The sequence below is a fragment of the Citrobacter sp. Cf116 genome (assembly GCF_030336505.1).
In the GTDB taxonomy this organism is placed as follows: Bacteria; Pseudomonadota; Gammaproteobacteria; order Enterobacterales; family Enterobacteriaceae; genus Citrobacter; species Citrobacter freundii.
In genome coordinates, this window is sequence record NZ_JAOWEQ010000037.1 from 117960 (window position 1) to 233302 (window position 115343).

Consider the following 115343-nt stretch of genomic DNA (forward strand, 5'->3'; position numbering starts at 1 on the left):
ATTGCCCGGTGGCACTGCGTTTATCGGGCCTACGGGGTCGGCGCAACGTTTGGGTTTTGTAGGCCGGATAAGAGAAGCGCATCCGGCAATAAAAAGGCTCCCATTCACGGGAGCCTTTTTGCTATTTAATATCCGCTAAAGCGGCGTCTTTATTCGGGAAGAATGCCAGACGACCGGGAATCGGCTGAATACCGGCGCGCGCCATGGTGCGCAGCGGCTGAAATTCCAGGTTAGATACCCGCAGCTCGCAGCCTTCAGGCAGCTTTTTCACAAAGCGCTGGAAAGCGTCCAGACCACCGGCATCCAGTACCGGGACCGCGTCCCACTTCAAGACTACGATGCGTTTACCTTCAATACGCGACTCGAGATCGGTAAATAATCCTTCCGCCGCGGCAAAGAATAGCGGGCCAATGACGCGCAACACCAGCACATCGTCCGGTACGTCTACGTTAACCGGCGCCAGACGCGTCATGCGCGCAATACGACGCATAAACAGTAGAGATGCAAGAACGATACCGACGCTGATGGCGATAACCATATCGAACAGCACCGTCAGCGACATACACATCAGCATGACGATGATGTCGTCTTTCGGCGCATGACGCAGCAAATCCACCACTTTATGCGCTTCACTCATGTTCCATGCCACCATTAGCAGCAGGGCGGCCATGGCGGAAAGCGGTAACCAGGAAAGCAGCGGTGCAAGCACCAGCAGGGCAAGGATCACCAGAATCGCATGGATAACCGCTGAGATTGGCGAGGTTGCACCCGCGCGGACGTTTGCCGCAGAACGGGCAATTGCCGCCGTGGCGGTGATACCGCCAAAGAACGGTGCGACGATGTTGCCCAGTCCCTGACCAATCAGTTCACTGTTAGCTTTGTGTTTGGTGCCGGTCATCCCATCGAGTACGACGGCGCACAGCAGAGATTCGATCGCCCCGAGCATTGCCATCGAGAAGGCTGCCGGTAACAGCGCCTGTAACGAGCTCCAGCTCAGAGTAAAGTTTGACTCTGGCATATTCCAAGGTAATACCAGTTGCGGCAGCAACTGTGGGATACCATTGCCCTGCGAGCCGTCAGCCAGAATATAGTGGAACTGAGATCCGATGGTGGCGACATGGCCGCCGGTCAGGTTCACGATACCCATTACCGCACAGCCTGCCAGTAGTGCGGGAAGGTGGCCCGGTAATCGGATACCCAGACGCGGCCAGAAAATCAGGATCCCCAGTGTCACCACGCCAATCGCGGCATCACCCACGTTGATGGTCGGCAAGGCCATAAATAGCGCGCCCACCTTCTGCAAATAGTGCTCTGGCACGTGGGTCATTTGCAGGCCGAGAAAATCTTTAATCTGCATGGTACCGATGGTGATACCGATACCTGAGGTAAAACCTAACGTCACGGAGACCGGAATATATTCGATCAAACGACCAAAGCGGGCGAGGCCGAAAAGGATCAGGAATATCCCGGACATGAGCGTGGCAACCAGCAGGCCTGCCAGCCCAAACTGTTGCGACACCGGATACAGAATCACCACGAAGGCGGCGGTTGGGCCAGATACGCTAAAGCGCGAGCCCCCGGTAAGGGCGATAACAATCCCAGCAACGGCTGAGGTATACAGACCGTACTGCGGAGCAACGCCACTGCCTATTGCCAGCGCCATCGCCAGTGGAATGGCAATGATCCCAACCGTTATCCCGGCGATCAGGTCGCGGGTGAAGCGGGAAGCAGTATATTTTTCTTTCCAACAAGCGTCGATGAGGGCGCGGAAAGGCATCACATGTGAGGAAAATAATCTGTTCACAATAATGTTTCATCCATGGGCGCATCATCTGTCAACTGAATGGCAGGTGAAGGAGGCAAAAGTCATACAAATAAATATTACAGATAAAAAAACCCGCCGCAGCGGGTTTTTGAGCCGGGCTCGATTAATGCTCGAACATAGCAGAGATGGATTCTTCGTTGCTGATACGACGAATCGCTTCGGCCAGCATACCCGACAGGGTCAATGTACGCACGTTTGGCAGTGCTTTGATTTCGTCAGTCAGTGGAATGGTGTCACAGACAACGACTTCATCAATAACAGAGTTGCGCAGGTTGTTTGCCGCATTACCTGAGAAGATCGGGTGGGTTGCGTAAGCAAATACGCGTTTTGCACCACGTTCTTTCAGTGCTTCTGCTGCTTTGCACAGCGTACCGCCGGTATCGATCATGTCATCAACCAGCACGCAGTCACGACCTGCAACGTCACCAATAATGTGCATCACCTGAGAAACGTTCGCACGCGGGCGACGTTTGTCGATGATAGCCATATCGGTATCGTTCAGCAGTTTAGCGATAGCGCGGGCACGCACGACGCCACCGATATCTGGAGAAACCACAATTGGGTTGTCCAGGTTCAGCTGCAGCATGTCTTCTAACAGGATCGGGCTACCGAATACGTTATCAACCGGTACATCGAAGAAGCCCTGGATCTGTTCAGCATGCAGGTCAACGGTGAGGACGCGGTCAACGCCAACGCTGGACAGGAAATCAGCGACGACTTTAGCGGTAATCGGTACACGAGCGGAACGTACGCGACGATCCTGACGTGCATAGCCGAAGTAAGGAATAACGGCGGTGATACGGCCTGCGGAAGCACGGCGCAGCGCATCAACCATAACGACCAATTCCATCAGGTTGTCGTTAGTAGGGGCACAAGTGGACTGGATGATGAAAATATCACCACCGCGTACATTTTCATTAATTTGTACGCTGACTTCGCCGTCGCTAAAGCGACCTACAGCGGCGTCGCCGAGTGAAGTGTACAGGCGGTTGGCAATACGTTGTGCTAGTTCCGGGGTGGCGTTACCAGCAAAAAGCTTCATATCAGGCACGAGAAGAACCTCAGGCATGCGTCCATTGGTGGAAAGAATCTGCCGAAAACTGTGCGGGCCAGGCAGTATCCTCTCCATGCGGTGTATTAAAGAGCGCGATGCAACGTCTGGAACAGGGTGACGTTGTCACCGCAACTCAGCTTGCCCGGCTTACTCGTTATCCTTCGTGTTTCATGTTCGTTGGCATCAATTCCTCACATCAGTCACATACTTTTGTATGCTCCTGGCGGTTCGTCATTTCGCCATCTTCCTGAAACCAGAAGGATTTAGAGTAACGCTCTGTGCAATGGGGAGAGGTTGACGCCTTTCGCCACAAAGCCTTTGAGCCATTCCGGGGCTTGCTCAAGCACCTGGCGAGCACGAGACTCAGTGTCAAATTCAGCAAAGACACAAGCCCCTGTACCAGTCAGGCGCGACGGCGCGTATTCTAACAGCCAGGAAAGCGCCGCATCAACCTCGCGAAAACGTTTTCTTGCGATAACCTCGCAATCATTGCCGAATTCACATTTTAGTAACGTTTTTATTGACCTTTTTGGCGTGTTGCGCGGGAGGTCGGGATCGCTAAAAATCACCGGTGTCGGAATGCTGACTCCCGGGTGAGCAACCAGATACCACTTTTCTTCAGGTTCCACCGGCGTCAGAATTTCTCCTACGCCTTCGGCAAAGGCCGCATGGCCGCGCACGAACACGGGAACATCCGCCCCTAGGGTTAAACCGAGTGCCGCCAGTTCATCAATCGAAAGTCCACACTGCCAGAGATGGTTCAGCGCCACCAGAACGGTTGCCGCATTTGATGAACCACCGCCAAGACCGCCGCCCATCGGCAGGCGTTTGTCGATACTGATGTCCGCACCGCTCCCTTTGGGAAGGCGATTGCTTTCAGATGCCACCTTCATCAGCAAACGTGCCGCACGGACGATCAGGTTGTCTTCGTGCGCAACGCCTTCCACCGGGGTTAACAGGCGGATTTCGCCGTCGCCACGCAGCGCAATATCTATCGTGTCGCCATAATCAAGAAACTGAAATAGCGTTTGCAGCGAATGGTAACCGTCCGTACGTTGCCCGGTGATGTATAAAAACAGATTCAGTTTTGCCGGAGAGGGCCAATGAGTCATCATTTCACAATCCAGTTATCCATTTTTAGCTTAATACGCTGGGAGCCGTCCGACAGCTCCATGTTTGCCGGCATCGCTGGCTGCGTTTTGCTGTCGTAGGCGCTATAGACCACTTTCCAGCTTTTACCATCTTTGCTGTAGTTCACTTCACTCAGACGATATTGGTCGTCGAGCTTGTAATCAGTAGCGTCACCCGGCAGGCCAAGGATCCACTGGCGCAGGCTGTTCAACGGAATAGGCATGCCGGTCAGTTTGCCGATCATCTCTTCAGCGTCGTCGGCGGTGTAGTGCTTACCTTTGTTATCGACAAGTTCAACGTTGCCCGGCTGCGCGTTGAGTTCCAGTTCCGTGCTGCCCAGCGGGTTGGTCAGCAGCAGACGATAGCGATCCTGACCGGTTTGCTGCCAGAAAAAGCGGGCATACACTTTCTGTTGATCGGAGATATAAGCGAACGCACCGCGCGTCTGATATTGGTTCAGGGCGCGTACTTCCTGCTGGTGCTGGCGCCACTGCGGGGAATCGGGGCTTTTGCCGGGACCTTTCGGCGCGTTGAGGGTACAGGCACTAAGAACCAGGGCCGCAAGGGGCAGCAGGCGAATCAGGCGAAAATCAGGCAGGGTCATAATGATGACAAATCCTTGAGATACGTTGCAGTTATAACTCTCAATGCTAGCGCCACCATCTGACATCGTCTACGTTCAAGTTATCTTAAATCGCTTAAATTTGTGCACTAAGCTATTACTCCAAAAGGGGTCAGTCTCTTTTATTGACCGCACGCATCCTGTATGATGCACCCAGTCTAACCTTATCAACGCTGGTACTATTCCCGCACACATGACCCTTTTAGCGCTTGGTATTAACCATAAAACGGCACCTGTATCGCTGCGAGAACGCGTAACGTTTTCGCCGGATACGCTCGATCAGGCGCTGGACAGCCTGCAAGCGCTGCCAATGGTGCAGGGCGGGGTAGTGCTGTCGACGTGTAACCGCACAGAGATTTACCTCAGCGTGGAAGAGCAGGATAACCTGCGAGAAGCGCTGATTCGCTGGCTGTGCGAATACCATAACCTCAATGAAGAAGACCTGCGTAATAGCCTGTACTGGCACCAGGACAACGACGCCGTCAGTCATTTGATGCGCGTTGCCAGTGGTCTGGATTCACTGGTGCTCGGTGAACCGCAAATTTTGGGGCAGGTGAAAAAAGCATTTGCGGATTCGCAAAAAGGCCACCAGAACGCCAGTGCGCTGGAGCGCATGTTCCAGAAATCATTCTCTGTTGCTAAACGTGTACGTACAGAAACTGACATCGGTGCCAGCGCCGTGTCGGTGGCGTTTGCCGCCTGTACTCTGGCGCGGCAGATATTTGAATCGCTCTCAACGGTAACCGTGCTGTTAGTCGGTGCGGGCGAAACCATCGAACTGGTAGCGCGACACTTGCGCGAGCATAAAGTGAAGAAGATGATCATCGCCAACCGTACGCGCGAGCGTGCGCAGGTGCTGGCGGATGAAGTCGGCGCCGAGGTGATTTCACTGAGTGATATCGACGCACGTTTGCAGGATGCCGATATCATTATCAGTTCTACTGCCAGTCCGCTGCCGATTATCGGTAAAGGAATGGTGGAACGCGCGCTTAAAAACCGCCGCAATCAGCCTATGTTGCTGGTGGATATCGCCGTACCGCGCGATGTCGAGCCGGAAGTGGGTAAATTGTCTAACGCCTATCTGTACAGCGTTGATGACCTGCAAAGCATCATTTCGCATAACCTTGCCCAGCGCAAAGCGGCGGCGGTGGAAGCCGAAACGATTGTGGAGCAGGAAGCCAGCGAGTTTATGGCCTGGCTACGCGCCCAGGGCGCAAGCGACACTATCCGCGAGTATCGCAGTCAGTCAGAACAGATCCGTGATGAACTGACCGCTAAAGCGTTGGCCGCTCTTCAACAGGGCGGTGATGCGCAAGCCATTATGCAGGATTTGGCCTGGAAACTGACCAACCGCCTGATCCATGCACCAACCAAATCACTTCAACAGGCTGCCCGTGACGGGGATAGTGAACGCCTGAATATTCTGCGCGACAGCCTCGGGCTGGAGTAGCAGCACACCAATCTTATTTTTTACAGGGTGCATTTACGCCTATGAAGCCTTCTATCGTTGCCAAACTGGAAGCCCTGCATGAACGCCATGAAGAAGTTCAGGCACTGCTCGGTGATGCGGGTACTATCGCAGACCAGGATCGCTTTCGTGCGCTGTCGCGCGAATATGCGCAATTAAGCGATGTCTCTCGCTGTTTTACGGACTGGCAACAGGTTCAGGAAGATATCGAGACGGCTCAGATGATGCTCGACGATCCTGAAATGCGTGAAATGGCGCAGGATGAACTGCGCGAAGCAAAAGAGAAATGCGAGCAGCTGGAACAGCATCTGCAGGTCCTGCTGTTACCTAAAGACCCCGATGACGAACGTAACGCTTTCCTCGAAGTGCGTGCGGGAACCGGTGGTGATGAAGCGGCGCTGTTTGCCGGCGATCTGTTCCGCATGTACAGCCGTTACGCTGAATCGCGTCGCTGGCGGGTAGAGATCATGAGCGCCAGCGAAGGCGAACATGGCGGGTTTAAAGAAGTCATTGCCAAGATTAGCGGCGAAGGCGTTTACGGGCGACTGAAGTTTGAGTCCGGCGGCCATCGAGTGCAGCGCGTACCTGCGACGGAATCGCAGGGGCGTATTCATACTTCTGCCTGTACGGTCGCTGTCATGCCGGAACTGCCGGATGCCGAACTGCCGGATATCAACCCGGCCGATCTGCGTATTGATACCTTCCGTTCATCAGGCGCGGGCGGTCAGCACGTTAACACCACAGACTCCGCAATCCGTATTACCCACTTACCGACCGGTATCGTAGTGGAATGCCAGGACGAACGTTCACAGCATAAAAACAAAGCCAAAGCGATGTCGGTGCTGGGGGCGCGAATTCGTGCCGCCGAAGTGGCAAGACGTCAACAGGCGGAAGCCTCTGAACGTCGTAACTTGTTGGGCAGCGGCGATCGCAGCGATCGTAACCGCACCTATAACTTCCCGCAGGGTCGTGTGACCGATCACCGCATTAACCTGACGCTCTACCGTCTGGATGAAGCGATGGAAGGCAAACTGGATATGCTGATTGAGCCGATTGTCCAGGAATACCAGGCCGACCAACTGGCGGCGTTGTCCGAGCAGGATTAATGGATTATCAGCACTGGCTGCGTGACGCGATAAGCCAATTACAGGCAAGCGAAAGCCCGCGCCGCGACGCCGAGATTTTACTCGAGTTTGTCACCGGTAAGGGGCGCACCTTTATTCTGGCGTTCGGCGAAACGGTGTTAACCGAGGCGCAGCGTCAACGGCTCGATACATTACTGGAACGCCGTCAGCGAGGTGAGCCGGTGGCACATCTGACCGGCGTGCGTGAGTTCTGGTCGCTGCCGCTGTTTGTCTCTCCGGCTACGCTTATTCCACGCCCGGATACTGAGTGTCTTGTTGAGCAGGCGCTGGCTCGTCTGCCTGCCTCTGCGTGTCGTATTCTCGATTTGGGAACCGGTACGGGCGCCATTGCGCTGGCGCTGGCAACTGAGCGTCCGGATTGCGCGGTGACCGCGGTTGACCGCATGCCCGATGCCGTGGCGCTGGCAACTCGCAACAAACAGCATCTGGCCATCGACAATGTTTGCGTGCTGCAAAGCGACTGGTTCAGCGCTTTGCAGGGGCAGCAGTTTGACATGATTGTCAGCAATCCGCCGTATATCGACGAACAGGACCCGCACCTGGCGCTTGGCGATGTACGTTTTGAGCCGCTATCGGCACTGGTGGCGGGTGAGCAGGGTATGGCGGATATCGTGCATATCATTGACCAGTCTCGACACATGCTAACGCCCGGCGGATATCTGTTGCTGGAGCACGGCTGGCAGCAGGGACAGGCAGTCCGCGACGCCTATACTCATGCTGGTTACCAGGCGGTTGAAACCTGCCGCGACTATGGCGGCAACGAGCGAATTACGCTTGGACGCATCCCATCATGAGTACCTTCAGCGTGTTACTCAACGTCCATCTCATCAGCATTGCGCTTTCTGTTGGTCTGTTAACGCTGCGTTTTTGGTGGCGTTACACCGACTCGCGCCTTGCCTGCGCGCGCTGGACGCGCATCGTGCCGCCGGTTGTCGATACCGTTTTATTACTCAGCGGCATAGCGTTAATGGTTAAAGCGCACATCCTGCCATTCACTGAGCACGGGACATGGCTGACTGAAAAGCTGTTTGGGGTTATCATTTACATCGTTTTGGGTTTTATTGCGCTCGATTATCGTCGGGCGCGCAGTCAGCAGGCGCGATTAGTCGCATTTCCGCTGGCGCTGGTGGTGCTGTACATCATCATTAAACTCGCCACCACAAAAATACCGTTACTGGGGTAAGCATGAGGTCGTTAGCTGATTTCGAATTTAATAAAGCGCCATTGTGTGATGGGATGATCCTGGCGTCGGAGTCTATCCGTCTGGATTTTCCAACACAAACTGTGTATGACGAACTGGAACGTCTGGTTAGTCTGGCGCAAGAAGAAATTAGCCAGCTCCTGTCTCAGGATGAGCAACTGGAAAAACTGCTGGCACTTTTTTACGGCGAATGGGGGTTTACGGATACCCACGGCGTCTATCGTCTTTCTGATGCATTATGGCTTGATAAGGTACTGAAAAATCGTCAGGGCAGCGCTGTATCTCTGGGCGCTATCTTGTTGTGGATTGCCAACCGACTGGAGCTACCGCTGGTGCCGGTGATTTTCCCGACACAACTCATCCTGCGTATTGAATCGCTCGATGGCGAAATGTGGCTAATCAATCCGTTTAATGGCGAAACGTTAAATGAGCACACGCTGGAAGTGTGGCTGAAGGGGAATATCAGCCCGGTCGCGGAGCTGTTTAACGAAGACCTGGATGAGGCGGATAATGCAGAAGTAATCCGCAAGCTGCTCGACACGCTGAAATCATCGCTGATGGAAGAGCGGCAAATGGAGCTGGCGCTGCGTGCCAGCGAAGCACTATTACAGTTTAATCCTGAAGACCCGTATGAAATACGCGATCGTGGATTAATCTACGCGCAGCTCGAGTGTGAACATGTTGCGCTGACCGATTTAAGTTATTTCGTTGAGCAGTGTCCGGAAGACCCGATCAGCGAAATGATTCGTGCGCAGATTAATACTATTTCGCACAAGCAAATTGTATTGCATTGATTAATGACACTTTACCTACCGTTTAAGGCGATCCTATGAAACAAAAAGTGGTTAGCATTGGCGACATCAACGTGGCAAATGACCTGCCGTTCGTGCTGTTTGGCGGAATGAACGTGCTGGAATCCCGCGATCTGGCGATGCGCATTTGTGAGCACTACGTAACCGTTACTCAAAAGCTGGGTATCCCTTACGTGTTCAAAGCCTCCTTTGATAAAGCCAACCGTTCTTCCATCCACTCTTACCGTGGACCGGGCCTTGAAGAAGGGATGAAAATCTTCCAGGAACTGAAGCAGACTTTTGGCGTAAAAGTGATCACCGACGTTCACGAAGCCAGCCAGGCGCAGCCTGTTGCTGACGTGGTGGATGTGATTCAGCTGCCGGCATTCCTCGCGCGTCAGACCGATCTGGTGGAAGCGATGGCGAAAACCGGTGCCGTTATCAACGTGAAGAAACCGCAGTTCGTAAGCCCTGGCCAGATGGGCAATATCGTGGATAAATTCCATGAAGGTGGTAACGATAAGGTTATTCTGTGCGACCGTGGCGCGAACTTTGGTTATGACAACCTGGTTGTAGACATGCTGGGCTTCAGCGTGATGAAGAAAGTCTCCGGCAACTCACCGGTGATTTTTGACGTTACCCATGCGCTGCAATGCCGTGACCCGTTTGGCGCAGCAAGCGGCGGTCGTCGTGCGCAGGTTACCGAACTGGCTCGCGCCGGTATGGCGGTAGGTCTGGCGGGTCTGTTTATTGAAGCGCATCCGGATCCAGCCAATGCGAAATGCGATGGCCCATCCGCGCTGCCGCTGGCGAAACTGGAACAGTTCCTGACGCAGATTAAAGCGATTGATGACCTGGTGAAAAGCTTCGACGAGCTGGATACCGAGAACTAATTCATTTTGTGTGCCTGATAGAGCTTGCGCTTATCAGGTATACGAAAGGAAATAAGAAGCCGGACCCGACAAGTTGTGTCGGTGTCCGGCTTTTTTCATCAGGCAAATATCGTCATCAGATAGGCGATAAACAGCGCCAGATGTGCCGCACCGTTAAGCACATTGGTGCGTCCGGTGGAGAAAGAGATATGGCACAGTACCAGTGAAGAAACCATCACAATCATCTCTGGCGCGCCCAGCGCAAACACCAAATCATTCCCGGTTGCCCATGCGATCAGCGTCACCACTGGTACGGTCAGTGAAATAGTGGCTAATACTGAACCGAAGAACAAATTCATCGCCCGCTGTACCTGATTGCTCAGAACCGCTTTCAGCGCGCCCAGCCCTTCAGGAGAGAGGATGAGTAACGCGACCAGGAAACCGGTAAAGGCCACTGGGGCATTCAGTTCAGTCAGCAATGTCTCCAGAGGGCTGGCGTTCATCTTGGTTACGGCGATAACGGCGATCAGATGAATGATAAGCCAGGCGGCGTGCCACATATTGCTGTGTGCTGACGGCTTACCGTGATGCGGGTCGTCATCGTCGCCTTCATCTTCATGCTCGTAAATGAACAGGCTTTGGTGCGTTTTGGTTTGGATTAGTAAAAATACGCCGTACATCGCTGCAGAAATTAACGCGACCAACAACGCCTGCGCAGTGGTGAAATTAGCGCCCGGTAGAGCCATTGGGAACACCAGGACAATAATGGCCAGTGGGAACAGGGCAATTAAATACTGTTTAATACCAAACAGGTTCATATACTGAGTAGCAAATTTACGGCCACCCAACAGTAATGAAAAACCGACCAGACCGCCGGTGACGATCATAATGATTGAATACAGCGTGTCGCGCATGAGGGTAGGCGCAGCATCACCGGTCGCCATTAATGCGGAGATTAAGCTGACTTCGAGAATAACGACGGACAGACTGAGGATCAGTGACCCGTAGGGTTCGCCAAGTCGATGCGCTAATACATCCGCATGACGGACAACGCTGAATGCGCTGCTTAATATACCAATAAGGGCCAGCGCATTAATACCGATGACCACTGGTAGTGACTGACTGCTCCCCCAGAAGAACAGGACTACCAGCGCCAAAATCGGGAAGACGAGAGAGGTCTCCTTGTGGCGGGTTTTTACCGCCTCATGTACTTGTGTCATTGAACTAATTCTCCATCTCTGCAGGTATTTATAATTATAAAAGTATTAAAGAATGTAAAAAATAACAGATCTTTCGGTATTTCCGATCCGATTTTACGTAATTTTACGGCATGGACCAATTTTTGCATCAAAGCGAATAAAATTGCATATCTTGTTTATAGAATATTTAAATAACAAAGCATTAGGCTTTAGCGTCAACAAAAATTGCTGATAGTCCTGATACAAATGATAGTGCAGGACGTACCAACGCGAGAGGATATAAAATGCCGTTGACGCTTTGCTGGCTTGCAAGCGAGCGGTGAATTGCCTATTGTCCAGCTATTGGTTTCAAAATGAGCAGTAAAAAAGCCCGGAAGGCGTCAAAAAAGTTGTCGCAGGGAAGCAGCAGTGGCGGAGGTGTAAGGTGTTAACGCGTGATTTTTTATTGAATGCTGACTGTAAGACGGCATTTGGTGCTATTGAAGAATCACTACTCTGGTCAGCGGAACAACGGGCAGCCTCACTGGCCGCCACGCTCGCTTGCCGACCCGATGATGGACCGGTGTGGATCTTCGGTTATGGATCGTTGATGTGGAACCCGGCCTTAGAGTTTGATGAGTCCTGTACCGGGACGTTAGTTGGCTGGCACCGCGCTTTTTGCCTGCGCCTGACGGCGGGGCGAGGAACGGCGGGTCAGCCAGGTCGTATGCTGGCCTTGAAAGAGGGCGGACGCACTACTGGTGTAGCCTACCGTTTGCCGAATGCGTCGCTGGAACAAGAGCTCTCTTTGCTGTGGAAGCGTGAAATGATCACCGGATGCTATCTGCCCACCTGGTGCCAGTTGGCGCTGGATGATGGTCGGACGGTGAACGCGCTGGTCTTTATTATGGATCCGCGTCATCCGCTGTTTGAGTCAGACACGCGCGCGCAGGTGATTGCGCCGCTTATCGCCGCGGCGAGCGGACCTTTAGGCACCAACGCCCAGTATCTGTTCTCACTGGAACAAGAGCTGGTCAAGTTGGGAATGCAGGATGACTGTCTTAACGATCTGGTGATCTCGGTCAAACGATTGTTGGGAGAGAACCTGCCGGAAGGCGTTATGCGGCCAGGATTTGCCTGAATCCAGCCGGGAACTGAATGCCCGAAAGCCAGGCGCTTTTCGGGCAATTAACGCTTAGGCTGCAATATAACTTATTGAATGCTCTAGCGACTGGCTGTGGCTGTCGATCAGCACATTCCAGATGCCGGTATAGGGCACGGTCAACCATGCGTTGTCACGATCCTGCACGCTTAAGATGTCGGACTGCGTGTCTTTGACGTGATTTTTCTCGCTCATCAGATGGATGTGACAGCGCTCGGAACAGCGCACAACCACCGTATCGCCACCAAATAACTTTAAACTTGCCTTCACTAATGCCATTTTTCACCCCGTTCTTGAAAACAACGTACTTTCTGTCGAAAGTGCTGCGTGATGTTGTTCACATTTCACTCATTGCATAACACCAAAGGGGGAGCAACGGGATGCTGATTTTGATCAAAAAATGGCATAACGATTAAACAAAAGTGACAAAATCCCTCAAAAGGATTGAAAGGGCGTGCTAACGTTCAACGAAACCGCGCCCATCTACGATTAAATCCGGAAATTATCGACACTTTCAGTGTGCTTGCCTGAAAGCGGTGTATCAGAAGGTCAGTACTTTATCTGCAGCCAGCGTCCATTGAGCCAGTTCAACCAGCGTGCCGACGGCTACTCCGTCAATTAACGGCAGCGTGGTGATTCCACGGCCATCGGTGCAGGTTTTGCACAGTTTTACCGGCACATTTTGCGCCGTAAGAATCTCCAGCATTTGCTGAATATTGTATCCTTCCGCAGGTTTTTGACCACGCAATCCCGCGGTTACCGCGTCCGACATTAAAAACAAACGCAGGTCGAGATCCCCTTCCTGCTCGCGCAAGGCGATAGCCAGACGTAGACTGTTAAATAACGATTCGCTTCCATAGGCTGCACCGTTCGCGACGATCACTATCTTTTGCATTTTTACTCCTTTTGCTGCATGTGAGCGTTAAAAACTGACACGTATGTTACACCTATTTCTAGATGCCAGGATAATGCCGAAAAAGGAAGGAAGGGCTGAAAATCAATACTGAAGACGTTATGGTTTAAGATAAGTATGCCGCTGTGGCTAATAGATATAAGAAACCACTAACGATTTGAGCCGTAATATTTATTTATCTCTTGCTGTATTTGCACTCTTGCCGTTGGCAGGCGGTACTGCCAGCGCGCAATCGTCATTTATTCACCAGGCGGAAAACCCTTTCGATAACAATAGTGATGGCTTGCCCGATCTTGGTATGGCGCCGGAGTCGCGGGCAGGCGAAAAGCACTTTGCCGAAATGGTCAAAGCGTTTGGTGAAGCCAGCATGACCGATAACGGGCTTGATACCGGTGAACAGGCGAAGCAGTTTGCGTTTGGCCAGGTGCGCGACAGGGTCAGCGAACAGGTGAATCAGCAACTGGAATCCTGGCTCTCTCCCTGGGGAAACGCCAGCGTCGGGTTGCAGGTGGATAACGAAGGCAGCTTTACCGGGAGTCGGGGAAGTTGGTTTATACCGTGGCAGGATAATCAACGTTATCTTACCTGGAGCCAGTTGGGGCTGACGCAACAGGACGGAGGCCTGTTCAGTAATGCGGGGATTGGGCAGCGCTGGGTTCGTGACGGTTGGTTACTGGGTTACAACACCTTTTATGACAACCTGCTGGATGAGAATCTGCCTCGGGGAGGCGTGGGGGCAGAAGCGTGGGGTGAATACCTCCGTTTATCTGCTAATTACTATCAACCGTTGTCCTCCTGGCAGGGTCGTTTTGCAACTCAAGAACAACGGATGGCCCGGGGATACGACCTGACCGCGCAAATGCGCATGCCGTTCTATCAACATCTCAATACCAGCGTCAGCGTGGAGCAGTATTTTGGCGACCAGGTGGATCTGTTTCATTCCGGAACCGGGTACCACAATCCTGTGGCGGTGAATCTGGGATTGAGCTATACGCCGGTGCCGCTGATCACCGTGACAGCACAGCATAAGCAGGGTGAAAATGGCGTCAGTCAGAATAACCTCGGATTAACGTTAAATTACCGTTTTGGCGTGCCGCTAAAAAAACAGCTGATGGTAAGCGAGGTGGCAAACAGCCGATCGCTGCGCGGCAGTCGTTATGACGATCCACAACGTAACAATCTGCCGACGCTGGAGTATCGCCAGCGTAAAACACTGTCGGTATTTTTGGCCACGCCGCCCTGGGATCTCAAGCCTGGTGAGACGGTGGCGTTGAAGCTGCAGGTGCGTAGTTTGCATGGGATCCGTCGTCTGGCATGGCAGGGTGATACTCAGGCATTGAGCTTAACGGCTGGCAGCAATAGCCGAAGCGCGCAGGGTTGGACGATTATTATGCCGAAGTGGGACAACAGAGAAGGTGCGACAAACCGCTGGCGGTTGTCTGTGGTGGTAGAAGATGAGCAGGGCCAGCGTGTCTCTTCCAATGAGATCACGCTATCATTGACCGAACCGTTTATTACCGTTTCGGAAAATGATCCTCGTTAACAATGACGCATGAGCGCGTTATCAGAAAATGCGTTCCTGGTGCACCCATACCGCGGCTTCAACGCGTGATTTGAGCTTCATTTTCTTCAGCATATGCTTCACGTGAACTTTTACTGTGCTTTCGGTGATGTCGAGGCGGCGGGCGATCATCTTATTAGGCAGACCCTGGGCGATGAGTTTAAGAATATCGCGTTCGCGCGGCGTCAGTTGAGTAACATCACGGTCGGATGTTGCGCGATTGGCGCGCAGGCTGGCGGCCAGAACCGGGGTTAAGGCTTCGCTCAGCACCATTTCACCAGCGGCAGCCTGCTGCAATGCTTTCAGTAAATCTTCTGGCTCCATATCTTTCAGCAGGTAACCGTCGGCACCACGCTTCAGTGCGGTAACCACATCTTCTTCATGATTGGATACGCTAAACACAACGATACGGCCCGACAGTGATTTTTCACGCAGCTTATCGAGGGTTTCCAGACCGTTCATGCCGGGCATGTTGAGATCAAGCAGGATCAGATCGGGATCAAGGGATTCAGCCAGCTCGATACCCTGCTCACCATTGCTGGCTTCGCCGACAACGGTAATATCGGGCGCCATGCTGACAAGCTGTTTTACACCGGTTCTCAGCATCGGATGATCGTCGATCAACAGGATAGTTGCCGGTTCCAGATTACTCATGGGTATCTCCTTGGACTTCTGTGAAGTTTGTTTCGGGAATAAAAGTGACAGCAACTTCAGTACCGCCCGTCTCGCGACGGCGTACGCGGCAATCGCCGCGCAAGCTCTGCGCGCGGTCGCGCATTATTATCATGCCGTAGTGGTTACTGCGTTCGGCGTTTTCCGGTACGCCGCAGCCGTTATCTTGCACTGTCAGTTTGACCTGCTTGCCATTTTGCACCACCGTCACGACCACTTCATTGGCCTGAGAGTGTTTAAGTGCGTTGCTCAGGGCTTCGCGCGCAATTTGTAGCAGGTGAATCGCCTGGTGCGAAGGGACCAGGCGTGGCGGTAGCTGATAATCCAGCTTAACCGTAAATCCAAAACGGGCGCTGTACTCCTGACAGCTGGCTTCCAGCGCCGGTCGTAATCCAGGTTCCGTGAGCTGTAAACGGAAGGTGGTTAACAGTTCTCGCAGTTGTGCCCATGAAGCATTTAGCTCGTTACGAATCTGGCTGAGCAACTCGCGACAGTTATCTGAAAGCGCATCGCCCTGCATCTGTAAACAGCTAACCTGCATCTTCATACAAGAGAGCGATTGTGCAATAGAATCATGAAGTTCGCGCGCAATGGTGGCACGCTCTTCCATCACAATCAACTGCTGTTGACGCTCCTGATGCCTGTCGAGCGCAAGCGTTGCGGTCAGTTGCTCAACCAGAGTATCAACCAGCTGCTGCTGATCGTGGCTGAGATGGCGTCCGTTCGGCAAGGTGGCGAGTAGAATACCATACTGGGTATGCGCATCGGTCAGCCGCCATTTCAATGTAATCCCGCCGTCAATCGCGGGCAGCGTTCCGCGAGGACACAGATGGCAACCTTTCTCATCACAGCTGGCATTTGACTGACAGGTAAATTCCTGATGATTGTCTTCATCTTCCAGGTCATAAACCCGGAGCTCAATATCATGCAGCAAGGTCAAATTTTGCAAACCATTCAGTACCGGAGAGAGGCGTTCGCACAACGGCACCTGAGAGTGCAGGCGGCGGTTAGCTTGCCACAGAAAAGAAAGAATCTGATTTTTGTGCTCCAGCCCCGCCGTTTTCTCCTGTACTCGCTGTTCCAGCACAGCGTAACTTTCGGCCAGTTCTTCCGACATATTATTTAGCGCCGAGCCCAAAGCCGCCATCTCATTACGACCGCTGATATGCGCGCGTTGGGTAAAATCACGCTGGCTGACGGCTCGCGCCATCGACAGCAGCTGTTTCCACGGTTCTAACAGGCGCACGCGCAGCCAGATAATGGTGAAAACCAGCAGCAATGCCATAAATACGGCCATCAGGCGATGCAGCAGGACGACGCGTTCAATGCGTAATTCGGTGGTATGGTCAAAGGCGGTAACCAATTTATCCAGTCCGCCCACAAAGCGCGTCACATCCTGCGCTACCGCATCAGGCGTTTGCGCATGCGCAAGTCCCGGCGCAAGTTCAGTGTGCCAGTAATCCTGTAATGCTTTTAACTGCGCCTGTTGTCCGTCTCGCTTTGCGGCACGCGTTAACTCCGGGCTAAACGCCGTTTGCTCCATTTCATCCAGCAGCGGTTGATCGCTAGCGTCCAGCGGTACGGCTGCCAGCAGGCGATAACTCTGCATGCGCAGCGATCCCGCTTTGTTGATTGCATGGGCGCTACCCTGAACGCCCTGAACCAGCCAGCCGGAGACGGCCATACCCGCCACGCCGATGGCTGTGGACAATAAAACAATCAGCGCCACCTGGTTGACCAGCGTAAGCGGGGAGAGACAACGTTTAAACATGGTGACTTGTTCCTTCGGGTTTTCGTCGAACAGAAAACCTTATTGAATGACGATTCTGCTGCAGGCAGTGGCGTTATTCTCGGCGATACACTGGAGTATACCCATACCTCAAACGGGCTACCTCTTAATTGCCAGTGGAGGGAGAGATCCTGGGCGACGGGGAGTAGGGGGCGACAGAAGCGTGAAAAACCACATCTTTTTTACCGAAGTTATGTACTCATTAAGGGTAATAATAAATTTTAGGCATGAATAATGACACCTTTTCCTTTGATTTATATCAACTTACCTCCAGCTGTAAACCCTAATGTTGCAGGCATCGAAACAAGTATCAGAGGTGTCTATGAGTCACTCATCTGCCCCGGAAAGGGCATCTGGAGCTGTAATTACCGAATGGCGGCCGGAAGATCCCGCCTTCTGGCAGCAGCGTGGTCAACGAATCGCCAGCCGTAATCTGTGGATTTCCGTCCCTTGCTTGCTGCTGGCGTTTTGCGTGTGGATGTTATTTAGCGCCGTGGCGGTGAACTTACCGAAAGTCGGATTTGATTTCACCACTGAACAGCTGTTCATGCTGACGGCATTACCTTCGGTGTCCGGCGCGCTGCTGCGTGTTCCGTACTCCTTTATGGTCCCCCTGTTTGGTGGACGTCGCTGGACGGCATTTAGCACCGGCATCCTGATCATTCCTTGCATATGGTTAGGTTTTGCGGTGCAGGATACCTCCACGCCGTTTAGTACCTTTATTATTATCTCCCTGCTGTGCGGCTTCGCTGGTGCGAACTTTGCGTCCAGTATGGCAAACATCAGCTTCTTCTTTCCAAAACAGAAACAGGGCGGCGCGCTGGGTCTGAACGGTGGCCTGGGCAACATGGGCGTCAGCGTGATGCAGTTGGTCGCGCCGCTGGTGGTTTCATTGTCAATCTTTGCCGCATTTGGTAGCCACGGGGTTGAACAACCGGATGGTACACAGCTGTATCTGGCAAACGCCGCATGGATTTGGGTGCCGTTCCTCGCTATTTTCACGCTGGCCGCATGGTTCGGTATGAACGAACTGGCAACCTCCAAAGCCTCGCTGAAAGAGCAATTGCCGGTGCTGAAACGCGGGCATTTGTGGATTATGAGCCTGCTGTATCTGGCGACCTTCGGTTCCTTTATCGGTTTCTCAGCTGGATTTGCGATGCTGTCGAAAACGCAGTTCCCTGAGGTGCAGATCCTGCATTACGCCTTCTTTGGCCCGTTCATTGGTGCGTTGGCGCGTTCTGCGGGCGGCGCAATCTCTGACCGTCTGGGCGGGACCCGCGTCACGCTGGTGAACTTCATTCTGATGGCTATTTTCAGTGCCTTACTGTTCCTGACGCTGCCATCAAATGGTGTCGGCGGCAACTTTATCGCCTTCTTTGCGGTATTCCTGGCATTGTTCCTGACGGCTGGTCTGGGGAGTGGTTCAACCTTCCAGATGATCTCTGTAATCTTTCGCAAACTGACGATGGACAGAGTAAAAGCTGAAGGTGGTTCAGAGGAGAAAGCGATGCGCGAGGCGGCAACCGATACGGCGGCAGCGTTGGGCTTTATCTCTGCTATTGGTGCGATCGGCGGCTTCTTTATCCCGAAAGCATTTGGCACGTCCCTGGCATTAACCGGTTCTCCGGTCGGTGCGATGAAAGTATTTCTGATCTTCTATGTCGCTTGTGTGGTTATCACCTGGGCGGTATACGGACGTCATTCTAAAAAGTAAAAAAGTGGTATACACAAAATCATTCTAACTGCATCAAGGCGACAAGTGAGAAATCCCCAGGAGCTAACAGAAGTAAGTGACTGGGGAGAACGAGCGCAGCCAACGCGAAGCAGTTTGAAGGATGAAGTGTAAGTTGATTATCCATTGCGCGGTGTTAGACCGCGCTTTTTTTTGTCTGTAATTAGTTACAACATACTTTTGTATTGTGGCATGACAACAGCCTGTGAGAACGGCGTACGCAACATGCTAAGCAGGGGGGATACCCCTTAATACCCACTTATAAAGAATTTAACATTTGCATGATAATTGAATTATTAAAAATCCTTTAAATTCAATTTATTACGTTAAATATCAATATCCCACTTTGGGGGTATGTAAAAACCAACCCTCATTTTTCATCCCTGCCTGCCTTGATCGTTATCAATTCTCACGCCCTTTCAGAGCGTTACCTTCGCTCTCAATCAAGCAATGTCGATTTATCAGAGAGCCGTCAGGCTCCTACAGGAGAAAACCGATGAGTAAATTCCTGGACCGGTTTCGCTACTTCAAGCAGAAGGGCGAAACCTTTGCCGATGGGCATGGCCAGCTTCTCAATACCAACAGGGACTGGGAGGACGGATACCGCCAGCGTTGGCAGCATGACAAAATCGTGCGTTCAACCCACGGGGTAAACTGCACTGGCTCATGCAGCTGGAAAATCTATGTGAAAAATGGTCTGGTGACCTGGGAAACCCAGCAAACCGATTATCCGCGTACCCGTCCGGACCTGCCAAACCACGAGCCTCGTGGTTGCCCTCGTGGTGCAAGCTATTCCTGGTATCTCTACAGCGCTAACCGTCTGAAATACCCGCTGATGCGCAAACGCCTGATGAAAATGTGGCGTGAAGCGAAAAGACTGCACAGCGATCCGGTAGACGCATGGGCCTCCATCATCGAAGACGCCGATAAAGCAAAAAGCTTCAAACAAGCGCGTGGTCGTGGTGGTTTCGTGCGTTCTTCCTGGCAGGAAGTGAATGAGCTGATTGCCGCTTCTAACGTTTACACCGTTAAAACCTACGGTCCTGACCGCGTGGCGGGCTTCTCGCCGATCCCTGCGATGTCGATGGTTTCCTACGCCTCCGGTGCACGATATCTGTCGCTGATTGGCGGCACCTGCCTGAGCTTCTACGATTGGTACTGTGACTTGCCGCCTGCGTCTCCGCAGACCTGGGGTGAGCAGACTGACGTTCCGGAATCTGCCGACTGGTATAACTCCAGCTACATCATCGCCTGGGGTTCCAACGTTCCGCAGACCCGTACCCCAGATGCGCACTTCTTCACGGAAGTTCGCTACAAAGGGACTAAAACGGTCGCCATCACCCCGGATTACGCTGAAATCGCTAAACTCTGCGATCTGTGGCTGGCTCCGAAGCAGGGCACCGATGCCGCAATGGCGCTGGCAATGGGCCACGTCATGCTGCGCGAGTTCCACCTTGATAACCCGAGCCAATACTTCACCGACTACGTGCGTCGTTACACCGACTTCCCGATGCTGGTGATGCTCGAAGAGCGTGACGGGTATTATGCGGCGGGTCGTATGCTGCGTGCCGCCGATCTGGTTGACTCCCTGGGTCAGGAAAATAATCCAGAGTGGAAAACTGTTGCCATCAATACCGACGGCGAAATGGTTGCGCCAAACGGTTCAATTGGTTTCCGTTGGGGTGAAAAAGGTAAATGGAACCTTGAACAGCGCGACGGCACGTCCGGTAACGAAACCGAACTGCAGCTCAGCCTGTTGGGCAGCCAGGACGACATCGCTGAAGTCGGCTTCCCGTATTTTGGCGGCGAAGGCACCGAGCACTTTAGCAAAGTTGAACTGGAAAATGTTCTGCTGCACAAACTGCCGGTAAAACGCCTGCAACTGGCAGATGGCAGCACCGCGCTGGTGACCACCGTTTACGATCTGACCATGGCCAACTACGGTCTGGAACGCGGTCTGAACGATGAAAACTGCGCCTCCAGCTACGACGATATCAAAGCGTATACCCCGGCATGGGCAGAGAAAATCACTGGCGTATCGCGCGCTCAGATCGTGCGTATTGCCCGTGAATTTGCCGATAACGCAGATAAAACGCACGGCCGCTCAATGATTATTGTCGGCGCGGGTCTGAACCACTGGTACCACCTCGATATGAACTATCGTGGTCTGATTAACATGCTGGTGTTCTGCGGTTGCGTCGGTCAGAGCGGCGGCGGCTGGGCGCACTACGTGGGCCAGGAAAAACTGCGTCCGCAGACCGGCTGGCAGCCGCTGGCGTTTGCCCTTGACTGGCAGCGTCCGGCGCGTCACATGAACAGTACGTCCTACTTCTATAACCACTCCAGCCAATGGCGCTATGAGACGGTTACGGCACAGGAACTGCTGTCCCCGATGGCAGACAAATCCCGCTATAGTGGCCATTTGATTGACTTTAACGTACGCGCTGAACGTATGGGCTGGTTGCCATCTGCGCCGCAATTGGGTACTAACCCGCTGTACATTGCGCGTGAGGCGGAAAAAGTCGGGATGACACCGGTGGATTACACCGTTAAATCTCTGAAGGAAGGTTCTATTCGCTTTGCGGCTGAACAACCAGAGAACGGTAAAAACCATCCGCGTAACCTGTTTATCTGGCGTTCTAACCTGCTCGGCTCTTCCGGTAAAGGCCACGAGTACATGCTGAAGTATCTGCTGGGTACTGAACATGGTATTCAGGGGCTGGATCTGGGTAAACAGGGGGGTGTGAAGCCAGAAGAAGTGGAATGGCAGGATAACGGACTGGACGGCAAGCTGGATCTGGTCGTCACCCTGGACTTCCGTCTGTCGAGCACCTGTCTGTACTCCGACATCGTGCTGCCGACCGCCACCTGGTATGAAAAAGACGATATGAATACCTCGGATATGCATCCGTTTATTCACCCGTTGTCTGCCGCCGTTGACCCAGCCTGGGAATCGAAGAGCGACTGGGAAATCTACAAGGCTATCGCCAAGAAATTCTCTGAAGTTTGCGTGGGTCACCTTGGCAAAGAAACCGACGTAGTGACGTTGCCTATCCAGCACGACTCGGCCGCCGAACTGGCGCAGCCGTTGGATGTTAAAGACTGGAAGAAAGGCGAATGCGATCTGATTCCAGGCGTTACCGCGCCGCACATCATGACAGTTGAGCGTGATTACCCGGCAACCTACGAACGCTTCACGTCCATCGGCCCACTGATGGATAAAGTCGGGAACGGCGGGAAAGGGATTGCCTGGAACACCCAGAGCGAAATGGACCTGCTGCGTAAGCTCAACTACACCAAGGCTGAAGGCCCGGCAAAAGGCCAGCCGATGCTGAATACGGCGATTGATGCCGCTGAGATGATCCTCACCCTGGCACCGGAAACCAACGGTCAGGTGGCGGTGAAAGCCTGGGCGGCGCTGAGTGAATTTACCGGCCGTGACCATACGCATCTGGCGCTGAATAAAGAAGACGAGAAAATCCGCTTCCGCGATATTCAGGCGCAGCCGCGCAAAATTATCTCCAGCCCGACTTGGTCAGGACTGGAAGATGAACATGTTTCTTACAACGCTGGTTACACCAACGTTCACGAGCTGATCCCATGGCGTACGCTGACTGGTCGCCAGCAGCTGTATCAGGATCATCAGTGGATGCGAGACTTCGGTGAAAGCCTGCTGGTTTACCGCCCACCAATTGATACTCGTTCGGTGAAAGAGGTGATGGGCGAGAAATCAAATGGTAACCCTGAAAAAGCGCTCAACTTCCTGACGCCACACCAGAAGTGGGGTATCCACTCCACCTACAGCGATAACCTGCTGATGCTGACGTTAGGCCGCGGCGGTCCGATCGTGTGGATGAGCGAAGCGGATGCGAAAGATCTGGGTATCGAGGATAACGACTGGATCGAAGTCTTTAACAGTAACGGGGCACTCACCGCCCGTGCGGTTGTGAGTCAACGTGTCCCGGCCGGGATGACCATGATGTACCACGCCCAGGAACGTATTGTGAATATTCCGGGGTCGGAGATTACCGAGCAGCGCGGCGGGATCCATAACTCGGTGACCCGTATCACACCGAAACCGACGCACATGATTGGTGGTTATGCCCACCTGGCCTACGGCTTTAACTACTACGGCACCGTAGGTTCGAACCGTGATGAGTTCGTGGTGGTTCGTAAGATGAAGAACATTGACTGGTTGGATGGCGAAGGCAATGACCAGGTACAGGAGAGCGTAAAATGAAAATTCGTTCACAAGTCGGCATGGTGCTGAATCTCGATAAGTGCATCGGTTGCCACACCTGTTCAGTAACCTGTAAAAACGTCTGGACCAGCCGTGAAGGTGCGGAGTATGCCTGGTTTAACAACGTTGAAACCAAACCGGGTACTGGCTTCCCCACTGATTGGGAAAACCAGGAAAAATGGAAGGGCGGTTGGATCCGTAAGATCAACGGTAAACTGGTGCCGCGCATGGGTAACAAAGCGCTGCTGCTGGGCAAAATTTTTGCTAACCCGCATTTGCCAGGTATTGATGACTACTACGAACCGTTTGACTTCGATTACCAGACTCTGCACAACACCCCGGCAGACAGCAAAGCGCAGCCGATTGCCCGCCCGCGCTCGCTGATCACCGGTCAGCGTATGGATAAAATCACCAAAGGTCCGAACTGGGAAGATGACCTCGGCGGTGAGTTCGAGAAGCTGGCGAAAGACAAAAATTTCGAGAACATGCAGAAGGCGATGTACGGTCAGTTCGAAAACACCTTCATGATGTATTTGCCGCGTCTGTGCGAGCACTGCCTTAACCCGGCGTGCGTGGCGACTTGCCCGAGCGGTGCCATCTACAAGCGTGAAGAAGATGGCATCGTGCTGATCGATCAGGACAAATGCCGCGGCTGGCGTATGTGCATCACCGGTTGCCCGTATAAAAAAATCTACTTCAACTGGAAGAGCGGTAAGTCAGAGAAGTGCATTTTCTGCTATCCACGTATTGAAGCCGGTCAGCCGACCGTGTGCTCCGAAACCTGCGTCGGTCGTATCCGTTACCTCGGCGTACTGCTGTATGACGCGGATGCGATTGAAAGCGCGGCAAGCACCGAGCATGAGAAAGATCTGTACCAGCGTCAACTGGACGTGTTCCTCGATCCGAACGATCCGGCTGTTATTGAACAGGCGCTGAAAGATGGTATTCCGCTGAGCGTTCTCGATGCCGCCCAGCAGTCTCCGGTTTATAAAATGGCGATGGACTGGAAGTTGGCGCTGCCGCTGCATCCGGAATACCGCACATTGCCGATGGTTTGGTACGTGCCGCCATTGTCACCGATTCAGTCTGCCGCCGATGCGGGCGAGCTGGGCAGCAACGGTATACTGCCGGACGTTGACAGTCTGCGTATCCCGGTTCAGTACCTGGCGAACCTGCTGACCGCAGGCGATACTCAGCCGGTGCTGTTGGCGCTGAAACGTATGCTGGCAATGCGTCACTACAAACGTACGGAAACCGTTGACGGTAAAGTCGATACCCGTGCGCTGGAAGAGGTGGGCTTGAGCGAAGCGCAGGCACAGGAAATGTATCGTTATCTGGCGATCGCGAACTACGAAGATCGTTTCGTGGTACCGAGCAGCCATCGTGAACTGGCGCGTGACGCGTTCCCGGAGAAAAGCGGTTGTGGCTTTACCTTCGGTGACGGTTGCCACGGTTCTGATACTAAATTCAATCTGTTCAACAGCCGCCGCATCGACGCTGTCGATGTGACCAGCAAAACGGAGCCGCACCAATGATTGAACTCGTCATTGTTTCGCGTTTGCTCGAGTACCCGGATGCTGCCCTGTGGCAGCATCAGCAGGAACTTTTCGATGCACTCGCGTCATCTGAGAACCTGGATAAAGAGGATGCCCAGACTCTGGGCGTTTTCCTGCGCGATCTAATCGCGCAAGACGTGCTGGATGTGCAGGCAAGTTACAGCGAACTGTTTGATCGTGGCCGTGCCACCTCGCTGCTGCTGTTTGAACATGTACACGGTGAATCCCGCGATCGCGGTCAGGCGATGGTTGACCTGATGGCACAGTATGAACAGCACGGTTTGCAGCTCGACAGCCGCGAACTTCCCGATCATCTGCCGTTGTATCTGGAATATCTTGCGCAACTGCCGAAAAGCGAAGCGCTAGGTGGCTTGCAGGATATTGCGCCGATCCTGGCTTTGCTCAGCGCTCGTTTGCAGCAGCGTGAAAGCCGTTATGCAGTACTGTTCGATTTGCTGTTAAAACTGGCGAATACCGTTATCGACAGCGATAAAGTGGCTGAAAAAATTGCGGATGAAGCCCGTGATGATACTCCACAAGCGCTGGATGCGGTCTGGGAAGAAGAGCAGGTAAAATTCTTCGCCGATCAGGGGTGTGGCGAGTCGGAAATCTCCGCTCACCAGCGTCGTTTTGCCGGGGCCGTTGCGCCGCAGTATCTGAATATCACTACCGGAGGACAGCACTAATGCACTTCCTGAATACGTTCTTCTTTGACATCTATCCGTACATCGCGGGTTCTGTCTTTCTGATCGGCAGTTGGCTGCGTTATGACTACGGGCAGTATACGTGGCGTGCGGCCTCCAGTCAGATGTTGGATCGCAAAGGGATGAACCTGGCGTCAAACCTGTTTCACATTGGGATCCTGGGGATTTTTGCCGGGCACTTCTTGGGTATGTTAACGCCACACTGGATGTATGAAGCGTGGCTGCCGCTTGAAGTGAAACAAAAGATGGCGATGTTCGCGGGTGGCGCTAGCGGCGTAATGTGTCTGATTGGCGGTGTACTGCTGCTGAAACGTCGTTTGTTCAGCCCACGAGTGCGGGCTACCACCACCGGAGCGGATATTCTGATCCTCTCTCTGTTGGTTATCCAGTGTGCGCTGGGTCTGCTGACCATTCCGTTCTCCGCCCAGCATATGGACGGCAGCGAGATGATGAAGTTGGTGAACTGGGCGCAGACAGTGGTGACCTTCCATGGCGGAGCGTCTCAGTATCTGGATGGCGTCGCATTTATTTTCCGTGTGCACCTTGTGCTGGGTATGACGCTGTTCCTGTTGTTCCCATTCTCGCGTCTGGTACACATCTGGAGCGTCCCGGTCGAATATCTGACACGCAAATACCAGATTGTTCGTGCACGTCACTAATTGTATTTCTGTGAAAGATAAAACCCTGCTTCGGCGGGGTTTTTTTATGCCTGTTTGCCGGATGGCGGCGCAAACGCCTTATCCAGCCTACGCAGGTTTCAGCGAGCGCCGTAGGCCTGCGTAGTGCATCAGGCAATTTGTGGGCATGTGTCGAGTTTGTAGGCCTGATAAGCACAGCGCATCAGGCAAATAAAAGGCATTGCAGATTGATTATGTGTTGGTGCTTTATGAAGTGATGGTGGTGGGGGAAGGATTCGAACCTTCGAAGTCGATGACGGCAGATTTACAGTCTGCTCCCTTTGGCCGCTCGGGAACCCCACCAGGGGTATACTAATTTTGTGAATCTAAAAGAATGAATGGTGGTGGGGGAAGGATTATTCGTCGCTTCGCTCCTCACCCTTCGGGCCGTTGCCGTTGGCAACGTTCTCTCGCTTTCGCTCGAGTCGAACCTTAATCGAAGGTTCTCACCCTTCCCCGACAAGTGCAAACTTCTGTATTGCTCACCGGGATAACTACATCGCTGTAGTAAAAAATGGTGGTGGGGGAAGGATTCGAACCTTCGAAGTCGATGACGGCAGATTTACAGTCTGCTCCCTTTGGCCGCTCGGGAACCCCACCAGGGGTATACTAATTTTGTGAATCTAAAAGAATGAATGGTGGTGGGGGAAGGATTATTCGTCGCTTCGCTCCTCACCCTTCGGGCCGTTGCCGTTGGCAACGTTCTCTCGCTTTCGCTCGAGTCGAACCTTAATCGAAGGTTCTCACCCTTCCCCGACAAGTGCAAACTTCTGTATTGCTCACCGGGATAACTACATCGCTGTAGTAAAAAATGGTGGTGGGGGAAGGATTCGAACCTTCGAAGTCGATGACGGCAGATTTACAGTCTGCTCCCTTTGGCCGCTCGGGAACCCCACCACGGGGTAATGCTAATTACTGGCCTGCTTCCGTTGGAAGCGGGGCGCATCATATCAAATGATGCGCCCCTGTAAAGCATTCCGTTCATAAAAAAGAACTGGTTGCCTGATTTTTACACGTAAAGATGTAAAGGTAACCAATTAACTTATCAATCGATTACAGAATAATCGTTCGGTTACCGTAAACAAAGACGCGCTGAGCCAGAACCTGATACAGCGCACGGCTTAAAACATTTTTTTCAACGTCGCGACCCGCACGCATCATATCTTCGGCAGTGTAAGTGTGATCAACGTGGATCACGTCCTGCATAATGATTGGGCCTTCATCAAGGTTATCATTTACGTAGTGGGCCGTCGCGCCGATGATTTTCACGCCGCGCTCATAAGCTTGATGGTACGGGCGAGCACCAATGAATGCTGGCAGGAATGAATGGTGAATATTGATAATTTTATTTGGGAAGCGTGAAACAAATGTCGGGGTCAGAACGCGCATGTATTTAGCCAACACGACATAGTCCGGCTGGTGGGCGTCGATAGCGTCAGCCATTTTCTGATCATGTTCGTCACGTGTTAAACCTTCATGGCTGACCAGCTCAAACGGAATATCAAACCGTTCAACCAGAGGACGCAACGTCTCGTGATTGCCGATCACCGCGGCGATTTCAACATCCAGCCCGCCATAATTGGCCTTCATTAACAGATCGCCCAGGCAATGCGCTTCCTTAGTGACCAAAATGACGATGCGGCGGCGGCCTGCTGGGGTTAATTCACGAATTGAGCCTTCAGGTAAGGCGCTGTCCAGATCGGCAAGCAGCGTGACGTCGTTAAAAATGCCCTCCAGTTCGGTGCGCATAAAAAAGCGTCCGGTGCGGTGGTCCACAAACTCATTGTTTTGCACGATGTTCAGTTCATGCTTGTAACAGATATTCGTAATGCGCGCGATCAGACCTTTTTGGTCCGGGCAAATAGTACGCAGCACTTTTCTTTGTAATGAATGCATTTGCAGCGGTGATCCTGTTGAGAATGTTTGCAAAATTGATACTGTCGGGCGTTGATTAGCCGCAGCACTTTTTAAATTTTTTACCGGAGCCACAAGGGCAGGTATCGTTTCGTCCAATTTGAGGGCGTGTACCGTCTATATAGTACCACTGACCGTTTTCTTTTAAAAAACGAGAGCGCTCGATAATTGCACCTGTTTTACCTTGTTCAGAAAACCGCGCGACAAAACTGACATAGCCGGTATTTTCTGTGTCTGCCGTCTCTTGTTCAAAAACGGTCAGTCCGAGCCATTCTGTATGACTAAATCCTGCGATAATGTCGTCGCGAAACGAGGCCGCATGACAATCTGGATGCCAGGTCCTGATAAGGTAATCTGCGTCTTTCATCACAAAAGCACAGTAACGAGAACGCATGAGGTGTGACGGCGTAGGTGCTACTTGCGCGCCGGACACATAACGGTAGCAACATAGGCTATACTCGACAGCGCTACCACAGGGACAAAGCTGAGACACAAAGTACTCCCTGGAATATAAAAACGGCGTAAAAACGCCAGAGTGGCACTATGTTAACTGAGCGGTAGCGATGTTGCTACGTCTGCAAGCCAGGGGAAGTTTGTACGTATAATGAGAAAAATAAAAATTGGGCTGGCGCTAGGTTCCGGCGCGGCGCGAGGTTGGTCGCATATTGGGGTTATTAAAGCCCTTAAGCATATGGGCATCGATGTTGATATCGTGGCAGGGTGCTCCATCGGTTCGCTGGTTGGCGCTGCCTACGCCTGCAATAAGTTGCCTGCTCTTGAAAAGTGGGTATGTTCTTTCAGCTATTGGGATGTTTTACGGCTGATGGATCTCTCGTGGCGCAGGGGAGGTTTACTGCGCGGTGAACGGGTATTCAATCAGTACCGTAATGTCATGCCGGTAGAAGCAATTGAGCAATGCACACGCCGTTTCGCAACAGTTGCTACTAATCTGAGTACGGGGCGGGAGCTGTGGTTTACCGAAGGTGATTTGCATCTGGCTGTCCGAGCCTCCTGTAGTATTCCTGGTCTGATGTCTCCCGTGGCGCATAATGGTTACTGGCTGGTCGATGGCGCGGTGGTGAATCCCGTCCCAGTATCCCTGACTCGTGCGTTGGGGGCCGATATTGTTATCGCGGTCGACCTGCAACACGATGCTCATCTCATGCAACAAGATTTACTCTCCTTCAACGTCAATAGCGATGCCGAATCGGGTAATGATGCTGACGAGCTTTCATGGCATGCCCGCCTGAAAGAGCGATTGAGCAACATTACGGCCAGGCGTGCGGTCACGGCACCGACGGCGATGGAGATCATGACGACGTCTATTCAGGTTCTGGAAAATCGTCTGAAACGTAACCGCATGGCCGGTGACCCTCCAGACATACTGATTCAGCCGTTTTGTCCACAAATATCCACGCTGGATTTTCACCGCGCCAGTGCAGCAATTGCTGCCGGGCAGTTGGCGGTCGAGAAGAAAATGGATGAACTTCTACCCCTGGTGAAAACCAACGTCTAACGCATTTTTTATCAACACTTAAGCTAATTCTGACAGGCGTGAGTGGCAATAGCATGCCACTATTTATTAAAGCCAGTCAGGGGGGAGAATATGACGCAGCCATTGGTCGGAAAACAGATTCTTATCGTTGAGGATGAGCCGGTATTTCGCTCACTCATGGACTCATGGTTTTCCTCTTTGGGAGCGACAACGGCGGTGGCTGGCGACGGGCTTGAAGCACTTGAACTACTTGGACACTTCACACCAGACCTGATGATTTGCGATCTGGCTATGCCAAGAATGAACGGCCTCAAACTGGTTGAGTATCTACGCAATCGTGGCGATCAGACCCCGATACTGGTGATTTCTGCGACGGAAAACATGTCCGACATAGCCAAAGCGCTACGACTCGGGGTGGATGATGTCCTATTGAAGCCGGTGAAAGACCTTAATCGCTTGAGAGAAACCGTCTTTGCATGTCTTTATCCCAACATGTTTAATTCACGCGTAGAAGAAGAAGAGCGGCTGTTTCGCGACTGGGATGCGATGGTGGACGATCCTGCCGCCGCCGCGAAGCTGCTAAAAGAATTACAGCCTCCAGTGTCGCAAGTGATTTCGCACTGTCGCATTAACTATCGACAATTGGTAGTAGCCGACCAACCGGGGTTGGTGCTGGATATTGCGCCGCTGTCGGATCATGACCTTGCATTCTATTGCCTTGATGTGACGCGGGCAGGGGATAATGGTGTTTTGGCTGCATTATTATTGCGGGCGCTATTTAATGGTTTACTGCAGGAGCAACTGACACAACAAAATCAGCGCTTGCCGGAGTTAGGTACGTTATTGAAACAGGTAAATCATTTGTTGCGGCAAGCCAATTTACCAGGGCAGTTTCCCTTGCTGGTGGGGTATTACCATAGCGGATTAAAAAATCTGATTCTGGTATCTGCAGGGCTGAATGCGACATTAAATACAGGTTCCCACCAAGTGCAAATCAGCAATGGCGTTCCGCTGGGTACCTTAGGTAATACGTATCTTAATCAGTTGAGCCAACATTGTGAGTCATGGCAATGCCAAATATGGGGGGCGGGAGGGCGCCTGCGCTTGATGTTGTCTGCGGAATGAACAATTGAGAGGCGTGCAAATGAAATTGGTTCACCCTCCCCGTGCTGTGAGTGCTACTATCAGCGCCAGATTTATTCGTATTTATCTTAATTATACCGACGCGCGTCCTTTTCAGACCAGAAGTTTGTCGCTGTACTGATATACTCGGATGCGATACAGAATGATGAACACGTTCAATACATGAACAGTCCAGGAGAGTTTTAAATGGCTGCCCTTAATTCAAAAGTCAAAAAAGCCGTTATCCCAGTTGCGGGATTAGGAACCAGGATGTTACCGGCTACGAAAGCAATCCCGAAAGAGATGCTACCGTTGGTTGATAAGCCATTAATTCAGTACGTCGTAAACGAATGTATTGCTGCGGGCATCACTGAAATTGTACTTGTAACTCACTCGTCTAAAAATTCTATTGAAAACCACTTCGATACCAGCTTTGAACTTGAAGCGATGCTGGAAAAACGTGTAAAACGTCAGCTGCTGGAAGAAGTGCAATCTATTTGCCCGCCGCATGTGACTATTATGCAGGTACGTCAGGGGCTGGCAAAAGGTCTGGGCCACGCAGTATTGTGCGCGCACCCTGTGGTTGGCGATGAACCGGTTGCTGTAATCCTGCCGGACGTAATTCTTGACGAATACGAATCTGATTTATCCCGCGACAACCTTGCCGAAATGATTCATCGCTTTGATGAAACAGGTAGCAGCCAGATTATGGTTGAGCCGGTAGAAGATGTTACGGCTTATGGTGTTGTTGATTGTAAAGGCGTTGAATTATCCCCGGGCGAAAGCGTCCCGATGGTTGGCGTGGTTGAAAAACCAAAAGCTGATGTAGCGCCTTCTAATCTGGCCGTTGTGGGTCGTTATGTCCTTAGTGCCGATATCTGGCCTCTGCTGGCTAAAACCCCTCCGGGAGCGGGTGATGAAATTCAGCTGACAGATGCAATCGATATGCTGATTGAAAAAGAGACGGTTGAAGCTTATCACATGAAGGGCAAAAGCCATGACTGTGGTAATAAACTGGGCTATATGCAGGCGTTCGTCGAATATGGTATTCGCCATAATACTCTCGGCGCTGAATTTAAAGCCTGGCTGGAAGACGAGATGGGTATTAAGAAGTAACCTTCTTGCATTATCTGGTCAGAACGGCGCTGTATTAACAGCGCCATTTTTTTATACCTAATCCGGGTAAGGCTGAGCGAAGTACCAGTAAAAAAAATCCCGCCAATGGCGGGATTTTAAGCGAAGTATTTCTGAATTATTCCTTGATCAGGAAATCGTCCAGTTGTTTACCTTGCTCTTCCATCGCTTTTTTGATCACTGCCGGTGTACGACCCTGGCCAGTCCAGGTTTTAGTTTCACCGTTTTCGTCAACATAGCTATATTTAGCCGGACGTGCAGCGCGTTTAGCTTTGGTGCCAGATTTAACAGCAGCCATGCTATTCAGCAGTTCGTTCGGATCAATGCCGTCAGCGATCAGCATTTCACGATATTGTTGCAGTTTACGAGTGCGTTCTTCAACTTCAGCGGCAGCAGCGCTTTCTTCTTCGCGACGCTCGCTAACTACAACTTCTAATTTTTCCAGCATTTCTTCAAGCGTTTCCAGAGTGCATTCTCTTGCCTGCGCACGAAGAGTACGGATGTTGTTCAGAATTTTAAGTGCTTCGCTCATTGTAGTAATCTCAAACTTATATTGGGGTGGTTTGTTGAGCTAATAATAGAGCGATAAATTCAGTTGTGCAATAGCCAGGAATGTAAGGAATTCAAAATTGCGCTTTATTTAGTAACAGAATTAATTCTCCTGTCTTAAATTCCCCATGATGTTGGGCATAAAAAAGGCTTATTGGCGAGGGGGCTTCTCAGCGGCTGAGAGTAAAAATTCAAGATTCAGGTCACATTTTATGGTGTACAAATAGTATCTCTTTGCAGTGATTTCAACCTTTTGTATTAGTTTTGCTTACGTGAATTCGCTAATACATGGTGAGAGTGGGTAGATTCAATAACAATATGGGAAGGGTTTCTTTATTGCCGTATGATGATAAGTGACATTGATAAATTTCATGAGCACTATTTGTGAAAGAGAGTGTATATACGCGTCCGAGCTCGGGCTGTATGGTCGATGGTTGTATGCTCTCTCACAACCTGCTACTTAAATTCAGGCGGCACTGAGCGGGCTTGCCCGCGCATTTATACGCCTTTGGGCGCAACGCTACACCGACACTTTCGTGAAATATGATACAATCCCGCGCATATTTATTTCCCCATGTGAGGGCCTTCGGTCAATGGCACAGCTATATTTTTACTATTCTGCAATGAATGCCGGTAAGTCGACTGCATTGCTGCAATCTTCGTACAATTATCAGGAACGTGGGATGCGTGCTGTTGTATATACAGCGGAAATTGATGACCGTTTTGGTGCTGGAAAAGTAAGTTCACGTATAGGTCTGTCGTCGCCTGCAAAATTGTTTAACCAAAATTCATCTTTGTACGAAGAGATTCGTGCTGAAAATGAGCAGCAAAGAATTCACTGTGTACTGGTTGATGAGTCGCAGTTTCTGACTCGACAACAGGTTTATGAATTATCTGAAGTTGTCGATCGGCTGGATATTCCTGTGTTGTGCTATGGCTTACGCACAGATTTCCGTGGTGAATTATTTGGCGGTAGCGAATACCTGCTTGCGTGGTCAGATAAGCTCGTTGAATTAAAAACCATTTGTTTCTGTGGGCGTAAGGCCAGCATGGTTTTACGACTTGATCAGTCTGGAAGGCCCTATAACGAGGGCGAGCAGGTGGTTATTGGCGGGAATGAACGCTATGTGTCGGTATGCCGTAAACACTACAAACAGGCGCAGTCTGAGGGCTCTCTGACGGCGATACAAGAACGACACAGCCACGATTAACCTGCAGGCTTCTGAGCGCTTATAAACACAGGGTAGGCCGGGACATTCGTCAATATTCTCTACCCTGTCAGACTCTCTTCTGACGGCTATTCTCACATCTTCCTGAATACATCTCTTACCGTGCCATTCTATTCACATGGTTAAATTGGGGATCACTCAGTTTTCATAGCACAAGACGAAAAAAAACGATCCCAACTGGGACCGTTTATAGTGAAACTAAAACTTATCTGAGAAAATTAAGCGGATTTCTTCGCTTTCTTTTCTGCTTTCGGTGCAGCTACTGCTTCAGTCTTAGCGGTGGTCTGGCCTTCGCTGTACTCACGACCGTAGTATGTATCCAGCAGGATCTGTTTCAGTTCAGCAATCAGCGGGTAACGTGGGTTTGCACCAGTACACTGGTCATCAAACGCATCTTCAGACAGTTTGTCCACGTGTGCCAGGAAGTCAGCTTCCTGAACGCCAGCTTCACGGATAGACTTAGGAATACCCAGCTCAGCTTTGATTTCTTCCAGCCAGCCCAGCAGTTTCTGGATTTTCGCGGCAGTACGGTCGCCCGGTGCGCTCAGACCCAGATGGTCTGCGATTTCAGCGTAGCGACGGCGTGCCTGCGGACGGTCGTACTGGCTGAATGCAGTCTGTTTAGTCGGGTTGTCGTTCGCGTTATAACGAATAACGTTGCTGATCAGCAGGGCGTTCGCCAGACCGTGAGGAATGTGGAACTGAGAACCCAGTTTGTGCGCCATTGAGTGACATACACCCAGGAAGGCGTTAGCGAACGCGATACCGGCGATGGTTGCTGCACTGTGTACACGCTCACGTGCTACCGGGTTCTTAGAACCTTCATGGTAGGACGCTGGCAGGTTTTCTTTCAGCAGTTTCAGCGCTTGCAGAGCCTGACCGTCGGAGAACTCAGAAGCCAGTACGGAAACGTAAGCTTCCAGAGCGTGAGTGACGGCATCGAGGCCACCGAACGCACACAGGGACTTCGGCATATCCATCACCAGGTTGGCATCAACAATCGCCATATCCGGAGTCAGCGCATAGTCTGCCAGCGGGTATTTCTGCCCAGTTGCATCGTCAGTAACAACCGCAAACGGAGTCACTTCAGAACCGGTACCGGAAGTGGTGGTGACGGCGACCATCTTCGCTTTCACACCCATTTTCGGGAACTTGTAGATACGTTTACGGATGTCCATAAAGCGCAGCGCCAGTTCTTCGAAGTGAGTTTCCGGGTGCTCGTACATAACCCACATGATTTTCGCGGCGTCCATCGGGGAACCGCCGCCCAGCGCGATGATTACGTCTGGTTTGAAGGAGTTAGCCAGCTCAGCACCTTTGCGAACAACGGTCAGAGTTGGGTCAGCTTCAACTTCAAAGAACACTTCGGTTTCAACGCCAGCAGCTTTCAGAACGGAGGTGATCTGGTCTGCATAACCGTTGTTGAACAGGAAGCGGTCGGTCACGATGAGCGCACGTTTGTGACCATCGGTAATCACTTCATCCAGTGCGATTGGCAGAGAGCCACGACGGAAGTAGATAGATTTCGGAAGTTTGTGCCACAACATGTTTTCAGCTCGCTTAGCAACGGTTTTCTTGTTGATCAGGTGCTTAGGACCAACGTTTTCAGAGATGGAGTTACCACCCCAGGAACCACAACCCAGAGTCAGGGAAGGTGCGAGTTTGAAGTTGTACAGGTCACCGATACCACCCTGAGAAGCTGGGGTGTTAATCAGGATACGTGCGGTTTTCATCATCTGGCCGAAGTAAGCAACACGTTCTGGCTGGTTGTCCTGGTCAGTGTACAGGCAAGAGGTATGACCGATACCGCCCATCGCAACCAGTTTTTCAGCTTTAATGACTGCGTCTTCGAAGTCCTTCGCACGGTACATTGCCAGCGTCGGAGACAGTTTTTCATGAGCAAACGGTTCGCTTTCATCGACAACCGTCACTTCACCGATCAGAATCTTAGTGGTTTCTGGTACGGAGAAGCCTGCCAGTTCAGCAATCTTGTATGCCGGCTGACCAACGATAGCTGCGTTCAGCGCGCCATTTTTCAGGATAACGTCCTGGACTGCTTTCAACTCTTTGCCCTGCAGCATGTAGCCGCCGTGAGTCGCAAAACGCTCACGTACTGCATCATATACAGAGTCAACCACGACGACAGACTGCTCAGAAGCACAGATTACGCCGTTATCGAAGGTTTTAGACATCAGAACAGATGCAACAGCACGTTTGATATCAGCTGTTTCGTCGATAACAACAGGGGTGTTACCTGCGCCTACGCCGATAGCCGGTTTACCGGAGCTGTATGCCGCTTTAACCATGCCTGGACCACCGGTCGCAAGGATCAGGTTGATGTCCGGGTGGTGCATCAGCGCATTAGACAGTTCAACGGAAGGTTGATCGATCCAGCCGATCAGATCTTTCGGTGCGCCAGCAGCGATTGCAGCTTGCAGAACGATGTCTGCTGCTTTGTTAGTTGCATCTTTTGCACGCGGATGCGGAGAGAAGATGATGGCGTTACGGGTCTTCAGGCTGATCAGCGATTTGAAGATAGCGGTAGAAGTTGGGTTAGTGGTTGGAACGATACCGCAGATGATACCAATTGGTTCTGCAATGGTAATGGTACCGAAAGTGTCGTCTTCAGACAGCACACCACAGGTTTTTTCATCTTTGTAAGCGTTGTAAATGTATTCAGAAGCAAAGTGGTTTTTGATCACTTTATCTTCGACAATACCCATGCCGGATTCGGCAACGGCCATTTTCGCGAGAGGGATTCGAGCGTCTGCGGCAGCCAGAGCGGCGGCGCGGAAGATTTTGTCAACCTGTTCTTGAGTGAAACTGGCATATTCACGCTGGGCTTTTTTTACGCGCTCTACAAGTGCGTTAAGTTCAGCGACATTAGTAACAGCCATGATGCTCTCCTGATAATGTTAAACTTTTTTAGTAAATCATCTGCTCGATACGAGAGTATAGACAGACCGACGAAAATTTGTGTAACGGTTTGAAAATCAAACGGTTAATTAACGTCCACTTTACTTTGATTTACTAAAAGAGCTTATACGCTAGTGCCAGTTAACTCTAACGCGTTACCTCCAGGTGGCGTAAGCAAGATTACTCACTTCTGAGTAGTAATTGCGTGATCTGGATCAAAAATTCGCAAAGCTGACACCTTTCAGCAGGCCCTTTTAGCGTTTCTCGTTAAGTGTTAATAAATTGACGTAATGAATGCTAATAACGTTAGCATAATTAATACATATTAATAACACTGAGTATTGGTAGCGTATTTACGTAGATATACGAAGATAGAAGGTGAAGTATGCTGACAAAAGGCGTATCTTCAGCGCGGATTTTATCAATTTTTATGACTCATTTTATCCGGCTAACGCTTCGGAGCTAACCGTGATCCAAACGCTATTTGATTTTCCTGTCTATTTTAAATTTTTCATTGGGTTATTTGCGTTGGTCAACCCGGTAGGGATCATCCCTGTCTTTATCAGTATGACCAGTTATCAAACTGCTGCAGCGCGAAACAAAACCAACCTTACGGCAAACCTGTCGGTCGCTATCATTCTGTGGACTTCGCTGTTTCTTGGTGATGGTATTCTGCAACTTTTCGGTATCTCAATAGATTCGTTCAGGATTGCCGGCGGCATTCTGGTTGTGACTATCGCGATGTCAATGATTAGCGGAAAACTAGGGGAAGATAAACAAAACAAACAGGAAAAATCAGAAACTGCAATTCGTGAGAGTATCGGCGTTGTACCGTTGGCATTGCCGTTGATGGCGGGCCCGGGGGCGATAAGCTCAACTATTGTTTGGGGTACGCGATATCACAGTGCGATTAACCTGTTTGGCTTTTTTGTCGCGATTGCGCTGTTTGCCCTGTGCTGCTGGGGGCTGTTTCGCATGGCGCCATGGCTGGTACGACTGTTGGGACAAACTGGCATCAACGTCATTACGCGTATTATGGGGCTACTGTTAATGGCCTTGGGTATCGAATTCATTGTTACAGGTATCAAATCCATTTTCCCTGGTTTGCTGGCCTGATATCTCTCTTCTGTACAAACGGAGTCGGCCCCGGCTCCGTTTCCTTTCATTATCAGTAAAACTTCTCACTAAAGTTGAAAATCAGCATAGTGATAATAAAAAATGCTGATGGTTATTCATTTGTTTATTCATTGATTTTATGAATGTAACACTCATCTATCTGCCAGAGAGAGCCTGATATCGCTGTTATTTAATTAACATCATACTCTGGGGCTTGCTGAAGGATTATCGAAATGTTATTAGTTATTTCAGCGTTTTTTTCAGTTGAATGTGCTAATTAATAACCAATTGTTAAATTTATGTGCATTTTGACGTGGTGTTGACACCTGACAGGGTAGTTAACACCTGATTTTATTTAATTTATTGTTTTTTATGGGTTTGTTATAGAAAATCTTCATTCGTAAGACTTTCTTTGTGGGATTTATTTCCAATAAAAGAGAATTAGTTAACAAATTTGTAAAATGTATTGGCGGTTAAGAAACGCATTTGATACTTTCCGGCCTGGTATTATGCAGAAGAATTCACGTTGATGAGAATCATTTGCAGTTAGTTTCTCTCAACAGGGTAATAGCGTGTTTCCGGCAGGGGAGGCACGTAGATAATCGACGTAAGGCGGTCATACGAACCGTCAGAATAAATAAAGTCGGTGATAGCAAGCAGTAAAACAAAAAACGACCTGACGGCAGAAAATCTCCGGTGCCGTACAGTGATCCTGACAGGATTAACAGTCTGGTTAAAAAACCAGCCATAATAATGAGGGAGTACAACACAATGACTAACATCACTAAAAAAAGTTTAGTAGCTGCGGGGATCTTAACTGCGCTAGTCGCTGGAAATGTTGCCACGGCGGCAGTAGTGCCAGCGGGTGTGCAGCTTGCTGAAAAGCAGACTCTGGTGCGTAATAACGGTTCGGAAGTGCAGTCACTCGATCCCCACAAAATCGAAGGTGTACCTGAATCCAACATTAACCGTGACCTGTTTGAAGGTTTATTAATCAGTGATGTCGATGGCAAACCATCGCCTGGCGTGGCTGAAAAATGGGAAAATAAAGATTTTAAAGTCTGGACATTCCATCTGCGTAAAGATGCTAAGTGGTCTGACGGCACGCCTGTTACCGCGCAAGATTTCGTGTATAGCTGGCAACGTTTGGCTAATCCAAATACTGCATCACCGTACGCCAGTTATTTGCAGTACGGTCACATCGTCAATATTGATGATATTATCGCCGGTAAAAAACCGATCACCGATCTCGGCGTAAAAGCTCTCGACGATCATACTTTTGAAGTCACCCTCAGTGAACCTGTTCCTTATTTCTACAAACTGCTTGTGCACTCTTCCGTTTCACCAGTTCCTAGAGCTGCTGTTGAAAAATTCGGCGAGAAGTGGACCCAGCCCGCTAACATCGTTACTAACGGTGCGTATAAACTGAAAGACTGGGTTGTGAACGAGCGCATTGTGCTTGAGCGTAATACCAACTATTGGGACAACGCCAAAACGGTTATTAACCAGGTAACCTACCTACCTATTTCTTCTGAAGTGACTGACGTTAACCGCTATCGCAGCGGTGAAATCGACATGACCTATAACAACATGCCGATTGAGTTATTCCAGAAACTGAAAAAAGAGATCCCGAACGAAGTCCACGTTGACCCGTATCTGTGCACCTATTATTACGAAATCAACAACCAGAAAGCACCGTTCAACGATGTTCGTGTTCGTACCGCCCTGAAGCTGGCGTTGGATCGTGACATTATCGTCAATAAAGTGAAAAACCAGGGTGACCTGCCGGCGTATAGCTTTACTCCTCCATACACCGATGGCGCGAAACTGGTTGAGCCAGAGTGGTTCAAGTGGTCTCAGGAAAAACGTAATGAAGAAGCGAAGAAACTGCTGGCTGAGGCCGGATATACCGCTGAGAAACCGCTGACCTTTGACCTGCTGTATAACACTTCAGACCTGCATAAGAAGCTGGCTATTGCCGCGGCATCTATCTGGAAGAAAAATCTGGGTGCTAATGTGAAGCTGGAAAACCAGGAATGGAAAACGTTCCTCGATACGCGCCATCAGGGCAACTATGATGTTTCACGTGCGGGCTGGTGTGCGGACTATAACGAACCGACGTCCTTCCTGAATATGGTGCTGTCCGACAGCTCCAATAATACCGTCCACTATAAGAGCCCGGCATTTGATAAGCTGATTGCGGATACGCTGAAAGTGACGGATGAAGCGCAGCGCAGTGAACTGTATTCGAAAGCGGAACAGCAGCTGGATAAAGATTCTGCGATTGTACCGGTTTATTACTATGTTAATGCCCGCCTGGTGAAACCATGGGTTGGCGGATACTCCGGTAAAGACCCGATGGATAATATCCACGTTAAAGACTTGTATATTATCAAGCATTAATGGCAAGACGTGGGGCAATCATTTTTGCCCCACAGTGTCTTTTTTCTTCGAACTATTAATACAGCTTTACCTGAACGTCGGGGTTAAAGAGGTATAAAGGCACACGCCAGAAGGTACGGGCAATGTTAAAATTCATATTACGTCGCTGTCTGGAAGCGATTCCGACGCTGTTTATTCTTATTACGATTTCATTCTTTATGATGCGCCTTGCGCCCGGAAGCCCATTCACCGGGGAACGCGCGTTACCGCCAGAGGTGCTGGCGAATATTGAAGCGAAATATCATCTTAACGATCCTATCTCGACGCAGTATTTCAGCTATCTGAAACAGCTGGCGCATGGCGATTTTGGACCATCCTTTAAATATAAAGACTACACGGTTAACGACCTCGTTGCTTCGAGTTTTCCGGTTTCTGCGAAGCTGGGTGCGGCAGCCTTTATTCTGGCGGTACTCGTCGGCGTTAGCGCCGGGGTGATAGCCGCGCTGAAGCAAAATACACGTTGGGATTACACGGTGATGGGGGTGGCAATGACTGGGGTAGTTATCCCAAGTTTCGTGGTCGCTCCCTTATTGGTCATGATATTTGCCATAACCTTGAAATGGCTGCCCGGCGGGGGCTGGAACGGTGGGGCGTTGAAATTTATGATCCTGCCAATGGTGGCCTTGTCACTGGCCTACATCGCCAGTATCGCTCGTATTACTCGCGGTTCGATGATTGAAGTGCTGCACTCTAACTTTATTCGTACCGCGCGCGCCAAAGGGCTGCCGATGCGGCGGATTATTTTCCGCCATGCGTTAAAACCTGCGCTGTTGCCAGTGCTGTCCTATATGGGACCGGCATTTGTCGGCATTATCACTGGTTCGATGGTTATTGAAACCATCTATGGTTTACCTGGCATTGGTCAGTTGTTCGTCAACGGTGCGTTAAACCGCGACTATTCGCTGGTTCTGAGTCTGACCATACTGGTGGGTACTCTGACCATCGTGTTTAACGCGATTGTCGATGTGCTTTATGCCGTTATCGACCCGAAAATTCGTTACTGATACTGGAGCTCGCTATGATGTTAAGTAAGAAAAACAGCGAAGCGCTGGAGAATTTCAGTGAAAAGCTGGAGGTCGAAGGCCGCAGCCTGTGGCAGGACGCGCGTCGACGCTTTATGCATAACCGAGCTGCGGTAGCAAGCCTGGTGGTGCTGGTAATTATTGCGCTGTTCGTGACGCTCGCGCCGATGCTGTCGCAGTTTACCTACTTCGATACTGACTGGGGCATGATGTCCAGCGCGCCGGATACGGAATCAGGCCACTATTTCGGTACTGACTCGTCGGGACGCGACCTGTTGGTGCGCGTGGCGATTGGCGGGCGCATCTCGCTAATGGTCGGCATTGCGGCGGCGTTGGTCGCGGTGGTTGTCGGTACACTGTACGGTTCTCTGTCGGGCTACCTCGGCGGAAAAATCGACTCGGTGATGATGCGTCTGCTGGAAATTCTCAACTCCTTCCCGTTCATGTTCTTCGTGATCCTGCTGGTCACCTTCTTTGGGCAAAATATCCTGCTGATTTTTGTCGCTATCGGGATGGTCTCCTGGCTGGATATGGCGCGTATCGTGCGTGGACAAACGCTGAGCCTCAAGCGCAAAGAGTTTATTGAAGCGGCGCAAGTGGGCGGGGTGTCTACCGTGCGTATCGTTATCCGCCATATTGTGCCGAACGTGCTGGGTGTGGTGGTGGTATACGCTTCATTGCTGGTGCCGAGCATGATCCTGTTTGAATCCTTCCTGAGCTTTTTGGGATTAGGTACGCAGGAGCCGTTAAGTAGCTGGGGCGCTCTGCTCAGTGATGGTGCCAACTCAATGGAAGTCTCACCATGGCTGCTGCTGTTTCCGGCAGGTTTCCTGGTGGTCACTTTGTTCTGTTTTAACTTTATTGGCGATGGCTTGCGTGATGCCCTCGACCCGAAAGACCGTTAAGGAGTGCAGCCATGAGCGTAATTGAAACCTCAACCGCGCCGCTCGCGCAACAACAGGCTAACGCACTGCTGAACGTAAAAGATTTGCGTGTGACGTTCGCTACCCCCGACGGCGATGTAACTGCGGTCAACGATTTAAACTTTTCTCTGCGAGCTGGAGAAACGTTGGGTATTGTCGGAGAATCCGGCTCAGGTAAATCGCAAACGGCCTTTGCCCTGATGGGCCTGCTGGCGGCTAATGGTCGTATCGGGGGCTCCGCAACGTTCAACGGACGTGAAATTCTGAACTTACCGGAACGTGAACTGAACAAACTGCGTGCTGAGCAAATCTCGATGATTTTCCAGGACCCGATGACGTCTCTCAATCCGTATATGCGGGTCGGGGAGCAGTTGATGGAAGTTCTGATGCTGCATAAAGGCATGAGCAAAGCGGAAGCTTTTGAAGAGTCGGTCAGAATGCTGGATGCGGTGAAAATGCCGGAAGCGCGTAAGCGCATGAAAATGTATCCGCATGAATTCTCCGGTGGTATGCGTCAGCGCGTTATGATCGCTATGGCGTTGCTGTGCAGGCCCAAATTACTGATAGCCGATGAACCAACCACTGCGCTCGATGTGACGGTACAGGCGCAAATCATGACGCTGCTGAATGAACTGAAAAGCGAATTCAACACCGCGATTATCATGATTACCCACGATCTGGGGGTTGTTGCCGGTATTTGCGATAAAGTTCTGGTGATGTACGCCGGTCGTACGATGGAATACGGCAGTGCGCGGGATGTCTTTTATAAGCCCGTTCATCCGTATTCGATTGGTTTGCTGAATGCCGTACCTCGTCTGGATGCAGAAGGGGAAGAGATGCTCACGATCCCGGGCAACCCACCGAACCTGCTGCGTCTGCCAAAAGGCTGTCCATTCCAGCCGCGTTGCCCGCATGCGATGGAAATCTGTAGCAGTGCTCCGCCACTGGAGGAATTTAGTCCAGGCCGTTTGCGCGCCTGCTTTAAGCCGGTGGAGGAACTGGTATGAATGCGGTAACCGAACAACGTAAAGTGCTCCTTGAGATTGCTGACCTTAAAGTCCATTTCGATATTAAAGATGGCAAACAGTGGTTCTGGCAACCATCTAAAACCCTTAAGGCAGTTGATGGCGTAACCCTGCGACTGTATGAGGGCGAAACCCTGGGCGTGGTCGGTGAATCAGGCTGCGGGAAATCGACCTTTGCCCGTGCGATTATCGGCTTGGTGAAGGCCACCGATGGAAAGGTTGCCTGGCTGGGTAAAGATTTACTCGGCATGAAACCCGATGAGTGGCGGGAAGTACGCAGTGATATCCAGATGATTTTCCAGGATCCGCTGGCATCGTTAAACCCGCGCATGACCATTGGTGAAATCATTGCCGAACCGCTGCGTACTTATCATCCGAATCTTCCTGGTCAGGAAGTCCGCGATCGTGTGAAAGCGATGATGATGAAGGTAGGATTACTGCCCAACCTGATTAACCGCTACCCACATGAGTTTTCAGGTGGCCAGTGTCAGCGTATTGGTATTGCCCGCGCGCTGATCCTCGAACCGAAGTTGATTATCTGCGATGAACCCGTTTCGGCGCTGGACGTGTCAATCCAGGCCCAGGTGGTTAACCTGCTGCAACAACTTCAGCGAGAAATGGGATTATCGTTAATCTTCATTGCCCACGACCTCGCGGTGGTTAAACATATCTCCGACCGTGTGCTGGTTATGTATCTCGGACATGCGGTGGAATTAGGGACCTATGACGAGGTGTACCATAACCCGCTGCATCCTTATACCAAAGCGCTGATGTCTGCGGTGCCTATCCCCGATCCGGATCAGGAAAGGAACAAGGTTATCCAGTTGCTGGAAGGCGAGTTACCGTCCCCGATTAACCCTCCTTCCGGTTGCGTGTTCCGTACGCGCTGCCCGATTGCAGGGCCGGAATGCGCAAAAACGCGCCCGGTTCTCGAAGGAAGTTTCCGACACGCAGTTTCCTGCCTGAAAGTAGACCCGCTATAATTCCGAGGGCTGACAAAAGTCAGCCCTTTTTTTGGTGAGGTATCTGTGCCAGGTTTAGTCTCTTCTGTCCGCCGCGCGCTCTTTCGCAAATTATTCGATTTAAACACCCGTTCAGGGCGTCGCTTTGAAGGTATGTGCGCGCTATTCGCCTTGCTCAGCGTTATTGTTATCTTCATTGAGTCCGGAGTAGGGACGCAATACCATTTAACCTTTGAGGAGTGGCGCGTTTTTGTCTGGCTGGAGATCTTTATTACTCTGGTCTTTACTCTCGAATATCTTCTGCGCTTATGCTGTTGGGCCAATCCCGCCAAATATGTGTTTAGTTTCTGGGGGATAGTTGACCTTGCCACCATTCTGCCGCTGTATGTGATGTGGCTATGGCCGGAAATCAGTCTGAGTTATGTTTTCGCCTGGCGGGCGATGCGTGTCCTGCGCGTCCTGCGTATTCTCAAGCTGTTGCGCTTTATGCCTTCTCTACGGGTGTTCTGGAATGCGTTAAAAAGTGCCCGACATCAGCTGATGTTGTTCTATTCCTTTATCGCCATTCTGATGGTGGTTTTTGGTGCGATGATGTATCTGATTGAAGGGCCAAAATATGGATTTACTACGCTGAATGCGTCGGTGTATTGGGCGATTGTTACTGTAACCACCGTCGGCTATGGCGATATCACACCGCACACCCCGTTGGGGCGCATGGTAGCGTCCGTGCTTATCCTGATTGGTTACTCGGTGATTGCCATACCGACGGGATTGATTACCACGCACATGAGCAGTGCGTTCCAGCATCGCGGGCACCAACGAAAATGTCCCCAGTGTCAGCAGGCGCAGCACGAACATAGCGCGCAGTTTTGTAACCGTTGCGGAAGCAAACTACCGGGTTAAAAATAAAAAAAGCTGCGAGAGCAGCTTTTTTGTTTGATTATTCGCGCCAGAGAATATGGCAGAGCTTATGATCTTTTTCGCGACATAATAAAACGCGCGCAAAAATATCGTTAATCTCACCGTCTTCTGTATCTGCCAGACCAATCACCACTTCGGCGAAGAAATCAGGGTTCAGGTCAAAATCAACATGCTCCTGCCAGTCTTCTGCCGGATCGAATAACTCGGCACCGCCGCGTTCTTCAAACTGCAAATTGAACAGAATGATATCTGCTGGATCGAGGTTATCCGCAGCCAGTTCGAGAAAAATGTCGTAAGCCTGCTCAAGCGTTTCGTCTTCGGTCAGGCGATTGTTCAAATCCATATCCATAATGACTACCTGTTTACTGTCTGATGGGCACGTTTTACAGCAACGGACTAAAGAAGTAAAACAGTCGCTCTGCTATCCGCTGCCAGAGTGGTCGTTTTACCCACAAACGGGCATCAAGCAGGCGGGAACGCGAAATATAATCATCCTGCACGGCGGCGAGATCGCCGCCGAATCCAGCATCGTCAATGACCAGCGTGATTTCAAAATTGAGCCATAGACTGCGCATATCCAGGTTAACGGTACCGACCAGGCTCAGCTCGCCATCGACCAGTACGCTCTTGGTGTGCAGCAGGCCGCCTTCGAACTGATAAATTTTAACGCCAGCTGCCAGCAACTCAGTGAAAAAGGCCCGGCTTGCCCAGCCAACCAGCAGGGAATCATTCTTACGTGGAAGAATGATACTGACGTCGACCCCACGCTGCGCTGCTGTACAAATTGCATGCAGCAAATCGTCGCTGGGAACAAAGTAAGGCGTGGTCATAATTAAATATTCGCGCGCTGAATAAGCTGCGGTTAACAGCGCCTGATGAATCAAGTCTTCTGGGAAACCAGGACCCGAGGCAATTGTGTGAATGGTGTGCCCGCTGGCCTGCTCAAACGGCATGATATTGACGTCCGGCGGCGGGGGCAAAATGCGCTTTCCGGTCTCAATTTCCCAGTCGCAAGAATAGACGATGCCCATAGCGGTGGCTACCGGGCCTTCCATTCTTGCCATTAAATCAACCCATTGCCCAACGCCTGCATCTTGTTTGAAGAAGCGCGGATCGACCATGTTCATGCTGCCGGTATACGCAATGTAGTTGTCGATCATGATCATTTTGCGGTGCTGACGCAGATCCATACGGCGTAAAAATACACGCATCAGGTTCACCTTCAGCGCTTCTACAACCTCGATACCTGCGTTACGCATCATCGCCGCCCAAGGGCTGCGGAAGAACGCCACGCTGCCGGCGGAGTCCAGCATCAGGCGACAGTGAACGCCACGCCTCGCGGCAGCCATTAACGACTCGGCTACCTGATCGGCCATACCGCCTGGCTGCCATATGTAGAACACCATTTCGATGTTGTGGCGCGCCAGCTGAATATCGCGGATCAGCGCCTGCATCACGTCATCTGAACTGGTGAGCAGCTGCAGCTGATTACCCTTAACGCCGGCGATTCCTTGACGACGCTCGCACAGTTTAAATAAGGAGGAGGCGACGCTGCTGTTTTCCTGCGCAAAAATATGCTTACAGGCTTTAAGATCGTTCAGCCACTTGGCCGTTGACGGCCACATTGCCCGGGCGCGTTCGGCGCGGCGTTTACCCAGGTGGAGCTCACCGAAGGACAGATAAGCAATGATCCCTACCAATGGCAGAATATAGATGATCAAAAGCCAGGCCATTGCGGAGGGCACTGCGCGTCGTTTCATTAGAATGCGTAATGTTACGCCAGCAATGAGTACCCAGTAACCCAGAATGACCAGCCAACTCACCACGGTGTAGAAGGTTGTCATAAATTTAAAAATCCTTTTGAAAGCGTATTGTTAAGAGTTTACGCATCAGGATTAATCTGGCAAATAAAAACACGGGAAAACCGCTGGTCTGCATTCGGTGTGGCGTTATAATGGCCACTCAGTGACTGAAAGAGTAGTAAACATGAAGCGTAGTAGAACGGAAGTGGGACGCTGGCGGATGCTGCGTCAGGCTAGCCGCCGTAAAGCACGTTGGCTTGAAGGACAATCGCGTCGTAATATGCGTATCCACACTATCAGAAAGTGCATTCTCAACCATCAACGCAACTCGTTGCTGTTTGCGATCCACAGCATCTGATCCCAAAAGGGCACCGCTGGCGGTGCCCAATGTCTGTTTTCTCGTTCTGATTCTTAAATACTTGCCTGACTATCATGATCGCTTTTGGTCCAGGTAAGAGATAACCATTTTATTATTTATATTATTGTCATCTTTCAGGTACCGTATCTACTTGAAAAGAAAAATGCTGCTGACAAGAAAATATGTTTTATTTCAGTAAGAATTGATACATTTTAACGATTAAACAACGAGACAGTATGATGGCATTCGACAACATTAAAGCCGATACCCACCGTGAATTTGGTTATTTCTCATGGAGTAAACTAATAATTGGCACAGTAATTAGCAGAACATTCCGTATCATTGTGATGATGCGTATATGCCAATACTGTGCGGTTTCGCGCACACCGCTGCGTATCATGCTCTATCCATTTAAGATATTGCATCGGTGTGCTGCACATATGGGTTCAATGGATTTTCCATCGAGCACGCAGGTTGGTGCCGGGTTGGCTATCACTCATGGCTGGGGGATAGTGATATCGCCGAGTGCAAGAATTGGAAAAAACGTTACCTTATTTCATGGTGTAACCATCGGTCAGCGAGATACTATTCAGGGACAAGGAACCCGCATTACAGCTTACCCCATTATTGAAGATGAAGTTTGGATTGGTCCAAATGCTGTCATCGTCGGTGGGGTTATCATTGGGCAAGGGAGTAAAATTGCTGCTGGGGCGTTTGTTACCGAAAGTATCCCGCCTTTTTCTGTCGTTGTTGGTAATCCTGGTGTGATTGTTAAAACCGGGTGCATCCCGGACGTAATGAATAAAGCGCCTTTGTTGCAAGGAAGAACTGTTGAAAAAACGGCGGCGTAAATTTCTCGCTAATTATACTTTTCTTTTTATTATCAAAACGATAACTCTATTTTGGAGTGCGTGGTACATAATAATGTGGTCAGGTATTACCCGTTATCCTATTCTGTTAGTTTATTGTCTTTTGAGGAAAGTCATTATGTGTACAAATCTTTTTGACAACGCCCGTCGCTACACTGACGAGAAAAAGTAACAACCAAAGCCGCTATCTGGACTGACCCCATAAAGTTGGACAGTTCATGTTAAGCGGCTTTTTACTTGGGTGAATATTGGTATCCGAATGGATGTGACCCCATATTTTGGTCAAGCGTCAACGCTGCAGGGCGCTAGTCGCCTCGGTATGTTCTGCTTGTTTAAATGCGCGTTGAAACATGGGGAGCAAAAGAGTACTGCCAAATGCGCTCAGATGGTTACTGTCTGAGTAAAGTGGACGTCCAGCTGCATCTCCCCAACACCGCCCATCCTTGCAAAGATAGGGTAACGGATTGAGAATATTGACGCCGCAGCGTAGGGCAGCCTCATCCTGTGCTGCCCAAATGGCTGTTTGTCGATGGTAATATTCATCGAGCGAAATAGATACTTTATTGTCTGACTTCCCAAACATCAGTGCCCTGGCCATTGTATTAGGCACATCGATTGCCATTTCAGGAATAGGGCGGACCAGAAATACCCTCTGACTATTCTCTATGGAACACAGAGTTTTTACGAGTTGCTGGCTAAACTGTTGTGTTAAATTCTGATTGGGGTGTTCGATCGGCGTATCAAAAAATCCCATAGGAATATTAAAAAAATCGTCCTTTTCATTTTGTCCCAGGATAGCGAGGCTGCTTCTGTTAGCGATAAAGACGAGTTTATTTTTATATTCATTATTTAGTAAATTAATAGCTCGATCATTAAATAGTTTACAGTCATTATTAATATCCTCTCTTCGTTTCATGCCTAACACGGTCGGACAGCTCGCATAGGTCATCTCAATAACCTCACCGGGAGCAGCCTCTGCGACAGCTGAAACCAGCATGCTTGCATGGCTGTCTCCCAGGACAATGGCTGTTAACTCTCCCTTGCCATACCTGCACATCGGAGACTCGCTTCCTTTACCCGGCGCGAGCAGGCATTTTTCAAATCGGGATGCGTAATCAAGTTTCGGGATCATCGCTAATTCAATTGCCGGGTTAATTCTGCCGTCGACTTGCTGATAACGAGCCCCTGCAGCCATTCCACCAGTGCTCAAAATCAACAGTAATAATACCCAGCTCTGTTTGCGTGCAGGGGTTATTGCAAGCTGTTTGCGTGTCGGAATCTCCACGAGCAATAAAGAGATCTTTCCCAAAAGCACACTCATTACGATGCCAGTAGCAATCCACCAGGCGTCGTGCTGTTTGTCGGCATAACTGAGCAGTACCGCCAGCGGCCAGTGCCACAAATAAATTGAGTAAGAACTGGCACCTATCTGTCGAAAAATTGCCGTAGAGGTAAAAAAAGACTGCTGGCGATTAGCCGCAAGAACCAGCATGGTCCCCAGCACAGGAACCACGGCATAACTTCCCGGCCATGGTCGTGTCGCATCCAGGAATGTGACTGACAGGGCAATTAAAATAAAACCCATCAACTCTAGTATTCGGGCTGGGCGCTGCGACATAGAATGCTGACGAGTTATCCACCATACAGCTCCTCCAGCTAATAATTCCCAAATGCGGGTGGGGAGTAAATAAAATGCACTACCTGGGAGTCGAGGGCTCACGTAAATTGATAGTGCTAATGACAGTACGCCTGCGGCGATAAGTGCAAACTTAACACCCTGCTTGCCAAACCAGCGCCAGAGTAAAATGCAGCCAACAGGCAGCAAAATGTAAAATTGCCACTCCACTGAAAGAGACCATGAGTGCAGCAACCAATTTTCTCTGGAAGTGATATCGAAATAACCCGCTTCGCGCCAAAATTTTAGATTGGAAACGAAAGTAAGCGCTGTTATGGCATTGATTGCCAGCACATGATAATCAGCGGTAGGCAACCAAAACCAACCTAAGAAAAGTAATGTGCTACATAATGCAATTAAGGCAGGAATAATTCGTCTGGCACGTGCCAGATAGAAACCCCATAATGAAAAATTACCACGTTCAAGGCCGTTTACGATGATGGCGGTCATCAGGAAACCTGATATAACAAAAAAAACATCAACACCGATAAAACCACCGCTAAATCCGGGTACGCCAAAGTGATAAAATACGACCGCTAATACAGCCCATGCTCGCAGGCCATTGATATCATGGCGGAATGATTTAGGAGTGGGAGAGGCGGGACGGAACGAATCAAAAGCCATAATTGACTAAAATCCCGTATATCGTGACAACACAGCCTGTCTGCATTGTGACAAATTAATCTCGACAGGTAATAAAATACACTGGGGTTGAGTAAGAAACAATCAATGAAACGCTAATATACGGTCGTTGCTACCTTTTAAAAGGGTACTTATCATTGCTTTGATATGCTGAATTAATGCAAAGAGACGAGAAGTGAGGGCGTTTAGACTAATGTGCACCTAAATGCGCCCTCACTGGCTATGTATTTTGCTTACTGCTCAGTATTTTTATAAATGAAAATGGCTTTTTGTTTTGTCAAAATACTTTTTTGTAAGGTTTTACTGAAACCTGAGCATAAACGCCCGCTGCAACATACGGATCGGCTTCCGCCCACGCCTGTGCCGCCTCCAAAGATTCAAATTCGGCAATCACCGTCGAGCCGGTAAAACCCGCCGCACCGGGATCGTTACTATCGACCGCTGGCATGGGGCCCGCCGTGAGCAAACGACCTTCGTCATGAAGGAGTTGCAGGCGAGCCAGATGAGCAGGGCGCACGGAAAGACGTTTTTCGAGAGAGTCTGCGATATCTTGGGCGTAAATAACATACAGCACGGGTAGAACTCCTTGAACGGTAAAAGTCGTTAATAACGTTATTGGAAAGGCCTAACAACTGCAACGGAAAGATAACTGATATGTTAAGGCCATACTCTGAAAGTGGTTTTTTATCATAAAATCGCGTTCTAAATGTCAGTTACCGCCACGGGCTTATTGAATATGATTGCTATTTGCATTTAAAATCAGGGCCTGGTTTTTTTACTGAAACGATTATGACTTCAATGACCCTTGATTTACCTCGTCGCTTTCCCTGGCCAACGTTACTGTCTGTCGGCATTCATGGTGCCGTAGTGGCTGGTTTGCTGTATACCTCGGTACATCAGGTTATTGAACTGCCTGCGCCAGCGCAGCCGATCTCTGTCACGATGGTCGCGCCTGCCGATCTCGAACCACCTCAGGCCGTTCAGCCGCCGCCGGAACCCGTTGTCGAGCCTGAACCGGAACCAGAGCCGATTCCAGAGCCACCAAAAGAGGCACCGGTGGTGATTGAAAAACCGAAGCCTAAGCCTAAACCGAAGCCAAAACCGGTGAAAAAGGTGGAAGAGCAGCCGAAACGCGATGTTAAACCAGCAGAACCGCGCCCGGCCTCCCCGCTGGAAAATACGGCACCTACGCGAACAATGACCAATACCGCGCCGGCAACTACCAGCAAACCGGTAGTCAGTGCGCCATCGGGTCCACGTGCTTTAAGCCGTAATCAGCCTCAGTATCCGGCGCGAGCTCAGGCGCTGCGCATTGAAGGGCGGGTAAAGGTCAAATTTAACGTAACGCCGGATGGTCGGGTTGAAAATGTGGAGATCCTGTCTGCGCAGCCTGCCAATATGTTTGAGCGTGAAGTGAAAAACGCGATGCGTAGATGGCGTTATGAAGCAGGTAAACCCGGTTCCGGACTTGTGGTGAATATTGTTTTCAAATTAAACGGTACAACGCAGATCGAGTAAGTATCTGGCCGTCCGGCAATGATCAAGAGTGATGATTGCCGGATAGCATTACTGGCGTGTGCTATCAGGCCAACGTGGGGATTGGACGCGGTTTCCCGTCTTTATCAACGGCAACGTAGATAAACAGAGCTTCGGTGGCCTTATAACGCTGACCAATAGGTTCAGAAGCGACTTTCTTCACCCAAACTTCAATATTGATGCTGATTGAGGTTGTCCCGCGTTTCACACAGCGAGCATAGCAGCACACTACATCACCTACGGCGACCGGGCGCAAAAAGCTCATTCCTTCAACCCGCACAGTTACCACACGACCATGTGCGATCTCTTTGGCCTGAATCGCGCCACCTATATCCATTTGTGACATCAGCCAGCCGCCAAAAATATCACCGTTCGCGTTGGTATCGGCAGGCATGGCCAGAGTGCGTAAAACCAGTTCACCCTGGGGAGTGTTATTCGTTGTTGTCATTGTAGAACCGACTATAGAGAAAGATTACAGGCGCGATGCTACTAGAATTTGTGCGTCGAGAACAGAGGGGATGCGGCATGCAGAGCAGATGTAAGTCAGGTTGTCAGCTCTATGGAACGCGAGGGGATAAAAATTCGCCAGATCCGCAGATCTGGCGAGCATGTATTACGATTTATCTTCTTGCGGCAGATGACGGTAAATATAGACCCCACTCAGCAGCGTAAAGAATAAAGTCAGGGCGGTCAGGCCGAACACTTTGAAGTTGACCCAAATGTTCTGCGGTAGCCAAAATGCAATATAGATATTCGCCAGACCACACAGGATGAAAAAGACTGCCCAGGCTAAATTTAGTTTCGACCACACTGGCTGCGGCAGGGTCAGTTCTTTACCTAACATGCGCTGGATCAGCGGCTTTTTCATCACCCACTGGCTTACCAGCAATGCACCAGCAAACAGCCCGTAAATCACCGTTACTTTCCACTTAATGAATTCATCGTTGTGGAAAAAAATAGTCAGGCCACCAAATACGGCCACCAGGACAAAGGTGATTAACGCCATCTTCTCGACCTTGCGATAGCGAACCCAGCTGTAAATCAACACTACAGCCGTCGCGACAATCAGCGCCGAGGTCGCCGCATAGATGTCGTAAAGCTTATAAAAAGCAAAAAAGACAACTAGCGGTAAAAAATCAAGAAACTGCTTCATTCTTCGATTCCGTCATCAAAAGCTCCGGGTACAAGCCCGGAATGCGTTCAGGGTTTATTGGCGAATCAGCATGTACAGGCGGAACAAATAGATCAGCAACACCGCGGAGATCATATTGCTCAGCGTATTCGCCAATACCGCGCCTACATTCGGCGTAAGTACTGCAAAACTTGGCGCAAAAAGCAACAGCAGCGTTTTTGCCAGCAACCAACCGATTACTGCCGGCGCAACCAGTCGCATATTCGACCACGCCAGACGCATACTGTTGCGCATCGCGGCAAAGACACCCATTTTGTCCTGTACCAACATCACAGGTGCGAGTGCCAGCAGGATGGCCAGCAGAATACCGGGAACAACAACCAGCATAATACCGATTTGCACCAGCAGAGTAGTCAAAAAAATCAGAATAAACAGCTTTGGCAACACTGGCGCACTGGCGCCGATGGCACGTAATGCGCTGACCCGATGACCTGCTGAAATCAGCTGAATCATCAGGATGACACCACCGGCGAGGATGGCATTACCAATCAGACCGGAAAACGTAGACGCCGCGGAAGCGCGTAGCAAAATTTGCTGTTGCTCCGGGGTCATGTTTTGCACCAGATCGAACAACCCCACGCTGCTGGTTAACTGATCGCCTTCACTGAGTTGCGCAATTTGTGCGTCAGTGGGGGAAAAGGCATGCCCTAACACCACTGTGATAAACGCGCACAACAACGATACCAGCAAGATGGTAATGAATTGATTACGGAAAAAGTTTCCCGTGTCACGGTAAACGGATTTCGCCGTGATAGACATGCACTCTCCTTGAGTTTTGCAGGTGTTCATTTGCGGGCAATTGTACCCTGGATAACTCTACAGTGGCAGCATCGCGCGATGTATGGAAAAGCATATCTTTGTAAAGCTGCGGTAATTTTTGGCTATGACTTCAGCGTCGTGCATGAACGCTGTTTGTTATCTGCGCATCGCGTGCGGATAACCATCACCCATCACCCATCAGCAATGAGCTGGAGGTACTTGCACATTGAAAATATATCAAAATTGATCTGAATTAATTTAACCAGGATTTTGAATGCAAGTTCTAGCTTAATCTGGATCAATAAATGTTAAATTATCAAAGTCAATGTGATCCATGTTAGATCATTTATTACTCCAAAGTAGGTATATTCATTCCGCTTTTATAACCATAACGATGGAGCGGACATGAAAAAATTAACAGTTGCAGCATTGGCTTTAACAACTCTTCTCTCTGGTAACGCATTTGCGCATGAAGCTGGAGAGTTCTTTATTCGTGCAGGTTCTGCCACCGTCAGACCGACGGAAGGTGCAGGTGGTACGCTGGGCAGCTTGGGTGGCTTTGATGTCAGCAATAACACGCAGTTGGGTCTGACATTTACCTACATGGCAACCGACAATATCGGTGTTGAATTACTGGCGGCTACGCCGTTCCGCCATAAAATTGGCACTGCAGCAACGGGTGATATTGCCACCGTACATCATTTGCCGCCGACGTTAATGGCACAGTGGTACTTCGGTGACTCCAGCAGTAAACTGCGTCCGTACGTAGGTGTTGGTGTGAACTACACGACCTTCTTCGATGAAGGCTTTAACGATAACGGTAAAGAAACAGGATTATCGGACCTGAGTCTGAAAGATTCCTGGGGTGCAGCAGGGCAAGTCGGTATGGACTATCTGATTAACCGCGACTGGCTGATTAACATGTCGGTCTGGTACATGGATATCGACACCACCGCAAGCTATAAAATGGGTGGCGTCCAGCAGCGCGACAGTGTACGCCTCGATCCGTGGGTGTTTATGTTCTCTGCGGGTTATCGTTTTTAAGTTCTTCTGCAAAACTCCTCTGCAAAACTGGTCATCAAATGACCAGTTTTTTCCATTCTTTTCCACGCGTATCGTTATTTTGACCAGCCGTAGTCAACTGAGTCACGTGTGCTTCTGAATACATCAGTCAGAGATGCTGGTTGTACCGCTCCACCCATTTAGCATTTCCCTTTGTTGGAGTGGTGGAGTAAATATAGGCTAAGTATCTTGTCCCGGTACTAAACGAACACACTATCAAATAAGGCGCAGTGCAAGATGACTTGTAGCGCTCTCTTTAAGCAGTACCGCGGTAACTTTAATATCCAGTGTGTTTATCTGGAATATCGCTTTTGTTTCTATTCTCTTATGCATTATTACTGCGGCTCATTTATTACGTACAAAAAAGAACCTGCAGATAATCAGGGGATAACTTATCCAAAATGTTAACTATTGATAAAATTAAAGTAACATATCGTAAAATTTGGATATTTTATTTTTCATGGACTAAGGTTTATACATCATGATATAATGTGATGGCAGATTATTTACCATTCAATAATGTAAATGAATTTTCGAGGAGATCATTCCAGTGGGACGTAAGTGGGCAAATATTGTTGCTAAAAAAACAGCTAAAGACGGTGCAACGTCTAATGTATATGCAAAATTCGGTGTAGAAATTTATGCTGCTGCTAAACAAGGCGAACCAGACCCAGAATTAAATACATCTTTAAAATTCGTTATTGAACGTGCGAAACAAGCTCAGGTTCCAAAACACGTTATTGATAAAGCCATTGATAAAGCCAAAGGCGGCAGCGATGAAACGTTCGTGCAAGGGCGTTATGAAGGCTTTGGTCCCAGTGGCTCACTGATTATCGCTGAAACATTGACTTCAAACGTTAACCGTACGATTGCTAATGTCCGCTCAATTTTTAATAAAAAAGGCGGGAATATCGGAGCGGCGGGTTCTGTCAGCTATATGTTTGACAATACCGGAGTAATTGTATTTGAAGGGACAGACCCTGACCATATTTTTGAAATTCTGCTTAATGCTGAAGTAGATGTTCGTGATGTAACCGAGGAAGAAGGAAACATCGTTATTTATACTGAATCTACAGATCTTCATAAAGGCATTGCAGCTCTAAAAGCAGCAGGAATTACTGAGTTCTCAACTACAGAATTAGAGATGATTGCTCAATCAGAAATTGAACTTTCACCAGAAGATTTAGAAGTCTTTGCAGGGCTTGTTGATGCTCTTGAAGATGACGATGATGTTCAAAAAGTATATCATAACGTTGCAAATCTCTAATGATAGATTAAAGAAATCTGTCATTATGGCAGATTTTTTTAACTCATAAAGTTGTAATGAGTGCACTATTTATTACAAACTCGGATATTTTCCATCATCATCAACTAAAAATATCTGAGATAGGTACCAGGTATCATTCTCTTTGGACAATTGATATTCATAAATAGGTGAATAATACTGCCTCGATAATCTGGTCGTCACGGTCGCTACTTTTTCAGAAATCTGAACCGATATGATGTTCTCTTGCTCAGGATCATGACTAGACTCAGAACCAAAAGCTATAGGCTCGCCCTGAAAACCAGGTTTTGTATATTTATTCAAAAGCTCATTCCAACCCTTCTGGGCCAGGAGCATAACTTCTTGCTTTCCGTAGTTCTGATTTCTCTGAAATGACTGGTCATTCCAATATTTATAATCCCTCTGGAAAGCGGTGATTACCTGTTCCGGAGTATTTGCCAGTATGTCCCCAGCGCTTAAAAATCCAACGCTTAACATAACTAATTTAATCAACAGATGTCTCAACAAGTTCACCCATATTTGGCATGCTTTACTTCAGTGTCTCGCAAGGGACTTTTTGAAGTCAACTTCATTAATGGTTGCACAACCAAAACGACTGAACTGTATAGATTCCGGGCATACCTGCCCGTGGTTAGCAGCCAGGAAAAATTCCCCTCGTTCTTCATTTAAAAAATTCTGGGGAAAACATCCTGCCTTTCTCCCCTTTGATGTAGTGCTACTCTTTAAGCAAACCAACTTTGAGGGTATTGCTGATGATGTTGACCCGCCATCTGCTACAGCAAAAAATCACACTTCTGGAACCGTTCTACGAGGATCAAACGGCAGCGTTTGCCGTGAGTGTTGCACGTGAATTATTGCTTTACATGGATAAAATTGAGGCGCTGGAGAAACTTATTGCGACTCCGGTTACACTACCTTATTGCAGCGCAAGTCCGGTTTGTGAGATTGAGGCGGGCTATGCCGCAGGCGTAAACGACTGCCGCGAGGCCATCCGGCGGGCAGGGTATCCTATCGAAGGTGATGATTAGTTTGCGTTTATGTTAACAAATATGCGCTTTTATTGTATAAATCTGTAACCTAAGCGCGCGATTGCGGGCTACATCAACGTACCTGCTTCGGAGTGGCAAACATTCTCAATCAACGTACAACGCTGTTATGCAACAACATAAACGGGTAACCGATTTGGCAATACTGTTAACTATCAGGGTGGACTCGTGAAGATTGTGCAGGATAAGCTCAGAAACAGGCAGGCTCTGCTGGTATCCGGGCTCATTACGTTGATTTTTACCTCGTTGTTTCTGTTTATCATTTATGAACAGCGTATGGCGGCCGCCAGTGAAGGCGTTAGCCGCCTGCAAGCTCACATGTTGGACATTTTTAACGATAATGAACTGATTGCCGATGCGATTGGCGAGCGTTATTACCACATCAAAACCGGCGAACAGTGTGGTGTTATGGCGCAGTTTGTTCCGCGAAACAAAGATGAATGGGGAATTAACGCCGACCCAAAGCGGGTTCATTCTGCAACGGGGACGATTATTGCCCAGCAACCCAGCCATAATGCGCTGTGTATGTATACTGCGGCGGAGTTCATTCGCGGAATGGTTAATGAGCTAAATCCAGGCAGCTTCGATGCGCACCGTTACATTATCGCCAGCAATGCAGATTATTTTTATTGGTTTATGGCTTCTGACTCGCGCAATTTCAGTTTTTCTGACTCCGAAATGGCGATGGATATAACGCATTTTTTCTATCCGCCCACCGATTTCTATACCCGGTTGTTGCAAAAAAACGTCAAAAATAAAGCTCTCAGTTCAACAAACTTCTATACCGATAAAATTACCGGTGAAAAAGCCTACAGCGTAGTGAGCTATATCTACGATCTGTCGGGTAAGGAGATATCAGACCAAATCGTTGCCTATCTGGTCTATGATCATTCGAAGCCTGAGCTGCGGGAAGCGTTAGCCGAGGCGTTTGATAATCAAATCCTTCCCGGATTGAACGTGGAGTTAGTGAATCTGACCAACAAAGAGAGCCTCTGCTTATCCGGCAAATGTGCGGGGCAATCCAGCTATTTGGTGCGCAATTTTTCGGAGAAATATGCGCTGCACTATTCGCTTTCATTAGGCCGTTTTATGGCGCGCGATACACATGCCGGGATTGTTATCCTGCTGGCGCCGTTCTTTTTCATCATCATTAGCTTCTCGTTAAAGTCATGGCTAAACGAAAGCGACCTCAAGGTTTATATCGATACTCTGACCGGCTGTTTTAACCGCCGAATACTCGACATTATCAAGCGTCGGGATTTATCACACTGTTCGGTGGTGCTACTGGACTGCAATAAATTTAAGGCCGTCAATGATACCTGGGGCCACGCGGCAGGCGATCGCGCGTTGCAAATTATCGCCAACAGGATGCTGTCAAACACCCGCACCAGCCACGATATTGTGATTCGTACCGGCGGGGATGAATTTATGATCCTGCTGTTTCGATCGCAGGCAACTGACGCCATAGCAATCGCGCAACGTATTAGCGGGCAGGTGACCAGTCATGTGTTTGTGGTGGATGGGCATACCGTGCCATTGTCAGTATCGTGGGGAATTGCAGAGGTGAACGGTGAACTGGATGTGGCCATTCAGAATGCGGATAGCGCTATGTATAGAATGAAGCACACGAAAGAAGGGTGAAACCGCCAGACGTCTCTGGCGGTTGATTTAACTTACTGGTGGGTGGCGGCTTTCATCGTGCTGACAAACGCTTTCAGCTCAGCCAGCATCTGTTCCGGTGCCGCAACATTTTTCTCAATGATTTTCACAATTGCCGAGCCGGAAATTGCACCGGCAGCACCGGCTTCAATAGCTCCGGCTACCTGTTCAGGCGCAGAGATACCGAAGCCCTGTAAAGAAGGCGGAGCATCATATTGTTTCAGCTTTTCAACCAAATGATGCAGCGGTAATGCCGCACGATTTTCGGCACCGGTCACGCCTGCACGTGAAAGCAGATAAGTGTAGCCGCGACCGTAAGAGGCAATCTGGCGTAGCAGTTCTTCATCAGCGTTCGGCGGGCAGATGAAAATCGGTGCGATGTTGTGACGCAGTGCAGCAGTTCTGAATGGCGCAGACTCCTCAACAGGGACATCGGCTACCAACACAGAATCCACACCCACTTTTTCGCACTGGGCGTAAAACTCGTCAATGCCCTTGCTGAAGACCAGGTTGGCATACATCAGCAACCCAATGGGAATCGTCGGATGCTTCTGGCGAATCAGCGCCAGCATTTCAAAGCATTGCGATGGTGTGACGCCGGCGGCAAACGCACGCAGGGTGGCTTCCTGAATGGTTGGGCCATCGGCCAGCGGATCGGAGAACGGAATGCCGAGCTCAAGCGCGTCGGCACCGGCTTCAATCAGCGTATCAATGATTTTCAGTGACTGTTCAACAGACGGATCGCCCAGGGTTACGAAGGGGACAAAAGCACCTTCTTTGCGGTCCTTCAGCTGTGCAAACAGGTTTTCGTAACGTTCCATCAGATTTCCCCTCGCGCTTTCAGAATATCGTGTACGGTGAAAATGTCTTTGTCGCCGCGACCGGAGAGATTAACCACCAGTAACTGCTCTTTTTCCGGATTTTCACGCATCATTTTCAACGCGTGCGCCAGGGCATGGGAGGACTCCAGTGCCGGAATAATCCCCTCGTGCAGACACAGCGTTTTGAAGGCTTCCAGTGCTTCATCATCGGTTATTGAAACATAATCGGCGCGACCAATGCTGTTCAGGTACGCATGCTGTGGCCCGACCGACGGGAAATCGAGCCCGGCGGAAACAGAGTAAGACTCTTCAATCTGTCCTTCTTCGGTCTGCATCATCGGGGACTTCATGCCGAAGTAAATCCCGACACGACCATGTTTCAACGGCGCGCCGTGTTCTCCAGACTCAATCCCGTGACCGCCTGGCTCTACGCCAATCAAACCGACGCTGGTTTCATTAATAAAATCGGCGAACATACCGATGGCGTTAGAACCGCCACCCACGCAGGCGATAACGGCGTCCGGCAGACGACCTTCTTTTTCCAGAATCTGCGCCTTGGTTTCTTCACCGATCATCCGCTGGAACTCACGCACAATAGTCGGGAAGGGGTGCGGACCTGCCGCTGTACCGAGCATATAGTGCGCAGAATCGTAGCTGCCAGACCAGTCGCGCAGCGCTTCGTTACAAGCATCTTTCAGCGTTGCGGAACCGCTGTGAACGGGGATAACTTCTGCACCCATCAAACGCATACGGAAAACGTTCGGCGACTGACGTTCAACATCTTTCGCGCCCATGTAAATACGGCATTTCAACCCCAGCAGTGCGCTGGCGAGAGCAGATGCAACACCGTGCTGCCCCGCGCCTGTTTCGGCGATAATTTCCGTTTTACCCATGCGCTTCGCCAGCAACGCCTGGCCCAGCACCTGGTTGGTTTTGTGCGCGCCGCCGTGCAGTAAATCTTCACGCTTGAGATACAGCGTCGTGTTGGTGCCTTGAGTAATGTTCTGGCACTTGGTCAGTGCGGTTGGGCGACCCGCATAGTTTTTCAGCAGGTCTGTAAACTGCGCCTGAAATTCAGGATCTTTTTGCGCGCTGACAAAAGCTTCTTCCAGCTGGCGCAGGGCAGGCATCAGAATCTGTGGCACATACATACCGCCAAATTCACCAAAATACGGATTGAGTAATGTTGTCATGTCCTTTTCCTTAATATGCGCGCAGCGTCTGAAAGACCGAAGCCAGAAGACGTGCATCTTTGATGCCCGGCTGTGACTCTACGCCAGAATTGAAATCGAGACCGGCACAGCCGGTTTTTGCCGCGTCAACGCAGTTATCTGCGCCCAGTCCGCCAGCCAGTAATACGTTATCCAGCGATTGTCCGCCTAAAAGTGACCAGTCGAAGCGTTGCCCGCTGCCGCCCTGACCGTTGTCGAATACGTATTTATCGACATGCTGATAATCCCGGGCTGACAACTTATCGCTGACGCTGAGCGCCTTCCAGATTTGTACCTGTGCGGGTAGCGCATTGCGTAGCGTGTCTACGTAGGCCTGATCTTCGCTACCATGCAGTTGCACGGCCGTGAGTCCCAGAGCAGCTACTGTTTCACGTACGTCGATAATATCTGTGTTGCGAAACACCCCGACATATTGCAGCGGCGCGCCGGTCATGACCTCTCGCGCTTGCTCAACGCTAACCGCGCGTGGCGATGTGGGTACAAAAATCAGTCCGCCATAAATCGCGCCGGATTTATACGCCGCGTTGGCATCCTGAGCCCGGGTTAAACCGCAGACTTTATTCTCGCCGAGCAGTACGCGACGCACGGCGGCGTGCAGATCATCATGCGACATCAGCGCGGAACCAATCAGAAAACCGTTGGCGAAGTGGCTGAGCTCGCGCACCTGACCATAGGTATTGATCCCGGACTCGCTGATGACGGTCACACCGTGGCCCAGTCGCGGCGCAAGCTGGCGGGTGCGATTCAAATCAATCGACAAGTCGCGTAAATCGCGGTTGTTGATACCAACGACTTTGGCGCCCAGTGCGATAGCACGCTCCAGCTCTTCTTCGTTGCTGACTTCGGTCAGTACGCCCATTTTCAGGCTGTGGGCGACGGCGGCGAGTTGACGATATTGTTCATCATCGAGGACCGACAGCATCAACAAACAGGCGTCCGCCTGGTAGAAACGCGCCAGGTAAATCTGGTAAGGATCGATAATAAAGTCCTTACACAGAACAGGTTGCGGCGCGATGCGGCTGACGATAGACAGGAAATCAAAACTGCCCTGGAAATATTTCTCATCGGTCAGTACGGAAATCGCGGAAGCATAATGTTTATATACGCCCGCAATCTGTGCCGGATCGAAGTCATCACGGATCACGCCTTTTGACGGAGATGCTTTTTTACATTCCAGAATAAAGGCGGTGCGCGCACCTTGCAGCGCATCGTAGAAATCACGAGAGCTGGGTTGAACATCATTTTGAAAGCTGCCCAGCGGTTGTTGCTGTTTGCGGGCTTCTACCCAAATCGCCTTGTCTGCGACAATTTTCGCTAAAACGGTTTGCATCATTTACCCTCTTGCTGCCAGTGCAGTGACACGGTCATAGGCCGCACCGCTGCGCAGTACATTAATCACGGTTTGCGCATTGGCTTTCAAATCTTCTTCACCGTGCAAGCGCATTAACATGGCGACATTCGCGGCAACAGCGGCTTCATGAGCGGCTTCACCTTTACCTTGTAACAAGCGACTAAGAATGTCACGGTTTTCTTCCGGCGTGCCGCCAGCCAGCTGTTCCTGGTGGTAAGGCGTCAGGCCAAAGTCTTCTGCCGTCAGTTGATAACTCTTGATTTCCCCATCGTGCAGCTCTGCCACAATGGTCGGTGCATGCAGCGAAACTTCGTCCATGCCACCACTGTGCACTACGGCTGCCCGCTGATATCCGAGCACGCGCAGCGTTTCGGCAATCGGCAGCACCAGCTCCGGGCTGTAAACGCCGATCAGCGCCAGCGGCGGATGTGCCGGGTTAATCAACGGGCCGAGCACGTTAAACAGCGTGCGGGTTTTCAACTGCTGGCGTACCGGCATGGCATGGCGAAAACCGGTGTGGTATTTCGGCGCAAACAGAAAGCACACGCCGAGATCGTCAAGCGCCTGACGGGATTTGTCGGCGTTCATATCCAGATTGATGCCAAATGCCGCTAACAGATCCGAAGAGCCTGACTTGCTGGAGACGCTGCGGTTGCCGTGTTTGGCAACTTTCAGTCCGCAAGCCGCTGCAACAAAGGCGCTCGCGGTAGAAATATTGATGCTGTTGCTGCCGTCGCCGCCGGTACCGACAATATCGGCAAACAGATAATCAGGACGCGGGAACGGAGCGGCGTTTTCCAGTAGCGCGGTTGCCGCACCGGCAATTTCATTCGGGTGTTCACCACGAATTTTCATGCTCACCAGCGCCGCAGCCAGTTGTTCCGGCTTCAGTTCACCGCGGACCACGGCGGAGAACAGCTGGTGGCTTTCCTGCTGGGACAGCGTCTGCGCCTGGTACAGTTTCTCCAGAATTGGTTGCAACGTATTGGTTTGTTCAAGCTTCTGTTGCGCCCAGGCCAGCGTTTGTTCCAGCAAACGCGCGCCCTGGGTGGTCAGAATGGATTCCGGATGGAACTGGAAGCCGCAGACGCGATCGGTATCGTGACGCACCGCCATCACCATGCCGTTAAAGTGGGCGTTAATGGTTAATCCTGCCGGAACGTTGCTGCCAACCAGCGAATGATAGCGTGCCACCGGCAGCGGATTAGCCAGACCAGCAAACATTGCCTGACCGTCGTGTTCAATGCTGGACGCTTTGCCGTGCAGGATTTCTCCAGCCTGGCCCACATATCCACCATAGGCCTCAACAATGGCCTGATGTCCCAGACAAATGCCGATGATTGGCAGCTTGCCTCGCAGACGGGTTAACAGCTCCGGCATGCAACCTGCTTCGCTTGGCGCACCTGGGCCTGGAGAGAGCATCAGCACAGGATTTTTCATCGTTGCTAAGCGGTCAATCAACGTCTGGGCCGGAATATGGTTGCGGTAAATCACCACGTTGTGACCATTAGTACGCAGCTGATCCGCCAGGTTATAGGTAAAAGAGTCGATATTATCGAGCAGCAGAATGTCAGCCATTAGAAGGTCTCCTGTGCGTGGTGCGCGGTGGCGATAGCACGCAGAACCGCGCGCGCTTTATTACGGGTTTCATCGGCTTCAGACTGCGGTACAGAATCCAGAACAATCCCGGCACCGGCTTGTACGGTGGCAATACCGTCTTCCACGAGGGCGGAACGAATGACAATACAGGTATCCAGATCGCCATGAGCCGTGAAGTAACCTACCGCGCCGCCGTAGCTGCCACGGCGACGACCTTCTGCCTCGGCGATAAGCTGCATAGCGCGAACTTTTGGCGCTCCGCTTAACGTGCCCATATTCATACAGGCGCGGTAAGCGTGCAGCACATCCAGATCGTTACGCAGCTCGCCGACCACGCGTGAAACCAGGTGCATAACGAAGGAGTAACGATCGACTTTGGTGAGGTCAGCAACATAGCGGCTGCCAGGCGTACAGATGCGCGCCAGGTCGTTACGTGCAAGGTCAACCAGCATCAGGTGCTCAGAAAGCTCTTTATGGTCGGTACGCATTTCCAGCTCGATACGGCTGTCAAGGTCGCGGTCAAGCGAACCGTCCGCACGACGACCGCGCGGACGAGTGCCGGCAATCGGGTAGATCTCAATCTGGCGGCTGGTGGCATCGTATTTCAGCGAGCTTTCCGGGGAGGCGCCAAACAGCGTAAAATCGTTGTCCTGCATGAAAAACATGTATGGGCTGGGGTTACTTTTCTTCAGCACATAGTAGGCTGCCAGCGGTGACGGGCAGGGCAGCGAGAAACGGCGGGACGGAACCACCTGGAAAATTTCGCCCGCGCGAATCGCTTTTTGCATCCCACGCACCACGGCGCCAAACTCTTCATCGCTCTGATTGCATTCGCAGCGCATCTGCGGGACTTCAGTAACGGGCAGCGGCGGCGCAGGCTCGGTAAGCTGTTGGCTCAGCTGCGCCAGACGGGCGTTAAGACGCTGTTTCTCCGCATCATTGGGGGTAAAAACACTGGCCTGAATTCGGGTGCTTTTTTTCTGGTGGTCGATAACCATCAGCGTTTCTGCCAGATAGAAGCAGTAGTCAGGACAACGGTTGCCCGCTTCAAGCTGAGGTAAATCTTCAAAACCGGCAACCAGGTCGTAGGAAAACAGACCGCCGAAGAACATCGCTTCACGTTCTTGCACAGGAACATTCACCAGCCCCTGCAGTAAGCGAAAAGCATCAAATACGGAAAGAGAACATAAACGGGCGTCTTCATCCAACAGAGGGCTGACGGCAGGGAATCGCAGATGACGACCATTCGGCTGTTTTTCATTCTCAACGCCAGCGGGCAGGGCAGCATCCAGCAAGGGCAGCAGCGATGCGCCGTTTGTGGATAACGCCTGAATAGTGACAGTGTCACCGAGAGCGGTAATGCGCAATGCGCTGTCGACTAGCAGCAAGCTCTTCAGATCGTCTTTGCTGTCGATATCTGCAGATTCCAGCAGCAGCGTTGCCGGACGTGCGCCACACACCTGATGAAACAGCGATGTCGGATTCTCACGGTAGGCGGCATCGCAGGCAAGCAGTTCGAGTATCGGTTTTTGTGTTTGCATCGTTATTCTCATTAATTTTGTTCAAAAAAAAGCCCGCTCATTAGGCGGGCCGGGTATCTGGTTGCAAATTGCAGACGTAAGACACTGCCCGAAATCAGGAAGTGCGCCACCAACCGTGCAGAAAAAATGTTGCTTTCATTTCAGATACCTTCTTCATGTGAACTTGCGTACTAGTTAACTAGTTCGGCGGGATAAAGTCAACACCTGATTTCAGTATATTTGCCGAAACCGCTATGATGGGCGTGTTACGACATTTATTGAAACGGGAGCCGCCTTGAGCGACACGAATTACGCAGTGATTTATGACCTGCATAGTCATACTACAGCCTCCGATGGGCGATTAACCCCAGAAGCCTTAGTACACCGTGCGGTAGAGATGCGAGTCGGTACACTGGCGATCACCGATCATGACACCACGGCGGGCATTGCGGCGGCAAGAGAAGAAATTTCACGTTCGGGATTAGCGTTAAATTTGATCCCTGGTGTCGAGATATCAACTGTCTGGGAAAACCATGAGATCCATATAGTGGGTCTGAATATTGATATCACCCATCCCATGATGTGCGATTTTCTGGCGCAACAAACGGAACGTCGTCAGCAGCGTGCGCGCCTGATTGCCGAACGACTCGACAAAGCGCATATCCCCGGCGCGTGGGAAGGGGCGTTGCGCCTGGCTGATGGCGGGGCGGTTACGCGGGGCCATTTTGCGCGTTTCCTGGTGGAATGTGGCAAAGCCACAACCATGGCGGATGTCTTTAAAAAATATCTTGCCCGTGGGAAAACCGGTTACGTTCCGCCACAGTGGTGTACAATAGAACAAGCTATTGATGTCATTCATCATTCTGGCGGTAAGGCTGTTCTGGCTCATCCTGGGCGGTACGATCTTAGCGCTAAGTGGCTGAAAAGACTGGTTGCACATTTTGCTGAACATCGCGGCGACGCGATGGAAGTAGCGCAGTGTCAGCAGTCTCCCAATGAACGCACCCATCTGGCGACGCTTGCGCGTCAGCATCAATTGTGGGCATCGCAAGGGTCTGATTTTCATCTACCCTGCCCATGGATTGAGTTGGGTCGTAAACTTTGGTTGCCCGCAGGCGTAGAAGGCGTCTGGCAACTTTGGGAGCAGCCCGAGATCACAGAGAGGAAAGTATGAGCCAGTTTTTTTATATTCATCCCGAAAACCCGCAGCAGCGGCTGATCAATCAGGCCGTTGAAATCGTGCGTAAAGGTGGGGTGATCGTCTATCCAACCGATTCCGGTTATGCGTTGGGCTGCAAAATTGAAGATAAAGGCGCAATGGAGCGCATTTGCCGCATCCGTCACCTGCCGGACGGGCACAACTTTACGCTGATGTGCCGTGACCTGTCTGAACTGTCGACCTATTCGTTTGTCGACAACGTGGCCTTCCGTTTAATTAAAAACAACACGCCGGGCAACTACACCTTCATCCTGAAGGGGACGAAAGAGGTTCCGCGCCGCTTGTTGCAAGAAAAACGTAAGACCATCGGCCTGCGTGTACCCTCAAACCCGATAGCACTGGCGCTGCTTGAAGCGCTGGGCGAGCCGATGCTCTCCACGTCACTGATGCTGCCGGGTAGTGAATTTACCGAGTCAGATCCGGAAGAAATTAAAGACCGCCTGGAAAAACAGGTGGATTTAATTATCCACGGCGGATATCTCGGCCAGCAGCCGACCACGGTCATTGATTTAACCGACGATTCTCCGGTGGTGTTGCGTGAAGGCGTCGGTGACGTTAAACCTTTCTTATAAGGGCGCGAACCGCTATACTACGCGGCCTTAAAATGGCGCTGACTGGCGCCGTTGATTCTCCTGTTCGACGCCTGTGAAGGCGACACCTAAAGGAAGCTCTATGAGCGAAAAGTTACAAAAAGTGCTGGCGCGTGCTGGCCACGGTTCTCGCCGTGAAATCGAATCTATTATTGCCGCGGGTCGCGTGAGCGTTGATGGCAAAATTGCCACGCTCGGCGATCGCGTTGAAGTCACTCCGGGTCTGAAAATCCGTATCGACGGTCATCTGATTTCGGTTAAAGAGTCTGCGGAGCAAATCTGCCGTGTTCTGGCCTATTACAAGCCAGAAGGCGAACTGTGTACCCGAAACGACCCAGAAGGTCGTCCGACCGTGTTTGATCGTTTACCAAAACTGCGTGATGCGCGCTGGATTGCCGTAGGGCGTCTGGACGTGAATACCTGCGGTTTACTGCTGTTTACCACCGATGGTGAATTGGCTAACCGTCTGATGCACCCAAGCCGCGAAGTTGAGCGTGAATATGCGGTACGTGTGTTTGGTCAGGTTGATGATGCAAAACTGCGCGATCTGAGTCGTGGCGTGCAGCTGGAAGATGGTCCGGCGGCATTTAAAACGATCAAGTTCAGCGGTGGTGAAGGGATCAACCAGTGGTATAACGTCACGCTGACCGAAGGGCGTAACCGTGAAGTCCGCCGCCTGTGGGAAGCTGTAGGTGTACAGGTAAGCCGTCTGATTCGTGTCCGTTACGGTGATATCCCGCTGCCGAAAGGCCTGCCGCGTGGTGGCTGGACAGAGCTTGATCTTGCTCAGACCAACTATCTGCGTGAACTGGTGGAGCTGAAGCCGGAAACGACTTCTAAAGTGGCCGTCGAGAAAGATCGTCGTCGCATGAAGGCGAATCAGATCCGTCGTGCGGTGAAGCGCCACTCTCAGGTTGGCAGCAGCCGTCGTCCGGGTGGTCGCAGCAACAACGGTTAATCATAACCCCACCTGATAAACAAAGCGCCATCAGGCGTTAGCGTGGAGCCGGATACAGCGCAAACGCCTTATCCGGCCTACACTCAATAATCGATCCCTGGTTGGGCTTTCACGCCCGCTTCAAACGCATGCTTGACCGGGCGCAGCTCGCTGACTGTATCTGCTAACTCCAGAATATCGCGATGACATCCACGGCCGGTGATAATGACCGTTTGATGGGCTGGGCGCGCGTTCAGGGCATTGATGACCTCTTCAAGCGGCAGATAGTCGTATGCCACCATGTAGGTCAGCTCATCCAGTATCACCATATCCAGTTCATCGTCGGCCAGCATCCGCTTGCCATGTTCCCACACGGCCATACAGGCTGCGGTGTCAGACTCGCGGTTCTGCGTTTCCCAGGTAAATCCTGTCGCCATAACCTGAAACTCTACGCCGTGGGGTTCAAGTAAGTTACGTTCTCCGTTTGGCCACGTACCTTTAATAAATTGTACGACGCCGACTTTTTTACCATGGCCCACCGCGCGCGTGGCGGTACCGAATGCGGCGGTGGTTTTACCCTTACCATTTCCGGTGAACACGATGATAATTCCGCGCTCATCTTTCGCTGCGGCAACGCGTGCGTCAACCCGATCTTTTACGCGCTGTTGACGTTGCTGATAGCGTTCTTCACTCATTGGGCAATTCCTGGTTTACGGCCCGGTTGGGCATCAAAAGTCATACCGGTTTTACGGCGGCTGTCATCGCCCATCAGCCACAGGTAGAGCGGCATAATATCGGCGGGAGTTTTCAATTTTTGCGGATCTTCCGTTGGGAATGCGCTGGCTCGCATGCCAGTTCGCGTCCCACCAGGATTGATACAGTTTACGCGCAGATGACGGTTTTGATACTCATCAGCCAGAACCTGCATCATCCCTTCGGTCGCAAATTTTGAGGTGGCATATGCTCCCCAATTGGCGCGTCCCTGGCGACCGACACTGGAAGAGGTAAAGACCAGCGATCCGGCATCGGATTTGAGTAACAACGGCAGCAATGCCTGAGTCAGCATAAAAGTGGCATTTACATTTACCTGCATCACATCCTGCCAGATCTGCGGGTTTTGTTCACTCATTGGACAAATATCGCCGAGTAATCCGGCGTTATGCAGTACGCCATCCAGACGCGGGAAATGTGCAGCAATGCGCTGCGCAAGCTGGTGACATTCTTCAGAGGTACAGGTCAGTAGATCCAGTGTAAACCACTGTGGTTGTGTTCCGTTTTCATCGGCGATAGTGCGGGCAACCTGACGCAGTTTTTCTTCGTTACGCCCATGCAGGATAACTGTCGCGCCATAGCGTGCATAGGTCTGCGCGGCCTCGCGTCCGATACCATCGCTGGCACCGGTGATAAGAATAATGCGGCCCTGTAGAAGGTCTTGTTTAGGTTGGTAATGCACGGCAACTCCTCGGCGACGTCCTGGATATCTCGTTCGCGATAACTTTTGGGCTTTATGCCTTAAACCCTGTACTTTTTCAATCAGCCAAAGGCAATAACACCGCAAAATAAACGCTTTGTCATGCTTTTTACTGATTCAGCACTGGATGTATGAAGCAAGACGAGGTGACACGCCTGTTGTACACTGAGCGGAAGTCGCGTTGTTTAACCAAGGTGGATCTCGTGGAATTGTTGTCTGAATATGGGTTGTTTTTGGCAAAAATTGTCACTGTCGTGGTGGCTATTGCAGTGGTGGTGATGCTGATCGTAAACGCGACACAACGCAAACGTCAGCGTGGGGAATTGAGGGTTATTAACCTCAGCGATCAATATAAAGAGATGAAGGAAGACCTGTCGCTAGCCTTATTGGATGGGCATCAGCAAAAATTCTGGCATAAGGCGCAGAAAAAGAAACAAAAGCTGGAGGCGAAAGCGGCTAAGGCAAAAGCGAAACTGGGTGACAGTACGTCATCAGATAAACCTCGTGTATGGGTGCTTGATTTTAAAGGCAGTATGGATGCCCATGAGGTCAGCGCATTACGCGAAGAGGTGACGGCTGTGCTGGCGGTTGTTAAACCTCAGGATCAAGTGGTGGTTCGTCTGGAAAGTCCGGGTGGTGTGGTACATGGTTATGGCCTGGCTGCGTCCCAGTTACAACGTCTGCGCGATAAGCAGATCCCGCTGACCGTTACGGTAGATAAAGTCGCTGCGAGCGGCGGATATATGATGGCCTGCGTGGCGGATAAAATTGTCTCGGCACCGTTTGCTATCGTCGGCTCAATTGGCGTGGTGGCGCAGATCCCGAACTTTAACCGCTTCCTGAAAGGGAAAGATATTGATATCGAACTGCACACCGCCGGACAGTATAAGCGTACGTTGACCTTACTCGGTGAAAACACGGAAGAAGGGCGGCAGAAATTCCGCGAAGATCTGAACGAAACGCATCATCTGTTTAAAGATTTTGTGCAGCGCATGCGTCCGACTCTGGACATTGAGCAGGTTGCCACCGGTGAACACTGGTTTGGTCAACAGGCGCTGGCAAATGGGCTGGTGGATGAGATCAATACCAGCGATGAGGTGATCCTCGGGCTGATGGAAGGTCGTGAAGTGTTGAACGTTCGCTATCTGCAGCGTAAAAAGCTGATGGATCGTTTCACCGGTAGTGCGGCGGAGAGCGCCGATCGTTTGCTGATGCGCTGGTGGCAGCGGGGGCAGAAGCCACTGATGTAAAATTGTCATTGCCGGATAGCGATGCTCACATATCTCCTATCCGGCCTACAAATATGCATCAATATAGGCTGGATAAGGCGATGCCGCCATCCGGCAAATTATTACTCGTGTTAATCGATCAAGTGATACTTTTCGGAAAGTACGTGCGCCAGGTGTTTAAACATATTAAACACCGCCGTACTTTTGGGCGTTGGTAGCCCTTGTTCGTCTAAAAAGTAATCTCCGCTGAAAACCAGCACGCCGTTTCGCTGCGTAACGCCGGTGGCGACAATCCCCGCCAGCGTGTCCTCATGCTCACGAATGATTTTGTTGGCTTCAATCAGCAGTGTTTCGCGATCGATGGGTTGAGTGTCTTTATGCATGATTTACTCCTTAAACAAGGACATTAGTCTACGCTGAGCCCGCCTTATGGGCAAATATTCCCTGACATAAATGAAGGTTTTACGACAGTGTTACAACTGGCGAGATTTGTTTTTGCATGCTAATAAAGTTGCGTAACGCATTTTATCAGGTACAGTGTGACGCTTTCGTCAATCTGGCAACAGATTTGCTTGACATTCGACCAATACTTCGTCGTGCTAGAGCGTTTGTGAGAAAAAAAGCCTGTTAACTCAGTTACATGAGAGTTACATTACAAGCGCGAATCAGTTTAAAGGGTTGATATCCGCCGACGCAGAGACCATATCGATGTCTCGTCGCCAGTGGAAGGTGAATCAACGTGCGACGCATTCTGGAAGAATCAAATTAGGTAAAGGTGAATATGGGTAAAGCTCTTGTCATCGTTGAGTCCCCGGCAAAAGCCAAAACGATCAACAAGTATCTGGGTAATGACTACGTGGTGAAATCCAGCGTCGGTCATATCCGTGATTTGCCGACCAGTGGCTCAGCAACTAAAAAGAGCGCCGACTCAACCTCCACCAAAACGGCTAAAAAGCCCAAAAAGGATGAACGTGGCGCTCTCGTCAACCGTATGGGTGTTGACCCGTGGCACAACTGGGATGCGCGCTATGAAGTGCTGCCTGGTAAAGAGAAAGTTGTTTCTGAACTGAAGCAACTGGCTGAAAAAGCCGACCACATCTATCTCGCAACTGACCTTGACCGCGAAGGGGAAGCCATTGCATGGCACCTGCGGGAAGTCATCGGTGGCGACGACACCCGCTACAGCCGCGTGGTGTTTAATGAAATTACCAAAAATGCTATTCGCCAGGCGTTTGAAAAACCGGGCGAGTTGAACATCGATCGTGTTAATGCGCAACAGGCGCGCCGCTTTATGGACCGTGTTGTGGGCTATATGGTGTCGCCACTGCTGTGGAAAAAAATTGCACGCGGTCTGTCAGCTGGTCGTGTACAGTCTGTGGCTGTGCGCCTGGTGGTTGAGCGTGAACGCGAAATCAAAGCATTTGTTCCAGAAGAGTTCTGGGAAATTGATGCTAATACGACCACGCCGGGCGGCGACGCGTTGCCGCTTGAGGTGACGCATCAAAATGATAAGCCGTTCCGTCCCGTAAATCGGGAACAAACGCTTGCCGCTGTTAGCCTGTTGGAAAAAGCGCGCTATAGCGTATTGGAACGTGAAGATAAACCGACCAGCAGCAAGCCGGGCGCACCGTTCATTACCTCCACGCTACAGCAGGCTGCGAGCACGCGTCTCGGCTTCGGTGTGAAGAAAACCATGATGATGGCGCAGCGCTTGTATGAAGCGGGTTACATCACTTACATGCGTACTGACTCAACCAACCTGAGCCAGGATGCAGTGACCATGGTTCGCGATTACATCAGCGATAATTTTGGTAAAAAATATCTGCCGGAAAACGCGAACCAGTACGCCAGCAAAGAGAACTCGCAGGAAGCGCACGAAGCTATCCGTCCTTCCGATGTCGCCGTACAGGCGGAATCGCTGAAAGATATGGAAGCTGATGCGCAAAAACTGTATCAGCTGATCTGGCGCCAGTTTGTTGCCTGTCAGATGACCCCAGCTAAATATGATTCCACCACGCTCACCGTGGGTGCGGGTGATTTCCGCCTGAAGGCGCGCGGTCGTATTCTGCGCTTCGATGGCTGGACGAAAGTGATGCCAGCGTTGCGTAAAGGCGATGAAGATCGCATCTTACCGGCGGTGGACAAAGGCGATACGCTGACGCTTATCGAACTGACGCCAGCACAGCACTTTACTAAACCGCCTGCGCGCTTCAGTGAAGCTTCGCTGGTTAAAGAGCTTGAAAAGCGTGGCATTGGTCGTCCATCTACCTATGCGTCGATCATTTCTACGATTCAGGATCGTGGTTATGTTCGCGTAGAGAACCGTCGCTTCTACGCTGAAAAAATGGGTGAAATCGTCACCGATCGTCTGGAAGAAAACTTCCGCGAACTGATGAACTACGATTTTACTGCGCAGATGGAAGATAGCCTCGACCAGGTGGCGAATAAAGAAGCCGAATGGAAGGGCGTACTCGACAACTTCTTCACTGATTTTACTCAGCAACTGGATAAAGCCGAGAAAGATCCTGAAGAAGGCGGTATGCGTCCGAACCAGATGGTGCTGACCAGCATTGATTGCCCGACCTGCGGACGCAAAATGGGTATTCGTACCGCCAGTACCGGCGTTTTCCTTGGTTGCTCCGGCTACGCACTTTCCCCGAAAGAGCGTTGCAAAACCACCATTAACCTGGTGCCGGAAAACGAAGTATTGAACGTGCTGGAAGGCGACGACGCGGAAACGAACGCATTGCGCGCCAAACGCCGCTGCCAGAAGTGCGGTACGGCAATGGACAGTTATCTTATCGATCCTAAGCGTAAATTGCATGTGTGTGGTAATAACCCAACCTGCGACGGCTACGAGATCGAAGAGGGCGAGTTCCGTATCAAGGGTTATGACGGTCCTATCGTCGAGTGCGAAAAATGTGGTTCTGAAATGCACCTGAAAATGGGACGTTTCGGCAAGTTCATGGCGTGTACTAACGACGAGTGCAAAAACACCCGTAAGATCCTGCGTAACGGTGAAGTCGCTCCGCCGAAAGAAGACCCGGTTCCGTTGCCGGAACTGCCGTGTGAAAAATCTGACGCGTATTTCGTGTTACGTGATGGTGCTGCAGGTATCTTCCTGGCGGCCAATACGTTCCCGAAATCACGTGAGACTCGTGCGCCGTTGGTGGAAGAGTTGTACCGCTTCCGCGATCGCCTGCCGGAAAAACTGCGTTATCTGGCAGATGCGCCGCAAACTGATCCGGATGGTAACAAGTCCATGGTTCGTTTCAGCCGTAAAACCAAGCAGCAATACGTTGCCGCTGAGAAAGACGGTAAGGCGACTGGCTGGTCCGCGTTCTTCGTTGACGGCAAATGGGTAGAAGGGAAGAAATAACAGCGTTTCGGCTGAATTTCTCCTCAAAGGGTCGCGTAAGCGGCCCTTTTTGTTTCTCGCATATTATTTTTTGTCATACCTATACAGCGTACATATAAATGATATAGTGGTTATAGTTAACAGACTTTTTATTATTAAATCGTATTAGCAGCGCCCGCGAGCCTGCACTGAAACGATGATTTGATGGCGCGAATCGGGATGGCATAACATGAAATTACAGCAGCTTCGCTACATTGTTGAGGTGGTGAACCACAACCTTAATGTCTCCTCAACAGCGGAAGGGCTTTATACCTCGCAGCCTGGTATCAGTAAGCAAGTTCGTATGCTGGAAGATGAACTTGGCATCCAGATTTTCGCCCGTAGCGGTAAGCACCTGACGCAGGTTACGCCAGCAGGGCAGGAAGTTATTCGTATTGCGCGAGAAGTTCTGTCGAAGGTGGATGCCATTAAGTCCGTTGCTGGCGAACATACCTGGCCGGACAAAGGCTCGTTATATATCGCCACTACGCATACTCAGGCGCGTTACGCTTTGCCGAACGTGATTAAAGGTTTTATTGAGCGCTATCCTCGCGTCTCATTGCATATGCACCAGGGATCGCCGACGCAAATCGCCGAAGCCGTTTCTAAAGGAAATGCAGATTTTGCTATCGCGACGGAAGCCTTGCACTTGTATGACGACCTGGTGATGTTGCCTTGCTATCACTGGAACCGCTCGATCGTCGTCACGCCGGATCATCCGTTGGCGGGAAAATCTTCGGTTTCTATTGAGGAACTGGCACAGTATCCGCTGGTGACCTACACGTTTGGTTTTACCGGACGCTCGGAGCTGGACACCGCGTTTAACCGCGCGGGTCTGGAGCCACGTATTGTCTTTACCGCGACCGATGCTGATGTCATTAAAACCTATGTCCGTCTGGGCCTTGGCGTGGGTGTGATTGCCAGTATGGCGGTTGATCCTGTTTCCGATCCTGACCTGGTACGCGTGGATGCTCACGATATCTTCAGCCATAGCACCACCAAAATTGGTTTTCGTCGCAGCACCTTCTTACGCAGTTACATGTATGATTTCATTCAACGTTTCGCGCCGCATTTGACGCGTGATGTGGTGGACACGGCGGTGGCGCTGCGTTCCAACGATGATATTGAAGCCATGTTTAAAGATATTAAATTGCCTGAGAAATAATAACGGCTGTAACCTCGTCGGTATCCATAAGCATAAAGCGATACCGACGGGAAACACTGAATTAATTGATAATTTACCGTGAATAAATTAACCATATATAGTTTATGGAAAAAGTTCTCTAAAGTAGTTTCAAATTAGTCAGCTTGCCAAAAATTCCTTTCAAATATTTATAACCGATCAAACAATCGATTTATTTATCAGGACGAGTCTGAAAATTAACTGGCTTTTTTTCGCCTTTTTTATTAGGATTCCTCCTATCTGATGATTAATTGTACCGATTGTTTGGTGCCTAAATGATAAGTGATTTCGATAGTATGAGGTTAGCGATGCCTTCAGGAAACCAGCCAGCACGCAGGGATCCGGTGATGAAACGTAAAGCTTGGTTCGCCGTATTTCTTGGTTCTGCGATATTCTGGATTATTGTCGCACTCGTGGCCTGGAATGTGTGGGGGTAAGTATGTCCGCACCAGAGCAGCACTCTACCGAAACGCTATCGCCTCATGACCATGAACAAGAGAGCAAAACCGTCGCAGAGAAGGGGCAGAAGGTACCCGAATCCTGGAACCTTTCTCCTGAGCAACGGGCGTTTATTGATCTGTTAACTGATGATGATGAACAGAAACAATAATTCGTACGTATTTTATAATAACGATTACCTTGTGGCCTTGAATATCGAATCATTTATCCATGTAATCGTCATCAACAACCTAATCAACGTATTATCCATTGCTCTATTGTCTGCTGAATATTCATCCTATTAATCTACACGGCTAGACCTTCCTCCTCACCATCGACCTCAGTTCGCGCTTTTATATCGCCCGCTACTTTTATCATTTTGAGTTGTTATCAAAGCGTTACATTTTGTTTGTGTTATCTTTAATACTAACCCTGAGGAAAATCAGGGGATCCAACCCTGTCATTTAAGGAGGAGCTATGTCGTCGACCCTACGAGAAGCCAGTATGGACACATTGCAGGTTAAAGATAAAACCTACCGCTACTACAGTTTACCTCTGGCCGCTAAATCACTGGGTGATATCACCCGACTACCCAAATCGCTAAAAGTGTTGCTGGAAAACCTGCTTCGTTGGCAGGATGGTAATTCCGTTACCGAAGATGATATTCATGCTCTCGCACATTGGCTGAAGACCGCCCACGCCGATCGTGAAATTGCCTATCGACCCGCTCGTGTTCTGATGCAGGATTTTACCGGCGTTCCGGCGGTGGTCGATCTTGCCGCCATGCGCGAAGCTGTGAAACGTCTGGGGGGAGATACGGCAAAAGTGAATCCGCTTTCGCCAGTGGACCTTGTCATTGACCACTCGGTAACGGTGGACCGTTTTGGTGATGATGATGCTTTCGAAGAAAACGTTCGCCTGGAAATGGAACGTAACCATGAACGTTATGTGTTCCTGAAATGGGGACAGCAGGCATTTAGTCGCTTCAGCGTTGTACCGCCGGGAACGGGGATTTGCCACCAGGTAAACCTTGAATATCTTGGCAAAGCCGTCTGGAGCGAGTTACAGGACGGTGAGTGGGTGGCTTATCCCGATACGCTGGTCGGTACCGATTCCCATACGACAATGATTAATGGTCTCGGTGTGCTGGGATGGGGCGTTGGAGGCATTGAGGCTGAAGCAGCAATGCTGGGTCAACCGGTCTCTATGCTTATCCCGGATGTCGTAGGCTTTAAACTAGTGGGCAAACTGCGGGAAGGTATCACCGCTACCGACCTGGTTTTAACCGTTACCCAGATGCTGCGTAAGCACGGCGTGGTCGGTAAATTTGTTGAATTCTATGGTGATGGCCTCGACACCTTACCGCTGGCCGATCGGGCAACCATTGCGAACATGTCACCGGAATACGGCGCAACCTGCGGTTTCTTCCCGATCGATGGCATCACTCTTGAATATATGCGTCTGAGTGGACGCAGTGAGGAGCAGGTTGAGTTGGTCAGCGCCTATGCCAAAGCGCAGGGAATGTGGCGTAATCCAGGGGATGAACCCGTATTTACCAGTTCACTGGAGCTGGATATGGGCAGTGTGGAAGCTAGCCTTGCCGGACCGAAGCGCCCGCAGGATCGGGTGGCACTGGCTGATGTTCCGAAAGCGTTTTCGGCGAGCAATGAACTCGAAGTAAATAGCTCGCTGAAAGACCGTCAGCCCGTGGACTACACCATGAGCGGCCAGCAGTATAAGCTGCCGGACGGTGCGGTGGTGATAGCAGCTATCACTTCCTGTACCAACACCTCCAACCCAAGCGTATTAATGGCGGCGGGACTGCTGGCGAAAAAAGCAGTGACACTTGGTCTGAAACGTCAGCCTTGGGTGAAAGCCTCGCTGGCGCCAGGTTCGAAGGTGGTGTCTGATTATCTGGCGCAGGCTGGGTTCACGCCGTACCTTGATGAGCTGGGATTTAACCTTGTAGGTTATGGCTGTACCACCTGTATTGGTAACTCGGGTCCGTTACCCGATCCTATCGAGACAGCCATCAAAAAAGGCGATCTCACCGTTGGCGCCGTACTTTCCGGCAACCGAAACTTTGAGGGGCGTATCCATCCGCTCGTGAAGACCAACTGGTTGGCGTCTCCGCCGCTGGTGGTGGCATATGCGCTAGCAGGGAATATGAATATCAATCTGACGAAAGATCCGTTAGGCCATGACAGAAAGGGCGATCCCGTTTATCTGAAAGATATCTGGCCGACGGCTCAGGAAATTGCCCGTGCCGTGGAGCAGGTTTCTACCGCCATGTTCCATAAAGAGTACGCTGAAGTCTTTGAAGGCACGCCAGAATGGAAAGCTATCCAGGTTGATCGGGCTGATACCTATGGTTGGCAGTCTGACTCAACTTATATCCGCTTGTCGCCGTTCTTCGATGGTATGCAGGCTACGCCGGATCCGGTCCAGGACATTCATGGTGCGCGTATCCTCGCAATGCTTGGGGATTCCGTCACCACCGACCATATTTCTCCTGCCGGCAGTATTAAGCCGGATAGCCCGGCAGGTCGTTATCTGCAAAGCCACGGCGTTGAGCGTAAAGATTTTAACTCCTATGGTTCACGCCGCGGGAATCATGAAGTGATGATGCGCGGTACCTTTGCCAATATTCGTATTCGTAATGAGATGGTACCCGGCGTGGAAGGTGGGATGACGCGTCATTTGCCGGGAACCGAGGTAGTGGCTATCTATGATGCGGCTATGCAATATCAACAGGAGAATATCCCCCTGGCGGTTATTGCCGGGAAAGAGTATGGCTCTGGCTCCAGTCGCGACTGGGCGGCAAAAGGCCCGCGCTTGCTGGGGATTCGCGTAGTTATCGCTGAGTCCTTTGAGCGAATTCACCGTTCTAACCTGATTGGTATGGGGATTTTGCCGCTGGAATTTCCGCAGGGCGTCACGCGCAAAACGCTGGGGCTAACAGGTGAGGAAGCGATCGATATTACGGACCTGCAAAACATCAAGCCGGGCGCAACAGTACCGGTGAATATGGTTCGCTCAGATGGACGTAAAGAGGTGATTTTATGCCGCTGCCGTATCGATACCGCGACGGAGCTAACTTACTACCAAAACGATGGTATTCTGCACTACGTGATTCGTAATATGTTGAATTAAAATGTATAAAGCCTGCGAGAGCAGGCTTTTTTATCGGCGGTAACAACCATTACTTGCCCAGCAAATGCCCCATCTTGGCGGCTTTGGTGTCCAGGTAATGTTCATTGTTCGGGTTACGACCCACAATCAGCGGCACGCGTTCAACAATATTGATTCCCGCTTCGGTCAGAATTTCCACTTTTTTCGGGTTATTGGTCAGCAAACGAACTTCGTCCACGCCCAGCAGCTTGAACATATCCGCACACAGCGTGAAATCACGCTCATCTGCCGCAAAGCCCAACTGATGGTTAGCCTCAACGGTATCATAACCCTGGTCCTGCAACGCGTAGGCGCGGATTTTATTGAGCAGGCCGATATTGCGTCCTTCCTGACGATGATAAAGCAGGATACCGCGCCCTTCTTCAGCAATGTGGGTGAGAGCCGCTTCGAGCTGGAAGCCGCAATCGCAACGCAGGCTAAACAATGCATCGCCAGTCAGACATTCGGAGTGGACACGCGCCAGAACAGGCGTTTGACCAGTGATATCGCCAAAAACCAGTGCGACGTGATCGTGTCCGGTTGCCAGTTCTTCAAATCCCACCATCAGGAAATCACCCCAGGGGGTTGGCAGTTTGGCTTCTGCCACACGTTTAAGCTGCATGTAATTCTCCAGATTATGCTGGCACTGTCGTGCCGTCGCCTGTTGGCTTCTTGTTCTGTATTGCACTATTTTGCCATAAGGCAACGATGTTCACCTAATCGCGACAACGGATTCGCCTTTGGAATGGCACAAAAATGTCAATTTTTCTGGCATGCACTTTTTTCAGTTATGATTGTGAGACTTATCGACGAAAGGAGAGGTAATGCTGTCAATTGCAAAGCGCACTGCGGTCGGGGCCGGGCTGTTACTTATTATGCCGGTTGCTGTATGGGTATCGGGCTGGAGCTGGCAGCCGGGACACAACGTTTGGTGGCTAAAATCTCTGTACTGGGTAACGGAAACGGTGACGCAGCCGTGGGGGATTATCACTCATGTTGTGCTCTGCGCATGGTTTCTGTGGTGTCTGCGTTTTCGTCTGAAAGCTGCGGTAATGCTGTTTGCGATCCTGGCCGCGGCAATTTTAGTCGGTCAGGGTGTGAAGTCCTGGGTTAAAGACAGGGTGCAGGAACCTCGGCCCTTTGTCGTATGGCTGGAAAAAACGCACCATATCCCGGTTGATGAGTTCTACACTTTAAAACGTAAAGATCGTGGCAACTTAGTTAAAGAGCAATTGGCCGAACAACAGGATATTCCGACGTTTCTACGTAAGCACTGGCAAAAAGAAACGGGTTTTGCCTTTCCGTCAGGACATACGATGTTTGCTGCCAGTTGGGCTTTACTGGCAGTAGGGCTGTTATGGCCACGCAGACGTACGCTGACGATTGTGTTTTTGCTTATCTGGGCGACAAGTGTTATGGGTAGCCGCTTGCTGTTGGGCATGCACTGGCCGCGTGATTTGGTCGTTGCAACGCTGATTTCATGGCTGCTGGTAACGCTGGCGACCTGGCTCGCGCAGCGAGTATGCGGACCACTTACGCCGCCTGTGCAGGAGGCAAAAGAAATCGCGCAACGCGAGCAAGAAAGCTAGCTATGATTGATTTTTCAAATTTTGCCCTTAAATCAGAAAGCGGAAAGCGCTTTTCCATTTCGCACTCGTTGTGAAAATGGTAATTTAAAGGGCTCAACGCGGTAAGTTGTACACGATTTATTCGCTTAAACCACATAACGGGAAGTAATGTGAAATATTTACTCATTTTCTTACTGGTGTTGGCGATTTTTGTTATTTCGGTGACATTAGGTGCGCAAAACGATCAACAGGTTACGTTTAATTACCTGCTGGCTCAGGGTGAGTATCGTATCTCTACGCTGCTTGCTGTATTGTTTGCCGCAGGTTTTGCGATTGGTTGGTTAATTTGCGGCCTTTTCTGGCTGAAGGTTCGTGTGTCTCTTGCGCGCGCCGAACGTAAAATCAAACGACTGGAAAACCAGCTTACGCCTGCGACCGACGTTGCGGTTTCTGCCGATTCGTCGGTTGTGAAGGAATAATTATTTATGTTGGAGTTGTTGTTTCTGCTTTTACCTGTAGCCGCTGCCTATGGGTGGTATATGGGTCGCAGAAGTGCGCAACAAACCAAGCAGGATGAAGCTAACCGTCTTTCCCGTGACTATGTCGCCGGGGTTAACTTCCTCCTGAGCAACCAACAAGACAAAGCGGTGGATCTGTTCCTCGATATGCTAAAAGAGGATACGGGCACCGTTGAGGCTCATCTCACTCTCGGAAACCTGTTTCGCTCGCGCGGTGAAGTCGATCGCGCAATCCGCATCCATCAAACGTTAATGGAAAGTGCTTCGCTGACCTACGAGCAGCGTTTGTTGGCCGTACAACAGCTGGGGCGCGATTACATGGCCGCAGGCCTGTACGACCGCGCGGAAGACATGTTCAATCAGCTTACCGATGAAACAGATTTTCGCGTCGGTGCATTACAGCAACTGCTGCAAATTTATCAGGCGACCAGCGATTGGCAGAAAGCCATTGATGTCGCAGAACGTCTGGTGAAGCTAGGCAAAGATAAACAGCGTATTGAGATAGCCCACTTCTACTGCGAACTGGCCTTACAGCAGATGGGCAGCGACGATATGGATCGTGCCATGGCGCTGTTGAAAAAAGGGGCGGCGGCAGACAAAAACAGTGCCCGGGTTTCCATCATGATGGGCCGTGTGTACATGGTGAAAGGCGATTACGCGAAGGCCGTTGAAAGTCTGCAACGCGTGATTTCTCAGGATAAAGAACTGGTCAGCGAAACGCTGGAAATGCTGCAAAGCTGCTACCAGCATCTGGGGAAAACCGATGAGTGGGCAGAGTTTTTACGTCGGGCCGTTGAAGAGAATACTGGCGCCGCCGCCGAGCTGATGCTGGCCGATATTCTTGAAGCGCGTGAGGGGACTGATACCGCTCAGGTTTATATTACCCGCCAACTACAACGCCATCCTACGATGCGCGTTTTCCACAAATTAATGGATTACCATCTTAACGAAGCAGAAGAAGGGCGCGCGAAAGAGAGCCTGATGGTTCTGCGCGATATGGTCGGGGAGCAGGTGCGCAGCAAGCCGCGCTATCGTTGCCAGAAGTGCGGATTTACCGCATATACACTGTACTGGCACTGCCCATCTTGTCGCTCATGGTCAACCATTAAGCCTATTCGCGGGCTTGATGGGTTGTAATTTTTAAAAAAACCTTACTTTAGTTACAACATACTGATGTTGAGTAACAAAGCCATACTCAGCTGCCGTGGCCAAATTCGCCTGGCAGAAATGGAATCGCGCCTGTTAATTTTCTATTACCGCAGGTAGAATGCACGCCGTTTACCCATTTCGCGCTACTGTCGGCGCCCATCCTCAAGAAGGTCTGGTCATGACGTTTACTGCTTCATCTTCTTCTCGTGCTGTTACTGATTCTCCTGTCGTTGTCGCTCTCGATTATTCCAATCGTGATAAAGCATTAGCTTTTGTCGACAGAATTGATCCTCGTGATTGCCGTTTGAAAGTGGGCAAAGAGATGTTCACGCTTTTTGGACCTCAGTTGGTTCGCGATTTACAACAGCGTGGCTTTGACGTTTTTCTTGATTTGAAATTCCATGATATTCCCAACACTACCGCGCATGCCGTTGCGGCAGCGGCTGAGCTTGGCGTGTGGATGGTTAACGTTCATGCTTCTGGTGGGGCGCGTATGATGACCGCCGCACGTGAAGCCTTATTACCTTTTGGCAAGGACGCACCGCTGCTGATTGCGGTAACGGTTCTGACCAGTATGGAAGCCAGCGACCTCGCCGATCTCGGCGTGACGTTGTCACCTGCAGAACATGCTGAAAGGCTGGCGCGCTTAACCCAGCATTGTGGTTTGGATGGCGTTGTATGCTCCGCGCAGGAAGCGGTGCGATTCAAGCAGGCGTTTGGCCAGGCATTTAAATTGGTTACGCCGGGTATTCGTCCTGAAGGCAGCGAGGCGGGCGACCAGCGTCGCATTATGACGCCGGAACAAGCACAGTCAGCTGGTGTGGATTATATGGTTATTGGTCGTCCGGTCACGCAGTCGGCAGATCCGGCTCAGACGCTGAAGATGATTAATGCCTCACTGAAACGAGGTGCGTAAATGAACGACTCAAACTCTCGCCTGGTCTACTCAACCGACTCCGGGCGCATTGATGAACCAAAAGCTGCTCCTGTGCGTCCACAAGGCGATGGCATTGTCCGTATCCAGCGCCAGACCAGTGGCCGCAAAGGCAAGGGCGTGTGTTTGATTACCGGTATTGATCAAGATGATGCCGAACTGACCAAATTAGCTGCGGAACTGAAGAAAAAATGTGGTTGCGGCGGGGCAGTTAAGGATGGCGTGATTGAGATACAGGGTGATAAACGCGACCTGATTAAATCGCTGCTGGAAGCCAAAGGAATGAAAGTTAAACTGGCTGGCGGTTAATAAAAAAAGCCACGGAATTTTTCCGTGGCTTTTTAATAATACAGACCTGAAAAAGTAAACGTATTATTATATCGAGCCGTTCAACCGTAGATTATTTACCCACCTGGTGGCCAATGATACCACCTACTGCAGCACCACCCAGCGTACCCAGCGTGCTGCCGTCAGTCAGGACTGCACCACCTATTGCACCTGCACCAGCACCGATTGCGGTGTTACGATCGCGTTTGGACCAGTTAGAGCAGGCGCTCAGCGACATTGCCAGAGTAATCGCCAGAATGGCAGCGGTCATTTTTTTGCTCGTTACTAACATAATACTTTCTCCTGAATTATTGATTCACGGAATCCAGTGTTCTTTAAGAATAGCGCTAAATTTAGGCTAACGAAGATATTTCCGTGAAACCGTTTAGCGAAGGCATTACAAACACTATCCTGAAGTTGGAGGTTCGTTCCTGTTATATCGCTAACATTAATTTTACGACTTAATCCTGTTAACGACAGGTAAAAAGTCTTAATTGGGCTGTCAGATAACTCTCAGAGGGGAGATGATTTGCCAACTGACAAATCATCTGCTGAAGATGTTACGCGTGGGCATCAATGATATTGACGGTTAATCCGGAGTGCTCAAGCTGCATTTGTACGCTGGCGCTAAGTCTGGAGTCCGTGACTACGCGGCTGAATCGCTCTAATGGACCCAGCGTGTACGGGTGAATGGCTTCGAATTTTGAGCTGTCAGTAAGCACAATAACTTCTGCACCTTTTTCCAGCACCGCGTTAACCACATCAGAACGCATCATGTCGCGTCCGGTGAAGCCGGTGTCAGCCTGCCAGCCATCAATGCCGATAAAGGCCTTGCTGAAGTGTACCTGCTGGATAAACTGGCGAGTTAAGGGCCCAACCATACTTTCGCTTTTTTTCTGATAGATGCCGCCAAGAAGAATCACTTCGCAAGGGGTTTCTTTCAGCAGATGGGCTATATAGCTGCTGACGGTAATGATGGTGACATCTTTTTGCTCCGCGAGCGTTCTGGCTAAGAGCGCATTGCTACTGCCGTTTTCAATGAATACGGACTCGCCTGGGCTTACCAGCGATGCGGCGAATTCAGCCAGCTCACGCTTCAGCGTAAAATTAGTCATCATGCGCGTTTCCACATCATCGCTGTTCAATGAAACAGCAAAACCGTGCGCTCGGCGTAAATAACTCTGTTTTTCCAGTGTGTTCAGATCCTGTCGAATCGTCACTTCTGAGACACCGGTGATTTTTGCCAGTTCGGCAACGCTCATCTGACCTTTATCAGTCACCATCTGCAAAATAGATTGTTGTCGGGAATTCATAATATTAATTTTATTGCGATATCGTATCGGAAATTAAACGGAAACTGCCTCACGTGCAGTTTGCTTACAGCAGCGACATTAAAGGGTTAATGCCATCAGATCTCCCAGGGAGCCTTGTGCTTTTTGGGCAAAGATTCGGCATCTTCTTTGGTCATGTTTAGCAGCTCAGCCTTCAGAATTTCGAGATTATGGATAGCTGAGTGGTAATCACCTGCAACGAGGATATCCAGCACAGTATCAATGCGTTCGGCCAGACGCTGAGCGTCGATATCAGACATGGTTATCATCCTAATGGCAATAGAGTTTGAATTTCATGATGCAGAATTTCATGGCAAAAGAGAAGGGAAAAATAGTATTAACTTCAACGATAGAAGAATATTATATATTCTGTGATTACATGCAGATAGGATCGTTACGTAATGTCCATTTATGGCTATTCTCAACGTTTGATCCCACTGCATTAGCGTGTTTTTTTATTCAGGTGCCGTCGATACCAACGTTCAAATGCAACTGCTGGCATTGGCTTGGCAAACAAAAAACCCTGACGCTCGTTGACGCCATTTTTGGTTAAAAACGCATCCTCTTTCGCGCTTTCAACACCTTCGGCGATGACCTGTAGGTTGAGTGCCTGTGCGACCGCAACAATGGCACGTACCAGCGACTGCGAAACAGGTTGTTTGTGTACATCCCTGACAAAGGTTTGATCCAGTTTAATTGCATCAAGTGGGAACCGGGCCAGTTGAGACAGTGACGAATAACCGGTACCAAAATCATCCAAATGGATTTGCGCCCCCATCTGGCTAAACTGCTGAATGACGGACAGTGCCAGTTGCTCATTTTCAATTAAACTGCTTTCCGTTAACTCGACATCGATGGGGCAATATTCAAAGTCGAGTTCATGAAGCACCTGCTTGAGATCGGTAAATAGCGTCTGATCGGCGAGCTGCCGGGCAGAAACGTTTACCGCCACGCGCAGATTGATTCCCTTTGCGCGCCATTTTGCTATCTGACGCACAACGTCCAGAATAACCCAGCGACCCAGAGGAACGATAAGCCCTGATTCTTCGGCGTAGGAGATAAATTCCAGTGGTGGAATGAGGCCACGTTCCGGAGACTGCCAGCGAACCAGCGCCTCCAGGCTGCGCACTTCGCCTCGCCAGGTTATCTTTGGCTGATAATGGATGACCAGTTGATCGTTTTCCAGCGCCTTGCGCAGATTAGTATCCAGCCACAGATATTCAAATACCCGCTGATTCATTTCCGGAGAGAAAACACAAAACTGTCCGCGGCCACCTTCTTTCGCGGTGTACATGGCCGTATCGGCGTTACGAATGACGCTCTCGCAGTCCTGACCATGTTGTGGAGCGAGGGAAATACCAATAGAGCATCCGGTATAGATTTCAATCAGGCCGATGCGAAAAGGTTGACGCAGGCGTGTCAGAATACGCGACGCGGTGGCTTCCAGTGAACCCTGGGATGTTTCGGTGGCAAGGACAATAAACTCATCGCCGCCAAACCGTGCCAGTAACTGGTTTTCGCTAAGGCAACTGAGTATTGCCAGCGATACGCTTTGCAAAAGCTGATCGCCAAACATATGCCCGTAGGCATCGTTTACCTTTTTGAAGTTATCCAGATCGAGGTACACAATCCCGACCTGAGTATCGCCCGCGTTCTCAATCGCATTGCTGATCAGATCATGAATAGCGTTGCGATTGGGTAATCCAGTGATAGAGTCGGTATTCGCCAACACCCGCAAACGCTCCTGGGCGCGGCGTTCTTCAGTGATATCGGTCCCGGAACAGATCAGAAATATTTCGTTCTTGCCGCTACCGTTATGCACAAATTTATTACGAAATAAAAACAGACGCTGTCCTTTGCAGGTCTTCACCCAGCGTTCAACTTCATATGAGTTACCTTCGCGAAAAAAGACCTCGATATTGCGTCGTGACGCGGCAGCTTCACGTCGACTCATAAATAATGTAAATACACTTTGGCCAATGACTTCACGTTCTTTGAGTCCGGTATACTCTTCGCACAGTCGATTAAACCGCTGAATGTTGCCCATGCGATCAAGAATGACAATAACTGAATTGGCTTCAGAAACCACCTGTTCGGCAAAAGAGAGGCCGTGAGCCAGGTCACGGGCGACGGAAGGGGTGTCATCCCAGGCGGATGCGCTACCGGCCCATTCACGCTTATTGATTTTTCGGCCGACCAGATGCACGGGAATGTTGTCATCTTCAATCGGTAACGTCATTAATAAACTTGACGTAATTACTGTCATCTCGCGAATGCGATCGGCTTGTTCCGGGGATAATTCGATGGTCTGATCGGCCTCTGACGTTTCTTCGACAGAGAAATGCAGGATGTTGCAATCCTCTGACAAACGCCAGTAAGGGTTATTAGTGCCCACATAGCTATACAACGTAATCAGCTCCCGGACGTCTTTCATGATGTGTACTATCCCGTTTAAAGCGCATAGAGCCTCAAAAGTATGGGTAGCCATGATTCATTCAGGGTGATTATGGCTGAACGTATTGTTTTTTTTATATATTTATGTGTAATCCAGAATCCGTAAAAAGCAAAGCCAACGGAACTGAAAAATGGTAAATAAATTTTTTGACTGGATGAAAGAAGTGTAGTGCGCGGTTGAAATTTGGGAGGTAAAAAGAAAACGACCTTTCAAAAATGAGAAAGGTCGCTTGATTTATGCGTGTTACGCGGCTGGACGCGCGATAACGCTGCGGGTTTCCATCCGTACTTCAGCGATAGTTACGTCAATCACATCCGTGACTTTGTAAACAACTTCACCTTTAATTTGCACGGTGCCGCTTTCCTGGCTGCATACCAGTTCATCACGAACGGCGTGCAGGAACGGTGCTGGAATAAATGCAACAGCGCCATTATCAACTAAGCGCACGCGCATGCCACCGCGGCTGACGTCAATGATCTCGGCCGCAAAGCGGGTGTCGGTACCGGCTTTATCACTCAGGAAACGGGCGTATAGCCAGTCACCCACGTCACGCTCAGCCATCCGGTTTAGGCGACGACGTTCTGCCATTTGCACGGTGGTATCATCCTGAGGTCGGGCGATGGTTTCGCCTTTGATGACGGCCTTAAGCAGACGGTGGTTGATCATATCGCCATACTTACGGATTGGGGAAGTCCAGGTGGCATATGCCTCCAGACCCAGCCCAAAGTGTGGACCTGGCTCAATACTTATTTCAGCGTAAGACTGGAAGCGGCGAATTCGGCTGTCGAGGAAGCCGGATGGCTGAGCATCCAGTTCGCGGCGCAGTTTGCAGAAACCTTCCAGAGTCAGGACTTCTTCGGCATCGACGTGCATACCGTGGGTTTTCAGCAGCGCGGCCAGAGCGTCGGCGTTGGCCGGGTCGAATCCCATATGGACGTTATAAATACCGAAACCCAGCTTGTCGCGAAGCACACGAGCGGCGCAAATATTTGCCGCAATCATGGATTCTTCCACGATACGGTTTGCGATGCGGCGTGGCTCAGCGACGATGTCCAGTACTTCACCTTTTTCACCGAGAACGAAACGGTAATCCGGGCGATCTTTAAAGACCAGCGCGTGGTTATGACGCCACTCTCCTCGGCTCAGGCAAATACGATGCAGTAGACGGATTTGTTCCGCAATCGCGTCGTTTTCTGGTTGCCAATCGCCCGTACCTTCCAGCCAGTCGGAAACATTGTCATAGGCCAGCTTCGCTTTTGACTCAATTGTCGCAGCGAAGAAGGTGATGTTGTCTTCAATCGTGCCATCGGCGGTAATGCTCATACGACAAGCTAAAACCGGGCGCACTTCGTTCGCGCGCAGAGAGCAGAGATCGTCAGACAATTCACGTGGCAACATCGGGATATTGAACCCCGGTAAATAATTGGTGAACGCGCGAATTTTTGCCGTTTTATCCAGCTTACTGCCTTCTGCAATCCAGGCTGTTGGGTCTGCAATGGCGACGGTTAATTGTAGCGTGCCGTCAGCTTGTTCTTCAGCATACAGCGCATCGTCCATATCTTCGGTGCTGGCGCTGTCGATGGTGACGAAATTGAGGGCGGTTAAATCTTCACGAACCAGGCCTTCGTCCAGCATTTCGGTTGCTACGCCGTCCGGTGCTTCTTTTTCCAGATTATGGCGTGCCAGTGTGACCCACCACGGGACAAAGTGGTCATCAGCAAAAGTGATAAATTGGGTTAACTCGGCGTAGAAGGTGCGATCGCCTTTCAGCGGATGACGGCGCATTTCTGCAACCGCCCAGTCGCCTTCTTTAAATTCATGTTCAACGCCGCGGGTGGCACGACATGGAATAGCATCTTTCAGTAACGGATGATCCGGCACGATGGACAGACGATCATTTTTGCCCTGAACTTTACCCACGAAGCGCGTCAGGAAGGGTTCGATCAGTTCTTCCGGCTCTGCAGACTCACGATCTTTTTCTGTATGGATAACCGCAACAATGCGGTCGCCATGCATCACTTTTTTCATCTGCGGCGGTGGAATGAAATAGCTTTTTTGTGCATCGACTTCCAGGAAGCCAAAGCCTTTTTCCGTGGCTTTTACCACCCCTTCAGCACGTGGCGTCTGGGAATGTAGTTGCTGTTTAAGCTGCGCTAGCAGCGGGTTGTCCTGAAGCATAATTGTCTATTTTCGTGGCTAAAAGAGCGGCTGACAGTTTTACGCGATTCTGCCAGTGGCAGCAAGCGCTCTTTCAGTAAGTGGATCGGTTAATCAGTGTCGCCCAGCGCGATTTTCAAGCGATTCAACCATCCGCACAATCCACTCCAGGCTAGCAGGTTAATGGCCTGCTCTGAAGAGATTCCCTGATCGAACAAAGACGTTAACAGTGCGGTGCTAAAGCGGTCGGGCGCCCGGGTCAGCCATTGTACCGCCTGTAGGGTGACGCGCTCAACCGGATGTCGTTGTTCCCAACGTTGTAATTCACGTTCATCCAGGCGAAGCAGGGCGATAACGTCGACTAATTCATTTGCTGTATACGCCTGCTCGTTAAAGCAGGCCACGCTGCCGTTAATTCGTGACGTCATCAGCGCTGCCAGTGAAAATGCCTGTACTGATACAGCGCTGCGCCGGGCACTGGAAATCAGCGTCGTGAGTAAATCTAAAATGACAGGTGAATGTATCAATAATGGCACCAACGCTTGCAGTTCATCGGGATATCCTCTGGCAGCGTTCTCATCATGGGGGGGATATTTTTCGATCGGGAATGGTGCAGCATGCCAGGTTGTCTTTGTGGCGTTAAATAACGAAGCGTGAGCAAATTGCTGAATATCCAGCCCCGGTATTCGGCGTACCGGATGACCAGACCAGGCCTGAAACAGGGCCACGGTTCGGGCCTGAAATCCGACGAAGCCGATGATTTGATTCATCAGAATATTATCGCTGGTGGTCAGTCCGACCGCCTCCAGATGCTGACGGTCGCGTTCGCCTATCACGGCAGGAGAGCTGGCAAGTTGGCGAGCATATTGGGTGATTTGTGCCAGTCGATGGTTACTTTCCCGCGAGGAGTCCGGACCGGGAAGCGGTGTTAAACGCGCGGCATAGTGATTACATAATCGCTGCACACCATACACCTGAGCGACGGTCAGGGCTGTACTCATTCGTTCATAGGCACTGAACGTATGCATCTGATTCAGGTTTACATGAGCCGGGAAGAGCGTCTGGGCAAGTTTACGGGCAGGGGTTAACCAGGATTGAAAGGGCGAAAGAGCGTCATCAGGTAATGCCAGATCCAGTAAAAAACTGTCGTCGACATGAGCGGCTTCCGGGACCAGCGGCAGAACATCTTGCGGATACGTGCTGGATTGCGTCTCATGATACCAGTGGCTTTTGCCTTCAATTCGGCGTTGTTCCATGGGCGTTCCTTGGTCTAAAAGTGGCGACCCGGACTCGTCGTCATACTACTACGCCGGATCGTTTGCGCTGCAATATCCTGACGTAAGCAGATGAGGGGATGAAAGATTGTTACGTGATAATAAATATCAGAAAGGCATATGTGGTGGCTGAGAGGAGTGTCATGGGCGGCGCAAGACCGCCCATCGAGGTCTTAGGATTATTTAAGTTCCAGCTCGTTCATTGCGGCGATGCTGAAGCCACCGTCAACGTGTACGACTTCACCAGAGATACCGGCAGAGAGATCGGAGCACAGAAATGCTGCGGAGTTACCCACATCTTCAATGGTAACGGTGCGGCGAATCGGTGTAACTGCTTCACAGTGCGACAGCATTTTACGGAAATCTTTAATGCCAGAAGCGGCGAGTGTACGGATTGGACCTGCGGAAATGGCATTCACACGCACGCCTTCAGGCCCCATCGCATTAGCCATATAACGGACGTTCGCTTCCAGGGAGGCTTTCGCCAGGCCCATGACGTTATAGTTAGGGATTGCACGTTCTGCGCCCAGATAGGACAACGTCAGTAGCGCAGAGCCAGGGTTTAGCATGGAACGACATGCTTTTGCCATCGCAACAAAGCTGTAAGCGCTAATGTCATGCGCAATTTTAAATCCTTCGCGGGTAACTGCGTTCACATAATCGCCATCCAGTTGGTCAGCAGGTGCGAAGCCGATTGAGTGTACGAAACCGTCGAATTTCGGCCAGGTTTTGCTCAGTTCAGCAAACATGGCGTCAATGCTGGCATCTTCAGCCACATCACACTGCAAAACAATGTTGGAGCCTAATTGCGCTGCAAATTCTTCCACACGACCTTTCAGCTTGTCGTTCTGGTAGGTGAACGCCAGTTCAGCACCTTCGCGATGCATCGCCTGAGCGATTCCCCATGCGATAGACAATTTACTGGCAAGGCCTGTCACCAGAATACGCTTACCTGATAAAAAACCCATGGCTTTAATCCTTTTTGTTAACACTTATCTTTTACCAATCAATGAATTATGATTGACGCGTTAAGCTCACTCGAAATTGGTCTGAAATTATATCCCACGCCTTTTCCCTGAGGAATTGTTATCAACCTCACGTGACCTGTCACTTCATTGCATGTGGGGAGTATATCATCCCCCTCCGGTTATGCTTCGTTCAGGCATTTAACGTCGGTGAAGCAGAGAAAATGCAAGGTTTCAAAGGCATTGAAATGGTATTATTTCATTGCTAGCTGATGTTAATAAACATAGCAAGGTAGGAACTTTCTTAAAACAAAAAATATGACAATATTCAGCTTGTTATGATATATTGTTTTTATCGATCAATATCGATACATTGATCGATATTATTGATTGATTGTGATTAGAAGTGCATTATCAGGATGTTATGATCAATTGGAGTGGTCTTATGCACTATCATTTCATCGCGGAAACGATGAGAGACACAACAGATAAATTACTGGGCGTAGAGATGAACGCCCGGTTTACTTCAGATACGGTTCAACCGTTGCATCCAGATTTCATCATTTCAGCGTGGGATAGCGAACAAAAGCGTAATTTCATGCTCGAGCAAATTCGATTAATTGCCGAAAAGCGTGACTGGTTTGAGCGCAACAGCCTTATTTGTACCCTGAAACTCATTGACGAAATGGCGCTGCTGGCGATTGGTGATCCAGCCATCAAGTCGGCCTTACAGTCACTACCATTTATTGCACTGGAACTTTCAGAACGTTTTCTGACGAATACCGTGTGCCTGAATAGTCTGTTGATTAATTCACTTCGCGACGGCCCAAACGCATTGTGGTTAGGCGATCTTGGCTCCGGCAGCGTAGGGGCCAGCCCGCTGGTTTGCGGTCATTTTGACGTTGTTAAACTGGATCGCGGTTTTTTCCTGGAACAGGTAGAAAAACCGATGTTCCCGGTGCTGATCAAAAATATCAGGGAATATTGCGACCGTGTTGTAGTGAAGGGAGTCGAAACAGCACAACTTGTCGACGAGGCCAGTGCTGCAGGTGTCTGGGCAATGCAGGGTGCCCTTTATCCGTCAGTCACGTTTACCGAAGTTGATACGCTGCTCTTACCTACGTTGTGTCACTGATGGCAGAATGCCCCCCGGTTGAGGGGGCAGTCGTTTGTTAGCGATCTTTCCGCCAGGCGTCGGCGGTAAGCGCTTCGCCGAAATGACCTGCAATCAGGCGACGGGTAAGTTCATGCAACGGGGAGGCCAGAACGTCCGCTGTACTGCCGCGCTCAACAACTTCGCCCTGATGCATGACTAATACCTGGTCGCTGATGTGCTTCATCATGCCAATATGCTGAGTCACATAGATATATGAAATCCCTTGTTTTTCCTGTAATTCCAGCATCAGATTGATGAGCTGCGAACGCATCGACATGTCCAGAGAAGCCAGGGCTTCGTCGGCGATAATGACTTTGGGTCGTAAAATGAGCGCACGGGCAAGGCCCAGACGCTGTTTTTGCCCCGGCGCTAACATATGCGGGTAATAGCTTACGTGATCGGGCAGCAGTCCGACCATGCGCATGGTCTCCACGATCTGTTTACGACGCTGCTCAGGCTCGAGGTCGGTATTCAGTCGTAGCGGAAAATCGAGGATCTGCGAGATACGTTGCCGAGGATTAAGCGATGTTGACGGATCCTGGAAAATCATACGGATCCGCTGACTACGAAATGAATAATCACCATATTTTAACGGATGATCGTCAATCAGCAGCTCACCGCTGGTAGGTTCAATCATACCCGCCAACATTTTTGCCAGCGTAGATTTCCCTGAACCGTTTTCACCAATGACGGCGAGAGTCTGACGTTCGCGCAGGGTGAAACTCAGAGGCTTGACGGCCTCAACGGTCTGGCGGCGAAATAAACCTGTCCGGTAGCGAAAGGTTTTGCTCAGATTACGAACTTCGAGCAGGGTTTCTACCATCTCACTCTCTCTCCATGTTCAGCGGGAAATGACAGGCGTAGAGATGATTCTTTGCTCCGGTCAGTCTTGGGGTTTCAATACATTCGCGTTGTGCATAAGGGCAGCGCGGCCCCAGACGACAGCCGATGGGTAATTGTTCCAGCAATGGAATTGCTCCTGGCATGGTATTCAGGCGGCTTTTGTGCGGCATTGCGCTACCAAAATCAGGAATAGCGCGAATCAACGCTTGAGTATAAGGATGATGCGGAATGGTCACCAAATCTTTACTTGGCGCGGTTTCCACCGTTTGTCCGCAGTACATCACGTTGATTTTGTCAGCCCACTGGCTGAGCATTTGCAGGTCATGGCTTATCAACAAAATGGTGGTATTGCTGTTTTGATTCAGACGGGTTAGCAGACGGAAAATTTGCGCCTGGGTGGTTGGCTCCATCGCGTTCGTCGGTTCATCGGCAATCAGCAAACGCGGCTGATTCGCCAATGCGATAGCGATCATGACCTTCTGGCATTCGCCGTCGGTTAGCTCATACGGGAAGCTGCGCATGGCATCTTTATGGTCTTTTATCCCGACGCGGTGTAAGAGTTCAATCGCACGGCGTTTGCGCCAGCCGATGCGCTGCCACCAGCGGCCCTTGTAAGTCCAGGCTGGAATATTTTGCATTAGCTGCCGTCCGATCCGCTCAGACGGATCGAGACATGACTGTGGCTCCTGAAAGATCATGGAGACGTTATGACCGACCAGTTTGCGTCGTTCACGCGCGGAAAGGCGTAGCAGATCGATATCATCAAAACGCATACGGTCTGCGGTTACGCGCCAGTTATCTTTAGCGACGCCGCAAATGGCCTTAGCGATCAGACTTTTGCCGGAACCCGACTCGCCGACCAGCCCGCGGATTTCACCCTCGTTGAGGGTCATGCTGACGCGATCGACTGCCTTAACCCAGTCGTCACCGGTTCTGAATTCAATCGTCAGGTTGCGGATATCCAGTAATGGCATTATTCCACCCCCGCAATAATTGCGCGGCGCACGCCGTCACCCAGTAGGTTAACCAGCAGCACGCTTATCATAATTGCTGCGCCTGGCAGCATGACCGTCCACGGTGCGACATAAATCAGCTCCAGCGCGTCACCGAGCATGGCCCCCCATTCCGGGGATGGCAGCTGTGCGCCAAGGTCGAGAAAACCCAGCGCGGCGATATCCAGAATCGCCATCGACAGTGCGCGGGTGATTTCAGTAATCAGACCGGCGGTAATATTCGGCAGAACGGCAAACCACAGAATATTCAGTGTGGTTGCACCATCCAGGCGAGCGGCAATGACGTATTCTTTCTCCAGCTCGTCATGCACCATGCTGTAAACGGAGCGCACCATGCGCGGCAGCAACGCCAGCCAGACCGCAAACATGGCGTGTGTCAGATGCGGTCCGGCAAAGGCCACCACAATAATCGCCAGCAGCAGAGAAGGGATCGACAGCAGGGTGTCCAGAATGTGGTTCAGCACTGCGGAGCGCAAGCCGTGCGTCGCACCGGCAACTACGCCCAATACAAGGCCACACAGTGTGGCGGCAAGAGTGACGACAAACGCGCCTCCAACGGTCGGGGCCGCGCCGCTCAGCAGACGACTTAAAACGTCCCGTCCCAGATCGTCAGTTCCGAGGAAGAAAGAGACTTCGCCATAGCGTGACCATGACGGCGGTAAAAGCTGATAGCCGAGAAATTGCTGATCGATGCCGTAAGGGGCAAACCAACCACCAAAAATACACAAAACAGCCAATCCCGCGCAGCCGTACAGGCCGATCATCGCAGTTGCATCACCATAGAAATTGCGCCATGCGGTGCGCAACGTACCTGGCGGGCGTTTTTCGCTATAGACGCTATCGTAAGGCATACCATTCCTTATGTTTCAGAGGGTTAGCCATAGCACCCAAAATATCAGAGATAACGTTGACGATGATAACCAGTGAGCCAATCACCATAACGCCCGCTGAAATCGCCGCGTAATCCTGCTGGCGAATCGCGTTAATCAACCAACGGCCAAGACCAGGCCAGCTAAAGACCATCTCGGTGATCATCGCCAGCGTCAGCATGGTGGAAAACTGTAAGCCCAGGCGTGGGATCACCGGCGGGAGGGCGTTGTGCAGAACGTGACGGCGCAGAATCGTTAAGCGTGACAAACCGCGTGTGGCCGCCGCTTTGACGTAGTTCTGATCAAAGACCTCAATGGTGCTGATACGCATCAGGCGAATGACTTCGGTGGTGGGCGCAACGGAGAGCGTTAGCACCGGGAGCACCATATGACGGATAGCGCTGACCAGCATTTCATCGCGCCAGGGTGAATCGGAGATCCACGCATCAATAATGGCAAAACCGGTAACGGGTTTCACCTCGTAGAGAAGATCAAAACGCCCGGAAACGGGTAACCAGCCGAGGGTCAGTGAGAAGAGCAATGTCAGCAGCAGAGCCAGCCAAAAAACGGGGATAGAAAACCCCATCAGAGCCAATGCGCTGATGCAACGATCCTGCCATTTGTTGCGCGTGATGCCTGCCAGCATACCAACGGGGATCCCGACCATTAGTGCAAAACCAAAGGCAAGAATGCACAGTTCCATTGTGGCCGGGAACACCTCTTTCAGCTGTTCTGAGATCAACTGACCGTTGATACTGGATACGCCGAAATCCCAGTGAATGAGACCATTGAACCAGAATACCCAGGCGTTCCACAACGATGCGCCCTGTAAAGGCGCATGAGGTGTGAAGTAGCTCAGGCTGAATCCAATAAAGGTCAGAAAGAACAGGGTGACCAGCAGCAACAAAAATCGACGCAGGGTGAAGATAATCATGGTTTTTTCACCTCATCTTTCTTTTCCCGGGATACCCCGGCAAAAGAGGAATTGCCGAACGGACTGAGCACCAGCCCTTTGATGTCGTAGCGGTAAGCCTGTAGACGCAGTGAAGAGGCCAGCGGCAGGATCGGTAACTCTTGCGCAAGAATATTTTGCGCTTCGTCATAGGCATCAATTCGCGATGAAAGCTGCTGCGAAGAGAGGGCTTTGCGCAGAATGCTGTCAAACTGCGGATTACACCAGTGGGCAAAGTTGGTCTGTGAATTGATGGCGGCACAGCTGAGCAACGGCCGGAAAAAACTGTCAGGATCGTTACTGTCCGTCGCCCAGCCGGATAACGTCAGATCATGGTTCATATCCATTAATCTTGCCTCCTGAAAACGGCCTTCTACCGGGATGATCTTCACTTTCACACCCACCTGAGCCATATCTGCCTGAATCAGCTCTGCGGTTTTCAGCGGACTGGGGTTCCAGGCCTGAGAGCTGGTAGGGACCCAAAGTTGTAACGTCAGATTCTCCAGCCCCAGTGCTTTTAACTGCTCGCGCGATTTTGCCGGGTTGTACTCTGTAATTTTAGCTTCGTTATCATAAGCCCACGAGGCGCGAGGCAAAATAGATGCCGCGGTTTCTGCCGTCCCGTAGTAGATAGACTGCATTAACCGTTGGTTGTTGATCGCTAGCGCCAGCGCATGCCGCACGGCAGGGTTATTCAACGGCGGTTTATTGGTGTTGAACGCCAGATAGGCAATGTTCATCCCCGGGCGCAGCGTCAGACGCAGGCGAGGGTCATCACGCAATATGCTGAGCTGGCTGGCGGCAGGCCAGGCTAAAACGTCACATTCGCCGGTCAGTAACTTTGATAACCGTCCGGTTCCGCCAGAACCGAGGTCCACTACCACCTGCGGCATCAGAGGAGTGCCACGCCAGAATTTTTCATGCCGCTGCAACCGAATATATTGGCCGGCACGATTCTCCGAAAGTTGGTACGGTCCTGTGCCGACAGGTTGTCTGTCGAGCAGTTCCTGACGATCCTGTTTTGCCAGGTTAGCCGCATATTCCGCCGACATTACGGAGGCATAGTGTGTGGCAAGATGCCACATAAAAGAGGCATCAGGTTGAGTTAAGCGGAATTCAACGGTGTTGTTGTCCAGTTTGCGCACACTTTGGACGTTATCGGCGAACTGCAGGCTGTCGAAGTAGGGGAAATTGCTGCCGTTCACATTGTGCCACGGATGGTGGCGATCAAAGATGCGCTCGAAGGTAAACACCACATCGTCTGCATTCAGTTTGCGGGTGGGAGTGAACCAGGCGGTCTTTTGAAACTGTACGTCACGACGCAGATGGAAGCGGTAGGTTGCGCCGTTATCCAGCACCTCCCAGCTTTCAGCCAGCTCAGGCACCAGTCGATAGGTGTAGGGATCTACATCAAGCAGTCGGTCATACAATTGGGCCGCTAACGTGTCGACAATGAGACCACTGCTCGTTTTTTGCGGGTTGAACGTATTGACCTGCCCGCTGACGCAATAGACAAACCCACTGTCACGGATATCAGCGTGCGAAGCTTGCTCAGGCGCAGCAGCAGCCTGACCACTCAGAAATCCAGCCATCACGATCAGAGATGATAAAACCAGGCGCATAATTTTAATGGATTATATAAAGAGGCTATCTTACTAATACTTAATGACATTTGCCATTACCGTTTGTTTTAGGGAGCAGCAGGGGTGATAACCACGATTTCAACATCGCGGTATGGTCAAAATTCATACCCGCCATCCACTTTGAATATACTCTATTAACTATCTTAGCATTTTCATGACCCATCTGACCCGCAATAAACGAGGCGCAGGATGTGAGCCTTGGTGTAATCGGTTATGGTTTCGACGCGATGATAAAATGCGTAAGCGGTTAGCCAATGACAGCGATGCCAAGACGTTCCATGAGCAATACGGCCTGATAGCTGTCCAATTTGACACCTTGTAAATCGACGCCCCGAATATCTAAATCACCCAGTTCTGAATTGGTCAAATCACAGTGCGTGAAATTTGCCGTCCGCCAGTCGAACGACGAAAACTCGCCACCGGAGAGATCGGAACCACTCAACGTCGCACCCAGCACCTGAGTTCCCATCCAGCGATTTTCCCACAATTCGCACTTTTCAAGCACGGCCTTCGAAAAGTTGGCGTAGCTTAGATTGGTATTAGTGATATATGCGCTGCAAAACCAGGTGCGCGTGGTGATCATATTCATGAAACTTGCGCCGCGAAAATCTGCACCCTGTGCGCGGCAGTGGCGAATTTCTATGCCCAACGCACTGACGTTGCGAAAATCCGCCATGGATAAATCACAGCTTTTAAAAATGGCATCTTTCAGTATTGCGCGACTGAAATTGCACCCTTTCTGGCTTTCTCGATCATAGAACTGACAGCCGATAAATTCAGTACCGCTAAGGTCGGCACCCGAAAAATCACAGTTAAAAAAAGTGCTATTTTCAACTTTTTCACCGGTGAAGCGGTTTCTGTCAATTTTTTCACCAATTAATGCCAGAGCCATAATAATGTGCCTGTTTTTTTATACAGTATTACTGGGATGTTAAGCTGTTTTAACGTTATACGTCAAACCATCCAATATCACGTCGACAAATGTGCATTAAATCTGGTGTTTCTTCAGCAAGGCTCGTAGCTGATGATAAGTCAGACCCAGTAATTCAGCGGCTTTTTTCTGATTAAATTTTGCCTGCTGTAAGCTGGTTTGTAGAAAGTCTTTCTCTTGTTGTTGTTGGAATTCACGCAGATCCAGCGGTAATGCTACAGATGCTGGTTTTGCTTCCTGCACCTGAGATTCCACGACATGGCGGCGGAAGGGGTCAATGATTATCTCATCCAGCGGGTAATCACTGGTCCCATGTCGATAAACGGATCGCTCCACGACGTTTTTCAGTTCACGAATATTGCCCGGCCAACGGTAGTGGAGGAGCGTTTCTCTGGCTTCGGCACTAAACCCTGGAAACAGTGGTAACCCGATCTCGCGGCACATCTGAATAGCAAAATGCTCGGCCATTAACATTATGTCGCTTTGGCGTTCGCGTAACGGTGGGAGTTGCACTACGTCAAAGGCCAGACGATCCAGCAGGTCCGCGCGAAAAGTACCTTCGTTGACCATGCGAGGTAAGTCGGCATTGGTTGCACAAACAAGTCGTACGTTAACCTGCAACGGCTGGCTGCCGCCAACACGTTCCAGCTCTCCATATTCAATAACGCGCAGCAATTTTTCCTGCACCAACATCGGGGCGGTTGCCAGTTCATCGAGAAACAGCGTACCGCCGTCGGCGCGTTCGAAACGTCCAGGATGGCGTTTTTGAGCGCCGGTAAAGGCACCTGCTTCGTGACCAAACAGTTCGGAATCAAGCAAATTCTCGTTGAGCGCTGCGCAGTTAAGCGAAATAAACGGGCCTTGCCAACGGGTGGACAGATAGTGCAGGCGGTTGGCAATAAGCTCTTTCCCAGTACCTCGCTCACCGATAACCAGGACAGGCTTATCCAGCGGTGCCAGATGAGAAACCTGCTCCAGCACTTCAATAAAGCTGTTTGCTTCACCCAGAAGATTGTCTTTGTATCCTGCCATGATGAAATTCACCATTTGTTAGTGTTATTCACCAATTTACCCTAATTCTCTCGCCAGGTAAAATTAGATATAATTATTAAAATCAATTAGATAAAAAGTTGGCACGCCAAGTGCATTACGAAATCAGCAGGGCATAGCCCGATATCAGAACAGTAAGTGAGGATTACATTATGGGTATTTTTTCTCGTTTTGCCGACATCGTGAACGCCAACATTAATGCGTTGCTGGAAAAGGCTGAAGATCCGCAGAAGCTGGTGCGGTTAATGATCCAGGAAATGGAAGATACGCTGGTTGAGGTGCGTTCAAACTCCGCACGCGCTCTGGCAGAAAAGAAACAATTATCTCGTCGTATCGAACAGGCCAGCGCGCAACAGGCAGAGTGGCAAGAAAAAGCTGAGCTGGCGCTGCGCAAAGAGAAAGAAGATTTGGCGCGTTCTGCGTTAATCGAAAAACAGAAATTGACTGACCTGATTGCTTCTCTGGAGCATGAAGTCACGCTGGTTGACGATACGCTGGCGCGTATGAAAAAAGAGATTGGTGAGCTGGAAAATAAACTCAGTGAAACCCGTGCTCGTCAGCAGGCGCTGATACTACGTCATCAGGCAGCGAGTTCTTCACGTGATGTTCGTCGTCAACTGGACAGCGGTAAACTTGATGAAGCGATGGCGCGCTTTGAATCTTTCGAGCGTCGTATCGATCAGATGGAAGCTGAGGCTGAAAGCCATAATTTCGGTAAACAGAAGTCCCTGGATCAGCAATTTGCTGACCTGAAAGCAGATGATGAAATCAGCGAGCAGCTGGCGCAACTTAAAGCCAAAATGCAGCAAGACAAGCAATAATAACATCTGGCGGTGCCCGATCGCGCCGCCGCTCATCACCTGTAAGGAGTACTCATGAGCGCGCTATTTCTGGCTATCCCGTTAACCATCTTTGTGCTGTTTGTTTTACCGATTTGGCTCTGGCTGCATTACAGCAACCGTTCCAGTCGTGGCGAACTGTCGCAAAGTGAACAGCAACGTCTGGTCGAACTCAACGATGACGCACAGCGGATGCGTGAGCGCATTCAGGCGCTGGAAGACATCCTTGATGCTGAACATCCAAACTGGAGGGACCGCTAATGGGAGGCGTTAATCTGAACAAAAAACTGTGGCGTATTCCGCAGCAGGGCATGGTGAAGGGGGTTTGTGCGGGTATTGCGCATTATCTCGATGTGCCTGTGAAGCTGGTACGGATCCTGGTGGTGCTGTCAGTCTTTTTTGGTCTGGCCTTTTTCACCTTCGTCGCTTACATCGTGCTGACGTTTGTATTGGATCCGATGCCGGATAATGTGGTTTCCGGCGAGCAGCAGCCATCAAGCGGTGAGCTGTTGGATGCCGTCGATCGCGAGCTGGCGGCTAGTGAAAAGCGTTTGCGTGAAATGGAACGTTATGTGACGTCCGATACTTTTTCCTTACGTAGTCGTTTCCGCCAATTGTGAGGTTAGAAATGAACAATCGCTGGCAACGTGCCGGGCAAAGGGTTAAGCCGGGCTTTAAAATAGCAGGTAAGCTGGTGCTTTTAACGGCGCTTCGCTACGGCCCGGCGGGGGTAGCAGGGTGGGCGGTGAAATCCGTCGCCCGACGCCCGCTAAAAATGCTGCTGGCGTTGGTTCTGGAACCTGTGTTGAGTCGGGCTGCGGCAAAATTGTCGAAACGATATTCCGGTAATCGAACCTGATATTTGAATCAGTAAAAGCAAGCAACAATTAATCAACATTCCCTCAGTTAATTTGCGGCAGCTCACAAATACGATTTTTTGGCTGCCAAAATTCTTTTTTTACCCCCCTTCAGACCACCTCAGCTAATTGACAGCTTATTTTACGCAGAGTAGTCTCTTGGTTCATGGGACCGCTACCACGAGAATCGAAGGTGAACCAAAAAATCCAAAAATGCCTGACAGAAGTTTATGGTCATACATTTACTTCATGCCACTATGAAGCGCTGTTTGCACGTTTAGAGAAATCACAGAGATTAATTAAAAAAATCCGTAAAGCGCATTGGGATGAGGGCGATGTGGTGCTTATTACCTACGCCGATCAATTCCACGGGGTTGGTAAAAAACCGTTGCCGACGTTTAATCAGTTTTATAATGAATGGCTTAAGTCGACATTTTCTCATGTGCATCTTCTGCCATTTTATCCGTGGTCATCGGATGATGGTTTTTCCGTGATTAATTACCATCAGGTTGCCGAAGAAACCGGTGACTGGAATGATATTAAGGAATTAGGTGAGTCCAGTCGACTGATGTTTGATTTTGTTTGTAACCATATGTCAGCTAAAAGCGAGTGGTTTAATAATTATCTGCAACAGCTTGACGGTTATGAAAATTTCTTTATTACAATGGATCCTGATACGGACCTGAGCAACGTCACACGTCCACGCGCATTACCGCTACTGACTCCATTTACGCTTAAAGATAACACCGTGCGCCATTTATGGACGACGTTCAGCGATGACCAGATCGATCTCAACTATGCCAACCCGGTGGTGTTACTGGCGATGGTCGATGTGCTGCTGAGCTATCTTGAGCAGGGCGCAGATTATGTTCGCCTGGATGCGGTTGGCTTTATGTGGAAAGAACCTGGAACGAGCTGTATTCATCTGGAAAAAACGCATCAGCTTATCAAACTATTCCGCGCTATTGCGGACTGCGCGGCGCCTGGTACGGCGATTATTACCGAAACCAACGTCCCGCATAAGGATAACGTGTCCTACTACGGTAATGGCCATGATGAAGCGCATATGGTGTACCAGTTCTCGCTGCCGCCGCTGGTGCTGCATGCGGTACAACGCCAGGACACGTCGATATTGTGCCAGTGGGCGCAATCACTGGAGCTGCCGTCTGGTGAGACGACCTGGTTTAATTTTCTCGCATCGCATGATGGCATTGGTCTCAATCCATTACGCGGTTTGTTGCCTGAAGACGAGATCATGCGGCTGGTGACAGAACTACAACAGGAAGGTGCGCTGGTTAACTGGAAAAATAACCCTGATGGCAGTCGCAGTCCGTATGAAATTAACGTGACATATATGGATGCGCTAACCCCTGATAATTGTAGCGATGCCGAACGGTTTTCTCGCTTTATTCTCGCACATGCCATTTTGCTGAGTTTTCCAGGCGTGCCGGCGGTTTACATTCAAAGCATACTTGGCTCACGCAATGATTATAAAGGTGTTGAGACGTTCGGTTATAACCGCGCGATCAACCGCAAAAAATATCAGGTGAGACAAATAGAAGCGGAGCTGGCAGATGAAACCAGTTTGCGTCACGCTATTTATCATGAGTTATCCCGACTAATTGTAATACGTCGTAATAATAAAGCATTTCATCCTGATAGTGATTTTCAAATTAGCAGTATTACACCGGCCGTAATGCAAATTAAACGTACGGCGGAAACAGGTGAGAAAATTACCGGGTTATTTAATGTCAGCGGTCATACTCAAACCATTCGTATTGATATTGAAAATGGAGTTGATTTGATTGACGGTAAAACTATTTCCGGTAAGGAATTAACGTTGTACGCCTGGCAGGTCATGTGGGTTAAGTAATAAAAAGGAACATTTCATGCTTAAAGCTAAAATTGTGCTGATTTCAGCACTGGTTTCCTGCGCCCTGGTTTCCGGGTGTAAGGATGATAAAAAGTCCTCTGTCGCGATTGAATTTATGCACTCTTCTGTTGAGCAGGAGCGGCAGGCGGTCATTGCAAAACTGATTGAGCGTTTTGAAAAAGAAAACCCGGGCATCAGCGTCAAACAGGTTCCTGTGGAAGAAGATGCTTACAACACCAAGGTCATCACTCTGGCGCGCAGCGCTTCACTACCTGAAGTCATCGAAACCAGCCATGACTACGCGAAAGTTATGGATAAAGAATCCCTCATCGACCGTAAAGCGGTAGCGCAGGTCATCAACGGCGTAGGTGAGGGTACTTTTTATGATGGCGTCCTGCGTATTGTACGCACTGAAGACGGTAGTGCATGGACCGGGGTTCCGGTCAGCGCCTGGATTGGCGGGATCTGGTACCGCAAAGATGTGCTGGCAAAAGCCGGACTGGAAGAGCCAAAAGACTGGCAGCAATTGCTAAACGTGGCGCAGAAGCTCAACAATCCTGGCAGTAAGAAATACGGCATTGCGCTGCCTACGGCAGAAAGCGTTTTGACCGAACAGTCATTCTCCCAGTTTGCGCTCTCTAACCAGGCCAACGTTTTTAATGCGCAGGGAAAGATTACGCTCGACACACCTGAAATGGCGCAGGCGTTGCAGTATTACCGCCAACTTGCCATGAACACTATGCCTGGCTCGAACGACATCATGGAAGTCAAAGATGCTTTCATGAACGGCACGGCGCCAATGGCGATTTATTCCACCTATATCCTCCCGGCGGTGATCAAAGAGGGCGATCCTAAAAATGTTGGCTTTATGGTGCCGACGGAAAAAAATTCCGCTGTTTACGGCATGCTGACGTCGCTGACCATTACCGCAGGTCAAAAAACCGAAGAAACAGAAGCGGCAGAGAAATTTGTCACCTTTATGGAGCAGGCAGACAACATTGCGGACTGGGTCATGATGTCGCCAGGGGCGGCGCTGCCGGTCAACAAAGCGGTGGTGAATACTTCGACGTGGAAAGATAACGCTGTTATCAAAGCGCTGGATGAATTACCCGATCAACTGATTGCCGAACTGCCAAATATTCAGGTCTTTGGCGCCGTCGGTGATAAGAACTTTACCCGCATGGGCGACGTAACCGGCTCCGGCATCGTGAGTACCATGGTGCACAACGTCACGGTAGGAAAAGCTGACCTTTCATCGACCATCAAGGCAAGCCAGACAAAACTGGATGACCTCGTTGAACAGCGCTAATGGGGAAATGGAAAGCCGTGATGAATAAGTTCTTTTCAGGTCGATCTGATATGCCATTTGCCATGCTGCTGCTGGCGCCCAGCTTGCTGTTATTGGGCGGTTTAGTGGCGTGGCCGATGATATCTAACATCGAAATCAGCTTTATGCGTTTGCCGCTTAATCCGCAAATTAAGTCTACGTTTGTCGGGCTGAGCAACTATTTCCGTATCTTATCCGATCCCGGATTCTGGCATTCGCTGTGGATGACGGTCTGGTATACCGCGCTGGTTGTGGCAGGGAGCACGGTGCTGGGGCTGGGAGTGGCGATGTTTTTTAACCGTGAGTTTCGTCTGCGGAAAACGGCGCGCTCGCTGGTCATCCTCTCTTACGTAACGCCATCAATTTCGCTGGTGTTTGCCTGGAAATACATGTTCAACAACGGCTACGGCATTGTGAACTACCTCGGCGTGGATCTGTTGCATCTCTACGATCAGGCTCCGCTGTGGTTCGACAATCCCGGTAGCAGCTTCGCGCTGGTCGTGTTGTTCGCCATCTGGCGCTACTTCCCCTATGCCTTTATCTCGTTTCTGGCGATTTTACAGACTATTGATAAATCGTTGTATGAGGCTGCAGAAATGGACGGCGCGAACGCCTGGCAACGGTTTCGCATCGTCACGCTGCCAGCGATCATGCCGGTACTGGCGACCGTAGTCACACTGCGTACGATCTGGATGTTTTATATGTTCGCCGATGTTTATCTGCTGACCACTAAAGTCGATATTCTCGGGGTCTATCTCTATAAAACAGCCTTTGCATTTAATGACTTAGGCAAAGCAGCCGCGATCTCTGTCGTCCTCTTCGTCATCATTTTCGCTGTTATCCTGCTGACCAGAAAACGGGTGAACCTCAATGGCAACAAATAAGCGCACGCTTGGCCGTATTGGCTTTTACTGTGGATTAATTGTCTTCCTGGGCATCACGCTATTTCCATTTTTTGTGATGCTGATGACCTCATTTAAAAGCGCAAAAGAGGCGATTTCACTGCATCCGACGCTGTTACCGCAGCAATGGACGCTGGAACATTACATCGACATCTTCAACCCGATGATTTTCCCGTTTGTTGACTACTTCCGTAATAGCCTGGTGGTATCGGTGACTTCTTCGGTGGTGGCGGTATTTCTGGGCGTGCTCGGGGCGTATGCGCTTTCCCGCCTGCGTTTTAAGGGACGAATGACCATCAATGCCAGTTTTTACACGGTGTATATGTTTTCGGGGATCCTGCTGGTGGTGCCGTTATTCAAGATCATTACGGCACTCGGCATCTACGACACCGAAATGGCGTTGATTATCACTATGGTCACCCAGACGCTGCCGACCGCAGTGTTCATGTTGAAAAGCTATTTCGACACCATCCCGGATGAGATCGAAGAAGCCGCGATGATGGATGGGTTGAACCGTCTGCAGATCATCTTTCGTATTACCGTGCCGTTGGCAATGTCTGGTCTGGTTTCGGTCTTTGTGTACTGCTTTATGGTGGCGTGGAATGACTATCTGTTTGCTTCGATTTTCCTTTCCAGCGCCAGCAATTTTACCTTACCGGTCGGTCTGAACGCGCTGTTCAGTACACCTGACTATATCTGGGGACGCATGATGGCCGCATCGTTAGTCACCGCATTACCGGTGGTCATTATGTATGCGCTTTCCGAACGTTTTATTAAAAGTGGTTTGACCGCTGGCGGCGTGAAAGGCTAAGCGGCCAGTTTAATTAAGGAGTTGTAAATGAAGAAGTTAGTTGCCACAGAACCGCGCGTTGCAGCGCTGGTGGAATATGAAGACAGAGCGGTATCCGCCAATGAAGTTAAAGTTCGCGTTAAATTTGGCGCGCCGAAACATGGCACAGAAGTGGTCGATTTTCGTGCTGCCAGCCCGTTTATTGACGAAGATTTTAACGGTGAATGGCAAATGTTTATGCCGCGTCCGGAAGGGGCTCCACGCGGAATCGAATTCGGTAAATTCCAGCTTGGCAATATGGTGGTGGGCGATGTTATTGAGTGTGGCAGCGATGTGACCGAATACGCCGTTGGCGATTCAGTTTGCGGATACGGTCCTCTGGCAGAAACGGTTATTTTTAATGCGGTGAACAACTACAAACTACGCAAAATGCCTGAAGGCAGTTCGTGGAAAAATGCCGTGTGCTATGACCCGGCACAGTTCGCCATGAGCGGTGTGCGCGACGCCAATGTGCGCGTCGGTGACTTTGTGGTCGTCGTGGGCTTAGGCGCAATTGGCCAGATTGCCGTGCAACTGGCTAAGAAAGCGGGAGCCTCAGTGGTCATCGGCGTCGATCCTATTGCCCATCGCTGCGATATCGCGCGTCGCCATGGCGCGGATTTCTGTCTGAATCCGATTGACACCGATGTAGGCATGGAAATTAAGAAGCTGACCGGTAAGCAGGGCTCAGATGTGATCATCGAAACCAGCGGCTATGCAGATGCGCTGCAGTCGGCGTTACGCGGTCTGGCCTATGGTGGAACCATTTCCTATGTCGCTTTCGCGAAACCTTTTGCTGAAGGTTTCAACCTGGGGCGTGAAGCGCACTTCAACAACGCCAAAATTGTCTTCTCTCGCGCCTGCAGTGAACCGAATCCAGATTATCCGCGCTGGAGCCGCAAGCGCATCGAGGAAACCTGTTGGGAACTGTTGATGAACGGTTACCTGGACTGTGAAGAACTCATTGACCCGGTAGTGACTTTCGCCAACAGCCCGGAGAGCTATATGCAGTATGTCGATCGCCATCCGGAAAAGAGCATCAAAATGGGCGTGACGTTTTAATTAAGGAATGCAGAAGATGAAAATTGGAACACAGAATCAGGCTTTTTTCCCGGAAAATATTCTCGAGAAATTCCGTTATATCAAAGAGATGGGATTCGACGGTTTTGAAATTGACGGCAAATTGCTGGTCAACAATCTTGCGGAAGTAAAAGCGGCGATCGCAGTAACGGGCCTGCCCGTTACTACTGTCTGCGGCGGCTATGACGGTTGGATCGGTGATTTTATCGAAGAGCGTCGTTTAAACGGGTTGCAGCAGATTACCCGCATTCTCGAAGCGCTGGCCGAAGTCGGTGGGCAAGGCATCATTGTACCGGCTGCATGGGGCATGTTTACCTTCCGCTTACCGCCGATGGCTTCTCCGCGTAGCCTGGAAGGCGATCGTAAAGCTGTCAGTGATTCATTGAGTTATCTTGATAAAGTTGCCGAGCGTACGGGGACGGTGGTGTATCTGGAACCGCTCAATCGCTATCAGGATCATATGATCAACACCCTGGCGGATGCCCGCCGCTATATCGTGGAAAACAACCTGAAGCATGTGCAAATCATTGGTGATTTTTACCATATGAATATCGAAGAAGACGATATGGCACAGGCGCTGCATGACAATCGCGATCTGCTGGGTCACGTCCATATTGCAGATAACCATCGTTATCAGCCGGGGAGCGGTACGCTGGATTTCACGGCGCTGTTTGATCAACTGCGTGAAGATAATTATCAGGGTTACGTTGTGTACGAAGGACGCGTACGGGCAGAGAACCTGCCGGAAGCGTATCGTCAGTCACTGACCTGGCTGCGTACTTGCTAAGAGGATTTCCGTGAAAAGTGCACTGACAAGCGCTCCGTTACGTGTCGCCATTATTGGCGCCGGGCAGGTGGCGGATAAAGTTCATGCTTCGTACTACTGCACCCGCAACGATCTGGAACTGGTGGCTGTCTGCGACAGCCGCCTGTCACAGGCGCGGCTGTTTGCAGAAAAATACGGTAATCCGCAGGTTTGGGACGATCCGCAAACGATGCTACGCGAAGCTAAGCCAGATATCGTCAGCATCTGCTCGCCCAATCGCTTTCATTATGAACACACCATGTTGGCATTGAACGCCGGATGCCATGTGATGTGCGAGAAACCTCCGGCAATGACGCCAGACGAGGCGCTGGAGATGTGCAAAACAGCGCGTCGGGTGGGAAAAGTACTGGCTTATGATTTTCATCATCGTTTTGCGCTGGATACGCAACTGCTTCGTGAGCAGGTGATGGCCGGTATTCTGGGTGAAATCTATGTCACCAATGTCCGCGCTTTGCGCCGCTGCGGCGTGCCCGGCTGGGGAGTGTTTACCAACAAAGAACTGCAGGGCGGCGGGCCGCTGATTGATCTCGGTATTCATATGCTTGATGCCGCCATGTATGTGCTGGGGTTCCCGGCGGTAAAGCGTGTTAACGCGCACAGCTATCAACGCATTGGCACGCTTAAAAACAGCGGTCAGTTTGGGAAATGGGATCCCACTACATATACCGTGGAGGATTCTTTGTTCGGCACGATTGAATTTCATAACGGCGGTATCCTGCGCCTGGAAACCTCTTTCGCGCTGAATATTCCTGAACAATCGATTATGAACGTTAATTTCTGCGGCGATTTGGCGGGGGCGACGTTATTCCCGGCCCAGGTTTACACCGACCGTGATGGTACGCTTGACGTGCTGCTTGCGCGCGAGATGGCTGATGACAACCGTCATTATCGTAGCATGGAAGCCTTCGTTAACCATGTCCGGGGCGAGCCTGTCACTATTGCTGACGCAGAGCAGGGCGTCGTTATTCAACAACTGGTTGCCGCACTGTACCAATCGGCTGAAACAGGGACCTACGTAGACTTATGAAGAAGCCAGTAATGCTAACTGAACCGGCTTTTTGCCCACATAGCCTGAATAAATATGCGTCACTCATGACGACCGGTAACGGGTATATGGGAATTCGCGCCAGCCACGAGGAAGCTTACACCTTACAGACTCGCGGCATGTATCTGGCTGGGTTGTATCACCGTGCGGGTAAAGGCGAAATTAATGAACTGGTTAATCTACCCGATGTAGTCGGAGTGGAGATCACGCTTAATGGCGAGATTTTCTCGCTAACCAGCGGCGTGATTGGAAGCTGGCATCGCGAACTGGATTTTGCCAGCGGGGAATTGCGCCGTGCGTTTATCTGGCATGCACCTGGCGGGGCGCGTTTCGCTATTGAGAGTCGGCGGTTTGTCTCGGCACAGAAGCTGCCGCTGTTTGCTATGGAAGTGGTCGTAACGCCACTGGATGCCGATGCCAGCATTGGTATCTCAACCGGTATTGATGCCACGATCACCAATCATGGTCGTCAGCATCTGGATGAAACACAGATTAGAGTATTTGGTCAGCATCTTCTGCAGGGCATTTACACAACCCAGGACAATCGCAACGATATCGCGATCACCTCATATTGTGACGTCGACGGCGCAGCGCAGCGCTGCTTCACCGCGAAAGAACGTCGGTTGTTACAACACAACACCGTGAAGGCGCAAGCCGGGCAGCGCGTCACGCTGACGAAAATGAGTTGGGTTGACTGGACGAGCGAACGCAATCTGTCGCTTGAGACCTGGGGACGCCAGTCGCTGCGTAACATTGAAGCATGCGCGAAACAGGGATATGACGCTCTGTTGGCTGAGTCGAGCGCCAACTGGCATGCCTGGTGGCAAACTCGTCGCGTTCAGGTTACCAGCTCTGATATTAGCGATCAGCGCGCGCTGGACTATGCCCTCTATCATCTGCGTGTGATGACCCCAGACCATGATGAGCGCAGCAGTATTGCGGCCAAAGGTCTGACGGGTGAAGGGTATAAAGGCCACATCTTCTGGGATACTGAGGTCTTTTTGTTACCGTTTCACTTGTTTACCGAACCGAAAACCGCGAGAGGTCTATTGCGTTACCGCTGGCATAATTTGCCGGGCGCGCGTGAGAAAGCCCGCCGTAACGGTTGGCAAGGCGCGCTGTTCCCGTGGGAAAGCGCTCGCAGCGGTGATGAGGAAACGCCTGAATTCGCGGCGATCAACATCCGTACCGGGCTGCGGCAAAAAGTGGCCTCCGCACAGGCTGAACATCACCTCGTGGCGGATGTTGCCTGGGCGGTAATCAATTACTGGCATGTCACAGGGGATCTAAACTTCATGACCCGAGAGGGCATGACGCTGCTGCTGGAAACGGCGAAGTTCTGGATTAGCAGGGCTGTCATGGTCAACGATCGTTTAGAGATCCACGATGTGATTGGCCCGGATGAATACACTGAGCATGTGAACAACAATGCGTTCACCAACTACATGGCCTGGTACAACGTAGAGCAGGCGCTGGGTTTTGCCCGTCGGTTGGGCTGTGGCGATGGCACGTTTATTCATCGCGCAGAGCATTTTTTACAGTATCTCTGGCGACCGGAAGTGCAGCCCGATGGCGTGCTTCCTCAGGATGATACCTTCCTGAACAAACCGGTTATCGATCTGTCGCAGTACAAAGCCAAAGCGGGCAAGCAGACCATTTTGCTCGATTACTCCCGTGCAGAAGTCAATGAGATGCAAATTCTTAAACAGGCTGATGTCGTGATGCTGACCTACATGTTGCCGGAGCAATTTAGCCCGCAAACCTGTCTGGCTAACCTGCGTTATTACGAGCCACGTACGATTCACGACTCCTCTTTGAGTAAGGCGATTCACGGGATTGTGGCTGCGCGTTGTGGTGATTCGGCTCAGGGATATCGGTTTTGGCGCGAAGGTTCGCTAATCGATCTCGGGGATGACCCGCACAGCTGCGATGATGGTATTCATGCGGCGGCAACGGGCGCAATCTGGTTGGGCGCTATCCAGGGATTTGCCGGAGTGAATGTTCGCCATGGGGAGTTACATCTTGCCCCTGCATTACCGGAACATTGGCAAAAACTGTCTTTCCCACTGCGCTGGCAGGGTATCGATTTGCAGGTAACCATCAATGCAACTGAAATCCGCATTAACAGCGCCGAGCAGATTACTCTTTGGGTAAAAGGGGAAAAGATCTCTGTTCAGGGGGAGATAGTTATCTGCAATGACGCCATTATTTCGCCCACTTATGGGACCGCTACCATGAAAGGGGGCGATGAATGATCCTCAAACCACAGGCCATCATTTTTGATTTAGATGGCGTGATTACCGACACTGCACATTTGCATTTTCTCGCCTGGCGGCAGGTAGCCGGTGAAATAGGGATTGCGATTGACGAGGCATTTAATGACAGCCTGAAAGGGATTAGTCGCGGCGAATCGCTACAGCGTATTTTGCAATATGGCGGGAAAGCGGGGGAGTTTACACCTGAGGTTTGCGCACAATTGGCCGAGAGAAAAAACAGACTGTATGTCCATTCTTTGCGCCAGTTGACGGTGAACTCGGTATTGCCGGGAATACGTGAGCTGCTGATGACGTTGCGGGAAGAGCGGATTCCGGTGGGGCTGGCCTCTGTGTCGCTCAATGCCTCTGCGATTTTACAAGCGCTTGATCTTAAATCTTATTTTGATTTCTGTGCGGATGCCGCGCTAATTTCTCGCTCGAAACCGGATCCGGAGATTTTTCTGGCAGCCTGTGCGGGCCTTGGCGCTGACCCGCGGCAGTGTATTGGCATAGAAGATGCTCAGGCGGGTATTGATGCGATCAACGCCTGCGGCATGCTCTCTGTTGGCATTGGTACGGGGCTGAACGGAGCAAGCTTGCAACTTCCTTCAACCGAATTTCTGACGTGGCCGTGCTTATCGGCTCTTTGGCAACACGACAAGTAAAGGATTCAACATGGCACAGCTTTCGTTGCAACACATTCAAAAAATTTACGACAACCAGGTACACGTCGTTAAAGACTTCAATCTGGAAATTGAAGACAAAGAGTTTATTGTTTTTGTTGGCCCTTCAGGCTGTGGGAAATCAACGACGTTGCGCATGATCGCCGGTCTGGAGGAGATCAGCGGTGGCGATCTGCTGATTGACGGTAAACGGATGAACGATGTGCCGGCGAAATCGCGCAACATTGCGATGGTCTTTCAGAACTACGCGTTGTACCCGCACATGACAGTCTATGACAACATGGCGTTTGGCCTGAAAATGCAGAAAATTGCCCCTGCCGTGATTGAGGAACGTGTCAACTGGGCGGCGCAAATCCTTGGCCTGCGCGATTATCTGCAACGTAAACCGGGTGCGTTATCCGGTGGTCAGCGTCAACGTGTGGCACTGGGGCGTGCGATTGTTCGTGAGGCAGGGGTCTTCCTGATGGATGAACCCTTATCGAATCTCGATGCCAAACTTCGCGTACAGATGCGGGCAGAAATCAGCAAGCTGCATCAGAAACTCAATACCACCATGATATATGTTACCCACGATCAAACAGAAGCCATGACGATGGCGACGCGTATTGTGATTATGAAGGATGGTATTGTTCAGCAGGTTGGTGCGCCGAAAACAGTTTATAACCACCCAGCAAATATGTTTGTCGCAGGATTTATTGGCTCACCGGCCATGAACTTTATTCGTGGCGCGATTGACGGTGATAAGTTTGTTACTGAAACACTAAAATTAACGATTCCAGAGAATAAATTAGCACAATTAAAAGCACAGGGTTATGAACATCAGGCGGTCACGCTGGGAATTCGCCCTGAAGATATACTTCCGCAGCTTAATAATGAAAATAGTGTACCGGCAAAAATTAGCGTTGCAGAATTAACTGGCGCTGAATTTATGCTTTATACCATTGTTGGGGGGCATGAGTTAGTGGTCCGTGCTGGGGCAGTGAATGATTATCACGCAGGAGAAAACATCACTATTCATTTTGATATGGCGAAATGCCATTTCTTTGATACTGAAACTGAAGTGGCTATTCAATAAAATTCCGGGGGATAATAATCCCCCGCGCCTTGGGGCATTTTTGCGAGTATTTTAACAAGGAATAATAATGAAAACCCTACTGTCCGCGACTGCGCTGATTATGAGCGCGGGAATGGCCTGCGCGCAGGCTGCTGAAAAGAATGACTGGCACTTTAATATCGGTGCTATGTACGAAATAGAAAACGTTGAAGGTCAGGGCGAAGATATGGATGGACTGGCTGAACCGTCCATCTATTTTAATGCGTCCAATGGGCCGTGGAAAATATCGCTGGCCTATTACCAGGAAGGACCGGTTGATTACAGCGAGGGTAAGCGCGGTACGTGGTTTGACCGCCCTGAACTGGAAGTCCGCTATCAATTCCTTGAAAGCGAGAATGTTAATTTCGGTCTGACCGGTGGCTTTCGTAATTACGGTTATCACTATGTCAATGAACCCGGAAAAGATACAGCTAATATGCAGCGCTGGAAAGTGCAGCCAGATTGGGATGTTAAACTTACCGATGATCTGCGCTTTAGCGGCTGGTTTGCGATGTATCAATTCGTTAATGATTTGAGCACCACCGGCTACTCTGATAGCCGCGTCGAAAGTGAGAGCGGGTTGAATTATACGTTTAACGAAACAGTAGGGTTAACGGTCAACTATTACCTTGAACGCGGCTTTAATCTGGCAGATTCGCGTAATAATGGTGAGTTCTCAACCCAGGAAATTCGTGCTTATCTGCCTCTGTCCTTCGGCAATACAACCCTGACGCCGTATACCCGTATCGGGCTTGATCGCTGGTCAAACTGGGACTGGCAGGATGATCCTGAACGCGAAGGCCATGATTTCAATCGCCTCGGTTTACTGTATGCGTATGATTTCCAGAACGGTTTATCAATGTCTCTGGAGTATGCTTATGAGTGGGAAAATCATGACGAAGGTGAAAGCGACAGGTTCCATTATGCTGGTATAGGCGTGAACTACGCATTCTAAAAATGAACAGGGGCATTATTATGCCCCTGTTTTTACACCAGTGAATCGGCCAACGATATTTGCGTGCTCACCGTGATATTCTGTAATCCTTTTTCACCTGCAATCAGATTAAATAATAAATTACAACTTTGTTCACCCAACTGCTGAGTAGGTACATCAATTCCACCAGGAACTGGTGTGAGCATAAAAGAAAGTAGCTCATTACTATAGCCTACAACGGCAAGTTGCTTTGGAATGGAAATGTTTTTCTCGGCCGCTACGCGATATAAACTCATTAACTTCAAGCTGTCTGTCGCAAATACGGCATCGGGTAACGGTTGCTGACTAAGTAATTTTCGAGAAGCAAGTAGGGCGGTTTCATGAGTATACCCCCCGTCAATAACCCACTCATCGCGCATTTTAATGTTATGTGCCTGAAGGCTGGCTTTATAACCGTTAACGCGATCGATAGAAACATGAACGTCAAGCGGTGCATGCAAACAGGCTATATTACGGTGGCCACTCTCAATCAGCGCATTTGTCAGCGTAATACTGTCGC

General features: G+C 50.5%; 108 protein-coding genes, 3 tRNA genes, 2 other RNA genes, 1 pseudogene and 1 other annotated feature (2 of these 115 cut by a window edge). Of the genes and pseudogenes, 62 read left to right on the forward strand and 52 right to left on the reverse strand.

Annotated features, from left to right (window positions below):
* Window position 1, forward strand: partial view of a pyridoxal phosphate-dependent decarboxylase family protein gene (locus OGV74_RS09955; protein WP_086504144.1) — a 1-nt sliver only. Its footprint begins 1463 nt before the window's first position; just 1 of its 1464 coding nucleotides falls inside the window; its start codon lies off the left edge, out of view; the stop codon is cut by the window's left edge — 1 of its three bases falls inside, at window position 1.
* Between the two features lie 120 nt (window positions 2–121).
* Here the strand turns inward: OGV74_RS09955 and dauA are convergent, their stop codons facing one another.
* The 4 genes from dauA to lolB form a co-directional block, all read right to left on the reverse strand.
* Window positions 122–1804, reverse strand: coding sequence for a C4-dicarboxylic acid transporter DauA (dauA, locus tag OGV74_RS09960; RefSeq protein WP_003020797.1), 1683 nt, complete (start codon window positions 1802–1804; stop codon window positions 122–124).
* 124 nt (window positions 1805–1928) lie between these two features.
* Window positions 1929–2876, reverse strand: a complete 948-nt coding sequence (gene prs / locus OGV74_RS09965; protein ID WP_001518537.1) for a ribose-phosphate diphosphokinase — start codon at window positions 2874–2876, stop codon at window positions 1929–1931.
* Between the two features lie 266 nt (window positions 2877–3142).
* On the reverse strand, window positions 3143–3994 hold the full coding sequence (gene ispE / locus OGV74_RS09970; RefSeq protein WP_286520745.1) for a 4-(cytidine 5'-diphospho)-2-C-methyl-D-erythritol kinase: 852 nt from the start codon (window positions 3992–3994) through the stop codon (window positions 3143–3145).
* A complete protein-coding gene (gene lolB / locus OGV74_RS09975; RefSeq protein ID WP_003020792.1) occupies window positions 3991–4614 on the reverse strand; it encodes a lipoprotein insertase outer membrane protein LolB in 624 nt (207 codons plus the stop codon). Before lolB ends, ispE begins: the two co-directional genes overlap by 4 nt.
* Window positions 4615–4825: 211 nt before the next feature.
* On the opposite strand from lolB, the gene hemA reads away from it, so the two are divergent.
* The 6 genes from hemA to kdsA are packed head-to-tail and all read left to right on the forward strand — an operon-like array spanning window position 4826 to window position 10130.
* Window positions 4826–6082: a glutamyl-tRNA reductase gene (gene hemA, locus OGV74_RS09980; RefSeq protein WP_003020789.1), complete on the forward strand. Its 1257-nt coding sequence runs from the start codon at window positions 4826–4828 to the stop codon at window positions 6080–6082.
* Window positions 6083–6123: 41 nt separating this feature from the next.
* The gene (gene prfA / locus OGV74_RS09985; RefSeq protein ID WP_003020786.1) at window positions 6124–7206 is read left to right on the forward strand and encodes a peptide chain release factor 1; all 1083 of its coding nucleotides are present in this window, start codon (window positions 6124–6126) and stop codon (window positions 7204–7206) included.
* Complete coding sequence (prmC, locus tag OGV74_RS09990) at window positions 7206–8039, forward strand: peptide chain release factor N(5)-glutamine methyltransferase (protein ID WP_086504142.1); 834 nt, start codon at window positions 7206–7208, stop codon at window positions 8037–8039. The genes prfA and prmC overlap by 1 nt, the downstream gene beginning before the upstream one ends.
* Window positions 8036–8428 carry an invasion regulator SirB2 gene (gene sirB2, locus OGV74_RS09995; RefSeq protein ID WP_003020779.1) on the forward strand — a complete coding sequence of 131 codons (393 nt, stop codon included), beginning with the start codon at window positions 8036–8038 and terminating at the stop codon, window positions 8426–8428. Before prmC ends, sirB2 begins: the two co-directional genes overlap by 4 nt.
* 2 nt (window positions 8429–8430) lie before the next feature.
* Window positions 8431–9240: an invasion regulator SirB1 gene (sirB1, locus tag OGV74_RS10000; protein WP_061548117.1), complete on the forward strand. Its 810-nt coding sequence runs from the start codon at window positions 8431–8433 to the stop codon at window positions 9238–9240.
* Between the two features lie 35 nt (window positions 9241–9275).
* Window positions 9276–10130 (forward strand): 3-deoxy-8-phosphooctulonate synthase, encoded by an 855-nt coding sequence (gene kdsA, locus OGV74_RS10005; RefSeq protein ID WP_003020772.1) that lies wholly within the window; start codon window positions 9276–9278, stop codon window positions 10128–10130.
* Window positions 10131–10228: 98 nt separating this feature from the next.
* Here kdsA and chaA read toward each other — a convergent pair whose 3' ends face one another.
* Complete coding sequence (gene chaA, locus OGV74_RS10010; protein ID WP_003020769.1) at window positions 10229–11329, reverse strand: sodium-potassium/proton antiporter ChaA; 1101 nt, start codon at window positions 11327–11329, stop codon at window positions 10229–10231.
* Between the two features lie 403 nt (window positions 11330–11732).
* Between chaA and OGV74_RS10015 the strand changes: the two genes are divergently transcribed.
* Entirely contained in the window at window positions 11733–12428 is a 696-nt protein-coding gene (locus OGV74_RS10015) for a gamma-glutamylcyclotransferase (RefSeq protein WP_016150353.1), read from the forward strand.
* A gap of 54 nt (window positions 12429–12482) precedes the next feature.
* Here the strand turns inward: OGV74_RS10015 and OGV74_RS10020 are convergent, their stop codons facing one another.
* Window positions 12483–12728 carry a DUF1883 domain-containing protein gene (locus OGV74_RS10020; RefSeq protein ID WP_003020763.1) on the reverse strand — a complete coding sequence of 82 codons (246 nt, stop codon included), beginning with the start codon at window positions 12726–12728 and terminating at the stop codon, window positions 12483–12485.
* A gap of 262 nt (window positions 12729–12990) precedes the next feature.
* Window positions 12991–13344 carry a DsrE/DsrF/TusD sulfur relay family protein gene (locus OGV74_RS10025; RefSeq protein ID WP_003020761.1) on the reverse strand — a complete coding sequence of 118 codons (354 nt, stop codon included), beginning with the start codon at window positions 13342–13344 and terminating at the stop codon, window positions 12991–12993.
* A 175-nt stretch (window positions 13345–13519) separates the two neighbouring features.
* Between OGV74_RS10025 and OGV74_RS10030 the strand changes: the two genes are divergently transcribed.
* Window positions 13520–14905 carry a YchO/YchP family invasin gene (locus OGV74_RS10030; RefSeq protein WP_050593519.1) on the forward strand — a complete coding sequence of 462 codons (1386 nt, stop codon included), beginning with the start codon at window positions 13520–13522 and terminating at the stop codon, window positions 14903–14905.
* 21 nt (window positions 14906–14926) lie between these two features.
* Here the strand turns inward: OGV74_RS10030 and narL are convergent, their stop codons facing one another.
* Window positions 14927–15577, reverse strand: a complete 651-nt coding sequence (gene narL / locus OGV74_RS10035) for a two-component system response regulator NarL (protein WP_003020756.1) — start codon at window positions 15575–15577, stop codon at window positions 14927–14929.
* Window positions 15570–17366 (reverse strand): nitrate/nitrite two-component system sensor histidine kinase NarX, encoded by a 1797-nt coding sequence (gene narX / locus OGV74_RS10040; protein ID WP_003020754.1) that lies wholly within the window; start codon window positions 17364–17366, stop codon window positions 15570–15572. Before narX ends, narL begins: the two co-directional genes overlap by 8 nt.
* A 340-nt stretch (window positions 17367–17706) precedes the next feature.
* Between narX and OGV74_RS10045 the strand changes: the two genes are divergently transcribed.
* The 5 genes from OGV74_RS10045 (at window position 17707) to narI (ending at window position 26275) form a co-directional block, all read left to right on the forward strand.
* Entirely contained in the window at window positions 17707–19098 is a 1392-nt protein-coding gene (locus OGV74_RS10045; RefSeq protein ID WP_286520747.1) for a NarK family nitrate/nitrite MFS transporter, read from the forward strand.
* A 514-nt stretch (window positions 19099–19612) separates the two neighbouring features.
* Window positions 19613–23356: a nitrate reductase subunit alpha gene (locus tag OGV74_RS10050; protein ID WP_003841311.1), complete on the forward strand. Its 3744-nt coding sequence runs from the start codon at window positions 19613–19615 to the stop codon at window positions 23354–23356.
* Window positions 23353–24891 (forward strand): nitrate reductase subunit beta, encoded by a 1539-nt coding sequence (gene narH, locus OGV74_RS10055; RefSeq protein WP_086504141.1) that lies wholly within the window; start codon window positions 23353–23355, stop codon window positions 24889–24891. Before OGV74_RS10050 ends, narH begins: the two co-directional genes overlap by 4 nt.
* The gene (gene narJ, locus OGV74_RS10060) at window positions 24888–25598 is read left to right on the forward strand and encodes a nitrate reductase molybdenum cofactor assembly chaperone (RefSeq protein ID WP_016150346.1); all 711 of its coding nucleotides are present in this window, start codon (window positions 24888–24890) and stop codon (window positions 25596–25598) included. The genes narH and narJ overlap by 4 nt, the downstream gene beginning before the upstream one ends.
* A complete protein-coding gene (gene narI / locus OGV74_RS10065; RefSeq protein WP_003020743.1) occupies window positions 25598–26275 on the forward strand; it encodes a respiratory nitrate reductase subunit gamma in 678 nt (225 codons plus the stop codon). The genes narJ and narI overlap by 1 nt, the downstream gene beginning before the upstream one ends.
* Window positions 26276–26511: 236 nt before the next feature.
* Here the strand turns inward: narI and OGV74_RS10070 are convergent.
* From OGV74_RS10070 to OGV74_RS10100, 7 genes are all read right to left on the reverse strand, one after another.
* Window positions 26512–26596, reverse strand: a tRNA-Tyr gene (locus OGV74_RS10070).
* A gap of 36 nt (window positions 26597–26632) precedes the next feature.
* Window positions 26633–26764: non-coding RNA, RtT sRNA (locus OGV74_RS10075), on the reverse strand.
* A gap of 44 nt (window positions 26765–26808) precedes the next feature.
* Window positions 26809–26893: transfer RNA gene (locus tag OGV74_RS10080), tRNA-Tyr, on the reverse strand.
* A 36-nt stretch (window positions 26894–26929) separates the two neighbouring features.
* Window positions 26930–27061: non-coding RNA, RtT sRNA (locus tag OGV74_RS10085), on the reverse strand.
* Between the two features lie 44 nt (window positions 27062–27105).
* Window positions 27106–27190: transfer RNA gene (locus OGV74_RS10090), tRNA-Tyr, on the reverse strand.
* Between the two features lie 156 nt (window positions 27191–27346).
* Complete coding sequence (gene purU, locus OGV74_RS10095) at window positions 27347–28189, reverse strand: formyltetrahydrofolate deformylase (RefSeq protein WP_003020737.1); 843 nt, start codon at window positions 28187–28189, stop codon at window positions 27347–27349.
* 55 nt (window positions 28190–28244) lie between these two features.
* Window positions 28245–28700 (reverse strand): YchJ family protein, encoded by a 456-nt coding sequence (locus OGV74_RS10100; RefSeq protein WP_003020734.1) that lies wholly within the window; start codon window positions 28698–28700, stop codon window positions 28245–28247.
* Window positions 28701–28811: 111 nt separating this feature from the next.
* Between OGV74_RS10100 and rssA the strand changes: the two genes are divergently transcribed.
* From rssA to galU, 3 genes are all read left to right on the forward strand, one after another.
* Entirely contained in the window at window positions 28812–29723 is a 912-nt protein-coding gene (gene rssA / locus OGV74_RS10105) for a patatin-like phospholipase RssA (RefSeq protein ID WP_003020732.1), read from the forward strand.
* Window positions 29724–29813: 90 nt separating this feature from the next.
* Complete coding sequence (gene rssB, locus OGV74_RS10110; RefSeq protein ID WP_003841305.1) at window positions 29814–30827, forward strand: two-component system response regulator RssB; 1014 nt, start codon at window positions 29814–29816, stop codon at window positions 30825–30827.
* A gap of 204 nt (window positions 30828–31031) precedes the next feature.
* The gene (gene galU / locus OGV74_RS10115; RefSeq protein WP_003020727.1) at window positions 31032–31940 is read left to right on the forward strand and encodes a UTP--glucose-1-phosphate uridylyltransferase GalU; all 909 of its coding nucleotides are present in this window, start codon (window positions 31032–31034) and stop codon (window positions 31938–31940) included.
* Window positions 31941–32076: 136 nt separating this feature from the next.
* Here the strand turns inward: galU and hns are convergent, their stop codons facing one another.
* Complete coding sequence (gene hns / locus OGV74_RS10120; protein ID WP_003020723.1) at window positions 32077–32490, reverse strand: histone-like nucleoid-structuring protein H-NS; 414 nt, start codon at window positions 32488–32490, stop codon at window positions 32077–32079.
* 610 nt (window positions 32491–33100) lie between these two features.
* Between hns and tdk the strand changes: the two genes are divergently transcribed.
* Window positions 33101–33718 (forward strand): thymidine kinase, encoded by a 618-nt coding sequence (gene tdk / locus OGV74_RS10125; RefSeq protein WP_003020720.1) that lies wholly within the window; start codon window positions 33101–33103, stop codon window positions 33716–33718.
* Between the two features lie 236 nt (window positions 33719–33954).
* Here tdk and adhE read toward each other — a convergent pair whose 3' ends face one another.
* Window positions 33955–36633 carry a bifunctional acetaldehyde-CoA/alcohol dehydrogenase gene (adhE, locus tag OGV74_RS10130; protein ID WP_003020717.1) on the reverse strand — a complete coding sequence of 893 codons (2679 nt, stop codon included), beginning with the start codon at window positions 36631–36633 and terminating at the stop codon, window positions 33955–33957.
* 487 nt (window positions 36634–37120) lie between these two features.
* Between adhE and ychE the strand changes: the two genes are divergently transcribed.
* The 7 genes from ychE to OGV74_RS10165 all read left to right on the forward strand — a co-directional run bounded on the left by ychE (window position 37121) and on the right by OGV74_RS10165 (window position 45045).
* Window positions 37121–37768, forward strand: a complete 648-nt coding sequence (gene ychE / locus OGV74_RS10135) for an NAAT family transporter YchE (protein WP_003020714.1) — start codon at window positions 37121–37123, stop codon at window positions 37766–37768.
* A gap of 771 nt (window positions 37769–38539) precedes the next feature.
* Window positions 38540–40171 carry an oligopeptide ABC transporter substrate-binding protein OppA gene (gene oppA, locus OGV74_RS10140; RefSeq protein ID WP_003020712.1) on the forward strand — a complete coding sequence of 544 codons (1632 nt, stop codon included), beginning with the start codon at window positions 38540–38542 and terminating at the stop codon, window positions 40169–40171.
* Window positions 40172–40293: 122 nt separating this feature from the next.
* Entirely contained in the window at window positions 40294–41214 is a 921-nt protein-coding gene (gene oppB, locus OGV74_RS10145; protein WP_003020708.1) for an oligopeptide ABC transporter permease OppB, read from the forward strand.
* Window positions 41215–41228: 14 nt separating this feature from the next.
* The gene (oppC, locus tag OGV74_RS10150; RefSeq protein WP_003020701.1) at window positions 41229–42137 is read left to right on the forward strand and encodes an oligopeptide ABC transporter permease OppC; all 909 of its coding nucleotides are present in this window, start codon (window positions 41229–41231) and stop codon (window positions 42135–42137) included.
* 11 nt (window positions 42138–42148) lie between these two features.
* On the forward strand, window positions 42149–43162 hold the full coding sequence (gene oppD, locus OGV74_RS10155) for a murein tripeptide/oligopeptide ABC transporter ATP-binding protein OppD (protein WP_003833364.1): 1014 nt from the start codon (window positions 42149–42151) through the stop codon (window positions 43160–43162).
* Complete coding sequence (gene oppF, locus OGV74_RS10160) at window positions 43159–44163, forward strand: murein tripeptide/oligopeptide ABC transporter ATP-binding protein OppF (RefSeq protein WP_003020696.1); 1005 nt, start codon at window positions 43159–43161, stop codon at window positions 44161–44163. Before oppD ends, oppF begins: the two co-directional genes overlap by 4 nt.
* Window positions 44164–44208: 45 nt before the next feature.
* On the forward strand, window positions 44209–45045 hold the full coding sequence (locus OGV74_RS10165) for an ion transporter (RefSeq protein WP_003020693.1): 837 nt from the start codon (window positions 44209–44211) through the stop codon (window positions 45043–45045).
* A 37-nt stretch (window positions 45046–45082) separates the two neighbouring features.
* Here OGV74_RS10165 and OGV74_RS10170 read toward each other — a convergent pair whose 3' ends face one another.
* Window positions 45083–45412, reverse strand: a complete 330-nt coding sequence (locus tag OGV74_RS10170; protein WP_003020691.1) for an HI1450 family dsDNA-mimic protein — start codon at window positions 45410–45412, stop codon at window positions 45083–45085.
* 34 nt (window positions 45413–45446) lie between these two features.
* Window positions 45447–46907, reverse strand: coding sequence for a cardiolipin synthase (gene cls / locus OGV74_RS10175; RefSeq protein WP_086504139.1), 1461 nt, complete (start codon window positions 46905–46907; stop codon window positions 45447–45449).
* Between the two features lie 142 nt (window positions 46908–47049).
* Between cls and OGV74_RS10180 the strand changes: the two genes are divergently transcribed.
* Window positions 47050–47223: a YciY family protein gene (locus tag OGV74_RS10180; protein ID WP_003020684.1), complete on the forward strand. Its 174-nt coding sequence runs from the start codon at window positions 47050–47052 to the stop codon at window positions 47221–47223.
* A gap of 236 nt (window positions 47224–47459) precedes the next feature.
* Window positions 47460–48074 carry a serine acetyltransferase gene (locus OGV74_RS10185; RefSeq protein WP_008322523.1) on the forward strand — a complete coding sequence of 205 codons (615 nt, stop codon included), beginning with the start codon at window positions 47460–47462 and terminating at the stop codon, window positions 48072–48074.
* A gap of 307 nt (window positions 48075–48381) precedes the next feature.
* Here OGV74_RS10185 and OGV74_RS10190 read toward each other — a convergent pair whose 3' ends face one another.
* Window positions 48382–50391 (reverse strand): acyltransferase family protein, encoded by a 2010-nt coding sequence (locus OGV74_RS10190; RefSeq protein ID WP_086504138.1) that lies wholly within the window; start codon window positions 50389–50391, stop codon window positions 48382–48384.
* 295 nt (window positions 50392–50686) lie between these two features.
* A complete protein-coding gene (locus OGV74_RS10195) occupies window positions 50687–50983 on the reverse strand; it encodes a YciI family protein (RefSeq protein WP_003020675.1) in 297 nt (98 codons plus the stop codon).
* A gap of 215 nt (window positions 50984–51198) precedes the next feature.
* On the opposite strand from OGV74_RS10195, the gene tonB reads away from it, so the two are divergent.
* Window positions 51199–51927: a TonB system transport protein TonB gene (gene tonB, locus OGV74_RS10200; protein WP_168150127.1), complete on the forward strand. Its 729-nt coding sequence runs from the start codon at window positions 51199–51201 to the stop codon at window positions 51925–51927.
* 64 nt (window positions 51928–51991) lie between these two features.
* Here tonB and yciA read toward each other — a convergent pair whose 3' ends face one another.
* The 4 genes and pseudogenes from yciA to OGV74_RS10220 all read right to left on the reverse strand — a co-directional run.
* Window positions 51992–52393 carry an acyl-CoA thioester hydrolase YciA gene (gene yciA, locus OGV74_RS10205; RefSeq protein WP_003020670.1) on the reverse strand — a complete coding sequence of 134 codons (402 nt, stop codon included), beginning with the start codon at window positions 52391–52393 and terminating at the stop codon, window positions 51992–51994.
* Window positions 52394–52558: 165 nt separating this feature from the next.
* Window positions 52559–53098: a septation protein A gene (locus OGV74_RS10210; RefSeq protein ID WP_003020667.1), complete on the reverse strand. Its 540-nt coding sequence runs from the start codon at window positions 53096–53098 to the stop codon at window positions 52559–52561.
* Window positions 53099–53152: 54 nt separating this feature from the next.
* On the reverse strand, window positions 53153–53896 hold the full coding sequence (locus tag OGV74_RS10215; RefSeq protein WP_003020663.1) for a YciC family protein: 744 nt from the start codon (window positions 53894–53896) through the stop codon (window positions 53153–53155).
* Between the two features lie 28 nt (window positions 53897–53924).
* Window positions 53925–54011, reverse strand: a pseudogene (locus tag OGV74_RS10220) (YkgJ family cysteine cluster protein); the annotation flags it as partial.
* Window positions 54012–54301: 290 nt separating this feature from the next.
* Between OGV74_RS10220 and ompW the strand changes: the two are divergent.
* Complete coding sequence (gene ompW, locus OGV74_RS10225) at window positions 54302–54940, forward strand: outer membrane protein OmpW (protein ID WP_003833354.1); 639 nt, start codon at window positions 54302–54304, stop codon at window positions 54938–54940.
* A 568-nt stretch (window positions 54941–55508) separates the two neighbouring features.
* Window positions 55509–56225 carry a YebC/PmpR family DNA-binding transcriptional regulator gene (locus OGV74_RS10230; protein ID WP_003020658.1) on the forward strand — a complete coding sequence of 239 codons (717 nt, stop codon included), beginning with the start codon at window positions 55509–55511 and terminating at the stop codon, window positions 56223–56225.
* Between the two features lie 72 nt (window positions 56226–56297).
* Here the strand turns inward: OGV74_RS10230 and OGV74_RS10235 are convergent, their stop codons facing one another.
* Window positions 56298–56735: a hypothetical protein gene (locus tag OGV74_RS10235; protein ID WP_226794989.1), complete on the reverse strand. Its 438-nt coding sequence runs from the start codon at window positions 56733–56735 to the stop codon at window positions 56298–56300.
* 260 nt (window positions 56736–56995) lie between these two features.
* On the opposite strand from OGV74_RS10235, the gene OGV74_RS10240 reads away from it, so the two are divergent.
* The gene (locus OGV74_RS10240) at window positions 56996–57271 is read left to right on the forward strand and encodes a hypothetical protein (protein WP_048232137.1); all 276 of its coding nucleotides are present in this window, start codon (window positions 56996–56998) and stop codon (window positions 57269–57271) included.
* Window positions 57272–57457: 186 nt separating this feature from the next.
* Entirely contained in the window at window positions 57458–58930 is a 1473-nt protein-coding gene (locus OGV74_RS10245) for a GGDEF domain-containing protein (protein WP_286520753.1), read from the forward strand.
* 32 nt (window positions 58931–58962) lie between these two features.
* Here the strand turns inward: OGV74_RS10245 and trpA are convergent, their stop codons facing one another.
* From trpA to trpL, 6 genes are all read right to left on the reverse strand, one after another.
* Complete coding sequence (gene trpA, locus OGV74_RS10250; RefSeq protein WP_003020647.1) at window positions 58963–59769, reverse strand: tryptophan synthase subunit alpha; 807 nt, start codon at window positions 59767–59769, stop codon at window positions 58963–58965.
* Window positions 59769–60962, reverse strand: a complete 1194-nt coding sequence (gene trpB, locus OGV74_RS10255; RefSeq protein WP_086504136.1) for a tryptophan synthase subunit beta — start codon at window positions 60960–60962, stop codon at window positions 59769–59771. Before trpB ends, trpA begins: the two co-directional genes overlap by 1 nt.
* Before the next feature lie 10 nt (window positions 60963–60972).
* On the reverse strand, window positions 60973–62331 hold the full coding sequence (gene trpCF, locus OGV74_RS10260) for a bifunctional indole-3-glycerol-phosphate synthase TrpC/phosphoribosylanthranilate isomerase TrpF (protein WP_086504959.1): 1359 nt from the start codon (window positions 62329–62331) through the stop codon (window positions 60973–60975).
* A gap of 3 nt (window positions 62332–62334) precedes the next feature.
* Window positions 62335–63930 (reverse strand): bifunctional anthranilate synthase glutamate amidotransferase component TrpG/anthranilate phosphoribosyltransferase TrpD, encoded by a 1596-nt coding sequence (trpD, locus tag OGV74_RS10265; protein WP_003020639.1) that lies wholly within the window; start codon window positions 63928–63930, stop codon window positions 62335–62337.
* On the reverse strand, window positions 63930–65492 hold the full coding sequence (locus tag OGV74_RS10270) for an anthranilate synthase component 1 (protein ID WP_086504135.1): 1563 nt from the start codon (window positions 65490–65492) through the stop codon (window positions 63930–63932). The genes trpD and OGV74_RS10270 overlap by 1 nt, the downstream gene beginning before the upstream one ends.
* A gap of 23 nt (window positions 65493–65515) precedes the next feature.
* Window positions 65516–65610: a sequence feature (Trp leader region), on the reverse strand.
* Window positions 65587–65631, reverse strand: a complete 45-nt coding sequence (trpL, locus tag OGV74_RS10275) for a trp operon leader peptide (RefSeq protein ID WP_191229385.1) — start codon at window positions 65629–65631, stop codon at window positions 65587–65589. It overlaps the preceding feature by 24 nt.
* Before the next feature lie 135 nt (window positions 65632–65766).
* On the opposite strand from trpL, the gene rnm reads away from it, so the two are divergent.
* The 3 genes from rnm (at window position 65767) to rluB (ending at window position 68238) form a co-directional block, all read left to right on the forward strand.
* A complete protein-coding gene (gene rnm, locus OGV74_RS10280) occupies window positions 65767–66645 on the forward strand; it encodes an RNase RNM (RefSeq protein ID WP_086504134.1) in 879 nt (292 codons plus the stop codon).
* A complete protein-coding gene (locus OGV74_RS10285) occupies window positions 66642–67262 on the forward strand; it encodes an L-threonylcarbamoyladenylate synthase (protein WP_003020628.1) in 621 nt (206 codons plus the stop codon). The genes rnm and OGV74_RS10285 overlap by 4 nt, the downstream gene beginning before the upstream one ends.
* Window positions 67263–67362: 100 nt before the next feature.
* A complete protein-coding gene (gene rluB, locus OGV74_RS10290; protein ID WP_003020625.1) occupies window positions 67363–68238 on the forward strand; it encodes a 23S rRNA pseudouridine(2605) synthase RluB in 876 nt (291 codons plus the stop codon).
* Between the two features lie 83 nt (window positions 68239–68321).
* On the opposite strand, the gene cobO is transcribed toward rluB, so the two are convergent.
* Both cobO and OGV74_RS10300 read right to left on the reverse strand, forming a co-directional pair.
* A complete protein-coding gene (gene cobO, locus OGV74_RS10295) occupies window positions 68322–68912 on the reverse strand; it encodes a cob(I)yrinic acid a,c-diamide adenosyltransferase (protein ID WP_003840707.1) in 591 nt (196 codons plus the stop codon).
* Window positions 68909–69670 (reverse strand): YciK family oxidoreductase, encoded by a 762-nt coding sequence (locus OGV74_RS10300; protein ID WP_003840709.1) that lies wholly within the window; start codon window positions 69668–69670, stop codon window positions 68909–68911. The genes cobO and OGV74_RS10300 overlap by 4 nt, the downstream gene beginning before the upstream one ends.
* A gap of 221 nt (window positions 69671–69891) precedes the next feature.
* On the opposite strand from OGV74_RS10300, the gene sohB reads away from it, so the two are divergent.
* Window positions 69892–70938, forward strand: coding sequence for a protease SohB (gene sohB / locus OGV74_RS10305; protein ID WP_003843986.1), 1047 nt, complete (start codon window positions 69892–69894; stop codon window positions 70936–70938).
* A gap of 110 nt (window positions 70939–71048) precedes the next feature.
* Here sohB and OGV74_RS10310 read toward each other — a convergent pair whose 3' ends face one another.
* Window positions 71049–71300: a YciN family protein gene (locus OGV74_RS10310; protein WP_003020616.1), complete on the reverse strand. Its 252-nt coding sequence runs from the start codon at window positions 71298–71300 to the stop codon at window positions 71049–71051.
* Between the two features lie 398 nt (window positions 71301–71698).
* On the opposite strand from OGV74_RS10310, the gene topA reads away from it, so the two are divergent.
* The 5 genes from topA (at window position 71699) to acnA (ending at window position 79088) form a co-directional block, all read left to right on the forward strand.
* The gene (gene topA, locus OGV74_RS10315; RefSeq protein WP_286520757.1) at window positions 71699–74296 is read left to right on the forward strand and encodes a type I DNA topoisomerase; all 2598 of its coding nucleotides are present in this window, start codon (window positions 71699–71701) and stop codon (window positions 74294–74296) included.
* A 208-nt stretch (window positions 74297–74504) separates the two neighbouring features.
* The gene (gene cysB, locus OGV74_RS10320; protein ID WP_003020610.1) at window positions 74505–75479 is read left to right on the forward strand and encodes an HTH-type transcriptional regulator CysB; all 975 of its coding nucleotides are present in this window, start codon (window positions 74505–74507) and stop codon (window positions 75477–75479) included.
* Window positions 75480–75793: 314 nt separating this feature from the next.
* Entirely contained in the window at window positions 75794–75934 is a 141-nt protein-coding gene (locus OGV74_RS10325) for a YmiA family putative membrane protein (RefSeq protein ID WP_213083937.1), read from the forward strand.
* A 2-nt stretch (window positions 75935–75936) separates the two neighbouring features.
* Window positions 75937–76107, forward strand: coding sequence for a YciX family protein (locus OGV74_RS10330; RefSeq protein ID WP_008322403.1), 171 nt, complete (start codon window positions 75937–75939; stop codon window positions 76105–76107).
* 305 nt (window positions 76108–76412) lie between these two features.
* The gene (acnA, locus tag OGV74_RS10335; protein ID WP_048217842.1) at window positions 76413–79088 is read left to right on the forward strand and encodes an aconitate hydratase AcnA; all 2676 of its coding nucleotides are present in this window, start codon (window positions 76413–76415) and stop codon (window positions 79086–79088) included.
* Window positions 79089–79137: 49 nt separating this feature from the next.
* On the opposite strand, the gene ribA is transcribed toward acnA, so the two are convergent.
* Entirely contained in the window at window positions 79138–79728 is a 591-nt protein-coding gene (ribA, locus tag OGV74_RS10340) for a GTP cyclohydrolase II (RefSeq protein WP_003020601.1), read from the reverse strand.
* Window positions 79729–79930: 202 nt separating this feature from the next.
* Between ribA and pgpB the strand changes: the two genes are divergently transcribed.
* The 5 genes from pgpB to yciH all read left to right on the forward strand — a co-directional run bounded on the left by pgpB (window position 79931) and on the right by yciH (window position 83584).
* Window positions 79931–80695 (forward strand): phosphatidylglycerophosphatase B, encoded by a 765-nt coding sequence (gene pgpB / locus OGV74_RS10345; protein WP_003020598.1) that lies wholly within the window; start codon window positions 79931–79933, stop codon window positions 80693–80695.
* 149 nt (window positions 80696–80844) lie between these two features.
* A complete protein-coding gene (locus tag OGV74_RS10350; RefSeq protein WP_003020595.1) occupies window positions 80845–81153 on the forward strand; it encodes a LapA family protein in 309 nt (102 codons plus the stop codon).
* 6 nt (window positions 81154–81159) lie between these two features.
* Window positions 81160–82329: a lipopolysaccharide assembly protein LapB gene (gene lapB, locus OGV74_RS10355; protein ID WP_086504133.1), complete on the forward strand. Its 1170-nt coding sequence runs from the start codon at window positions 81160–81162 to the stop codon at window positions 82327–82329.
* Window positions 82330–82519: 190 nt separating this feature from the next.
* Window positions 82520–83257 carry an orotidine-5'-phosphate decarboxylase gene (pyrF, locus tag OGV74_RS10360; protein WP_003840720.1) on the forward strand — a complete coding sequence of 246 codons (738 nt, stop codon included), beginning with the start codon at window positions 82520–82522 and terminating at the stop codon, window positions 83255–83257.
* Complete coding sequence (gene yciH / locus OGV74_RS10365) at window positions 83258–83584, forward strand: stress response translation initiation inhibitor YciH (protein ID WP_003843984.1); 327 nt, start codon at window positions 83258–83260, stop codon at window positions 83582–83584. It abuts the gene before it with no gap.
* Between the two features lie 91 nt (window positions 83585–83675).
* On the opposite strand, the gene osmB is transcribed toward yciH, so the two are convergent.
* The 7 genes from osmB to fabI form a co-directional block, all read right to left on the reverse strand.
* Window positions 83676–83894 (reverse strand): osmotically-inducible lipoprotein OsmB, encoded by a 219-nt coding sequence (osmB, locus tag OGV74_RS10370; protein WP_003020583.1) that lies wholly within the window; start codon window positions 83892–83894, stop codon window positions 83676–83678.
* A gap of 268 nt (window positions 83895–84162) precedes the next feature.
* Entirely contained in the window at window positions 84163–84915 is a 753-nt protein-coding gene (gene yciT, locus OGV74_RS10375; RefSeq protein ID WP_003020580.1) for a DNA-binding transcriptional regulator YciT, read from the reverse strand.
* A gap of 95 nt (window positions 84916–85010) precedes the next feature.
* Window positions 85011–85193 (reverse strand): YciZ family protein, encoded by a 183-nt coding sequence (locus tag OGV74_RS10380; protein ID WP_003020577.1) that lies wholly within the window; start codon window positions 85191–85193, stop codon window positions 85011–85013.
* Window positions 85194–85375: 182 nt separating this feature from the next.
* Window positions 85376–87367 carry a cyclic di-GMP phosphodiesterase gene (gene pdeR / locus OGV74_RS10385; RefSeq protein ID WP_008322389.1) on the reverse strand — a complete coding sequence of 664 codons (1992 nt, stop codon included), beginning with the start codon at window positions 87365–87367 and terminating at the stop codon, window positions 85376–85378.
* Window positions 87368–87631: 264 nt separating this feature from the next.
* Window positions 87632–89566 (reverse strand): exoribonuclease II, encoded by a 1935-nt coding sequence (locus tag OGV74_RS10390; RefSeq protein WP_286520760.1) that lies wholly within the window; start codon window positions 89564–89566, stop codon window positions 87632–87634.
* Window positions 89567–89655: 89 nt separating this feature from the next.
* On the reverse strand, window positions 89656–90801 hold the full coding sequence (locus OGV74_RS10395) for a carboxymuconolactone decarboxylase family protein (RefSeq protein ID WP_003020568.1): 1146 nt from the start codon (window positions 90799–90801) through the stop codon (window positions 89656–89658).
* A gap of 197 nt (window positions 90802–90998) precedes the next feature.
* The gene (gene fabI / locus OGV74_RS10400) at window positions 90999–91787 is read right to left on the reverse strand and encodes an enoyl-ACP reductase FabI (RefSeq protein ID WP_086504131.1); all 789 of its coding nucleotides are present in this window, start codon (window positions 91785–91787) and stop codon (window positions 90999–91001) included.
* Window positions 91788–92229: 442 nt separating this feature from the next.
* Here fabI and OGV74_RS10405 point away from each other — a divergent pair, with 442 nt between their 5' ends.
* Window positions 92230–92919, forward strand: coding sequence for an EAL domain-containing protein (locus OGV74_RS10405; RefSeq protein WP_086504130.1), 690 nt, complete (start codon window positions 92230–92232; stop codon window positions 92917–92919).
* A 37-nt stretch (window positions 92920–92956) separates the two neighbouring features.
* On the opposite strand, the gene sapF is transcribed toward OGV74_RS10405, so the two are convergent.
* The 7 genes from sapF to pspF form a co-directional block, all read right to left on the reverse strand.
* Entirely contained in the window at window positions 92957–93763 is an 807-nt protein-coding gene (gene sapF, locus OGV74_RS10410; RefSeq protein ID WP_003020558.1) for a peptide ABC transporter ATP-binding protein SapF, read from the reverse strand.
* A 1-nt stretch (window position 93764) separates the two neighbouring features.
* Window positions 93765–94757: a peptide ABC transporter ATP-binding protein SapD gene (gene sapD / locus OGV74_RS10415; protein ID WP_003020556.1), complete on the reverse strand. Its 993-nt coding sequence runs from the start codon at window positions 94755–94757 to the stop codon at window positions 93765–93767.
* Window positions 94757–95647, reverse strand: coding sequence for a peptide ABC transporter permease SapC (gene sapC, locus OGV74_RS10420; RefSeq protein ID WP_003020550.1), 891 nt, complete (start codon window positions 95645–95647; stop codon window positions 94757–94759). Before sapC ends, sapD begins: the two co-directional genes overlap by 1 nt.
* Window positions 95634–96599 (reverse strand): peptide ABC transporter permease SapB, encoded by a 966-nt coding sequence (gene sapB, locus OGV74_RS10425; RefSeq protein WP_003020545.1) that lies wholly within the window; start codon window positions 96597–96599, stop codon window positions 95634–95636. The genes sapC and sapB overlap by 14 nt, the downstream gene beginning before the upstream one ends.
* Window positions 96596–98239 (reverse strand): ABC transporter substrate-binding protein SapA, encoded by a 1644-nt coding sequence (gene sapA / locus OGV74_RS10430; protein ID WP_003840735.1) that lies wholly within the window; start codon window positions 98237–98239, stop codon window positions 96596–96598. Before sapA ends, sapB begins: the two co-directional genes overlap by 4 nt.
* Window positions 98240–98507: 268 nt before the next feature.
* Window positions 98508–99152, reverse strand: coding sequence for a quinolone resistance pentapeptide repeat protein QnrB60 (locus tag OGV74_RS10440; RefSeq protein ID WP_063866211.1), 645 nt, complete (start codon window positions 99150–99152; stop codon window positions 98508–98510).
* A gap of 96 nt (window positions 99153–99248) precedes the next feature.
* Entirely contained in the window at window positions 99249–100238 is a 990-nt protein-coding gene (gene pspF / locus OGV74_RS10445) for a phage shock protein operon transcriptional activator (RefSeq protein WP_161958342.1), read from the reverse strand.
* A gap of 155 nt (window positions 100239–100393) precedes the next feature.
* Here pspF and pspA point away from each other — a divergent pair, with 155 nt between their 5' ends.
* From pspA to OGV74_RS10520, 15 genes are all read left to right on the forward strand, one after another.
* A complete protein-coding gene (gene pspA / locus OGV74_RS10450) occupies window positions 100394–101062 on the forward strand; it encodes a phage shock protein PspA (protein WP_286520764.1) in 669 nt (222 codons plus the stop codon).
* A gap of 54 nt (window positions 101063–101116) precedes the next feature.
* Window positions 101117–101341, forward strand: coding sequence for an envelope stress response membrane protein PspB (gene pspB, locus OGV74_RS10455; protein WP_003020509.1), 225 nt, complete (start codon window positions 101117–101119; stop codon window positions 101339–101341).
* Window positions 101341–101700: an envelope stress response membrane protein PspC gene (gene pspC, locus OGV74_RS10460; RefSeq protein WP_003020497.1), complete on the forward strand. Its 360-nt coding sequence runs from the start codon at window positions 101341–101343 to the stop codon at window positions 101698–101700. Before pspB ends, pspC begins: the two co-directional genes overlap by 1 nt.
* 8 nt (window positions 101701–101708) lie before the next feature.
* Window positions 101709–101939, forward strand: a complete 231-nt coding sequence (gene pspD / locus OGV74_RS10465; protein WP_003020493.1) for a phage shock protein PspD — start codon at window positions 101709–101711, stop codon at window positions 101937–101939.
* A 164-nt stretch (window positions 101940–102103) separates the two neighbouring features.
* A complete protein-coding gene (locus OGV74_RS10470) occupies window positions 102104–103810 on the forward strand; it encodes a sugar phosphorylase (protein WP_286520766.1) in 1707 nt (568 codons plus the stop codon).
* 16 nt (window positions 103811–103826) lie between these two features.
* Window positions 103827–105119, forward strand: coding sequence for an ABC transporter substrate-binding protein (locus tag OGV74_RS10475; protein ID WP_286520768.1), 1293 nt, complete (start codon window positions 103827–103829; stop codon window positions 105117–105119).
* A gap of 20 nt (window positions 105120–105139) precedes the next feature.
* Complete coding sequence (locus OGV74_RS10480) at window positions 105140–106021, forward strand: carbohydrate ABC transporter permease (RefSeq protein WP_137348533.1); 882 nt, start codon at window positions 105140–105142, stop codon at window positions 106019–106021.
* A complete protein-coding gene (locus tag OGV74_RS10485; RefSeq protein WP_003020474.1) occupies window positions 106008–106850 on the forward strand; it encodes a carbohydrate ABC transporter permease in 843 nt (280 codons plus the stop codon). Before OGV74_RS10480 ends, OGV74_RS10485 begins: the two co-directional genes overlap by 14 nt.
* A gap of 27 nt (window positions 106851–106877) precedes the next feature.
* Window positions 106878–107930, forward strand: coding sequence for a D-guloside 3-dehydrogenase (gene ycjQ / locus OGV74_RS10490; RefSeq protein ID WP_286520772.1), 1053 nt, complete (start codon window positions 106878–106880; stop codon window positions 107928–107930).
* Window positions 107931–107946: 16 nt separating this feature from the next.
* Complete coding sequence (gene ycjR, locus OGV74_RS10495; RefSeq protein ID WP_286520773.1) at window positions 107947–108735, forward strand: 3-dehydro-D-guloside 4-epimerase; 789 nt, start codon at window positions 107947–107949, stop codon at window positions 108733–108735.
* A gap of 10 nt (window positions 108736–108745) precedes the next feature.
* Window positions 108746–109801 (forward strand): D-glucoside 3-dehydrogenase, encoded by a 1056-nt coding sequence (gene ycjS, locus OGV74_RS10500; protein ID WP_286520776.1) that lies wholly within the window; start codon window positions 108746–108748, stop codon window positions 109799–109801.
* Window positions 109798–112074 (forward strand): glycoside hydrolase family 65 protein, encoded by a 2277-nt coding sequence (locus OGV74_RS10505; protein ID WP_286520778.1) that lies wholly within the window; start codon window positions 109798–109800, stop codon window positions 112072–112074. Before ycjS ends, OGV74_RS10505 begins: the two co-directional genes overlap by 4 nt.
* A complete protein-coding gene (pgmB, locus tag OGV74_RS10510) occupies window positions 112071–112739 on the forward strand; it encodes a beta-phosphoglucomutase (protein ID WP_086551275.1) in 669 nt (222 codons plus the stop codon). Before OGV74_RS10505 ends, pgmB begins: the two co-directional genes overlap by 4 nt.
* Window positions 112740–112749: 10 nt before the next feature.
* Window positions 112750–113832 carry an ABC transporter ATP-binding protein gene (locus tag OGV74_RS10515; RefSeq protein WP_110248514.1) on the forward strand — a complete coding sequence of 361 codons (1083 nt, stop codon included), beginning with the start codon at window positions 112750–112752 and terminating at the stop codon, window positions 113830–113832.
* Between the two features lie 67 nt (window positions 113833–113899).
* Complete coding sequence (locus tag OGV74_RS10520; RefSeq protein WP_003020453.1) at window positions 113900–114805, forward strand: OmpG family monomeric porin; 906 nt, start codon at window positions 113900–113902, stop codon at window positions 114803–114805.
* A gap of 32 nt (window positions 114806–114837) precedes the next feature.
* On the opposite strand, the gene OGV74_RS10525 is transcribed toward OGV74_RS10520, so the two are convergent.
* A protein-coding gene (locus OGV74_RS10525; protein ID WP_003843961.1) for a LacI family DNA-binding transcriptional regulator crosses the window boundary here: on the reverse strand, window positions 114838–115343 show its 3' portion. It continues 505 nt past the right edge of the window; 506 of the gene's 1011 nt are visible here — the last part of the coding sequence; its start codon lies off the right edge, out of view; its stop codon occupies window positions 114838–114840.

Coding starts and splice junctions, on each gene's coding strand:
- OGV74_RS10170 (WP_003020691.1), bottom strand. CDS start 45,412: ATGGATATGGATTTGAACAATCGCCTGACCGAAGACGAAACGCTTGAG.
- cls (WP_086504139.1), bottom strand. CDS start 46,907: ATGACAACCTTCTACACCGTGGTGAGTTGGCTGGTCATTCTGGGTTAC.
- yciA (WP_003020670.1), bottom strand. CDS start 52,393: ATGACAACAACGAATAACACTCCCCAGGGTGAACTGGTTTTACGCACT.
- trpD (WP_003020639.1), bottom strand. CDS start 63,930: ATGGCTGACATTCTGCTGCTCGATAATATCGACTCTTTTACCTATAAC.
- oppD (WP_003833364.1), top strand. CDS start 42,149: ATGAGCGTAATTGAAACCTCAACCGCGCCGCTCGCGCAACAACAGGCT.
- hemA (WP_003020789.1), top strand. CDS start 4,826: ATGACCCTTTTAGCGCTTGGTATTAACCATAAAACGGCACCTGTATCG.
- fabI (WP_086504131.1), bottom strand. CDS start 91,787: ATGGGTTTTTTATCAGGTAAGCGTATTCTGGTGACAGGCCTTGCCAGT.
- galU (WP_003020727.1), top strand. CDS start 31,032: ATGGCTGCCCTTAATTCAAAAGTCAAAAAAGCCGTTATCCCAGTTGCG.
- narX (WP_003020754.1), bottom strand. CDS start 17,366: ATGTTTAAACGTTGTCTCTCCCCGCTTACGCTGGTCAACCAGGTGGCG.
- OGV74_RS10185 (WP_008322523.1), top strand. CDS start 47,460: ATGATGGCATTCGACAACATTAAAGCCGATACCCACCGTGAATTTGGT.
- OGV74_RS10025 (WP_003020761.1), bottom strand. CDS start 13,344: ATGCAAAAGATAGTGATCGTCGCGAACGGTGCAGCCTATGGAAGCGAA.
- pgpB (WP_003020598.1), top strand. CDS start 79,931: ATGCTGTCAATTGCAAAGCGCACTGCGGTCGGGGCCGGGCTGTTACTT.
- prfA (WP_003020786.1), top strand. CDS start 6,124: ATGAAGCCTTCTATCGTTGCCAAACTGGAAGCCCTGCATGAACGCCAT.
- rluB (WP_003020625.1), top strand. CDS start 67,363: ATGAGCGAAAAGTTACAAAAAGTGCTGGCGCGTGCTGGCCACGGTTCT.
- cobO (WP_003840707.1), bottom strand. CDS start 68,912: ATGAGTGAAGAACGCTATCAGCAACGTCAACAGCGCGTAAAAGATCGG.
- yciT (WP_003020580.1), bottom strand. CDS start 84,915: ATGAATTCCCGACAACAATCTATTTTGCAGATGGTGACTGATAAAGGT.
- ribA (WP_003020601.1), bottom strand. CDS start 79,728: ATGCAGCTTAAACGTGTGGCAGAAGCCAAACTGCCAACCCCCTGGGGT.
- kdsA (WP_003020772.1), top strand. CDS start 9,276: ATGAAACAAAAAGTGGTTAGCATTGGCGACATCAACGTGGCAAATGAC.
- lolB (WP_003020792.1), bottom strand. CDS start 4,614: ATGACCCTGCCTGATTTTCGCCTGATTCGCCTGCTGCCCCTTGCGGCC.
- oppF (WP_003020696.1), top strand. CDS start 43,159: ATGAATGCGGTAACCGAACAACGTAAAGTGCTCCTTGAGATTGCTGAC.
- OGV74_RS10480 (WP_137348533.1), top strand. CDS start 105,140: ATGAATAAGTTCTTTTCAGGTCGATCTGATATGCCATTTGCCATGCTG.
- pspF (WP_161958342.1), bottom strand. CDS start 100,238: ATGGTGAATTTCATCATGGCAGGATACAAAGACAATCTTCTGGGTGAA.
- OGV74_RS10180 (WP_003020684.1), top strand. CDS start 47,050: ATGAAGCGTAGTAGAACGGAAGTGGGACGCTGGCGGATGCTGCGTCAG.
- OGV74_RS10515 (WP_110248514.1), top strand. CDS start 112,750: ATGGCACAGCTTTCGTTGCAACACATTCAAAAAATTTACGACAACCAG.
- OGV74_RS10045 (WP_286520747.1), top strand. CDS start 17,707: ATGAGTCACTCATCTGCCCCGGAAAGGGCATCTGGAGCTGTAATTACC.
- sapA (WP_003840735.1), bottom strand. CDS start 98,239: ATGCGCCTGGTTTTATCATCTCTGATCGTGATGGCTGGATTTCTGAGT.
- narJ (WP_016150346.1), top strand. CDS start 24,888: ATGATTGAACTCGTCATTGTTTCGCGTTTGCTCGAGTACCCGGATGCT.
- ompW (WP_003833354.1), top strand. CDS start 54,302: ATGAAAAAATTAACAGTTGCAGCATTGGCTTTAACAACTCTTCTCTCT.
- pdeR (WP_008322389.1), bottom strand. CDS start 87,367: ATGAAAGACGTCCGGGAGCTGATTACGTTGTATAGCTATGTGGGCACT.
- topA (WP_286520757.1), top strand. CDS start 71,699: ATGGGTAAAGCTCTTGTCATCGTTGAGTCCCCGGCAAAAGCCAAAACG.
- ycjQ (WP_286520772.1), top strand. CDS start 106,878: ATGAAGAAGTTAGTTGCCACAGAACCGCGCGTTGCAGCGCTGGTGGAA.
- tdk (WP_003020720.1), top strand. CDS start 33,101: ATGGCACAGCTATATTTTTACTATTCTGCAATGAATGCCGGTAAGTCG.
- OGV74_RS10520 (WP_003020453.1), top strand. CDS start 113,900: ATGAAAACCCTACTGTCCGCGACTGCGCTGATTATGAGCGCGGGAATG.
- sapD (WP_003020556.1), bottom strand. CDS start 94,757: ATGCCATTACTGGATATCCGCAACCTGACGATTGAATTCAGAACCGGT.
- oppB (WP_003020708.1), top strand. CDS start 40,294: ATGTTAAAATTCATATTACGTCGCTGTCTGGAAGCGATTCCGACGCTG.
- OGV74_RS10020 (WP_003020763.1), bottom strand. CDS start 12,728: ATGGCATTAGTGAAGGCAAGTTTAAAGTTATTTGGTGGCGATACGGTG.
- pspB (WP_003020509.1), top strand. CDS start 101,117: ATGAGCGCGCTATTTCTGGCTATCCCGTTAACCATCTTTGTGCTGTTT.
- chaA (WP_003020769.1), bottom strand. CDS start 11,329: ATGACACAAGTACATGAGGCGGTAAAAACCCGCCACAAGGAGACCTCT.
- prmC (WP_086504142.1), top strand. CDS start 7,206: ATGGATTATCAGCACTGGCTGCGTGACGCGATAAGCCAATTACAGGCA.
- pyrF (WP_003840720.1), top strand. CDS start 82,520: ATGACGTTTACTGCTTCATCTTCTTCTCGTGCTGTTACTGATTCTCCT.
- acnA (WP_048217842.1), top strand. CDS start 76,413: ATGTCGTCGACCCTACGAGAAGCCAGTATGGACACATTGCAGGTTAAA.
- rssA (WP_003020732.1), top strand. CDS start 28,812: ATGAGAAAAATAAAAATTGGGCTGGCGCTAGGTTCCGGCGCGGCGCGA.
- OGV74_RS10285 (WP_003020628.1), top strand. CDS start 66,642: ATGAGCCAGTTTTTTTATATTCATCCCGAAAACCCGCAGCAGCGGCTG.
- sirB2 (WP_003020779.1), top strand. CDS start 8,036: ATGAGTACCTTCAGCGTGTTACTCAACGTCCATCTCATCAGCATTGCG.
- trpA (WP_003020647.1), bottom strand. CDS start 59,769: ATGGAACGTTACGAAAACCTGTTTGCACAGCTGAAGGACCGCAAAGAA.
- OGV74_RS10485 (WP_003020474.1), top strand. CDS start 106,008: ATGGCAACAAATAAGCGCACGCTTGGCCGTATTGGCTTTTACTGTGGA.
- OGV74_RS10470 (WP_286520766.1), top strand. CDS start 102,104: ATGGGACCGCTACCACGAGAATCGAAGGTGAACCAAAAAATCCAAAAA.
- OGV74_RS10405 (WP_086504130.1), top strand. CDS start 92,230: ATGCACTATCATTTCATCGCGGAAACGATGAGAGACACAACAGATAAA.
- hns (WP_003020723.1), bottom strand. CDS start 32,490: ATGAGCGAAGCACTTAAAATTCTGAACAACATCCGTACTCTTCGTGCG.
- rssB (WP_003841305.1), top strand. CDS start 29,814: ATGACGCAGCCATTGGTCGGAAAACAGATTCTTATCGTTGAGGATGAG.
- OGV74_RS10210 (WP_003020667.1), bottom strand. CDS start 53,098: ATGAAGCAGTTTCTTGATTTTTTACCGCTAGTTGTCTTTTTTGCTTTT.
- cysB (WP_003020610.1), top strand. CDS start 74,505: ATGAAATTACAGCAGCTTCGCTACATTGTTGAGGTGGTGAACCACAAC.
- lapB (WP_086504133.1), top strand. CDS start 81,160: ATGTTGGAGTTGTTGTTTCTGCTTTTACCTGTAGCCGCTGCCTATGGG.
- sapC (WP_003020550.1), bottom strand. CDS start 95,647: ATGCCTTACGATAGCGTCTATAGCGAAAAACGCCCGCCAGGTACGTTG.
- narL (WP_003020756.1), bottom strand. CDS start 15,577: ATGAGTAATCTGGAACCGGCAACTATCCTGTTGATCGACGATCATCCG.
- sirB1 (WP_061548117.1), top strand. CDS start 8,431: ATGAGGTCGTTAGCTGATTTCGAATTTAATAAAGCGCCATTGTGTGAT.
- pspC (WP_003020497.1), top strand. CDS start 101,341: ATGGGAGGCGTTAATCTGAACAAAAAACTGTGGCGTATTCCGCAGCAG.
- OGV74_RS10240 (WP_048232137.1), top strand. CDS start 56,996: ATGATGTTGACCCGCCATCTGCTACAGCAAAAAATCACACTTCTGGAA.
- sapF (WP_003020558.1), bottom strand. CDS start 93,763: ATGGTAGAAACCCTGCTCGAAGTTCGTAATCTGAGCAAAACCTTTCGC.
- ycjR (WP_286520773.1), top strand. CDS start 107,947: ATGAAAATTGGAACACAGAATCAGGCTTTTTTCCCGGAAAATATTCTC.
- OGV74_RS10440 (WP_063866211.1), bottom strand. CDS start 99,152: ATGGCTCTGGCATTAATTGGTGAAAAAATTGACAGAAACCGCTTCACC.
- osmB (WP_003020583.1), bottom strand. CDS start 83,894: ATGTTAGTAACGAGCAAAAAAATGACCGCTGCCATTCTGGCGATTACT.
- pspA (WP_286520764.1), top strand. CDS start 100,394: ATGGGTATTTTTTCTCGTTTTGCCGACATCGTGAACGCCAACATTAAT.
- adhE (WP_003020717.1), bottom strand. CDS start 36,633: ATGGCTGTTACTAATGTCGCTGAACTTAACGCACTTGTAGAGCGCGTA.
- narI (WP_003020743.1), top strand. CDS start 25,598: ATGCACTTCCTGAATACGTTCTTCTTTGACATCTATCCGTACATCGCG.
- ispE (WP_286520745.1), bottom strand. CDS start 3,994: ATGATGACTCATTGGCCCTCTCCGGCAAAACTGAATCTGTTTTTATAC.
- oppA (WP_003020712.1), top strand. CDS start 38,540: ATGACTAACATCACTAAAAAAAGTTTAGTAGCTGCGGGGATCTTAACT.
- yciH (WP_003843984.1), top strand. CDS start 83,258: ATGAACGACTCAAACTCTCGCCTGGTCTACTCAACCGACTCCGGGCGC.
- OGV74_RS10190 (WP_086504138.1), bottom strand. CDS start 50,391: ATGGCTTTTGATTCGTTCCGTCCCGCCTCTCCCACTCCTAAATCATTC.
- OGV74_RS10325 (WP_213083937.1), top strand. CDS start 75,794: ATGAGGTTAGCGATGCCTTCAGGAAACCAGCCAGCACGCAGGGATCCG.
- OGV74_RS10050 (WP_003841311.1), top strand. CDS start 19,613: ATGAGTAAATTCCTGGACCGGTTTCGCTACTTCAAGCAGAAGGGCGAA.
- pspD (WP_003020493.1), top strand. CDS start 101,709: ATGAACAATCGCTGGCAACGTGCCGGGCAAAGGGTTAAGCCGGGCTTT.
- OGV74_RS10395 (WP_003020568.1), bottom strand. CDS start 90,801: ATGGAACAACGCCGAATTGAAGGCAAAAGCCACTGGTATCATGAGACG.
- purU (WP_003020737.1), bottom strand. CDS start 28,189: ATGCATTCATTACAAAGAAAAGTGCTGCGTACTATTTGCCCGGACCAA.
- OGV74_RS10505 (WP_286520778.1), top strand. CDS start 109,798: ATGAAGAAGCCAGTAATGCTAACTGAACCGGCTTTTTGCCCACATAGC.
- narH (WP_086504141.1), top strand. CDS start 23,353: ATGAAAATTCGTTCACAAGTCGGCATGGTGCTGAATCTCGATAAGTGC.
- tonB (WP_168150127.1), top strand. CDS start 51,199: ATGACTTCAATGACCCTTGATTTACCTCGTCGCTTTCCCTGGCCAACG.
- OGV74_RS10330 (WP_008322403.1), top strand. CDS start 75,937: ATGTCCGCACCAGAGCAGCACTCTACCGAAACGCTATCGCCTCATGAC.
- OGV74_RS10380 (WP_003020577.1), bottom strand. CDS start 85,193: ATGTCTGATATCGACGCTCAGCGTCTGGCCGAACGCATTGATACTGTG.
- OGV74_RS10270 (WP_086504135.1), bottom strand. CDS start 65,492: ATGCAAACACAAAAACCGATACTCGAACTGCTTGCCTGCGATGCCGCC.
- OGV74_RS10390 (WP_286520760.1), bottom strand. CDS start 89,566: ATGCTTCAGGACAACCCGCTGCTAGCGCAGCTTAAACAGCAACTACAT.
- oppC (WP_003020701.1), top strand. CDS start 41,229: ATGATGTTAAGTAAGAAAAACAGCGAAGCGCTGGAGAATTTCAGTGAA.
- OGV74_RS10310 (WP_003020616.1), bottom strand. CDS start 71,300: ATGCATAAAGACACTCAACCCATCGATCGCGAAACACTGCTGATTGAA.
- trpCF (WP_086504959.1), bottom strand. CDS start 62,331: ATGCAAACCGTTTTAGCGAAAATTGTCGCAGACAAGGCGATTTGGGTA.
- pgmB (WP_086551275.1), top strand. CDS start 112,071: ATGATCCTCAAACCACAGGCCATCATTTTTGATTTAGATGGCGTGATT.
- sapB (WP_003020545.1), bottom strand. CDS start 96,599: ATGATTATCTTCACCCTGCGTCGATTTTTGTTGCTGCTGGTCACCCTG.
- OGV74_RS10475 (WP_286520768.1), top strand. CDS start 103,827: ATGCTTAAAGCTAAAATTGTGCTGATTTCAGCACTGGTTTCCTGCGCC.
- OGV74_RS10215 (WP_003020663.1), bottom strand. CDS start 53,896: ATGTCTATCACGGCGAAATCCGTTTACCGTGACACGGGAAACTTTTTC.
- trpB (WP_086504136.1), bottom strand. CDS start 60,962: ATGACAACATTACTCAATCCGTATTTTGGTGAATTTGGCGGTATGTAT.